The organism is Paraburkholderia jirisanensis, assembly GCF_054782355.1.
The window spans coordinates 57,073-172,415 of the sequence record NZ_BAAGSQ010000002.1 but is presented as its reverse complement, the minus strand read 5'-3'; the positions used below and the strand labels follow the sequence as shown (position 1 = coordinate 172,415).

The 115,343-nt window shown below is 63.2% G+C and carries 101 protein-coding genes, 1 tRNA gene, 1 pseudogene and 2 riboswitches (2 of these 105 only partly in view); of the genes and pseudogenes, 26 read left to right on the top strand and 77 right to left on the bottom strand.

The window, feature by feature from the left end:
* The 8 genes from ACYVNQ_RS01190 to flgB all read right to left on the bottom strand — a co-directional run.
* Positions 1-251 carry the 5' portion of a flagellar basal body P-ring protein FlgI gene (locus tag ACYVNQ_RS01190; RefSeq protein WP_460900305.1) on the bottom strand. 985 nt of this gene lie to the left of the window's left edge, so 251 of the gene's 1,236 nt are visible here — the first part of the coding sequence; the start codon lies at positions 249-251; the stop codon falls past the left edge of the window.
* Positions 245-922 (bottom strand): flagellar basal body L-ring protein FlgH, encoded by a 678-nt coding sequence (flgH, locus tag ACYVNQ_RS01185; protein WP_460900488.1) that lies wholly within the window; start codon positions 920-922, stop codon positions 245-247. Before flgH ends, ACYVNQ_RS01190 begins: the two co-directional genes overlap by 7 nt.
* Positions 923-978: 56 nt before the next feature.
* Positions 979-1,767, bottom strand: a complete 789-nt coding sequence (gene flgG / locus ACYVNQ_RS01180) for a flagellar basal-body rod protein FlgG (RefSeq protein ID WP_460900304.1) — start codon at positions 1,765-1,767, stop codon at positions 979-981.
* A 54-nt stretch (positions 1,768-1,821) separates the two neighbouring features.
* A complete protein-coding gene (flgF, locus tag ACYVNQ_RS01175; RefSeq protein WP_460900303.1) occupies positions 1,822-2,580 on the bottom strand; it encodes a flagellar basal-body rod protein FlgF in 759 nt (252 codons plus the stop codon).
* A 50-nt stretch (positions 2,581-2,630) separates the two neighbouring features.
* Positions 2,631-3,866: a flagellar hook protein FlgE gene (gene flgE, locus ACYVNQ_RS01170; RefSeq protein WP_460900302.1), complete on the bottom strand. Its 1,236-nt coding sequence runs from the start codon at positions 3,864-3,866 to the stop codon at positions 2,631-2,633.
* Positions 3,867-3,890: 24 nt separating this feature from the next.
* On the bottom strand, positions 3,891-4,622 hold the full coding sequence (locus ACYVNQ_RS01165; protein WP_460900301.1) for a flagellar hook assembly protein FlgD: 732 nt from the start codon (positions 4,620-4,622) through the stop codon (positions 3,891-3,893).
* Positions 4,623-4,632: 10 nt separating this feature from the next.
* Complete coding sequence (flgC, locus tag ACYVNQ_RS01160; RefSeq protein ID WP_460900300.1) at positions 4,633-5,055, bottom strand: flagellar basal body rod protein FlgC; 423 nt, start codon at positions 5,053-5,055, stop codon at positions 4,633-4,635.
* An 84-nt stretch (positions 5,056-5,139) separates the two neighbouring features.
* Positions 5,140-5,625, bottom strand: coding sequence for a flagellar basal body rod protein FlgB (flgB, locus tag ACYVNQ_RS01155; protein ID WP_460900299.1), 486 nt, complete (start codon positions 5,623-5,625; stop codon positions 5,140-5,142).
* Between the two features lie 240 nt (positions 5,626-5,865).
* Here flgB and flgA point away from each other — a divergent pair, with 240 nt between their 5' ends.
* The 3 genes from flgA (at position 5,866) to ACYVNQ_RS01140 (ending at position 8,751) form a co-directional block, all read left to right on the top strand.
* The gene (gene flgA / locus ACYVNQ_RS01150) at positions 5,866-7,644 is read left to right on the top strand and encodes a flagellar basal body P-ring formation chaperone FlgA (RefSeq protein WP_460900298.1); all 1,779 of its coding nucleotides are present in this window, start codon (positions 5,866-5,868) and stop codon (positions 7,642-7,644) included.
* 223 nt (positions 7,645-7,867) lie between these two features.
* Positions 7,868-8,203 (top strand): flagellar biosynthesis anti-sigma factor FlgM, encoded by a 336-nt coding sequence (gene flgM / locus ACYVNQ_RS01145; protein WP_460900297.1) that lies wholly within the window; start codon positions 7,868-7,870, stop codon positions 8,201-8,203.
* Between the two features lie 101 nt (positions 8,204-8,304).
* Positions 8,305-8,751 (top strand): flagella synthesis protein FlgN, encoded by a 447-nt coding sequence (locus tag ACYVNQ_RS01140; RefSeq protein WP_460900296.1) that lies wholly within the window; start codon positions 8,305-8,307, stop codon positions 8,749-8,751.
* Between the two features lie 25 nt (positions 8,752-8,776).
* On the opposite strand, the gene ACYVNQ_RS01135 is transcribed toward ACYVNQ_RS01140, so the two are convergent.
* From ACYVNQ_RS01135 to flhD, 21 genes are all read right to left on the bottom strand, one after another.
* Positions 8,777-9,814, bottom strand: a complete 1,038-nt coding sequence (locus ACYVNQ_RS01135) for a GSU2403 family nucleotidyltransferase fold protein (protein WP_460900295.1) — start codon at positions 9,812-9,814, stop codon at positions 8,777-8,779.
* A gap of 113 nt (positions 9,815-9,927) precedes the next feature.
* Positions 9,928-10,659: an RNA polymerase sigma factor FliA gene (locus tag ACYVNQ_RS01130; protein ID WP_460900294.1), complete on the bottom strand. Its 732-nt coding sequence runs from the start codon at positions 10,657-10,659 to the stop codon at positions 9,928-9,930.
* A 24-nt stretch (positions 10,660-10,683) separates the two neighbouring features.
* Positions 10,684-11,553 carry a MinD/ParA family ATP-binding protein gene (locus tag ACYVNQ_RS01125; RefSeq protein ID WP_460900293.1) on the bottom strand — a complete coding sequence of 290 codons (870 nt, stop codon included), beginning with the start codon at positions 11,551-11,553 and terminating at the stop codon, positions 10,684-10,686.
* Positions 11,546-13,378, bottom strand: coding sequence for a flagellar biosynthesis protein FlhF (gene flhF, locus ACYVNQ_RS01120; protein ID WP_460900292.1), 1,833 nt, complete (start codon positions 13,376-13,378; stop codon positions 11,546-11,548). The genes ACYVNQ_RS01125 and flhF overlap by 8 nt, the downstream gene beginning before the upstream one ends.
* Positions 13,375-15,474: a flagellar biosynthesis protein FlhA gene (gene flhA / locus ACYVNQ_RS01115; protein ID WP_460900291.1), complete on the bottom strand. Its 2,100-nt coding sequence runs from the start codon at positions 15,472-15,474 to the stop codon at positions 13,375-13,377. Before flhA ends, flhF begins: the two co-directional genes overlap by 4 nt.
* Positions 15,471-16,700 carry a flagellar biosynthesis protein FlhB gene (gene flhB, locus ACYVNQ_RS01110; RefSeq protein WP_460900290.1) on the bottom strand — a complete coding sequence of 410 codons (1,230 nt, stop codon included), beginning with the start codon at positions 16,698-16,700 and terminating at the stop codon, positions 15,471-15,473. Before flhB ends, flhA begins: the two co-directional genes overlap by 4 nt.
* 247 nt (positions 16,701-16,947) lie before the next feature.
* Positions 16,948-18,207, bottom strand: coding sequence for a DUF3443 domain-containing protein (locus tag ACYVNQ_RS01105; RefSeq protein WP_460900289.1), 1,260 nt, complete (start codon positions 18,205-18,207; stop codon positions 16,948-16,950).
* Positions 18,208-18,229: 22 nt separating this feature from the next.
* Entirely contained in the window at positions 18,230-18,829 is a 600-nt protein-coding gene (locus ACYVNQ_RS01100) for a DUF2844 domain-containing protein (protein WP_460900288.1), read from the bottom strand.
* A 351-nt stretch (positions 18,830-19,180) separates the two neighbouring features.
* Complete coding sequence (cheZ, locus tag ACYVNQ_RS01095; protein ID WP_460900487.1) at positions 19,181-19,867, bottom strand: protein phosphatase CheZ; 687 nt, start codon at positions 19,865-19,867, stop codon at positions 19,181-19,183.
* Positions 19,868-19,895: 28 nt separating this feature from the next.
* On the bottom strand, positions 19,896-20,291 hold the full coding sequence (cheY, locus tag ACYVNQ_RS01090; protein WP_460900286.1) for a chemotaxis response regulator CheY: 396 nt from the start codon (positions 20,289-20,291) through the stop codon (positions 19,896-19,898).
* Positions 20,292-20,506: 215 nt separating this feature from the next.
* Positions 20,507-21,607 (bottom strand): protein-glutamate methylesterase/protein-glutamine glutaminase, encoded by a 1,101-nt coding sequence (locus ACYVNQ_RS01085; RefSeq protein WP_460900486.1) that lies wholly within the window; start codon positions 21,605-21,607, stop codon positions 20,507-20,509.
* A gap of 2 nt (positions 21,608-21,609) precedes the next feature.
* On the bottom strand, positions 21,610-22,434 hold the full coding sequence (gene cheD, locus ACYVNQ_RS01080) for a chemoreceptor glutamine deamidase CheD (RefSeq protein ID WP_460900285.1): 825 nt from the start codon (positions 22,432-22,434) through the stop codon (positions 21,610-21,612).
* Positions 22,431-23,375: a CheR family methyltransferase gene (locus tag ACYVNQ_RS01075; RefSeq protein ID WP_460900284.1), complete on the bottom strand. Its 945-nt coding sequence runs from the start codon at positions 23,373-23,375 to the stop codon at positions 22,431-22,433. Before ACYVNQ_RS01075 ends, cheD begins: the two co-directional genes overlap by 4 nt.
* Positions 23,376-23,526: 151 nt before the next feature.
* Entirely contained in the window at positions 23,527-25,467 is a 1,941-nt protein-coding gene (locus tag ACYVNQ_RS01070) for a methyl-accepting chemotaxis protein (protein ID WP_460900283.1), read from the bottom strand.
* 25 nt (positions 25,468-25,492) lie between these two features.
* Entirely contained in the window at positions 25,493-26,020 is a 528-nt protein-coding gene (cheW, locus tag ACYVNQ_RS01065) for a chemotaxis protein CheW (protein WP_460900282.1), read from the bottom strand.
* Positions 26,021-26,078: 58 nt separating this feature from the next.
* The gene (cheA, locus tag ACYVNQ_RS01060) at positions 26,079-28,343 is read right to left on the bottom strand and encodes a chemotaxis protein CheA (protein ID WP_460900281.1); all 2,265 of its coding nucleotides are present in this window, start codon (positions 28,341-28,343) and stop codon (positions 26,079-26,081) included.
* 69 nt (positions 28,344-28,412) lie between these two features.
* Complete coding sequence (locus ACYVNQ_RS01055; protein WP_460900280.1) at positions 28,413-28,781, bottom strand: response regulator; 369 nt, start codon at positions 28,779-28,781, stop codon at positions 28,413-28,415.
* 29 nt (positions 28,782-28,810) lie between these two features.
* Entirely contained in the window at positions 28,811-29,878 is a 1,068-nt protein-coding gene (gene motB, locus ACYVNQ_RS01050) for a flagellar motor protein MotB (RefSeq protein ID WP_460900279.1), read from the bottom strand.
* Between the two features lie 95 nt (positions 29,879-29,973).
* Positions 29,974-30,834: a flagellar motor stator protein MotA gene (gene motA / locus ACYVNQ_RS01045; protein ID WP_460900278.1), complete on the bottom strand. Its 861-nt coding sequence runs from the start codon at positions 30,832-30,834 to the stop codon at positions 29,974-29,976.
* A gap of 256 nt (positions 30,835-31,090) precedes the next feature.
* Positions 31,091-31,636 (bottom strand): flagellar transcriptional regulator FlhC, encoded by a 546-nt coding sequence (gene flhC / locus ACYVNQ_RS01040; protein ID WP_460900277.1) that lies wholly within the window; start codon positions 31,634-31,636, stop codon positions 31,091-31,093.
* A gap of 137 nt (positions 31,637-31,773) precedes the next feature.
* Positions 31,774-32,106 (bottom strand): flagellar transcriptional regulator FlhD, encoded by a 333-nt coding sequence (gene flhD / locus ACYVNQ_RS01035; RefSeq protein WP_460900276.1) that lies wholly within the window; start codon positions 32,104-32,106, stop codon positions 31,774-31,776.
* A gap of 666 nt (positions 32,107-32,772) precedes the next feature.
* Here flhD and ACYVNQ_RS01030 point away from each other — a divergent pair.
* On the top strand, positions 32,773-33,837 hold the full coding sequence (locus ACYVNQ_RS01030) for a glycosyltransferase family 4 protein (RefSeq protein ID WP_460900275.1): 1,065 nt from the start codon (positions 32,773-32,775) through the stop codon (positions 33,835-33,837).
* Positions 33,838-34,127: 290 nt separating this feature from the next.
* Here the strand turns inward: ACYVNQ_RS01030 and ACYVNQ_RS01025 are convergent, their stop codons facing one another.
* Positions 34,128-34,430 carry an H-NS histone family protein gene (locus ACYVNQ_RS01025; RefSeq protein WP_460900274.1) on the bottom strand — a complete coding sequence of 101 codons (303 nt, stop codon included), beginning with the start codon at positions 34,428-34,430 and terminating at the stop codon, positions 34,128-34,130.
* A gap of 616 nt (positions 34,431-35,046) precedes the next feature.
* Between ACYVNQ_RS01025 and ACYVNQ_RS01020 the strand changes: the two genes are divergently transcribed.
* Positions 35,047-35,325 (top strand): hypothetical protein, encoded by a 279-nt coding sequence (locus ACYVNQ_RS01020; RefSeq protein ID WP_460900272.1) that lies wholly within the window; start codon positions 35,047-35,049, stop codon positions 35,323-35,325.
* A 109-nt stretch (positions 35,326-35,434) separates the two neighbouring features.
* Here the strand turns inward: ACYVNQ_RS01020 and ACYVNQ_RS01015 are convergent, their stop codons facing one another.
* The gene (locus ACYVNQ_RS01015) at positions 35,435-36,256 is read right to left on the bottom strand and encodes a Cof-type HAD-IIB family hydrolase (protein ID WP_460900271.1); all 822 of its coding nucleotides are present in this window, start codon (positions 36,254-36,256) and stop codon (positions 35,435-35,437) included.
* Between the two features lie 45 nt (positions 36,257-36,301).
* On the bottom strand, positions 36,302-37,189 hold the full coding sequence (locus ACYVNQ_RS01010; protein ID WP_460900270.1) for a glucosamine kinase nucleotide-binding domain-containing protein: 888 nt from the start codon (positions 37,187-37,189) through the stop codon (positions 36,302-36,304).
* Positions 37,190-37,289: 100 nt separating this feature from the next.
* Here ACYVNQ_RS01010 and ACYVNQ_RS01005 point away from each other — a divergent pair, with 100 nt between their 5' ends.
* Complete coding sequence (locus ACYVNQ_RS01005; RefSeq protein ID WP_460900269.1) at positions 37,290-37,934, top strand: DNA-3-methyladenine glycosylase I; 645 nt, start codon at positions 37,290-37,292, stop codon at positions 37,932-37,934.
* 314 nt (positions 37,935-38,248) lie between these two features.
* On the opposite strand, the gene rpsU is transcribed toward ACYVNQ_RS01005, so the two are convergent.
* From rpsU to ACYVNQ_RS00990, 3 genes and pseudogenes are all read right to left on the bottom strand, one after another.
* Positions 38,249-38,461 (bottom strand): 30S ribosomal protein S21, encoded by a 213-nt coding sequence (gene rpsU / locus ACYVNQ_RS01000; RefSeq protein WP_075155305.1) that lies wholly within the window; start codon positions 38,459-38,461, stop codon positions 38,249-38,251.
* A gap of 470 nt (positions 38,462-38,931) precedes the next feature.
* A pseudogene (gene cysC / locus ACYVNQ_RS00995) lies at positions 38,932-39,597 on the bottom strand (adenylyl-sulfate kinase); the annotation flags it as partial.
* A gap of 292 nt (positions 39,598-39,889) precedes the next feature.
* Complete coding sequence (locus tag ACYVNQ_RS00990) at positions 39,890-40,675, bottom strand: alpha/beta hydrolase family protein (RefSeq protein ID WP_460900268.1); 786 nt, start codon at positions 40,673-40,675, stop codon at positions 39,890-39,892.
* Between the two features lie 277 nt (positions 40,676-40,952).
* Here ACYVNQ_RS00990 and ACYVNQ_RS00985 point away from each other — a divergent pair, with 277 nt between their 5' ends.
* Complete coding sequence (locus tag ACYVNQ_RS00985) at positions 40,953-41,294, top strand: H-NS family nucleoid-associated regulatory protein (protein WP_460900267.1); 342 nt, start codon at positions 40,953-40,955, stop codon at positions 41,292-41,294.
* 146 nt (positions 41,295-41,440) lie between these two features.
* Here ACYVNQ_RS00985 and fliT read toward each other — a convergent pair whose 3' ends face one another.
* The 4 genes from fliT to ACYVNQ_RS00965 all read right to left on the bottom strand — a co-directional run bounded on the left by fliT (position 41,441) and on the right by ACYVNQ_RS00965 (position 45,588).
* On the bottom strand, positions 41,441-41,746 hold the full coding sequence (gene fliT, locus ACYVNQ_RS00980) for a flagellar protein FliT (RefSeq protein ID WP_460900266.1): 306 nt from the start codon (positions 41,744-41,746) through the stop codon (positions 41,441-41,443).
* Positions 41,747-41,767: 21 nt separating this feature from the next.
* The gene (gene fliD, locus ACYVNQ_RS00975) at positions 41,768-43,342 is read right to left on the bottom strand and encodes a flagellar filament capping protein FliD (RefSeq protein ID WP_460900264.1); all 1,575 of its coding nucleotides are present in this window, start codon (positions 43,340-43,342) and stop codon (positions 41,768-41,770) included.
* A gap of 168 nt (positions 43,343-43,510) precedes the next feature.
* Positions 43,511-44,941, bottom strand: coding sequence for a flagellin (locus tag ACYVNQ_RS00970; protein WP_460900263.1), 1,431 nt, complete (start codon positions 44,939-44,941; stop codon positions 43,511-43,513).
* 571 nt (positions 44,942-45,512) lie between these two features.
* Positions 45,513-45,588 (bottom strand) — tRNA-Arg (locus ACYVNQ_RS00965).
* 343 nt (positions 45,589-45,931) lie between these two features.
* On the opposite strand from ACYVNQ_RS00965, the gene ACYVNQ_RS00960 reads away from it, so the two are divergent.
* Complete coding sequence (locus ACYVNQ_RS00960) at positions 45,932-46,885, top strand: c-type cytochrome (RefSeq protein ID WP_460900262.1); 954 nt, start codon at positions 45,932-45,934, stop codon at positions 46,883-46,885.
* Positions 46,886-47,095: 210 nt separating this feature from the next.
* Here the strand turns inward: ACYVNQ_RS00960 and ACYVNQ_RS00955 are convergent, their stop codons facing one another.
* The gene (locus ACYVNQ_RS00955) at positions 47,096-49,189 is read right to left on the bottom strand and encodes a UvrD-helicase domain-containing protein (protein WP_460900261.1); all 2,094 of its coding nucleotides are present in this window, start codon (positions 49,187-49,189) and stop codon (positions 47,096-47,098) included.
* A gap of 301 nt (positions 49,190-49,490) precedes the next feature.
* Here ACYVNQ_RS00955 and ACYVNQ_RS00950 point away from each other — a divergent pair, with 301 nt between their 5' ends.
* From ACYVNQ_RS00950 to ACYVNQ_RS00915, 8 genes are all read left to right on the top strand, one after another.
* Positions 49,491-50,552: an oxidoreductase gene (locus ACYVNQ_RS00950; RefSeq protein WP_460900260.1), complete on the top strand. Its 1,062-nt coding sequence runs from the start codon at positions 49,491-49,493 to the stop codon at positions 50,550-50,552.
* 187 nt (positions 50,553-50,739) lie between these two features.
* The gene (locus ACYVNQ_RS00945; RefSeq protein ID WP_460900259.1) at positions 50,740-51,090 is read left to right on the top strand and encodes a hypothetical protein; all 351 of its coding nucleotides are present in this window, start codon (positions 50,740-50,742) and stop codon (positions 51,088-51,090) included.
* Positions 51,091-51,248: 158 nt separating this feature from the next.
* Positions 51,249-51,350: riboswitch (glycine riboswitch) on the top strand.
* Positions 51,351-51,384: 34 nt separating this feature from the next.
* A riboswitch (glycine riboswitch) is annotated at positions 51,385-51,517 on the top strand.
* An 83-nt stretch (positions 51,518-51,600) separates the two neighbouring features.
* Positions 51,601-52,719: a glycine cleavage system aminomethyltransferase GcvT gene (gcvT, locus tag ACYVNQ_RS00940; protein ID WP_460900258.1), complete on the top strand. Its 1,119-nt coding sequence runs from the start codon at positions 51,601-51,603 to the stop codon at positions 52,717-52,719.
* Positions 52,720-52,820: 101 nt separating this feature from the next.
* Entirely contained in the window at positions 52,821-53,204 is a 384-nt protein-coding gene (gcvH, locus tag ACYVNQ_RS00935) for a glycine cleavage system protein GcvH (RefSeq protein WP_460900257.1), read from the top strand.
* Between the two features lie 67 nt (positions 53,205-53,271).
* A complete protein-coding gene (gcvP, locus tag ACYVNQ_RS00930; protein WP_460900256.1) occupies positions 53,272-56,202 on the top strand; it encodes an aminomethyl-transferring glycine dehydrogenase in 2,931 nt (976 codons plus the stop codon).
* A gap of 276 nt (positions 56,203-56,478) precedes the next feature.
* Positions 56,479-57,573, top strand: a complete 1,095-nt coding sequence (locus ACYVNQ_RS00925; protein WP_460900485.1) for an alginate lyase family protein — start codon at positions 56,479-56,481, stop codon at positions 57,571-57,573.
* Positions 57,574-57,604: 31 nt separating this feature from the next.
* Entirely contained in the window at positions 57,605-58,993 is a 1,389-nt protein-coding gene (locus tag ACYVNQ_RS00920) for an L-serine ammonia-lyase (protein ID WP_460900255.1), read from the top strand.
* A gap of 216 nt (positions 58,994-59,209) precedes the next feature.
* Positions 59,210-60,919, top strand: a complete 1,710-nt coding sequence (locus tag ACYVNQ_RS00915) for a thiamine pyrophosphate-binding protein (RefSeq protein ID WP_460900254.1) — start codon at positions 59,210-59,212, stop codon at positions 60,917-60,919.
* A gap of 193 nt (positions 60,920-61,112) precedes the next feature.
* On the opposite strand, the gene ACYVNQ_RS00910 is transcribed toward ACYVNQ_RS00915, so the two are convergent.
* A complete protein-coding gene (locus ACYVNQ_RS00910; protein ID WP_460900253.1) occupies positions 61,113-62,102 on the bottom strand; it encodes a hypothetical protein in 990 nt (329 codons plus the stop codon).
* 170 nt (positions 62,103-62,272) lie between these two features.
* Here ACYVNQ_RS00910 and ACYVNQ_RS00905 point away from each other — a divergent pair, with 170 nt between their 5' ends.
* Entirely contained in the window at positions 62,273-62,920 is a 648-nt protein-coding gene (locus ACYVNQ_RS00905) for a hypothetical protein (RefSeq protein WP_460900252.1), read from the top strand.
* 158 nt (positions 62,921-63,078) lie between these two features.
* Here the strand turns inward: ACYVNQ_RS00905 and ACYVNQ_RS00900 are convergent, their stop codons facing one another.
* Positions 63,079-63,513: a hypothetical protein gene (locus tag ACYVNQ_RS00900; protein WP_460900251.1), complete on the bottom strand. Its 435-nt coding sequence runs from the start codon at positions 63,511-63,513 to the stop codon at positions 63,079-63,081.
* 130 nt (positions 63,514-63,643) lie between these two features.
* Positions 63,644-64,012, bottom strand: a complete 369-nt coding sequence (locus tag ACYVNQ_RS00895; protein WP_460900250.1) for a hypothetical protein — start codon at positions 64,010-64,012, stop codon at positions 63,644-63,646.
* A gap of 685 nt (positions 64,013-64,697) precedes the next feature.
* Here ACYVNQ_RS00895 and ACYVNQ_RS00890 point away from each other — a divergent pair.
* The 3 genes from ACYVNQ_RS00890 to ACYVNQ_RS00880 all read left to right on the top strand — a co-directional run bounded on the left by ACYVNQ_RS00890 (position 64,698) and on the right by ACYVNQ_RS00880 (position 66,277).
* Positions 64,698-65,009 (top strand): hypothetical protein, encoded by a 312-nt coding sequence (locus tag ACYVNQ_RS00890; protein ID WP_460900249.1) that lies wholly within the window; start codon positions 64,698-64,700, stop codon positions 65,007-65,009.
* Positions 65,010-65,241: 232 nt separating this feature from the next.
* Positions 65,242-65,745 carry a hypothetical protein gene (locus ACYVNQ_RS00885; protein WP_460900248.1) on the top strand — a complete coding sequence of 168 codons (504 nt, stop codon included), beginning with the start codon at positions 65,242-65,244 and terminating at the stop codon, positions 65,743-65,745.
* A 118-nt stretch (positions 65,746-65,863) separates the two neighbouring features.
* The gene (locus ACYVNQ_RS00880) at positions 65,864-66,277 is read left to right on the top strand and encodes an S-adenosylhomocysteine hydrolase (RefSeq protein WP_460900247.1); all 414 of its coding nucleotides are present in this window, start codon (positions 65,864-65,866) and stop codon (positions 66,275-66,277) included.
* A gap of 217 nt (positions 66,278-66,494) precedes the next feature.
* On the opposite strand, the gene ACYVNQ_RS00875 is transcribed toward ACYVNQ_RS00880, so the two are convergent.
* The 4 genes from ACYVNQ_RS00875 to hemE form a co-directional block, all read right to left on the bottom strand.
* Complete coding sequence (locus ACYVNQ_RS00875) at positions 66,495-67,643, bottom strand: branched-chain amino acid ABC transporter substrate-binding protein (RefSeq protein WP_460900246.1); 1,149 nt, start codon at positions 67,641-67,643, stop codon at positions 66,495-66,497.
* A gap of 89 nt (positions 67,644-67,732) precedes the next feature.
* Complete coding sequence (putA, locus tag ACYVNQ_RS00870; RefSeq protein WP_460900245.1) at positions 67,733-71,674, bottom strand: trifunctional transcriptional regulator/proline dehydrogenase/L-glutamate gamma-semialdehyde dehydrogenase; 3,942 nt, start codon at positions 71,672-71,674, stop codon at positions 67,733-67,735.
* A 787-nt stretch (positions 71,675-72,461) separates the two neighbouring features.
* Positions 72,462-74,852: a primosomal protein N' gene (locus tag ACYVNQ_RS00865; protein ID WP_460900244.1), complete on the bottom strand. Its 2,391-nt coding sequence runs from the start codon at positions 74,850-74,852 to the stop codon at positions 72,462-72,464.
* 447 nt (positions 74,853-75,299) lie between these two features.
* Positions 75,300-76,394 (bottom strand): uroporphyrinogen decarboxylase, encoded by a 1,095-nt coding sequence (gene hemE, locus ACYVNQ_RS00860; protein ID WP_460900243.1) that lies wholly within the window; start codon positions 76,392-76,394, stop codon positions 75,300-75,302.
* Positions 76,395-76,663: 269 nt separating this feature from the next.
* Here hemE and ACYVNQ_RS00855 point away from each other — a divergent pair, with 269 nt between their 5' ends.
* Positions 76,664-77,500 (top strand): transporter substrate-binding domain-containing protein, encoded by an 837-nt coding sequence (locus ACYVNQ_RS00855; RefSeq protein WP_460900242.1) that lies wholly within the window; start codon positions 76,664-76,666, stop codon positions 77,498-77,500.
* Positions 77,488-77,751, top strand: a complete 264-nt coding sequence (locus ACYVNQ_RS00850; protein WP_460900241.1) for a hypothetical protein — start codon at positions 77,488-77,490, stop codon at positions 77,749-77,751. The genes ACYVNQ_RS00855 and ACYVNQ_RS00850 overlap by 13 nt, the downstream gene beginning before the upstream one ends.
* A gap of 575 nt (positions 77,752-78,326) precedes the next feature.
* Here the strand turns inward: ACYVNQ_RS00850 and ACYVNQ_RS00845 are convergent.
* From ACYVNQ_RS00845 to ACYVNQ_RS00720, 26 genes are all read right to left on the bottom strand, one after another.
* Positions 78,327-80,057, bottom strand: coding sequence for an AMP-binding protein (locus ACYVNQ_RS00845; protein WP_460900240.1), 1,731 nt, complete (start codon positions 80,055-80,057; stop codon positions 78,327-78,329).
* A gap of 324 nt (positions 80,058-80,381) precedes the next feature.
* A complete protein-coding gene (locus ACYVNQ_RS00840) occupies positions 80,382-80,807 on the bottom strand; it encodes a F0F1 ATP synthase subunit epsilon (RefSeq protein WP_087738538.1) in 426 nt (141 codons plus the stop codon).
* Between the two features lie 169 nt (positions 80,808-80,976).
* Positions 80,977-82,371 carry a F0F1 ATP synthase subunit beta gene (gene atpD, locus ACYVNQ_RS00835; RefSeq protein ID WP_460900239.1) on the bottom strand — a complete coding sequence of 465 codons (1,395 nt, stop codon included), beginning with the start codon at positions 82,369-82,371 and terminating at the stop codon, positions 80,977-80,979.
* Positions 82,372-82,487: 116 nt separating this feature from the next.
* On the bottom strand, positions 82,488-83,375 hold the full coding sequence (gene atpG / locus ACYVNQ_RS00830; RefSeq protein WP_460900238.1) for a F0F1 ATP synthase subunit gamma: 888 nt from the start codon (positions 83,373-83,375) through the stop codon (positions 82,488-82,490).
* A gap of 97 nt (positions 83,376-83,472) precedes the next feature.
* Entirely contained in the window at positions 83,473-85,014 is a 1,542-nt protein-coding gene (gene atpA, locus ACYVNQ_RS00825) for a F0F1 ATP synthase subunit alpha (RefSeq protein WP_460900237.1), read from the bottom strand.
* A 69-nt stretch (positions 85,015-85,083) separates the two neighbouring features.
* Positions 85,084-85,623 carry a F0F1 ATP synthase subunit delta gene (locus ACYVNQ_RS00820; protein WP_460900236.1) on the bottom strand — a complete coding sequence of 180 codons (540 nt, stop codon included), beginning with the start codon at positions 85,621-85,623 and terminating at the stop codon, positions 85,084-85,086.
* Positions 85,624-85,625: 2 nt separating this feature from the next.
* Positions 85,626-86,096, bottom strand: a complete 471-nt coding sequence (locus tag ACYVNQ_RS00815; protein ID WP_460900235.1) for a F0F1 ATP synthase subunit B — start codon at positions 86,094-86,096, stop codon at positions 85,626-85,628.
* Positions 86,097-86,239: 143 nt separating this feature from the next.
* The gene (gene atpE / locus ACYVNQ_RS00810) at positions 86,240-86,509 is read right to left on the bottom strand and encodes a F0F1 ATP synthase subunit C (protein WP_007180033.1); all 270 of its coding nucleotides are present in this window, start codon (positions 86,507-86,509) and stop codon (positions 86,240-86,242) included.
* 79 nt (positions 86,510-86,588) lie between these two features.
* Positions 86,589-87,440 carry a F0F1 ATP synthase subunit A gene (gene atpB / locus ACYVNQ_RS00805; protein WP_460900234.1) on the bottom strand — a complete coding sequence of 284 codons (852 nt, stop codon included), beginning with the start codon at positions 87,438-87,440 and terminating at the stop codon, positions 86,589-86,591.
* Positions 87,441-87,600: 160 nt separating this feature from the next.
* Positions 87,601-88,173 carry an ATP synthase subunit I gene (locus ACYVNQ_RS00800; protein WP_460900233.1) on the bottom strand — a complete coding sequence of 191 codons (573 nt, stop codon included), beginning with the start codon at positions 88,171-88,173 and terminating at the stop codon, positions 87,601-87,603.
* Positions 88,174-88,498: 325 nt separating this feature from the next.
* Entirely contained in the window at positions 88,499-89,647 is a 1,149-nt protein-coding gene (locus ACYVNQ_RS00795; RefSeq protein ID WP_460900232.1) for an SLC13 family permease, read from the bottom strand.
* 20 nt (positions 89,648-89,667) lie between these two features.
* Positions 89,668-90,555 carry a ParB/RepB/Spo0J family partition protein gene (locus ACYVNQ_RS00790; protein ID WP_460900231.1) on the bottom strand — a complete coding sequence of 296 codons (888 nt, stop codon included), beginning with the start codon at positions 90,553-90,555 and terminating at the stop codon, positions 89,668-89,670.
* Between the two features lie 38 nt (positions 90,556-90,593).
* Positions 90,594-91,364, bottom strand: coding sequence for a ParA family protein (locus ACYVNQ_RS00785; RefSeq protein ID WP_460900230.1), 771 nt, complete (start codon positions 91,362-91,364; stop codon positions 90,594-90,596).
* Between the two features lie 78 nt (positions 91,365-91,442).
* Positions 91,443-92,147, bottom strand: a complete 705-nt coding sequence (gene rsmG / locus ACYVNQ_RS00780) for a 16S rRNA (guanine(527)-N(7))-methyltransferase RsmG (protein ID WP_460900229.1) — start codon at positions 92,145-92,147, stop codon at positions 91,443-91,445.
* Positions 92,144-94,108 carry a tRNA uridine-5-carboxymethylaminomethyl(34) synthesis enzyme MnmG gene (gene mnmG, locus ACYVNQ_RS00775; protein ID WP_460900228.1) on the bottom strand — a complete coding sequence of 655 codons (1,965 nt, stop codon included), beginning with the start codon at positions 94,106-94,108 and terminating at the stop codon, positions 92,144-92,146. The genes rsmG and mnmG overlap by 4 nt, the downstream gene beginning before the upstream one ends.
* 215 nt (positions 94,109-94,323) lie before the next feature.
* Positions 94,324-95,100: an ABC transporter ATP-binding protein gene (locus ACYVNQ_RS00770; RefSeq protein WP_460900227.1), complete on the bottom strand. Its 777-nt coding sequence runs from the start codon at positions 95,098-95,100 to the stop codon at positions 94,324-94,326.
* 11 nt (positions 95,101-95,111) lie between these two features.
* Positions 95,112-96,896, bottom strand: coding sequence for a branched-chain amino acid ABC transporter ATP-binding protein/permease (locus ACYVNQ_RS00765; RefSeq protein WP_460900226.1), 1,785 nt, complete (start codon positions 96,894-96,896; stop codon positions 95,112-95,114).
* Positions 96,897-96,900: 4 nt separating this feature from the next.
* Entirely contained in the window at positions 96,901-97,956 is a 1,056-nt protein-coding gene (locus ACYVNQ_RS00760) for a branched-chain amino acid ABC transporter permease (RefSeq protein ID WP_460900225.1), read from the bottom strand.
* A gap of 194 nt (positions 97,957-98,150) precedes the next feature.
* Positions 98,151-99,323 (bottom strand): ABC transporter substrate-binding protein, encoded by a 1,173-nt coding sequence (locus tag ACYVNQ_RS00755; protein WP_460900224.1) that lies wholly within the window; start codon positions 99,321-99,323, stop codon positions 98,151-98,153.
* Positions 99,324-99,523: 200 nt separating this feature from the next.
* The gene (locus tag ACYVNQ_RS00750) at positions 99,524-100,690 is read right to left on the bottom strand and encodes an ABC transporter substrate-binding protein (protein WP_460900223.1); all 1,167 of its coding nucleotides are present in this window, start codon (positions 100,688-100,690) and stop codon (positions 99,524-99,526) included.
* 587 nt (positions 100,691-101,277) lie between these two features.
* Positions 101,278-102,249, bottom strand: a complete 972-nt coding sequence (locus tag ACYVNQ_RS00745) for a branched-chain amino acid ABC transporter permease (RefSeq protein WP_460900222.1) — start codon at positions 102,247-102,249, stop codon at positions 101,278-101,280.
* Positions 102,249-103,133: a branched-chain amino acid ABC transporter permease gene (locus ACYVNQ_RS00740; RefSeq protein ID WP_460900221.1), complete on the bottom strand. Its 885-nt coding sequence runs from the start codon at positions 103,131-103,133 to the stop codon at positions 102,249-102,251. Before ACYVNQ_RS00740 ends, ACYVNQ_RS00745 begins: the two co-directional genes overlap by 1 nt.
* A 138-nt stretch (positions 103,134-103,271) precedes the next feature.
* Positions 103,272-104,486 (bottom strand): ABC transporter substrate-binding protein, encoded by a 1,215-nt coding sequence (locus ACYVNQ_RS00735; RefSeq protein ID WP_460900220.1) that lies wholly within the window; start codon positions 104,484-104,486, stop codon positions 103,272-103,274.
* Positions 104,487-104,587: 101 nt separating this feature from the next.
* Entirely contained in the window at positions 104,588-105,346 is a 759-nt protein-coding gene (locus ACYVNQ_RS00730; RefSeq protein ID WP_460900219.1) for an ABC transporter ATP-binding protein, read from the bottom strand.
* A complete protein-coding gene (locus ACYVNQ_RS00725; protein WP_460900218.1) occupies positions 105,343-106,122 on the bottom strand; it encodes an ABC transporter ATP-binding protein in 780 nt (259 codons plus the stop codon). The genes ACYVNQ_RS00730 and ACYVNQ_RS00725 overlap by 4 nt, the downstream gene beginning before the upstream one ends.
* Before the next feature lie 308 nt (positions 106,123-106,430).
* The gene (locus ACYVNQ_RS00720; RefSeq protein WP_460900217.1) at positions 106,431-108,170 is read right to left on the bottom strand and encodes a GMC family oxidoreductase; all 1,740 of its coding nucleotides are present in this window, start codon (positions 108,168-108,170) and stop codon (positions 106,431-106,433) included.
* Between the two features lie 197 nt (positions 108,171-108,367).
* Between ACYVNQ_RS00720 and ACYVNQ_RS00715 the strand changes: the two genes are divergently transcribed.
* Both ACYVNQ_RS00715 and ACYVNQ_RS00710 read left to right on the top strand, forming a co-directional pair.
* A complete protein-coding gene (locus tag ACYVNQ_RS00715; RefSeq protein WP_460900216.1) occupies positions 108,368-109,267 on the top strand; it encodes a LysR family transcriptional regulator in 900 nt (299 codons plus the stop codon).
* A gap of 186 nt (positions 109,268-109,453) precedes the next feature.
* Complete coding sequence (locus ACYVNQ_RS00710; protein ID WP_460900215.1) at positions 109,454-109,990, top strand: class IV adenylate cyclase; 537 nt, start codon at positions 109,454-109,456, stop codon at positions 109,988-109,990.
* Between the two features lie 52 nt (positions 109,991-110,042).
* On the opposite strand, the gene ACYVNQ_RS00705 is transcribed toward ACYVNQ_RS00710, so the two are convergent.
* The gene (locus ACYVNQ_RS00705; protein ID WP_460900214.1) at positions 110,043-110,534 is read right to left on the bottom strand and encodes an Lrp/AsnC family transcriptional regulator; all 492 of its coding nucleotides are present in this window, start codon (positions 110,532-110,534) and stop codon (positions 110,043-110,045) included.
* A 333-nt stretch (positions 110,535-110,867) separates the two neighbouring features.
* Positions 110,868-111,092, bottom strand: coding sequence for a DUF3717 domain-containing protein (locus ACYVNQ_RS00700; RefSeq protein WP_460900213.1), 225 nt, complete (start codon positions 111,090-111,092; stop codon positions 110,868-110,870).
* 108 nt (positions 111,093-111,200) lie between these two features.
* Here ACYVNQ_RS00700 and ACYVNQ_RS00695 point away from each other — a divergent pair, with 108 nt between their 5' ends.
* Both ACYVNQ_RS00695 and ACYVNQ_RS00690 read left to right on the top strand, forming a co-directional pair.
* Entirely contained in the window at positions 111,201-111,887 is a 687-nt protein-coding gene (locus ACYVNQ_RS00695) for a response regulator transcription factor (RefSeq protein WP_007581727.1), read from the top strand.
* 194 nt (positions 111,888-112,081) lie between these two features.
* On the top strand, positions 112,082-113,635 hold the full coding sequence (locus tag ACYVNQ_RS00690; RefSeq protein WP_460900212.1) for a sensor histidine kinase: 1,554 nt from the start codon (positions 112,082-112,084) through the stop codon (positions 113,633-113,635).
* A gap of 138 nt (positions 113,636-113,773) precedes the next feature.
* Here the strand turns inward: ACYVNQ_RS00690 and ACYVNQ_RS00685 are convergent, their stop codons facing one another.
* Positions 113,774-114,256, bottom strand: coding sequence for an SET domain-containing protein (locus ACYVNQ_RS00685; protein ID WP_460900211.1), 483 nt, complete (start codon positions 114,254-114,256; stop codon positions 113,774-113,776).
* A 296-nt stretch (positions 114,257-114,552) separates the two neighbouring features.
* On the bottom strand, positions 114,553-115,343 hold the 3' portion of the coding sequence (locus ACYVNQ_RS00680) for an NADH:flavin oxidoreductase/NADH oxidase (RefSeq protein WP_460900210.1). It continues 322 nt past the right edge of the window; the window shows 791 of its 1,113 coding nt (coding positions 323-1,113); its start codon lies beyond the right edge, outside the window — the gene reads right to left on this strand; the stop codon is at positions 114,553-114,555.

Sequence of the window (115,343 nt, the reverse complement as noted above, 5' to 3'; positions counted from 1 at the left end):
TCGCCGGTGCCGTCGAGGCCGACCACGAGACCGTAGCCGATCAGCGGGTTGTCGCGCACGCCGAGAATCGACACCATGTCCTTCAGGCGTTCCGCATGCGCAGCGGGCGCCGTGGCGACGAACAGTGCCGCGACGGAGACTGCAAACAGCGCTGCGTTCAGCATCGCGCCGGCGACGCGTACCGTGCGGCCCGCGGCAAACCGCGCGAGCGCACGGCGAAGAGTGGGAGTTGCGTTCATCTTCATCACCATGGCGCTACATTCAGGAAGAAGCGCTGTAGCCAGCCCATCTGCTCGCTTTCGTCGATGTAGCCCTTCGCCGAGTATTCGATTTTCGCGTCGGCCACTTCGGTCGAGAACACCGAGTTGTCGCCGGCCACGTTGTTCGGGTTCACGACGCCGGAGAAGCGCACGAACTCGTTACCTTGATTGATCAGCATCTGCTTCTCGCCGCTCACGACCAGGTTGCCGTTGGGCAGCACGTTGGTCACGGTCACGGTGAGCACACCGTTGAAGGTATTGGACGCGTTCGCGCCGCCGGTTGCCTGGAACTGGTTCTGGCCGTTTGCGGCCAGGTTGGCCTTGTTGAACAGGCCATGCAGGAAGTTCGCCTGCGTCACCGCGAAATTGGTACTGCCGTTGCGGTTGGCCGCTGCGCCCGACTGCTTGGTCGCATTGACGTTTTCCGCAATCACGATCGTCAGGATGTCGCCGATGTTGCGCGGCCGCTGGTCTTCGAACAGCGGGTGCCCGGCGTAACCCGCGTTATAGATCGAACCGGGTGTCTGCAACTGCGGAGGAACAGGGGCCACCGCACTCATCGGCTGTTGCACGATTGGCTGTTTCGGGACGAGCGCGCAGCCGGCCAGCGCGCTCGCGAGTGCGAGCGGCAGCGCCGCGCGCGCGGCGCCGGTACGAACCATGAGAGTAGTGAGCTGTGACATCTTGGTAACCGCCTGTTCCATGCGACAACGAAAGATCAAACCTGCATCTGGCTGAGCGTCTGCAGCATCTGGTCCGACGTGGTCACGGCCTTGCTGTTGATTTCATACGCGCGCTGGGTCTGGATCATGTTCACCAGTTCCTGCACGACATTCACGTTCGAGGTTTCGACAAAGCCCTGATTCAGCGTGCCGGTACCGTTCAAGCCCGGCTGCGCGACGTTCGGCGCACCCGACGACTGGGTTTCCTGAAACAGGTTCTGGCCGCGCGCATCGAGACCGACCGGGTTGATGAACGTGGCGATCTGCAGCGCGCCGATGTTCGTCGAATTGGACGAGTTGCCCTGCGTGATCGACACCGTGCCGTCCTGGCCGATGGTCAGCGAGGTCGCGGTTTGCGGGATCGTGATCGCCGGCACCACCGGGAAGCCGCTCGACGTGACGAGGCGGCCGGTCTGGTCGGTCTGGAACGAGCCGTCGCGCGTGTAGGCGATCGTGCCGTCCGGCATCTGCACCTGGAAGAAGCCGTTGCCGTTGATCGCGACGTCCTTCGAGTTGCCGGTCTGCTGCAGATTGCCTTCCGTGTACAGACGCTCGGTGGCGACCTGCTGCACGCCGGTGCCGACCTGGCTGCCCGACGGAATTTCGGTTTGCTGCGTCGAGTTCGCACCCGGCTGGCGCAGCGTCTGGTACATCAGGTCTTCGAACACCGCGCGCGAGCCCTTGAAACCATTGGTGCTGACGTTGGCGAGGTTGTTCGAAATCACGTCCATCTGCGCCTGCTGCGCATTCATGCCGGTAGCGGCAATGTAGAGGGAACGGTTCACGGTTGTTTTTCTCCTGGTGTTACACCATGCGATTCAGGAAGGCGGCGCGCCGCATCAGCTGAAATTGAGCAACTGGTTGGCCGACTGTTCGTTCTGGTCGGCGGTTTGCAGCATCTTGGTCTGCAGCTGGAACTGGCGCGCGTTGGTGATCATCGAGACCATTGCCGCCACCGGATTCACGTTGCTGCCTTCCAGCGAAGCCGGCGCGAGCGCCACATTCGGATCGGCGTCTGCCGGGTTACCGTCGGCCGTACGGAACAGGCCGTCGTCGCCACGCGTGAGCGTGTTCGGATCCGGATTCACGAGCTTCAGCTGGTCGACCAGCGCAATCGCGTTGGGCGGATCTCCCGGTGCGAGCACCGAGATGCTGCCGTCCTTGCCGATCGTCACTTCCGATTGCGGCGGCACTGCGATCGGGCCGCCGTTGCCGATCACCGGCAAGTTGTTGGCGGTGACCAGCTGGCCGTTCTCGTCGACGTGCAGATTGCCGCCGCGCGTGTAGGCCTCGTTGCCGTCCTGGGTCTGCACCGCCAGCCAGCCGTCGCCCTGGATCGCGACGTCGAGCGGATTGCCGGTCTGCTGGATCGGGCCCGGCGTGTAGTCCGCGCCCGGCGTCGACGACATCACGTAGGTACGCGTCGTCTGGTCGTTGACCGACGAGCCATCGCCGAAGCTCATCGGCACCGAGCGGAAATTCGCCAGCTGCGCGCGAAAACCGGTGGTAGACGTGTTGGCGAGGTTGTTCGCAACGACGGCCTGCTGGTCGAGCGCCTGAGTGGCGCCGGTCATCGCGGTATAGATCAGTCGGTCCATGACTAGCTCGTGTCCGTTTCAGGAATCGCGTGGTGGAGTAGAGCGGCGCTTTACAGGTTGATCAGCGTCTGGTCGATCGTCTGCTGCGTCTTGATCGTCTGCGCATTCGCCTGGTAGTTGCGCTGCGCGGTGATCAGATCGACCAGCGAGCCGGTCAGGTCGACGTTCGACGATTCGGTTGCGCTGCCCTGCACCGAACCGTGGTTGGTCGAACCCGGCGTCGACACTTGCGGCACGCCCGATGCAGCAGTCGCGGCGAACTGGTTGTTGCCCAGGTTGTCGAGGCCGTTCGGGTCGTTGAAGGTCGCGAGCAGCACCTGGCCCAACGTCGCGGTGCGGCCGTCGGTGTAGGTGCCGGTGATCGTGCCGTCGTTGCCGATCGAGTAGTTCGCCAGCGTCGACGAGCCGAAGCCGTCCGCGGTCAGGTTGTTGATGCCGTTGGGGCTACCGAACTGCGTGGTGCTCGACACGTCGATGGCGATCGTCTGGGGCGCCGAGCCGTCCGTGTTGGTCACGTCCAGCGAGAACTGGCCGCTGATCGCAGTCGGTGCGCCGCCTGAGGTCGTCGAGGTCAGGTTGCCCGACGAGTCGAAGCTCATCTGGCCGAGATCTTTCGGCGTCGTGCCGCTCGGGCCGCCAAATACCTCGAACTGGCCGGTAGCGGTCTTCACAAAGTACAGATCGACAGTCGACTGTCCGCCGAGCGAATCGAACGACGGCACAGCAGTGTGATAGCTGAAGCTGTTCTGATCGCCCGCGTTGAACGGCGTAACTGTCGGCAGCGCCATCTGCGCATTCAGGTTCACCCCAGCCGTGATGGTGGTGGTGGCGACCGGCGGCAGATTGATGTTCGGAATCTGGATCGGCACGACGTTGGTGGTCTGCAGCACGCCTTGCGCGTTGGCCGAATAGCCCATCAGCTTGTCGCCTTCGGCGTCGGTGATGAAGCCGTTCTTGTCCGGCACCATCTGGCCGTTACGCGAATACGTGATCGCGCCGCTCGGGTTCTGCATCACGAAGAAGCCGTTGCCGTTGATCGCGATGTTGGTCGCCACGGCGGTGGTCGTCACCTGGCCTTGCGAGAAATCCTGCTGCACACCGGCGAGCCGCGTACCGATACCGATCTGGTTGTTGACCGCAGTCGCGACCGAGTTCGCGTACATGTCCGCGAACACTGCCGTGCTTTGTTTGAAACCCACCGTCTGCGCGTTGGCAATGTTGTTGCCGATCACGTCGAGATCGTTGGTCGCGGCCGCCAGACCGCTCAAGCCCTGTTGATAACTCATGTTGCGCTCCGTATCTGTTGCGGATTAGAGAAGGGCCGCGAAGCCGCCATTCAAAGGAACCGTGGTGCCGTTGCCCAGCAGCAGCCCGGCCGTGCCGTCCGCCTGCTGGACCACGCTGTTCACCGTCAGGCCAGTCAGTGCGACCGGTGCGGTAGCCGAAGGATCGGCGCCCTTGTCGACCACGGTGAACGTGTAATTGCCGGTCGGCAGCGCCGTACCCGCGTCGTTGACCGGGCTCCAGGCCGTGATCGGCACCACGCCCGCCGGTGCCTTGCCGATGTCGAGCGTCTTCACCACCACACCGGTCGAGTCCTTGACCTGAACCTGCAGATCGGTCGCATCGACGGCGAGCTTGACGCCGAACGGCGAGGTGCCCTCCTTGTCGCTCGCCGTGCCGTCGGAGTTGGTCAGCGTGCCGACCGTGAAGGTGTTGCCCGGCGTCAGCACGGTGCGGCCGATCAGCCCCGATGCCTGGCCGGTCGCGCTTGCATTCAGTTGCGACGACAGCGACTGCAGCGTCGTGTTCAGCTGCGCGATGCCGCTCACCGTGTTGATCTGCGCAAGCTGCGAGGTCATCTGCGAGCTGTCCATCGGCGAAGTCGGATCCTGGTTCTGCAGCTGCGTGACGAGCAGTGTCAGAAAGGTCTGCTGCAGACTCGCCGCCGACGTGGCCGAGCTGTTCGGGCCCATCGTGTCGGTCGGAGTCGGCGACGTGTTGGTGCCGTTGCTGCCAATAGTGGTGTTCGAAGAACTCAAGTCGATCTCCTCAGGTGCCGATCGTCAGCGTTTTCAGCATCAGGTTCTTGGCGGTATTCAGCGTTTCGATGTTGGCCTGATACGAACGCGACGCCGAAATCATGTTGACCATTTCCTGCACCGGGTCGACGTTCGGCTGCTGCACATAGCCATCGGCGTTGGCCGCCGGATTGCCCGGGTCATAGGTGGTTTTCATCGGCGTCGGATCGTCGATCACGCCGGTCACCTGCACGCCGCCGACCTGCTGGCCCGACGCCGAACGCGCGCCGCCCAGCGGGTCGACCCCGAACACCACCTGCTTGGCGCGGTACGGCTTGCCGTCCGGGCCGGTGGTGCTGTCCGCGTTCGCCAGATTCGACGCCGTGACGTTCAGGCGCTGCGACTCCGCGGTCAACGCGGAACCGGCCACCTTGAAGATGTTCATCAATGACATGGCTTGCAAAGCCTCCTTCGTAGAACCAGCCCGTAGCGATTAATTTCTTGCGTTTATTGTCTGCGCCGCCTGCGCGGCGCGCTGCTAGCTGCCCGACGTGATGGCGGACAGCATCGACTTGATCTGCGCCGTCGCGGTCGTCATCCCGGCTTCGAGATGCAGCGTGTTGTCGGCGAAATGCACGCGCTCCGAGTCGAGGTCGACCGTGTTGCCGTCGAGCGCCGGCTGCACCGGAATGCGGTACTTCAACTGGCCGTAGTCCTCCGGCGAGCCGCCGGTGGGGATCAAGGTCGCCTTCCCGGACATATGGCCGCGCTCGGTGGTCGCGAGCGTCATGCCGCTGGTCACGCCGGCCGGCTGCGTCATCGCGAGCGGCGCCGTGCCTGAGCCGGGTGCGCCGCCAGCTTTGTGCAGCGCGCCGGCCAGCGACGATGCGAAGTCGATGTCGCGCGCCTTGTAGTTCGGCGTGTCGGCGTTAGCAATGTTCGACGACAGCAGTTCCTGCCGGTAAGCGCGCACGTTGAGCGCTTCCTTGGTGAACGCAAAGTCCTGATCGAGCTTGTCAAGCATGGGACGTTTCTCCGTCTGAACGGTCCGCGGTCGGTTTCAGCTGAGGCCTTTCGCACAGGTACCGCGGCGCAGTACGAACGCCGTGCGGAGGCTTTTTCGCATGGAGTGCATCTTATGGGCGCAGTGCAAGCGCCAATTGGACGAATAGCTGGGGAAGCCACCCTCTATTCGACGCTTGCGCGTGGGGGCCGCTCTCTAGAATGCGTCTCGTACCTTCGTATTCGCTCCTGGAGAATCGCCATGGCCCTGCCCGCTTTTGCTGCCCTGTCCGGCGTCGCGCACGCCGCGCGGCCGCGTGGCATGGCGCGCCGCGCGCTGGCTGCGGCGCTGGCGTTGTATGGCGCGTTGCCGGGACTCGCGTTGTATGGCGCGTTGCCTGTTGCCGCTTATGCGCAACAGGAGACCGGCGGTCCGATCGTGATTCCGGGGAATGGAGAAAAGAATCCCGCCGATGCGCAAGCGCTTGCTGCGCGCATCGAGATGACAGCGCCGCGCAGTGCTGGGCCGGCGGGCGCGACGCTGGCTTCGCTGCGGCCGACGCCGGCAGCGCAGCGCGCGGCGAATGTTGCCGAAGGTCAGATTGTGATTGCGGGGAATGGGGAAGAGGCGGGGCAGCCTGCTGCGGTGACGTATGCGACGAGTGGCGTGCAAGCTGCACCGGGCGCACGGCCTGCGGCGGTGTATGGCGCCGTTGGGGGCGCCGCGGGCAGCACGATGAACGGCAACGTGGGCGGCATCGTAAACAGCACGGCCGGCAGCATACCGATCGGCCGCGCGGCGGCTGTAGGCATCCCCATGGGCATGCAACGCGTGAATCTGCCGATCGGCACACGCCCGGTGACGCCGATAGCGCCGACGGCGGCGGCGGCGCCAGTCGCGGTCGGCAGCGCGCCGGTGCGCTATACGACGCCGGCCACGCAGAATCAACCGGTTGCATCGACGGCGTACGCGTCGGCGGCAGCCGCACCGGCTGCGGATGCATCCGCGCCGATCGAGATCGAGCCGCTCGCTGCACGCGGCGAGCCGCCGCAGCTGACCGGCGCGGGCGGCAGCACGGCAGCAGTGAAGACGCCTGCGGCTGTCGCACGACCTGCGCAGCCGATATCCGCGCAGGCGGTTCAGGCGGCTCAGACGCGAGCCCTGCAGGTCGCGCAGATCGCACAGGCCATGCAGCAGCCGACGCAAGGCGCGCAAGCTGCGCAGGCCGTCAATCAGAATCCCCAACAGCTGGCTGCCGCGCAGCAGTTCGCGCAAGCACAAGCGATGCGCACCAATCAGCGCGTCGTCGCGGTGAATGCGGTGAATACGGGAAACCCAGCGGCAAACCCAGCGGTGACCGCAGCGTCGGCCGCGGCCAGCCCGGCGGCGCTCGCAGCCAGCGGCGCGAGTCCCACCGGCCAGCAGGACGCCGACGCGATCCACGCTACCGCCTTCGCGTTCCTGCAACAGCAGACGGCCGGCCTGCCCGGCAAGATCACGATTACCGTCGCACCGGCGTTCCCGCGCGGCCTCGCCGCCTGCACGACGCTCGAGCCGTTCATGCCAGTCGGCGCACGGCTGTGGGGCCGCACTTCCGTCGGCGTGCGCTGTGCGGGCGCCCGCCCCTGGACCATCTACCTGCGCGCCAGCATCACGCTGATGGCCACCTACTACAGCTCCGCACGCCAGATCACGCCGGGCGAAATGCTGACGGCCGCCGATCTCGTCGCGCACGAAGGCGACCTCGCATTACTGCCGCAAGCGGTCATCACCGATCCGGCGCAGGCGGTCGGCGCGATCGCACTGGCGCGTATCGGCGCGGGCCTGCCGCTGCGGCAGGATCTGTTGAAGAGCGCGATGTCGGTGACGGTCGGACAGACGGTCAAGGTGGTCGCGGCAGGCGAAGGTTTCTCGATTTCGGCGGAAGGCAGTGTGATGAACAACGCAGGTCCCGGCCAGCAAGTGCGGGTAAAGACCTCCACCGGCCAGATCGTCACCGGCATCGTGAAGGACGGCTCGACCGTCGAGATCCAGCTGTAACGGCAGTTATGCAGTAACGCGCGCGCATTGCATCGACTGGCCGGCCGGCAGGCTGGAACAGCCGGGCGTGGCGCGGCGTGGGGGCAGACAGAAGCAGGCGGTAAAAGTGACGTAAATAGCGTCAGAAAGCTCGGCTGGAAGCGGGAAAACGCATATTCCGATTGCGCTAAAGTTTCTGTTCGTGATTGCCGATATCAAGGTCAAATCGTTCAGGAAGCCAATCGTGAAAGTCGATTCCAGCACCAACCCGAGTTTGACGCCTGCCAACGGCGGCGTTCAGCGCGGCCAGCAAGGCGCGTCCGCCCCTGCGGACAACGCCGCTGCCGCGAGCCGTACGCCTGCGCCGAGTGGCGATGCAGACGTGAACCTGTCGTCGCTGTCGAGCAATTTGCGGGGCCTCGCGGCATCGGGCTCAGGCGATATCGACGTCGCGCACGTCGAGTCGATCAAGGCTGCGATCCGTGACGGGTCGCTCGCGATCGACACCGGCAAGATCGCCGATGGCGTGCTGCAGACCGCACGCGAGCTGTTGCAACGCAATCCGTCGACTGGCGGCTGAGCGTCAACCGTTTTTTCGGGGACGCTCACTGCCGGCCGGCATGTGAAACCGCGTCCCTCCGTGTGCCCAGGCATGCGGAAGGAAAAACGTGTGAGTGACGAATGAAAGACGCCCTGCTTGACACCATCCTCGACGAATACGCAACCGTCGAAGCCTTTGCGTCGCTGCTCGCATTCGAGCAAAAGGCGCTGACCGCCGTATCCCCACTCGAAACCCTGCCGCCGATCGTCGAACAGAAGGCCGCGATGGCCGAGAAGCTCGCGATGCTCGAGCGCACGCGCGAGGCGCAATTGCAGGCACGCGGCCTGCCGGGCGGCACGCGCGGCATGGCGCTGGCGGTGGCCCGCGATGGCCGGCTGAACGAACACTGGGGCGCGCTGCAGAAATCGGCCGACCGCGCGCGCCGGCTCAATGCGGACAACGGCCTGATGATCCGCACCCGGATGGAATACAACCGCCGCATTCTCACGGTGCTGCGCGGCACGCCGGAAAAGGCCAGTTCGTTCTACGGCCCGGACGGCCGGATTCCGGCATTCTCGGGGCTGTAGCAAGCCCGTTTCCTGCACGGAGCGATTACGCGTCGCCGGCCAGCCCGGCGAGAAAGTCTTGCGCGCGCTCCGACAGATCGACTTCGAAATTCAATGCCTGCGCTGCGGCCCTGGCGACGCGCGCGCGGGCTTTGGTCTCGATATGCGCGGCCGCGACTTCCAGTGCGTCGGGGAATTTCTCCATCAAGGCATCGATCAGCACCGCGGCCTGACGGCGGTCCTTGTCGGCCTTCGCGGCCAACACCGGCGTGCGCAGCGTACTGACGATCAGCTTGTGCAACGCGAAGCGAGCTGGGTCGGGCAGCGTGACCGGCACCGCGTGTTCCTTGCCGAGCACGAAGCCCCGCACAGGATCCACCAGCAGATATTTGAAGTACGGCAAGCCGGTCGCATGCGCGCGCAGGTGCGGCAACGCCTTGCTCTCGTAGGCTTCGGTGCCGGGCACAAGCAGATCCACTTTGAGCGGCTGGCCGCGCGCCTTGAATGACGTCGCGGGCTTGCGCGAGTCGAGTTCCGGCACTTCGAGAAAAGGCAGACTGCTATCGCGCAGGATGTCGAGAAAACTACGGTCTTCCGGGATGGCTAGCGAGATCGAGCCAGTCGTGCCGATATCGATGTCTTCGGTCCGGTAGTTCGCCGGTTGGCGTACGCCAAGGCTATTCAGAAGCGCGCCGAATGCGTGCGAACCGACCAGCACTCCGCCGTGGCTGAAGATGCCCACGTTGTACAGCGTGGCGATGGTCAATGCAGACGAATTGTCCGCAGCGGAAAAGCCGGCTTTGCGCAACGTCTGGACGTCGGCGCCGAGTGCGCGCATTTCTGCGCTTTCCTGCATTTTTGCTTCGAGCGCTGCTTCGGTATCCGGCTCGCCGGTGCGGCCTAGTGAAATCTCGACGCGCTTTCCGGACGCGGGGTACACGCGCCAGTACGTGTAACTTTTTCCGTCGACGGTTTTTTGGGCTGCCGAGCCCGGCGAATGCAACGGGATTTGCCCCTGCGTCGCGGCGCGTTCAGCGACAGAGGCGTACAGCGTTTGCAGCGCGTCGTTGTGGAAGGTCGTCATGGCATCAATTTATACCCTACGATGCGATTCCAGGGTATAAATTCTGCCGCATTCAATTTATACCCCAACATCCGATGCCAGGGTATAAATTCCCGCCAAACCCTTGCCGGAGCTTAATGCTCCTCCGCCGCCCAGGCCATTTCCCGCAGCCGTGCGCGCAGCCGCGCCACCGCCTGGCTATGCAGCTGGCACACCCGCGACTCGCTCACCTCGATCACCGCGCCGATTTCGCGCAGGTTCATGCCGCGCTCGTAGTACAGCGACATCAGCAGCTTCTCGCGTTCCGGCAGGCGGTCGATCGCCTCGATCAGCGCGCCGCGCAGGCTGTCGTCGAGCAGCGCCGACAGCGGGTCCGAATGGTCGACGCAATAGCGGTCGAGGAACGGTTCATCGTCGGCCGAGCGGTCGAAGTCTTCGTAGTAGATCAGCTGGCTGCCATGCAGATCCTGCAGCATCGACTGATACTCTTCGAGCGGCAAATCCAGATGCTTGGCAATCTCCGCTTCGCTCGCCGCGCGGCCCAGCCGCTGCTCGACCTGATGCACCGCCATCTCCAGCTCGCGCGACGTGCGCCGCACGCTGCGCGGCAGCCAGTCGTTGCTGCGCAGCTCGTCGAGCATCGCACCGCGAATCCGCTGGCTCGCGTACGTCTCGAACTGCGCGCCCTGGTCTTCCTTGTAACGGCTCGCCGCATCCAGCAAACCGATCATGCCGGCCTGGATCAGGTCGTCGAGGTCCACGCTCGCGGGCATCTTCGCGACCAGCTGCAGGCCTAGCCGCCGCACCAGCGGCGTGTATTTGGTCAAGACCTCAGCCTGTGAAATCTTTCCTTGAGCGTTGTACATCGAGCTCCCCTTGTCCGCTGCCGGTCAGGCGTGGTGTGCGGATGGTTGTTCGGCAAGTGACGCCGTCGTAACAGCCGCGCCCGCCGCCCAGGGCGTGCGCGAACTCATTGCTGGCCGCATCGGCCAGTCCTGCAGGTCTGCTGCGAGTTGCCGGAAATCGCGCGCGGCCGGCGCCGAAGGCCACGCCTCGACGATGCAGCGCGACAGTTCCCGCGAACGCGCCATCAGCGGATCCTCGGCGATGCAGCCGGCGCCTTCCAGCGACACGCGCAGGTAGCGGCTCGATACATCGGCGAGGTTTTCCAGCGCGGTGCGCGCGTCCGCTTCGCTTTGCACGTGATTCACCAGCACGCGAAACTGCGCGATCGCGTACGCGTAATGCAGCCGCTTCAGGCACGCATACGTATCGGTGATCGCCTGCGCGGCGACGCGCGTGACGATCAACAGGTCGTGCGCCTGCAGCGCGAGGTCGGACAGCATGCCGTCGCGCTCGAGTTGCACGTCGATCAGCACGACGTCGGCCGGTCCGTCGAATACCGCGGCAAGCTGCGACGGCTTGCAGGCCGCGCGCGCGCCATGCGGCACGCCGAGCACCGCGAAGCCCGCCGCATGACGCGCGACGGCCGCTTCCAGCGCAACCTCGCCGCGCGAGAACGCCGCAAAGCGCTCCGGCGACGCACCGCCCGTCAGCGCCGCGATCGAGCGCGGGTCGCCCGCGTGTTCGTCGACCACCAGCACATCCTTGCCCTGTGCTGCCAGCGCCGCCGCGAGATTGACCACCGCGGTCGAGCCGCCCACGCCCGCCGATCCGCCCGTGACGGCGATCGCGCGGGAACCGTGGCGGGCCAGCAGCCGCCTCAGTCCCTCGGCCTGGTCGGACACGAACTTAGCCAAACCGGACCTCGTGCTGCTCGGCAGTCGAACGTGCCGACAGGGCAGACAGCAAGCCCGGAACATCGTCGTCTTGCGGCACGAACGGTGAGTGATCGCGCGGAATGCAGAACGCGCTGCGGATCAGGAATTTGCGGGTCGCGACGTACAGGTTCTCCGGCACTTTCTGGCCGGTCGATACGTAGTGCACCGGCAGGCGGTAGCGCAGCACCGTGTCGAGCGTGCCGCCGAGATTGGTGGCTTCGTCGAGCTTGGTCAGGATGCAGCCGGCCAGCGGCTGCTTGTCCGGCGCGCCCTGGTAGGCCTGCACCACTTCGTTCAGCGTGTCGCCGTGGCTGGTCGCGTTGAGCAGCAGCAGGCGCTGCACCGGCTGGCCGGCACGGCACAGCATCGCGATCTGGTCGGACACCAGGCGGTCGCGCTGGCTCATGCCGATCGTGTCGATCAGCACGATGTGCTTGTTGCGCAGTTCCGAAAGCGCGAGTTGCAGGTCGGCGCCGTCTTTCACTGCGTGCACCGATACACCCAGAATCTTGCCGAAGATGCGCAGTTGCTCGTGGCCGCCGATCCGGTAGCTGTCGGTGGTCAGCAGTGCCACCTTGCTGGCGCCGAAGCGCATCACGCAGCGTGCCGCGAGCTTGGCCGTGGTGGTCGTCTTGCCGACGCCGGTCGGGCCCATCAGGGCGAACACGCCGCCGCGCTCCATCAGCGCGTCTTCGTTTTCCATCACCGGCAGGTTCGATTCGAGCACCGACTTGACCCACTCCATGCCGGCTTCGAAGTTTTCGACGGCCGGCAGGTTGTCGACGATCATCCGCACCAGTTGCGCGGAGAAACCTGCCGCGAACAGATGGCGCGTCAGCTGCGACTGCAGCGGCGAACGGCGCTGGCCGTCGGCCCACAACAGGCCGGCGAAGTGCTCTTCCATCATGCCGCGCATCGACGCGAGCTCGTTCATCACCGTTTCGTTGACGATGTGCGCCATCCGCGCATTGATCGCATCGGTGACCGCCGCCGTGACCTGCTCGGGCAGACCGCTCGACGCCGGGCGCTGGGTCGCGCGACGCGCCGCCAGTTGCGCGGCTTCGCGAGCCCAATCGGGGGTTTCGACCGAGATCGGCGCTGCGTGAGCGGCGGCATGCGCCGCTTGCTGGCGCGCTGCGGCTGCCGGTGCTTCGGCGGCTACGCCGAGACCCTTGGCCTTCGCGGTAGTCGGCGTCAGCATCGGCTTCGCGCTGTGCGCGACGGCCTGCTGCTTGCCGGCGATCTCGCGGGCATGATCGATCAGCCACGGGTTCGACTCGACCAGTGTGCGCGGCGCGGCCGGTGCGCTCGCGGGCCGCGCTGCAGCGGGCGCAGCCAGCGGCTTTTCAGTCGGCTTTTCTGATCGCGTCGCAGCGGCAGCGGCCGGTGCAGCCTGCGTCGGCCTGGCGGCGCCAAACGCCGCTTCGTTCTTCTCGGCAACACGCGATTCCTCGGCGGCCAGTGCGGCGGGCGCCGGCAGGGCCGATACCGCAGGCTCGTCGTCCGCGCCTGCTTCCGGGCTTGCGCCGAACACCGACGAGAACACGTCGGGCAGGCCATTCGCATACGGATTGGCAAAGCCGGCAGCCGGCGTGTTGCGCGGGGCGGCCTCGCCTGCAGCGTTCTGCTGCGCAGCCGGCGCCGGGGTGATCGACGCGAAATCGCTGTCGGCGAGCGCGACGATTTCGACGGTGCCGTCAGGCAGCGAGCGGTTCGACAGCACCACGGCGTCGGCACCAAGGGCTTCGCGAACGAGGCGCAGCGCGTCCCGGCTGGTCGCGCCGGTGAATTTACGGATGTTCAAGCTTGGCCCCCGATGAGGTTAACCACTTTGATGTTTCGTGTGTCCGGCACTTCCGCGTACGAAAGCACCTTCAGTTGAGGCAGGCTGCGGCGCAGGAAGCGCGCGAGCATCGCGCGCAGTGCGTGCTGCACCAGCAGCACCGGCGCGAGGCCGAGAATCTGTTGGCGATTCATCGCCCGTTGTGTTTCGGTCAGCAGGGTTTGCGCGAGACCGGGTTCGAGGCCCGGGTTCGGGCCGGTGGTCAGCGCCTGCGCGAGCACCCGTTCGAGATTCGAGTCGAGGCCCATCACCTGCATGTCGTTGCTGCCCGGGAACCACTGCTGCGTGATCGCGCGGCCGAGTGCGAGACGCACGATCGCGGTGAGATCGTGTGCGTCGGTGACCTTCGGCGTGTGTTCGGCGAGTGCTTCGAGGATCGTGCGCATGTCGCGGATCGGCACGCCTTCCTCGAGCAGGTTTTGCAGCGTCTTTTGTAGCGTGGTGACCGACACCTGTTTGGGCACCAGCTCTTCGACCAGCGAAGGCGTGTTCTTGCCGGTGCGCTCGAGCAGCGCCTGCACTTCCTGGCGGCCGAGCAGTTCGGACGCGTGCGTGACGACCAGATGGTTCAGGTGAGTCGCGACCACCGTGCTCGAATCGACCACCGTGTAGCCGTACACCTGAGCCTGTTCGCGCAGATTCGTGTCGATCCAGATCGCCGGCAGGCCGAACGCCGGATCGGTGGTCGGCGAGCCCGGCAGCGCCGCGCTCACCTGGCCCGGGTTGATCGCCAGCCATTGGCCCGGATACGCTTCGCCGACACCGATTTCGACGCCCTTCAGCGTGATCCGGTAGCCGTTCGGGCGCAGCTCCAGGTTGTCGCGAATATGGATGACCGGCGGCAAGAAGCCGATTTCCTGCGCGAACTTCTTGCGGATGCTCTTGATGCGCTTCAGCAGTTCGCCGTCCGAGTTGCGGTCGACCAGCGGGATCAACCGGTAGCCGACTTCGAGGCCGAGCGTGTCGATCATCGTCACGTCGTCCCAGCTGGCTTCGGCGTTCTCCGGTGCAACCAGCGCGGCCGGTGCGGTTTCGACCAGCGCGGCGGTCTTGCGCTCCGCAGCGCGCTTCTTCAGCGTGCGGCCCAGCTGGATGGCGCCGCCGCCCAGGATCAGGAACGCGAAGTGCGGCATGTCCGGAATCAGACCCATCAGCACGAGGATCGAGCCGGTGATCATCAGCACGCGCGGGTTCGAGAACAACTGCGTGGTGAGCTGCGTGCCGATGTCTTCGTTGGTCGCGACGCGCGACACGATCACACCGGCCGCGGTCGAGATCACCAGCGACGGGATCTGCGCGACGAGGCCGTCACCGATGGTCAGCAGCGTGTAGTTCTTGCCCGCCGCCGCGAAGCTCATGTCGTGCTGCGCCACCCCGACGATCAGCCCGCCGATGATGTTGATCACCATGATCAGCAGACCGGCGATCGCGTCGCCGCGCACGAACTTGCTGGCGCCGTCCATCGAGCCGTAGAACTCGGCTTCCTGCGAGACTTCCTGGCGGCGCTTGCGGGCCTGCTCTTCGTTGATGTTGCCGGCGTTGAGGTCGGCGTCGATCGCCATCTGCTTGCCGGGCATCGCATCGAGCGTGAAGCGCGCGGACACTTCGGCGATCCGGCCCGCACCCTTGGTGATCACCATGAAGTTGATCACCATCAGGATGATGAACACCACGATGCCGACCGCGAAGTTGCCGCCCACGAGGAAGTGGCCGAACGCCTCGATCACCTTGCCGGCCGCGTCCGGGCCGGTATGGCCTTCGAGCAGCACGATCCGGGTCGACGCGACGTTCAGCGACAGGCGCAGCAGCGTCGAGAACAGCAGCACGCTCGGGAACGCGGCGAAGTCGAGCGGCTTCATCGTGTACATGCTGACCAGCAGCACCATCACGGAAAGCGCGATGTTGAAGGTGAACAGCAGATCCAGCAGGAACGGCGGCAACGGCAGGATCATCATGCCGAGGATCATGCAGATCAGAATCGGGCCCGCGAGGGCGCGCAGATTGTGACCTTGCAATGCTTCCGGACGACGCGACAGGAAACCGGCGCGGGCGTTCATGCGCGGCCTCCATCGTTATTGCTGTTGTTGCTGGCTTGCGGTTCGGTAGCTTGCACGTCTTCGATGTCGTCTTCGAGGTCTTCGTCGCCGAGCGGGCGGTGCTTGTCCAGTTCGGCGGGCACCTCCAGATCGGCCGGCTTGGTCGGCGCGGCGCCGCCGTGGGTCGTGAAGCGGCGCAGCTGATACACCCACGCCAGCACTTCGGCCACCGCGCCGTACAGCACGCCCGGCACTTCCGCATCGAGGCGCACGTTGTAATAGAGCGCCCGCGCGAGCGGCGGCGCTTCGAGCAGCGGCACGTTGTTTTCGGCGCCGAGTTCGCGGATCCGCGCGGCCACCAGGTTCATGCCCTTGGCGACCACCTTCGGCGCGCGCATCTGGCCGTCGGTGTACTTCAGCGCGACCGCGAAGTGCGTCGGGTTGGTCACGATCACGTCGGCGCTCGGTACCGCCTGCATCATCCGGCGGCGCGCCATCGCACGTTGCTGCGCGCGGATGCGGCCCTTCACGTGCGGGTCGCCTTCGTTCTCGCGGTGCTCGCGCTTGACCTCTTCCTTGGTCATGCGCAGCTTCTTTTCGTATTGCCAGATCTGGTACGGCACATCGAGCGCGGCGATCAGGAACATGCCGGCCACGGTGGTCGCGCAGCACACGGCGATCAGATGGCCGCTGCTGGCCAGCGCGACGTCGAGCGGCTGCGTGACCAGCGCGAGGATTTCGTCCTTGTGATTCCACACCGCCAGCGAGCCGATTCCGCCGACCACCAGCGTCTTGACGATCGCCATGCCGAGCTGGATCAGGCCGTTCATCGAGAAGATGCGGCCGAGGCCGGTAATCGGGTTCAGCTTGCTGAATTTCGGTTCGAGCGATTTGCTCGAGATCAACCAGCCGCCCAGCGCGATCGGCGCGAGCAGCGCGGCGAGGCCGGTCAGCAGCAGCACCGGCGCGAGCGCCTGCAGGCCTTCGGCACCGATCGAACCGGCGCCGATCAGCATGCGGTTGGTATCGAACACGGCGGCGCGGTCGAACGTGAACGCCGAATGCAGCATCGATTGCAGATGCATGCCGATTGGATGCGACAGCCCCCACACGCCGAAAAAGCCTGCCGACAGCAGCGCGAAAGACGCGAGCTCGCGCGAACGCGCGACCTGCCCTTCCTCGCGCGCCTTTTCACGGCGCCGGGGAGTGGCTGATTCGGTCTTTTCGAGGTCGCTTTCCTCTGCCACGGGGCTCTCTCCAAACGGTCACGGCACAATGCCGGTATTCCGGGTGAGAGCGATTATTCCTGCAGATGTAAAGGGATGATCGGCGGATAAAGGGCGTGAAACCGGGGTATTTCGCCGGATCGAATCGGGAGGACGGCAGCGCGCGTGCCAGCTGACGCGTGGGAGGGTGTCGCGATGGGGGTGAGCGGCGCGGTAACAGCGCCGGCCCGAGGCGCGGTAACGCCGCCCGGGCCCGGCGCCGACGCCTCTAGAACGCGAGGAAAGCCGACTGGCCGCCGGACGCGGTCTGGTCGAGGCCGTGGTACACGGTGCGGCCGAAGTAGAACGGCAGTCCGAGGTCCAGACTGAGCGGGCTGCCGTTTTCGCCGGCGAGGTTGTTGAACGCGAAGTTGCCGCTGTTGAACAGCGTAATGGCATTGCTCGCGTTGAAGCTGACCGGCGCCTGGGTCGAATCGCTGCCCTGCAGCGTCGCGCTGAACGCTTGCTGGCTGGTCGGGCAGTAGAACTTCGGCGCCTGCGTGCCGCACGCCGCTACCGATGCCGTAAAGAACAGGCCGTTCGAACCGGTATCGAGGAACGCATCGACGCTGCTCACGCCGTTGAAGGTGCTCTTGACCAGGTCGCCGAAGCCGGTGCTGCCGAGCTTCGTCACGGTGGTGGGCATCGCATTGTTCGTCTGCGTATTGATGCCGAAGGTCATCGTGCCGGTGACCGATTTCACGCCGCTGTCCGCGATCGCGGGAAACTGCACCACGAGGCCGTTGTTGTCGGATGCGAAACGCGCCACCGGGTTAGCCGACTGCTGCGCAACCGGTACCGACGTGCGCGTGCAGTTGTTCGTGGTGGTGCCCGGCGGGCACGAGAAGTACGTGCTCGGGTTGTTGTTGCCGATCGGCGCCGCGCAGGCCGCGCCGCAGTCGACCGGTGCCACGCCGATACCGAGGATCCCGTTGGCGCCGAGCTCCGCGGCGGTGTTTTCCGCGCTGGTGCCGCGGTCCGAGCAGTTGGTCACCGGGGTCGAGCCAGCCGGCAGATCGCCGATCACCTGAATCGGGATGTTCGATGCCGTCTCGCCGGCAATGCGCACGTCCGCGCCGCGGATCGTCCCCCACGTAAAGCCGTCGGCGAACAGCGTGCATTGCGCCAGCTGGCCGCTGCCCGACGGCAGCGGCGTCAGGCCCGAGGCCAGCGCGCCGAGCGAGGTATTCACGAGGCGCAGGCCGAACGACTTGGTATCGAGCAGCACGTGGTCGATGGTCTGGCAATTCGACGTGCCCGGCGCACAGACCGTCACGGTCACCACCGGAATGTTGGCAAAGCGCTCCAGCCCGGAATCGACGGTCACCGCTACCGCGTTCGCCGCCAGCGGCTGCGACGGGCCCGCCGCCGAGCTCGAACTACCGCTGTCGCTACTGCCGCCACCGCCGCCGCAGGCGGCGATCAGCGCAATGGCCAGCAGCGCGCCGGCCCATTTGATCCAGTCCGTCATTTTGTTCGGGAATCGCACGTTGGTTCTCCGCTAGTCGCCGTTATCGGATGTCTACGCCGGTGACACCGGCGGGCAGCAGCGACGGTATCCAGGCGCTGCCGGCAAAGCCGCCCGGATGGCCGCCCGAATGAACCACGAGACCGCTCTGATCGACCAGCATCGGCCCACGCGCGATGCCGCCACGCGCCGCGCGTACCGCCTGCGCGCCGGCCACGTACTGCTGGTAGTAGGTATCGCCGAAGATGTCGGCAAGCGGCGGCAGGAACTTCCCCTGCCATGCGACGCCGAACACCACGCCGCCCTGTGTCAGATACTCGTGGATCACCGTGCCGGTGCCGAGCCTGGTCTCGCGCACCGTGTACGGCAACGCCGCGGCAGGCGTGCTGGCGCCCGATGCAGTGGACATATCCGTGGTGAGCGCATTGCGCATCGTCGCGGAAGTGGACGTAGCGGCGGACGTCGCCGCCGTTGCCGGAGCGGACGACAGCGTCGCACCTTCCGGCGTCGCCATCGCGCCACCGCCGAGTGCCGCGTGCGCGGCAGGCGCGGCGGCCAGCAGGCCGGCTGCGCACAGGGCCACGGCCGCGGCGGCGAAGCCGCGCGCGCGCGCCGGACCAACCGGCTGACTCGAATTCAACATCAGGACTCTCCCCGTTTGAAGACCGCCGCGACGCACCGCGCCGGCCCGAATCTGGATTGCATGGCTGTCATCGCACAGCGAACCGGCACGCCGTCGATAAACGGACGGCTCGCGGAGCGGCGACCACTACCATACGAAAAGCATAAAACCGGCATCCGCTGCTGCTGATGGAAAGCCGTTAGGAAACCTGCGTCAGCACTTCGCAAACGTTATGCACGCTGATGCTCAACACTCGATTATGCATAGCGTTGTGTGACAGCTAGTATGCCTGTTGCCCTACTGGAACGTACAGATTCCGCGGTCGTGCGAACGACCGCGATCCGATGTTTTGCAGTGAGGAGAGTTGTTCGCCTAGAAGCCGAGGCTGGCCAGCAGATCGTCGACCTGCGACTGGTCCTGCACCACGTCGGCCTTGCCTTCGGGGTTGATCTGCGGGCCGTTCAACAGACCCTCCGGGCTCCCGGTCGGCGAGGTTTCGGCGGCGAGCGCGGCGGCGGTTGCCGCGAACTGCTCGCGCCGTTCAGGCGCAATGTTCTCGACCAGCACGCCGAGCAGTTGCTGCTCGATCAGGTAAACGATTTCGGTGATCTTCTTGATCACCTGGCCGGTCAGATCCTGAAAGTCCTGCGCGAGCATGATTTCGAGCAGCTGCTGGTTGGTTGCCGACGTCGCGTCGGGCAGCCGGCCGAGGAAGCCGTGCGTGTCCTTCATCAGCGTGCGCACTTCGTCGCGCTCGAGCGGCGCCTCATACCATTCTTTCCAGCGCGCATCGAGCTCCCCCGCTTCCTGCTGCAGCCGCTCCTGGATCGGCTTGGCCACTTCGATCGCGGTCAGCACCTTCTCGGCGGCCTGCTCGGTCATCGCCGCGACGTAGCGCAGGCGGTCGCGCGCGTCCGGCACGGCTTCGGCCGCGCGTTCGACGTGCTTGTCGATGCCGAGCTCGCGCATCGAGTCGCGCAGCGTGCGCGTCAGCTGGCCGATCCGCGCGAGAATCCGGTCGGTCGTGAGGTCGCTGTCGTCGTCGTGCGCATCGTGCATGTCCTGCGCGTTTGTCGGCTGGTCCACATCAGCTCCCGGTTTTGCTCATCTTCTCGAGAATCTTGTTGAGCTTCTCGTCGAGTGTCGCTGCAGTGAACGGCTTCACCACGTAGCCGCTCGCACCCGCCTGGGCGGCCGCGATGATGTTTTCCTTCTTCGATTCGGCGGTCACCATCAGCACCGGCAGGTGCGTCAGGTTCGCGTCCGCGCGGATTTCCTTCAGCATCGCGAGACCGTCGAGATTCGGCATGTTCCAGTCCGAAATCACGAACTCGTACGCGCCGCTGCGCAGCCGCGCGAGGCCGGCCGCGCCGTCTTCGGCTTCGTCGACGTTCGAGTAGCCGAGCTCCTTCAGCAGGTTGCGGACAATCCGGCGCATCGTCGGAAAGTCGTCCACCACCAGGATTTTCATTCCCTTATCCATCACACATTCCCCTGTTACCTTGATCCAGACGGGCGGCGCGCCGCCGCCCGTGCGTCATTCAGTTTCCGTCGCCGCGGACCCGGGCGCCGGCCTTGCCGTCACCCTGGTTCGGCCTTTCAGCCTTTCAACCGTTCAGCCGCCGCAATACGTGTAACACGCCGCAAATACGTCGCCACGGCCGCGCGCATTCGCAAGCGCCGCCGCGACCGGCATCATTACACACGCTGCACCCGTTCGCCCATCGAAGCGAGCCGCGCCATTACACGGCGGCTCATGTCGGATAGCGGCGAAATGTCGTCGGCCGCACCCAGCGCGATCGCCTCGCGCGGCATGCCGAACACGATGCAGCTCGCTTCATCCTGCGCCAGCGTGTAGGCGCCCGCCTGGCGCATGTCGAGCAGACCGGCGGCGCCGTCACGGCCCATGCCGGTCAGGATCACGCCCACCGCGTTCTTGCCCGCATGCTGCGCCGCCGAACGAAACAGCACGTCGACCGACGGCCGGTGACGGTTCACCGGCGGCTCGTCCGACAGATGCGCAATATAGTTCGCGCCGCTGCGCGCCAGCAAAAGGTGTGCGTGGCCCGGCGCGATGTACGCATGACCCGGCAGCACGCGCTCGCCATGCTCGGCTTCCTTCACGGTGATCCGGCACAGACCGTTCAGGCGCTGCGCGAACGACTTCGTGAAGCCCGGCGGCATATGCTGCGCGATCAGCACCGCCGGCGCATCGGGCGGCAGCGGCACCAGCACTTCGCGAATCGCCTCGGTGCCGCCCGTCGATGCGCCGACGATGATCAGCTTCTCGGTACTGACGAGCGGATTGTTGAACAGCGGCGCGGGCGTCGCCGCCGGTGCCGCAGCATGTGCGGCGCTGCCCGCCGGATGCGCAACCGGCGCTGCCTGGCGCACCCGCGCGCGGGCCGCGGCGCGCACCTTGTCGGCGAGCTTTTCCGCGTAGTCGAGCATGCCGTCGCGAATCCCGACGCGCGGCTTCGTGACGAAATCGACCGCACCGAGTTCGAGCGCGCGCAGCGTGATTTCCGAGCCGCGCTCGGTCAGCGACGACACCATCACCACCGGCATCGGCCGCAGACGCATCAGCTTCTCGAGGAAATCGAGGCCGTCCATGCGCGGCATTTCGACGTCGAGTGTCAGCACGTCCGGGTTGTGCTGCTTGATGAGCTCGCGCGCCACCAGCGGGTCAGGCGCGGTGGCGACCACCGTCATGTCCGGCTGGCTGTTGATGATCTCGGTCATCAGGCTGCGAATCAGCGCCGAATCGTCGACACACAACACCTTGATCTTTTGCACAATAATCACGCCTCCTCTGCGGTCCGCGCATTTTTGGAATCGTTCTCGCGGCCGCCCGCGCCGAACAGCTCGATACGCGGCCGTGCCGGAGCGACGCCTGCCGCCCCTGCTGCTGCCGCGCCGGCCGGCAGCGCCGGGCGTAAGCCCACACTACCAGTCACACTTCCGGCCGCACCCAGCGCGCCGCCCGCACCGGGCGCACCGCGCCCGCCGCTGAACAGCTCGACGCGCGCACGCGCTTTCGCGAGCCGCTCGGCACGTGCCTCGGCGGTCTGCCGGGCCAACACGCGCTCGCGCTCCGCCACTTCCGGGTCTTGCTGCAACCCGAGCTTTTTCACCATCACCTGGCCGGTACGCGGCAGGAACGCAACCTTGCGCGGATGCGCGCCCTGCAGATCTTCGGCGACGATGCGGATTTTCTCCAGCGCCAGATAGCGGCGCACGAATTCCGAATTGCGATCGCCGATGTTGATCGTCGTCATGCCGGCCAATACCGCCGCGCCGCCGAACACTTTCGCCTCGAGGCGCTCGCGCCGGCCGCCGGCCTTGATCAGTTCATTGATCAGCACTTCCATCGCGTACGCGCCGTAGCGCATCGCGTCGGAGGCCGCCTGCACGACTTCGGCACCGTCGTCCGGCAGCATGAAGTGGTTCATGCCGCCGATCCCGGCGGTACGGTCCTGGATGCACGCGGCCACACACGAACCGAGTACGGTGACCAGCACCATGTCTTCGTTGGTCGTGTAGAACTCGTTGGGCAACAACTTCACGCCGGGGCGCTTGAAGTGGTTGTCGTAATACAGGTTGTTGGCGATCGGCAGTCCGCTCATGCGCTCACCTCATTGAGCGTGCCGCGCGGCCGCGTACCATGCGGCGCCCGTGCGGGTGCGGCGTCGTCGCGCGTCAGTTCGTAGACGGTCTGGCCACGCAGCCGGAACGCCTGGGTCACGTACGTGAAGTTCTCCGAATGCCCGGCGAACAGCAAGCCGCGCGGCTTGACCAGCGGTTCGAAGCGCGCGAGCACCTGCGACTGGGTCGGCTTGTCGAAGTAGATCATCACGTTGCGGCAGAAGATCGCGTCGAACTGGCTGCGCAAACCGTAGTCGCGGTCGGTCAGGTTCAGTTGCTCGAAGCGGATCATCGCGCGCAATTCGGGGCGCACTTTCACGAGCCCGGCATGGCCGCCGGTGCCGCGCAGGAAGAAACGCTTCAGACGCTCTGCCGATAGATGCCGCACCTGCTCGTACTGATAGACGCCCGCGTCGCATTTGGCGAGCACCTGCGTGTCGATGTCGGTGGCGAGCACGGTGGCCTGGCGCGCGGCGCTGTCGCCGAGCGCTTCGACCAGCGTCATTGCGATCGAATACGGTTCTTCGCCGGTCGAAGCCGCCGAGCACCACACCGACACCGGCTGCGGCCGCTTCGCGACAAACTCCGCAAGAATCGGAAAGTGATGCGCTTCGCGGAAAAACGCGGTCAGGTTGGTTGTCAGCGAATTGGTGAAAGCTTCCCACTCGGCCGGATCGTCGTCGGCTTCGAGCTGGTCGAGGTAAACGCGAAAACTGTCGAGGCCGAGCGCGCGCAGGCGGCGCGCCAGCCGGCTGTACGCCATGTCGCGTTTGTGGTCGGACAGCGAAATACCGGCGCGGCGATAGATCAGCTCACGGATCCGGTTGAAGTCCGCCGACGTGAACTCGAAGTCGCGGCCGGGCTCGCCGGCACGCGGCGTATCGGTACGGCCGGTTTTCTGCGGTGCGCGCAAATCGCTCATAGATTCCCCTGACGCGGCACAAGCCTGCTCGCCGCCATCGCGCTCACTCGCGACGCACGGCCTTGCACCCGCGCGCCGCTGCGGCGCGCTGTGCAATGTCGCCCGTCAACGGGCGCGATACCGTGCATCTGCATGTTCTGCCTCGATCCTTCTAGAACGTTTCCCAATCCGCGTCCGCACTGGCTGCGGTGGCGGCCGGCGCCGCGCCGCGCGACAGCACCGGGCGCTTCAGCACCGGTTCGGTACGGCCGCCCGGCGCGTCGTGCCTCGGTTGCGTGGGTTCGGCGTGGGTGGTGCTGGGTGCGCTGCCGGGTGTGTTGCTGGCCGTCGCGCGCTGTGCTGCGCTGGGGGCTGCGCCATGCGTCGCGCCATGTCCCGAGCCCGCTGCAGGTCGCGCCGCTTTGCCGGCCGGCGCAACCGTTGCCGCCTTGGCAGCCGGCGCGCGCTGCGACGTCGCGCTGTGTGCGGCCGCTTGCGGGCGCATTGCGCCGCTGCGCGCAGGCGTCTGAACCGCCGCCGCAAAGCCGGCGTGGTTCGCACCGGCCACACGCCACGTCCCCACCACACCACGCAATTGCCGCGTCTGCTCTTCCAGCGATGCCGCCGCAGCGGCAGCCTGTTCGACCAGCGCCGCATTCTGCTGCGTGACGTCGTCCATCTGGCTGACCGCGCGATTCACCTGCTCGATGCCGCCCGACTGCTCTTCCGATGCCGAGCTGATCTCGCCCATGATGTCGGTCACGCGGCGCACCGCCTGCAGGATCTCTTCCATCGTCGTGCCGGCCCGGCCGACCAGTTCCGAGCCGTTCTGCACGCGGGTGACCGAGTCGCCGATCAGTTCCTTGATCTCCTTCGCGGCGCTCGCGCTGCGCTGCGCGAGGCTGCGCACTTCGCCCGCCACCACCGCGAAGCCGCGGCCCTGTTCGCCGGCGCGCGCCGCCTCGACCGCCGCATTCAGCGCGAGGATGTTGGTCTGGAACGCGATGCCTTCGATCACGCCGATGATGTCGACCACCTTGTTCGAACTTGCCGTGATATCGCGCATCGTCACCACGACTTCGCTGACCACCTCGCCGCCACGCGTCGCGATATCGGACGCGTTGACCGCCAGCTGGCTCGCCTGCCGCGCGTTTTCCGCGTTCTGGCGCACCGTGCCGGTCAGCTGGTCCATGCTCGAGGCGGTCTCCTGCAGCGAAGCCGCCTGCTGCTCGGTACGCTGCGACAGGTCGGTGTTGCCCATCGCGATTTCGCGCGCGCCGGTGTCGATCGATTCGGTGCTGCCGTGCACCGCCTTCACCAGCGCGGATACGCCGTCCTGCATCTTGCGGATCGCCGCGAACAGGCGGCCCATTTCATTGCGGCTTTGCGTGTCGATGCTTTGCGTCAGATCGCCGGTGGCAATCCGCTCGAAGCAGGCAATCGCATCGTTGAGCGGCTGCACGATCATGCCGCGCAGCGCGATGCGCACCGCGACCATCATCAGCACTGCGATCGCGATGCCGCCGATGATCAGCACGCGCATCGTTTCCATGTGCGCGATCGCGTGGTCGCGATGCTGGTTCGCGCGGTCCTGCAACGCCTTGACGAGCGGCGTCGTGGCGTTGTCGAACGCGACGAACAGCGGGCTGATCTGCGTGTTCGCGATCTTCCGGTAAGTGGTCAGGTCGACATCGCGCAGCGCGGTGAGTTCGGCCTGCACGCCGTCATGAACCAGCGTGGCGCGGCGGGCGGCCGCATCGTCGACCAACTGCTGGTCGACGCCGGTCTTCGGCAGCGCCGAGAAGGTCTGCCATGCGTCGTTCGAGTGATTGAACAGATCCTGCGCGCGATCGAGCGCCTGCTTCGCCTGATCCAGTTCGCCATCGCTCAACAGGCCGCTCGCGCGATCGAGCGACACGCGCCCGCGCAACAGATACGACGAGGTATCGTTGAGCGCGCGCGTCGCCGCGAGGTCGCCGCCCGCGATCTCGCCGAGCCCGTTGCTCGCGCGTGCCAGCGCGTACAGGCCCAAGCCGCCGACCGCCACGGTCAGCAGTACCATCACCGCGCCGATTGCAGTCAGCGTCGCGCGGATCGACCACCGGTTGAACATGTCTCTCTCCCGACTCGCCGGTTGGTCAGACGCTGAGCGCCTCGATCAACGCCATTTCGCGGCTGGTCATCAGCTTTTCGATGTCCATCAGGATCAGCATGCGGCCGTCGACCGTGCCGAGGCCGGTCAGGTATTCGGTGGTCAGCGTCGCGCCGAACTCCGGTGCCGGCATGATCTGGTCGGCGGTCAGCGTCAGCACGTCGGACACCCCGTCCACCACCATGCCCACCACGCGATGCGCGACGTTCAGGATGATCACGACCGTCTGATGGTCGTACTCGACGCGCCCGAGATGAAACTTGATGCGCATGTCGACGATCGGCACGATGATGCCGCGCAGGTTGATCACGCCCTTGATGAATTCAGGCGCGTTCGCAATCCGCGTGACGCTGTCGTAGCCGCGGATTTCCTGCACCTTCAGGATGTCGATGCCGTACTCTTCGGCGCCGAGCGTGAAGACCAGAAACTCCTGGCCGCCAGCGTCGTTCTGCGCTGCGTCGCGACGGCTGACCGCGCCGCTCATGGCCGGGTTGATCGATTGAATATCTGCCACGTTAGCCCCCAGAAATGGGTATGAATTGATCTATCTGTCGTTGAGCGGTGCCGGGCTTTCAGGCCAGCGCCAGCGCGCCGTGTGCGCTGCGCGATTCGCGGTTCAGCGCCGCCACGTCGACGATCAGCGCGACGCTGCCGTCGCCGAGAATGGTCGCCGCGGAAATGCCGTGCACCTTGCGGTAATTCGTTTCGAGGTTCTTCACGACCACCTGCTGCTGGCCCACCAGTTCGTCGATCAGCATCGCGAAACGGCGGCCCTCGGTTTCCATGATCGTGACGATGCCCTGGGTCGGGTCGGTGCGCGCACCTTCGACGGTGAACACTTCGTGCAGCGCGACCAGCGGCAGGTATTCGCCGCGCACGCGCACCACACGTTCGCCGTTGGCGACCGTGTAGATGTCTTCGGCGCGCGGCTGCAGCGACTCCATCACGAAGTTCAGCGGCAGGATGAAAATCTCGTTGCCGACCTTCACCGACATGCCGTCGAGAATCGCCAGCGTCAGCGGCAGCACGATGCGCGTGGTAGTGCCCTTGCCCGCGTGCGACGTGATTTCTACGTGGCCGCCCATCGACTGGATGTTGCGCTTTACGACGTCCATGCCGACGCCGCGGCCCGACACGTCGGTGACCTGCTCGGCGGTCGAGAAGCCCGGCATGAAGATCAGGTTCCAGACTTCTTCGTCGGAGATCGTGTCGCTGACGGAAAGGCCCTGTTTCATCGCCTTTGCGAGAATCTTGTCGCGGCGCAGGCCGGCGCCGTCGTCGCTCACTTCGATCACGATGTTGCCGCCGTGATGCGCGGCCGACAGCACCAGCTGGCCGGTGCCGTCCTTGCCCACCGCGCGGCGTGCTTCAACCGTTTCGATACCGTGATCGAGACTGTTGCGCACGAGGTGCGTGAGCGGATCGATGATCCGTTCGATCAGGCTCTTGTCGAGTTCGGTCGCCTGACCGAAGGTGACCAGTTCCACTTCCTTGCCGAGCTTCGCCGCGAGATCGCGCACGAGGCGCGGGAAGCGGCTGAACACGTAGTCCATCGGCATCATGCGGATCGACATCACCGCTTCCTGCAGGTCGCGCGCGTTGCGCTCGAGCTGCGCCATGCCGTTGAACAGGCGGTCGTGCAAGGCCGGATCGAAGGTGCTGGTGGTTTCCGCGAGCATCGCCTGCGTGATCACCAGTTCGCCGACCAGGTTGATCAGCTGGTCGACTTTTTCCACGCCGACGCGGATCGAACTGCCTTCCGCGCTGGCTGCGGCGGCGGCCGGGCGCGCCTTGCGCTCCTGGTCGGTTGCTGCTGCGGTGGCGGGTGCGGCTGCCGGTGCCGGTACGGCCGCAGGCGCCGGCGTGCTGGCGGCGCTCGGTGCGCTCGCCGCACTTGCTGGTGCCACCGCTGCGGTGACTGCCGGCGCCGTGACCGGCGCAGCCGCCTGTACAGCCGGTGCCGGCGCGGGCGTCGGTGCTGCCACCGCCACACGCGCCGGTTCCACAGCCGCTTCTGTGTCAGCCTGCTCGCCCTCTCCCGCAGGCGCCACACCGCGGCCGATCGAGATCTGGCTCTCGTCGATCACGAAGCAGCACACGGCGACGATATCGTCGGCCGACACTTCGGTTTCCAGCCACAACGTCAGGTCGCTGCCGGCCTTGATCTGGCCGACGACCTGTCCGAGGTTGCCCAGTTCTTCTGCGAGCAGAGCCTCGTCCTTCTCCCCAACGCCCCGTAGCGTAATTTTCAGATGGGGACCTGCGGCGGCGTCTGTTGCGCCGCTTGGTGCCGGCGATGCTGCATGGCCGGCGGGTGCTGCATTACCTGTGTGTACCGCTTCGACTGCCTGGTCGACCACGTGCTCGGGCGGTGTGCCCGGCGGCAGGGGTGCGGGTGCTGCAGTTGCTGCTGTTGCTGCCGCAGCCGGCGCCTCGGCGCCGAAGCGATTCTCCGCATTCAGCCGCTCGAGCTTCGCGCAGATCGCCGCGGCCACCGCCGTATCCGGCTCCTGGCTCGCGCGATAGTCGGCCAGCTGACCCGACAACACGTCCTTCGTCTCGAGGAACGTGTCGATCATGTCCTTGCGCAGCACCAGCTCGTTGTTGCGCGCGCGGTCGAGCAGCGACTCGAGAATGTGCGTGGTCTCGGTCAGCGCGGTAAAGCCGAACGTCGCGGCGCCACCCTTGATCGAGTGCGCAGCGCGGAAAATCGCGGCGAGGTCCTCCGGATCCGGATGACCGACGTCGAGATTGAGCAGCAACTGCTCCATCTGCGCGAGCAGTTCGTCCGCTTCGTCAAAGAACGTCTGGTAGAACTGTGTGATATCGAGTGTCATGCCTGTTTCACCGCGAATGATTCTGTCTGCTGGTCTCTTCGTGCTTTGTACTGTTACTGCGTGCTGCGATCAGTGCTCGCCCAGCGTCGCGACCAGTTCGGTCAGCAAATCCGGGTCGAGTGGCTTCTCGATCCAGCCGGTGGCGCCCGCCGCGCGCGCCGCCGCCTTGAAGGGTTCGCCGGATTCGGTCGTCAGCAACAGGATCGGCGTCGCTTCGTAGGCCGGGTTGGCCCGCAACTCGACGATCAGATCGACGCCCGTCTTGCCCGGCATGTGCTGATCGGTCAGCACGAGGTCGAACGCCATCGCCAGCGCGTGCTCGAGCCCTTCGTTACCGTCCGCCGCGACCGTCACTTCGTAACCCGCTGACGTCAGCGTCGCCGAGAGAATCTCCCGCATCGCTGCCGAATCGTCGATCGCAAGAATCTGCCTGATCATGAATGCCTCGCTCCGTCCCCTGTGCTGGTTTATTTGGCCGGTACTGCCACCGGCGCTGGCGCCAGGTTCGGTGCTACCGGCGTCGGTGCGGCCGGCGTCGGTGCGGCCGGCATCACCGGCGCCGGTTGCGCGGGAAGTGCCTGCAGCAGCGGCGCCGCGTCGGCGGCCGAACCGTTCGCGTCGTTCGACAGCGTCGTGGTGGTCGTATCGTCCTGCATCATCTGCTCCTCCGACTTCTTGTTGAGCACGATGATGCTGATGCGCCGGTTTTCCGGGTCGAGCGGGTCGGCCTTGTTCAGGTTCTGCGTCGACGCCAGGCCAATCACGCGCAGCACCTTCGCTTCGTCCATTCCGCCTGCCACCAGCTCGCGCCGCGACGCGCTCGCGCGATCCGCCGACAGCTCCCAGTTGCTATAGCCCTTCTCGCCGCCCGCGTACGGCACCGCGTCGGTGTGCCCCTGCACGACGATGCGGTTCGGTACGTCGTTCAGCGTCTTGCCGATCTCGCGCAGGATGTCGCGCATATACGGCTCGACCTCATCCTTCGCGGTGGCGAACATCGGCCGCTTTTGTGTATCGACGATTTCGATGCGCAAGCCCTGCAGCGTCGAATCGATGCGAATCTGTTGCTTGAACTGGCGCAGCACCGGGTTCGCCTGGATCGCTGCCATCAGCTTCACCTGCAGGTCGTGCAGGCGCGCCTGTTCGCGCCGCTCCAGCTGGCCCTGCGTCTGCGCGCTCGCCTGGTCGTCGTTGTGCGCGATGGTGCGCGTATCGTTGCGCGACGTGCCGTCGGACCGGTGCGTCACGCCTTCCCGGTCTGTCGAGATGTCGCGGCCGCCGCCGTGCACGATGCTCGCATCGGTCGAGCTGCGGTCGCCGCCCCACAACGTGACTTTCAACGGCTCGTTGAAGTAATCGGCGATGCCCTTCAGCTGCACCGAGCTCGCCGAGCTCAGCAGCCACATCAACAGGAAGAACGCCATCATCGCGGTCATGAAGTCCGCGTACGCGAGTTTCCATGCGCCGCCGTGGTGGGCCTTTCCTTTCGGCGCCGAACGTTTCACGACGATCGCGCGATCTTTTTCCTTGCTCATCGGCTGCTCCGCCTTCGTCCTGATCCGTCCAGTTAGCCCTTACTTCGCTGTTCTTTGCTGCCGGTGTTGCGTGGTCTGTGTTGCTTATGTCGCGCTTACTTGGCCTTCACGCGGCGTACGTGCTCTTCGAGTTCCGAGAACGACGGGCGCTCGGTCGAGAACAGCACCTTGCGGCCGAACTCGACCGCAATCGCCGGCGCATAGCCGTTCAGGCTCGCGAGGATCGTCACCTTGATGCACTGGAACATCTTGGTCGACTCGGTCACGCGCTGCTCCGCGACGCTCGCAAGCGGCCCGATCAGCCCGTACGAAAGCAGAATGCCGAGGAAGGTACCGACCAGCGCCTGCGCAATCATTTCGCCGAGCACGGCCGGCGGCTTGTCCGCGGACGCCATCGTGTGCACCACGCCCATCACCGCCGCGACGATCCCGAACGCCGGCATCGCGTCGCCGATCTTCTGCAGCGCGTGGCTCGGCGCTTCGCCTTCCGCGTGGTGCGTTTCGATCTCTTCGTCCATCAGGCTTTCGATCTCGAACGCATTCATGTTGCCGCCCACCATCAGGCGCAGGTAGTCGGTCAGGAATTCGACGATGTGGTGGTCCGCGAGGATCTTCGGGTACTGCGTGAAGATCGGGCTCTTTTCCGGATCGTCGATGTCGGCCTCGAGCGTCAGCGTGCCTTCCTTGCGTGCCTTCGCGAGCAGCACATACAGGAGGCCCATCAGCTCCATATAGACGTCCTTGTTGTACTTCGAGCCCTTGAACAGCGTCGGAATCACTTTCACGGTCGCCTTGATCGTCTTCATCCCGTTGCCAAGGATGAAGGCGCCCACGCCCGCTCCGACGATCATCAGCACTTCGACCGGCTGCAGAAGTGCCCCCAGGTGCCCGCCTTCCAGCGCGTAGCCGCCGAAGACGGACAGCAACGTCACGAGTGTTCCCAAGAAAATCAGCACTGCCGGGCCCCTTAGAAGTAAGGCGACGGAGATCGTCGATGATTGCGTTTACGGCAGGGCAACGGAAAACCTTTGCGGGAAACGGCGAGGCGCCGCCCCCGTGTAAACCTCGGGGCGGTAGGGGCCGCGCACCGAAACGGTGCGGGTGGTGGACGGTTCGCTGCGCGACGGGCTTGTGCCGCGTTGCGCGGTTTGCTTCTCGGCAGGCTTGCGCGCGTCGCGTGGCTTGTGTTGTTCGCCTGCTCGCGCGGCTGCGTCAGGCTGCGGCGCGGGCGCGCTCGTCGGCAGCCTTGCGCGTCTTGCCGGCACGCGACGGCGGCTGACACAATCCGCAGACGAAACCGGCCCGCGGGTCGTGCGCATGGGCGACGAAATGCCCGCCGCAACGCGTGCACGGCGTCAGCTGCAGCATGCCGGAGTCGAAAAAGCGCACCAGCGTCCATGCGCGCGTCAGGCTCAGTACCGGTTCGTCGCCATGCATCTGCATGTGCTCGAGATAGAGCCGGTAACCCTTGACGATCGACTGGATCGTGCCGCAGCCGCCGCTGTCGGCCATGAAACGGTAAATGTTGTAGAACAGCGACGAATGGATGTTCGGCTGCCACGTCATGAACCAGTCGGTCGAGAACGGCAGCATGCCTTTCGGCGGCGATTCGCTCTTCAGCTCCTTGTAGAGCTTGATCAGGCGGTCGCGCGACAGGCTGGTTTCCGCCTCGAGCAACTGCAGGCGCGCGCCCAGTTCGATCAGTTCGATCGCGAGTGTGATCTCGCGGACTTCAGACACGACGCTCCGGGTAGCCATGCGTCATGCATTCCTTGCCGTTGCCGGCGCTGGGTTGGCGACGGAAATGTCGTCGGGCGGTGGTCCGCTGGGCGGCATTCCGCTGGGCGGCATTCCGCTGGGCAGTACTCCGCGCTTCGACTGGCCGCCGGTTGCGGTCATCGTCCTAGTTGCTCGATCGGCTGGCTTGCCATCAGGATCGCGGAGTGCGCCTGACTGACCGCGGTCGGCTTGCCCTTGTCGGCAAGCGACGAAAGAATCGCGTGGTCGTCGAAGCGGAAGCGGCACAGCAGCTGGTTCGACACCGACAGCTTTACCGTTTGCGCGAGCGACAGATTCACGAGCACATCTGCGAGTTGCTCCGAGATTCCCATACGGAACATGCCCATCGCCTTGTCTTCGCGCAGCAGCCGCTGGGCGAGGAGCAGGTACGACAGATTCACTTCCTTGATCTCATTGAGCATGTCACTACTGACGACGGTAGCGCCCATGATTTTCCCCGAATTTTTTGAAGCTTTGGCCTTGATGCTTGATTTGGTCTGGTCTTGTACTGGCCGGCACGAAATCGTTTGCTCTTCTGTGTCTGTGCGGTCCGACACATTCGGCTTCGCTTTACGGCCCTCACGCATTGTGTCCGTAGCCATTACGCACGGAAAGCGGACATAAGCCTGGTCGGCGCGCCGGAAAAATCCATTAATGCTGTAGGAATTTTTCCTACAAAAGGCAGCGGAGCGGGGAGAACGACGAGGAAACGGGGACAAGCCGAACGGCTTACCTGAGCGGGCGAATTATAGGATTTTTTCATCGTTCCGCAACAATCGACGTGTAACGGCCAAACCTTGCGCTTGCACTACGAGCGCGCCTCCGGGATCATGTCCGTCGCCCGCAAACGCTTGCTGGGCAAGGATTTTTCGCCTTACGAAGCAATTGCAACAGCGGGTGTTTCCCGCTGTAACAACATTAAGTGTTTGAAAAATAGGTCGAATTGTCGGGCTGGATATCGATAATGAGCCTTAAGGGATAACCCGATTCGGCTTTAGGGCCGCCATCGGGCGAGTGCCAGACCGTGCACCGCCCGTCGTCCGACCGGCAGTTTCGCTTTCCGCCGCGCCTAACGCGCCGCCGTGCGAAATGGCCCTCTGAACAGGAGTCAACCAATGCGAATCGCACAAATCGCGCCGCTTTACGAAGCTGTTCCTCCCAAGCTCTACGGCGGTACCGAGCGGGTCGTGTCCTATCTGACCGAGGCGCTGGTCGACCTCGGCCACGACGTCACGCTATTCGCGAGCGGCGATTCGGTTACGTCTGCCAAGCTCGAGGCCGCCTGGCCGCGCGCGTTGCGCCTCGACCCGACGGTGCGCGACGCGATGGCGCCGCACGTGCTGCTGATGGAACGGGTGCGCAGCATTGCGCACGAGTTCGACGTGCTGCACTTTCACCTCGATTACCTGCCGTTCCCCCTTTTCTCGCAGATGGATACGCCGTTTGTCACGACGCTGCACGGCCGGCTCGACCTACCCGAACTGCAACCGATCTTCGACACGTTCTCCGATGCGCCGGTGATTTCGATCTCCGATTCGCAGCGCCAGCCGCTGCCGCAGGCGAACTGGCTGAACACGATCTATCACGGCCTGCCGGAAAACCTGCTGACGCCGCAACCGCATCGCAAGCCCGAGTACCTCGCGTTCCTCGGCCGTATCTGTCCGGAAAAGCGCGTCGACACGGCGATCCGCATCGCTGCGCAAAGCGGCCTGCCGCTGAAGATCGCGGCGAAGGTCGACAAGGTCGACATGGACTATTTCAAGACGGAGATCGAACCGCTGCTGTCGGAGGCACACGTCGAGTTCGTCGGCGAGATCAACGAGGCGCAGAAGCCGGAGTTCCTGTCGGGCGCGAAGGCGCTACTGTTCCCGATCGACTGGAGCGAGCCGTTCGGCCTCGTGATGATTGAATCGATGGCCTGCGGTACGCCAGTGATCGCCTTCAACCGCGGCTCGGTGCCGGAAGTGATCGACCATGGTGTGACCGGCTTCATCACCGAAGATTTGCAGGGCGCGGTGGCGGCGGTGCAGCGTATCGATGAACTGTCGCGCACTCGCATTCGCGAGCAATTCGAGCGTCGCTTCGGCGCGAAAACGATGGCGCAGAATTATGTCGATGGCTATACGACGTTGATCGAAGCCGCACAACGGCCGATTCTGCGGCGCGTGGCAGCCGGCTAAAGCCACGGGTTAATTGCGCAAACTGTTCGCATATCCTGCGCATACCCGCCGGCTTAAACGGCAATGTAAAACGTTTGCGCGAACTGAAAACAACCGGTATCAACTGGCGATTCACGAAAAAGCCGTCCTCAAGGGGCGGCTTTTTTATTGCGGACAGCAACGGCTATCAGCATGCCCGAGCGGTTACCGGACCATCGGCTTTAGCTGCCGTTCACGGTATTTGCCAATTGATGGCCAAGTCGCAGCCCGGCACCCGTTCACCGACGGTTACGCAATACCCAACAGGGCGATTACGACTGGCCAATCAGAAAACGCTCGCGGCTCTTGCCCGAAATCCACTTTGGCGGCTTGCCGCGGCCGCTCCACGTGCTACCGGTTTTCGGGTCGCGATACTTCGGCGGCAGCGGCGCCTTCTTCGGCGGACGCCCGCGCCGTGCGGCAGCGGCGAAGCCAAGGTCTTGCGGCGTCAAACCGTACTCGGCAATCTGCCGTTGAATTTCCGCGATCACATTGCCCACTTCGACGCGGCGCGCTTCTTCTGCTTGAGCCTGCAGCTTGGCGATCTGAGTCCTCAGATCTGCATATTGAGACATTTCGGCCTCCCTTTTTGTCAAACCCCGTTGGTTCGGAGATTAGCGTTGTTTAATAAAATCCGCAACATACGGAAAACCATTTTACGCGAAATCGTCTGATAATTTTTACGAAAGAACCGGTTAAATGCCCAGCAAATTTTACGAAGAATAAGTGGGATCGCACGTCACGAATTAACCAAATTTGACACCAGCATTGAGAAAACCTCTGTTCGAATGCGCTCCAATCTGGTTAATCAGTTGGCTTCGACTGAACCAGTGCCGTGCATGCGACGGTTTGCGTGCGTGTCCGCGGTCAGTGCATTGCATTGGAAAAGCGCGGTGCAAAAGGCGTGTGGCGTTGAAACGTATTAAACGAATCGCACAGATGTAAGGTCCGTTTACGGTTTACGTAATGCCGGCGTCGTGGAGTGAACGCGCAAGCAGCGGCGCGTTTGGCCGCCAACCGCCCGTGCAGCGTGCGTGGCGGGCTTTCGAGCAGCGGAGAAGCCCACGTGCTAACGGGGCTCGTGGCGCGCGACGCGGCCTTGCACTCCGTAACAACTGCTCGCAGCGTGCAATGTCCGCCGTGCGTAGATTGGTTCTTGTGCGACACGACGTCGCGTCAAAGGAGAATCAGATGAAACGCATCGTCACTCATCTGCTGGTCGCAACGGGTCTGGCCGCGGGCGCATGCGGGGTTGCGCAGGCCCATACCGATTTCAACATCGGTCTGTCGCTGGGCGCACCGGTACGCACGTATGCACCCGCGCCGGTTTATGCAGCACCGCGGCCCGCCTACTATCCGCGCTGGGAGCATCGCGACTACCGCCAGCGCAACTGGGATCGCGGCGATCGCCGCTGGGGTAATCAGGACCATCGCGGATGGGATCGTCGCGGCAATGGCTGGCGTGATTGATCGAGGCGGATCGTGCGGCCATTGCCGTTGCCAATGGCGGCTGCTCACTGCCCACGCCACTGCGCCTGCGGCCCGGTGGCGGCCCTTGAACCACGGATAACAACGGCGCTCAGGGCAAGATTTCATCCGGCAGGAGGAACAGCTTGCGCAGGTGATGCGCGACGCCCGCTTCGAAATTGTTGCCGATGCGTGGCACTGCGGGCAGGCGGGCGATCAGATCCGGGTTTGCGTTGTTCATCATGAACGGGTGGCCCGCCGTTTCGAGCAGATCGATGTCGTTCATGTTGTCGCCAAACGCGACGCAGCGCGCGGCATCGACACCCAGCCGGTCCAGCACGATTTGCAGCGCGCGGCCCTTTGAAACGTTCGCCGCCATTACCTCGAGGCAATCGGGCAGCGAATACGTGACGTAAAGCGACGCGCCGAATTCGCGCTCGAGATTCGCGCTGACCAGCGCGAGATCTGCGGGCTCGCCGATGTAGAGCACTTTCGCGATATCGCGCCCGGTGTGAGCGAGAAGATCGACGACGTTGTAGATGAACCCCGAATCCCGATGGTAGCGCAGCAGTTCGGGCGCATCGCGATCGATAAACCAGCTGCGCTCGCCAAACAGATTGACGATGACGCGCCCGTGCGTACCGGTGATCTCCGGTTGCACGAGACGCTGTACCGCCTCCGGGTGAACATCCTGCGTGTGCAGCAGTGTGTCGTCCGGAGTATGGATACGCGCACCGTTCGAAGTAACGAGGTACGGACGAATCCCCAGCACGTCGCGGATTCCCGCGACATCGCAGTAATGGCGTCCGGTCGCGATAACGAATTGCAGACCTTGCGCTTCGAGCTTGCGCACCGTTGCGACGGTGAACGGATCGACCTGGTGATCGGCATTGAGCAAGGTGCCGTCGAGATCGGTGGCGATGACTTTGTACATGGGCAGCAAACAGGCAGCAATCAGACGTCGGATTCTAGCGTTGCATCAGGCGGGCTTTGCATGGCGCGCAGCCTCGCGTTGTGCGAGCTGTAGCGCGCCGTGCGCCGAATCGGCAAGCGGCGCGCGCAGGCGCGCTTGCAGATGCGCCGGCACGAACTCGCGAATCGGCTTTGACAGGCCGCCGCACAACGCAATGGGCAAGGTGCCTGCGGAGTCGAGCGCGGTGACCATCAGTTCGATCTGCCGCCCCGCCTCCACCAGCAAGGCCGCCGCGACCGGATGCGAGCGATGCTCGAAAACCAGCGGCGCGAGACTCGCATACGCAGTTTGATTGGCGTTGCACAGCCAGACGATCAGGCTGTCGCGGTCATGCGCGCCGACCCGTTCGAGCAGCGCACGCGCCAGATCGTCGAATGGCGCGCGACCATCCAGTGCTCGTTGCGCATGGCCGATGATGCGCAGCCCGAACCACACGCCACCGGCTTCATCCGCGGTCGGATAGCCATAGCCGCCTGCGATCCGGCATGCGCCGGCGGCATCCAGCGCGGCCGCGATGCTGCCGGTGCCCAGCGCGACGATCACGCCCGGCGCACCGCCGTGAGCACCCAGCAGCGTGGTGTACGCGTCGCTCTCGACAGCCAGCGCGGCCGCACCCGGCGAACGCGCGCGGAACGCCGCGAGCCAGTCGCGATTGTTGACGCCGGCGAGCCCGCAGCCCAGCACGCAACGCGACCAGTCGAGCGCGACGCCGGCCTGCGCAAAGGCCTCGGTGCAGGCCGCTTCGATCGACTGCCACGCGCGCTCGACGCCAAGCGCGAGGCCGGATGGCCCGCTCGCCGCGGTGGCCAGTTCATGGCCTTGCGCGTCGCCGAGTACGACACGAGTGCCGGTGCCTCCGCCATCGACGCCGACCAGATAGTGGTGCGTATGCATTGTCCGAATTGAGGTGTATTGATGACGCGTTAGCGTGACAGGTCTCGTGCAGCGAAGCAATCTGCCGGATGGCCGACTTGCGCGGCTCTGTCGATCCGTTATGCTTGCGAAGCCTTTGTCCAACACAACGCAGGAGCAGCACGTGACGCAGCGATGCAACTGGGCCGCAAGCGAGGCACTCGCGCACTATCACGACAGCGAATGGGGCGTGCCGTCCCGTAACGACCGCCATCTGTTCGAAATGCTGGTGCTCGAGGGCGCGCAAGCCGGCCTGTCATGGTCGACGATTCTGAATAAACGTGAAGGCTACCGCCGCGCCTTTGCGAATTTCGACGTCGATGCCGTGGCACGCTTCACGCCGAAGCAGCTCGATGCATTGGTGCTCGACGCGTCCATCGTGCGCCACCGCGGCAAGATCGAATCGGTGGTCACGAACGCACAGGCAGTACAGCACATCCGCGAAGAACATGGATCGCTCGCCAACTTCGTCTGGTCGTTCGTCGACCAGACGCCGATCCAGAACAGCTGGGGGTCCTACACGCACGCGCCCGCGTCGACCGAGGTGTCTGACGCGCTCAGCAAGGCGCTCAAGAAGTACGGTTGCAAGTTTGTCGGCACGACGATCTGCTACTCGTTCATGCAGGCCATCGGCATGGTCAACGATCACGAGACGACCTGCTTCTGTCACGCGCGCTGCGCGGCGCTGGGCAAGAAAGGCCGTAACCGCAAGGCAACCGCCGCGTGAGCCGCTGGGCTGTTGCGAACCACCGGGTCAGTGAGCGGGTAATCCAGTGAGCGATCTGAACAGTTGAGCCGTTGAACCGTTGAGCCGCTAGGCCTCGCACAAGCTGCACGCGTCGCGCCCGCCGGCTGCCGGCATGCTGCGCAGCGCCGAAAACCAAAACACAAAACAACAGCGGGGTGAACCCATAAGGTTCACCCCGCTGCCACACCAACAGTCGAGCCCGACACGACACATTTGCCGCCCGAACCCTATGACATCGCGGTGCGCCGGCTTTTGCCGCGCACCGCGAGTGCCTTTCCGTTTAGTGCAATCGCTTAGTGCAGCTTCTTCGGCAGCATCTGGCTACGCAGACGCTTGTGCAGACGCTTCACTGCAGCAGCCTTCTTGCGCTTGCGCACAGCAGTCGGCTTTTCGTACGACTGGCGCTCGCGCAGTTCAGCGATCAGGCCGTTCTTTTCGATAGCGCGGCGGAAGCGGCGGATCGCCACTTCAAACGGCTCGTTTTCCTTCAAAAAAATCGTCGTCATGTAATTCCTAACTCAATCGTTGGTACGGTTTCAACTGCGTGACGGACATTGAAGACTGTCCAGCACCGCCGCGGAATACCGCAAGCTTGCGCGAGGGACGCCTGTAAGCCGTGACGCGCCGGCGCTCCGGTCATTTCCCGCCCGGCCGAAGTAGCGGACAAACGGGAAACAGCTTGCGAAGCGGCCCGGAGGCCGGAAAAGAGAGGTGGAAAGCTCACCGCAGACGCTGGCACACGCTAGACACAACCGCTTGCCGCGCCGCGCTTGACTGCCGCCTGAGCACTGGAACGAGGGCCGGACAACCGTTGTGGAACCGTAACGGCGTGGCGCTCAACCCAGAGGCGATCTCAATTCGATCCGCGATGATATCAGGAATATACGGCGCAGGCTACCAATTTGGCCATTCAGTCAAGCACTTGCGAAAGCGAAATCCGCCCCTGAAGAACGCATCACTCCAATGGCAGGCAGCGCTACCTTGCAGCCCGCACAGCCTCTGGCGGCGGATCCAGCCGGCCGGAACCGGCTTGCCAGGTCTGTTGAAGAAAATTCAGCACTTGCCGCGCCGCCGTGTCCGGATCGCAGCGCGTCGTCTCGATGCGGATTTCCGCCTGTTCGGGCGATTCGTAAGGTGAATCGATCGCCGTGAAATTCTTGAGTTCGCCGCGCCGCGCCTTCTGGTACAGCCCCTTCGGATCGCGTGCCTCGGCCACTTCCAGCGGCGTATCCACGAAAATCTCGATGAACTCGCCCGGCTTCATCAACGCACGCGCCGTTCGCCGTTCCGCGCGAAACGGCGAGATCAGCGATACCAGCACGATCAGGCCGGCGTCGGTCATCAGCTTGGCCACCTCGGCTACTCGCCGGACGTTTTCCGACCGGTCTGCATCGGTAAAGCCGAGATCCCGGTTCAGCCCGTGCCGGACGTTGTCGCCGTCGAGCACATAGGTCGGGCGGCCGAGCGCATGGAGCTGCTGTTCGACCCGATTCGCGATGGTCGTCTTGCCGGCGCCCGACAAACCCGTGAACCACAGCACGCACGGCCGGTTGCCGAGCAGTTCGGCACGCGCGCGCGCCGTCACTTCCAGCGCTTGCCAGTGAACGTCGCACGGCTTCAGCGGCGCCGCCTGCAGCGCACCGATGTGCGGGATATCGTCGTCCGACCCGTGAACCATCAAAACCACCTCCGTTCTCTTTCGGCCGGCTAACACCAGGCTGCTGGCGTTTAGCGTAGCCGCCCGTCAAATCGCGCGCAGCGCGGACGCCCGCCGCGGCAGCAGGCGCATGGTCAAGGACCATTCGCGCCCGTTGCGTCACCGAGCCGTGCAATCAATGCCTTGCCGCTTAGCGCTCGAATGACCATTCTGCACGCCACCGCTTGCTCGCTCCAGTAGTGTCGCGGGTTTCCGTGACAGAGCGGGAACCACCGCATCACGAAGCGGCCCCCTCTGCATCCGGCAGCAGATAGCGCGCCGCCCACGCCGCGATCATCGTCGCCGCGTAGTCGGCATCGGCGCGGCGCGTCAGCAGATGGTCCGCGTCGTCGAGCGAAATAAAGCTTTTCGGGTGCTTCGCCGCAGCGAATATGCCCGCCGCATTGTCGATTCCGACTGTCGCGTCGCGCGGCGAATGCATCACGAGCAACGGTCTGCGTAAATCCGCGATGCGCGCCTTCAGATCGTGCTGACGGGCGTCGTCGATAAACGTCTTGCGCACGATGAACGGCCGGCCGGCGAGTTGCACTTCGGCTTCGCCGTGCGACTCGATGGTGGCGAGGCTGGCCGGGTCGAATTGATGCAGCACGTGCGTGACGTCAGCCGGCGCGCCGATCGTGACGACCGCGCGCACCTCGGGCATCGCGCCAGCCGCCGCCAGCACGGCCGCCCCGCCGAGACTGTGGCCGATCAGCAGCGTTGGTGTCTTGCCCGCCGCGGCGAGCGCGCCGCCGGCCGCGACGAGATCGGTCACGTCCGCGGCGAACGTGGCGTCCGCGAACGAGCCGCCGCTCGTGCCTAAACCCGCGAAGTCGAAGCGCAGCACACCCACGCCATTCGACGCCAGCGCCCGCGCGATACGCGACGCAGCGAGCACGTCCTTGCCGCAGGTGAAGCAGTGCGCGAGGATCGCCCAGCCGCGCGGCGCGCCGTCCGGAAGCTCCAGCTTGCCGGATAGGTGATAGCCGTGTGGGCTGTCGAAATTGAACGCCTGTGCTGCCATTTTTACCTCCGTCGGAATTCGATTACGGATATCAATCACCGGTCCGCGATGCAACTCTTCGCACCCGGCCTTCAGCCATCACAGCGGCCTGCAAACGGAGGCGTAGTCTCTCCCGGCGTTACTGGCGTAGCAACAATGTTTTCAGGAATGCTGCCTCGACGCGCAACTTGCGGATAGCGATACTTCCCCCATCGCAAAACGCGTCGCCGAAAAGCTGCACAGCACGACGCGCCAACTTTTACCTGCATCAGCAAAATGCCCTCGAAGGGGAACGCAAATGGATGAGCGGAAACGAGACAGCATGATTGCCTATCTGCGCCGTCGCATGTCGCAAGTCGGCATCAAAGTGGGCGATCTTGCGGCGGCACTGTCGGAAGAGCGCAAGCGCCAGAAAGCAGCACGCTACAGCAACGCGGTCGGCGATACGTGGGACGGTCAAGGCGAAATGCCGCAATGGCTGAAGCAGGCGACGAGCGCGGGTCAATCACTCGAACACTTCGCAGCAAAAAAGAGCAAGCCGGTGGCAAGCAGCAAGCGTCCCGCCGTGGACTGGAGCCACGATCCGTTTGCCGGCACGCGGCTCGCGACGGTTCATCAAACGTTGAGCGCATCGCGTTGAAACACAGAGAACACAAAAGCCGCCCTGCTTTTTATGGCCTGGGCGGCTTTTGAGTAATAGCCTCGCGGTTCGAATCAGCTTCAATCCTTCGATCAGCACGCAAATCACGCCGAAACCGACGGCGGCGGCTGCGTAGCGATACAGCCCTAGCGACGCATACGCGCGACTGCCTGATACTGGCTCGCGCCGCGCACCGAGTTCATCGCGCTCGCGTACTCGCTGCCCATATCCTGCTGCGCACTTTTTGCCTGCTGCATCACCGCGCGGTCGATCGTCTGGATGGCACGGATCATTTCGAGCGCCGCAGCCGGCTGGCTAGCCGACAACTGATGAATCAACGGCGTGCGCTCGAGGGCAAGGCTTGCCGTGCGCTCCCACTCGCCGACGGCCGCCGCCTGCTCGATATCCTTCGTGAGACGCCAGATTTCGTTGAGTACGGTATTCGCTTCCATGGCTGCCGGCTCCTTCAAAAATTACTTGTTGGCGGACAACGCGCCCTGACTGTTCTGACCGCCGAACAGCGCCGTCAGATATTGAGCGTTGTTGTTCATCTCCGCCATCAGGTTGTTCAGCGCGGTGAACTGCGCGGTGTACATGGTGGTCAGCTGCGCCTTGTAGGCGGTCAACGCGGTCTGCTCGGTCGGCACGCTGTTCGGGCCGCTGCCGGTCAGGTCGTCCTTCAGCGCATTGACGCGCGTCGTGACCGCGCCGTTGTCCCCCAGCTGGGCGGTGATCACATTGTTCAACTGCGCACCGATGCCATTGGTCGAGTTGAACACCTGCTCGACGCCGGCCTGATTGCTTTGCAACGCGGTAGTGAGCGCGTTGTTGTCCACCGTCAGCGTGCCGTCAGCGTTCAGCGAGATGCCGAGTGCGGCGAGGCCCGTCGCACTCGAGCCCGTGCCGACCGAGCTGGCAATGATCGACGACAGGCTGTTGTTCAACTGGTTGACCGTCGGGTCGCCCAGCAACGCACCGGTGGTGGCGCCCGTGCTGTCGAACGCCGTAGCCGTGCCGAGCGCCTGAACGTACGTGTTGTACGCGTTCACAAACGCAGTGATGTTCGTGTTCTGGGTAGTCGTATCCGGCGCAATCGTCAGCGTCTGCGGCGTATCGCTGATGGCCGCCGCCGTCAGATTCAGCGTAACCCCCGTCAGGGCCGTCGAATCCGAGTTGGTCGGGCTGGTTACCGGCGTGCCGTCAATCGTCAGGTAGGCATCCTGCCCCGCGGTGGACTGCGTCCAGCTGCTGCCGGCAGCGAGCGTCGAGCCGTTGCTGTTGAGCGTGCTCGTGCCGTCGCCATTGTCAGTAACCGTGGGGGGAACCCCCGCCGCCGTCGACACCGCCAGCGTGGACAGCGTCGAGCCGCCGTCGGTCTCGTTGACGGCCACGCTGATCGCATTGGCGGCGCCGCCGTTCGTCGAGTGCAGCACGAGGTGGGCGCCGTCGGCGCCGTTCACGACGGTCGCGGTAACGCCCGGGTTGTTGCTTGCCGAATTGATCGCCGCGGCAATGCCGGCAACCGTGCCTTGCGAGCTGCTGATGCCCACTTGCATCGACTTGCCGCCCACCGAGATCGTCAGCGTGCCGGTGCCGAGCGACGCGGTCGTGCCATAGGCCTTTGACGTGAGCACCTGGGCGGCCGCAATCTGCCTCACGCCGATCTGATATGAGCCTGCGGTCGCGCCCGGGGTGGTCGCCGAGCCCGCGGTCGGCGTCGCGGTAAGGCCGTCGCCACTTGCGGTCGCCGTGAAGGCATTCAGCGTGGAGCCGTTCGACAGCGTGGTAAGTGCAGCCTGCAGCGCGGAAAGCGCGCCTTGCAGCGTGCCCCAGGTGGTGATCTGGGTGGTATCGATACCGGTCTGCTTGGCAATGGAGTCGACCTGTCCAGCGACCTTCGCATTGACGAGCGCAGTGACGAGCGAGCTTGTGTCGAGCGTCGTGTTGCCAGTCGAACCGGCGATGATCGACTGTGCAGCCGCCTGCAGCAACGATTGGGCGTCTGCGGCGGCGGAGCTGCCGGGTAAACTGGAAGATACGGTGGACATGGATTGACTCCGTGCGTCGTTTATTCGGGGTGTAGCTGATCGAGACTAAACGGCAAAAAGGAAGGCAAGCCTTCCGTGAAATCCGCCTCGCGCGCCGGGTACGGTCAAGTGCGGCGCGCGAGCGGTTACTGCGTCAAAACAGCCTCACGGCTGCGAAGCGTCCGAATCTTACTGGAGGAGCTTCAGAACTTGCTGCGGCAGCGAGTTTGCTTGAGCCAGCACCGAAATACCAGCTTGTTGCAGCACTTGAGCCTTCGACAGGTTAGCCGTTTCTTGCGCGAAGTCGGCGTCCTGGATTTGCGATTGCGCTTGCGCCAGGTCGGTCGACTGAGCTTGCTGCGTCGTCGAGATTGCGGTGAAACGGTTTTGTGCGGCACCCAGGCTTGCCTGGATGTTGTTCACCAGCGACAGTGCGTTGTCGATCGATTCGATTGCCGAGTTAGCGCCGTCAGCCGAGCTGATGTCGATGTTCGACACGGTTTCGGTCTGGCCCGAAGCGTTCGCGTCGATGAACTGGCCCGGAGCCGTGCCCGCTACCGTCAGCGTCGACTTCGGCGGCGTGCCCGTCGGGGCGCCCACGGTACCGATCGCGGCGATCTGGTTCGTGGTCAGCGCGGTGCCGTTCTGGTCGAAGAACTGGAAGCCGCCGCTGCCGTCGGACTTGACCGTCACCGACGTGATGTTGCCCGACGGAACCGGGAACGTTGCGGTAGCCGATGCGTCGGTCACGGCGCCGGTCGCGCTGGTGGCCAGATCGAGACCGCTAATCGTGCCGAGCACGTCGCCCGCTGCGTTGGTGCCCGTGTTGTTGGCGTTGATCGCCGTGATCGATGCCGCGACGCCCAGCTTCGTGCCAGCCGTGATCTTGCCGGCGGTCGACACGTTCAGCACGTTAGCCGCGCCTTCGACCACGCTGTTGGCGACTTGCTGGTTGTCCTGGTCGGTGTAGGTATAGCCGCCCTTGCCGTCCGCGAGGACGTTGATCTGCGTGATTTCCTTGCCCGTGCTGGTCGACGAGAACTGAGCGCCGGTCGAATCGAGCGACACCGAGATCGAGCCGAGCACTGCGCCCGCTTGCACGCTACCGCCGCCAACCGAAGCAGCCGACAGGTTTTGCGACAGGTTCACGCTGACGTTCTGACCGACGTTCGCGCCGACCTGGAACGAAACCAGACCAGCCGAGCCGTCCAGAATGTTCTTGCCGTTGTACTGCGTTTGCGAAGCGATACGGTTCACTTCCTGGATCTGCTGCGACACTTCTTGTTGCAGTGCTGCACGGTTGTCGTCCGTCAGGCCGCCGCTCGAAGCTTGCACAGCCAGCGTACGGATACGCTGCAGGCTCGACGTGATCTGTGCCAGCGCGCTGTTGGCGGTCTGGATCATCGACACGCCGTCGTTCGCATTCGACACGCCCTGGTTCAGGCCGTTGATCTGCGTTTGCATGCCGGTCGCGATCGCGAGGCCAGCAGCATCGTCAGCCGCGCTGTTGATGCGCTTGCCCGACGACAGACGCGTAATGGCTTGCGAAAGAGCGTCTTGCGAGCCGTTCAGGTTTTGCTGTGCTACCAGCGAGTTGATGTTGCTGTTAATTCCCAACATGGAAATTTCTCCTAAATGGGCCGAAGACCCCAATACATGTCCGTTTTGACGATGGATCCGGCGAACCACATACCGTTTGTGTCTCGCCTTGCTAGGGGTAACGGCCACCTCGGAGGAAACTTTAAGGGGCAAGTTGCACGAAAACGAAGATTCTGCGCATCGACTGGCCGTTGGCTTACACAGCGTCAGATCGAATCGCGATAATTGCCTGCGAATTGAGCAGAACCCTAAAGTTTCCGATTTTTTATTCGATAACCCGTAATCGGGCTGCCGCCGGGAGGGCTTCCAGACGGCCTTTGCGGGCGATCGCGTGCGTGGTCACTGCGTAACGGGTGAATGGCGGATGCTTGTGGTTAATGGGCAACCGGCCGGGCAATCAGCGGAATTTGTGAAAAATAGTGCGTCGGCGGATACGCGCGAGCGTCGAACACATCGGCGATCCGACGGCTGCGGATTACCATATGTTTCGCGTGTGGAATTCTGGATGGATTAACGCGCCGCGGGCACGCAATACATAGATAACAGTGCATGCACCCGGATGCCGATGCTGCCTGTTGTGATTTGTGATGTTTGGTGCGCCCGGCTGGGATCGAACCAGCAACCCCTGCCTTCGGAGGGCAGTACTCTATCCATTGAGCTACGGGCGCATATCTACTGAAACCCGGCTGAAACACCTCGCGGTGTCAGCACAAACGCGCCGCCGCCAGCAGAAAAACTAGCATGGAGCAGCGCCGGGCAAGTTCGAGAGAATACCCGGTTTCGCCCCACCCGTCCACCGCACGGGCTTCGCGCCGCGATCCGGCACGCATCGGCAAGGTTTTCAGGTGCTGCATCGGTGCGGTGAGGGTGCGGGTAAACGCCTGCTGAACAGCCCCCGCCCCCGCTCGCCCGCGCCGAAACGTTACGTCTATAATCGTCCGTGGCCGAATAAACAACAACGCCGTTGCCGTCACGCTGTACCGCTCACAATACCAGGGAGACGAGACAAGCATGAGCGAAGCACCACACGGAGCCCCCATCAAGACGCCCGGGCAGCTAATCGCCGTCATCATCGCGTCTTTTGCAATCCCCATCATCATCATCGTTCTGCTTGCTCACTACGTCGACAGTTCGACCCGTACCGGAGCCGGCACTGACAGCCTGTCCGACGCGGAAGTGGCAAAACGCATCACACCGCTCGCCCAGGTCGACATCCGCGACGCCAATGCGCCACGCACTTATAAGACCGGCGAGGAAGTCTACAAGGCGGTGTGCTCGGCGTGTCACGCGTCCGGTGCAGCCGGGGCGCCGAAATTCACCAATACCGCCGACTGGGCGCCGCGCATCGCGCAAGGCTACGACACGCTGTGGCACACCGCGCTGACCGGCAAGGGTGCGATGCCCGCGCGCGGCGGCACCAGCCCCGACGACTATAGCGACTACGAAATCGGCCTTGCTGTCGCCTATATGGCGAACAATTCGGGCGGCCATTTCGAGGATCCGCCGAAACCGGCGCCAGGTGCGCCGGCAACGGCTGCGGCGGCAGGCGCTTCCGGTGCGCCGGCAACGGCGGCAGCGGGTGCTTCCGACGCCGGCGCGACTCAGGCCGCGGCAGCAGGTGCTTCGGACGCCGGCGCGGCTCAGGCCGCTGCCGCAGTGGCCGCGCTCGCCAGCGTGCCGCAAGGCGCCGCCCCGGCGGCTGGCGGCGCGCAGACCGCGGATGCTTCGCAAGCGGGCAAGGCGTTGTATCAATCGGTCTGCCAGGCGTGCCACGCCAGCGGCGTGCTGAACGCGCCAAAATTCGGCGACAAGGAAGCCTGGGCGGCGCGCCTGAAGGATCCGATCGACACCGTGTATAACTACGCGCTGCACGGCAAGGGCGCGATGCCGCCCAAGGGCGGTTCGAACGCGTCTGACGCGGACGTCAAGGCTGCGGTCGACTATATGCTGGCCGCGGTCAAGTAACGGGCGGTCAAACCCCTGCACCGCACCCCGGGCGCTCGCAACAAGCCGCATCTACGCGCGGCGCGGCCGCAAATCTGAAACGAAAAATCCCTGCGTACGCATCGTCGATGCCCGCAGGGATTTTTGTTTTGCATGGACAAAAGGCCCATGGCGCGCAGCGGCGAATCGGCGCGGCAATTCAGCGCACCCGATGCCGCCACACCTCGAGCATCACCCCTTCTGCAACAGCGCCTTCAAACTCGCCAACCGGTCCTTCGGCGTCATCGGCGCCTCTTCCGCCGTCGGCGGCGGCGCGTCGTCGAGTTCCATCTCGTTGATAAAGCGCGACGGCTCGCACACCACCGTCTCCCGCGCGCGCTTGCGCTTCTTGCACCAGTTCAGATGCAGGCTGCGCTGCGCGCGCGTGATCGCGACGTACATCAGCCGGCGCTCTTCCTCGATGCGCGCGTCGTCGACCGGCGTGTCGTCGTCGGCGTTGCCTCGGTGCGGCATGATGCCTTCTTCGACGCCGACCAGAAACACATGCGGATACTCGAGCCCCTTCGACGCATGCACGGTCGACAACCGCACCGCATCCGGGTCTTCGTCCTTGCCTTCGAGCATCGACATCAGCGCGACAGTCTGGATCAACCCGAGCAGGTTCTTGCCCGTGTCGGCGAGTCCATCCGCGTTGTCGAAGCCGGTTGCTTCGCCTTCGTCGGATATCTCGGGTTCAGGCTTCGTGCCTTTGCGCTTTAGCCACTCGATAAATTCCAGCACGTTCTGCCATTTCGACTGCGCCTGGCGCTCGTCGAACGCGTCGTACAGGTAAGCCTCGTAATGGATCGCCTCCATCATGTCGTCGAGCACGACCGTCGCCGGATCCTTGTCGGCCCGCTCCGTCAAACGCTGGATGAAGTCGCAGAACGCGCGCATCGGCTCGATCTGCCGCGCGGATAGTCGCGCCTCGATGCCGCCCATGTACACCGCCTCGAACAGCGACACCTTCGCCTGCCCCGCGAACGAGCCGAGCGCCTCCAGCGTCGTGTTTCCGATGCCGCGGCGCGGCGTGGTGATCGCGCGGATGAAGGCGGGATCGTCGTCGGCATTGGCGATCAAGCGCAGGTAAGCGCACAGGTCCTTGATCTCGGCCTTGTCGAAGAACGACTGCCCGCCGGACAGCACATACGGAATCCGTTCGCGTCGCAGCACCTGTTCGAAGATGCGCGCCTGAAAGTTGCCGCGATACAGAATCGCGTAATCGCGAAACTGCGCGCGCCGCTCGAACTTGTGCGCCGACAACCGGAACACCACCGATTCGGCCTCGTGTTCCTCGTCGTTGCAACCGGTAACGGTAATCGAATCGCCCATCCCGTGTTCGGACCACAGCTTCTTCTCGAACAGCTTCGGGTTGTTGCCGATCACATTGTTCGCGGCGGTCAGGATCCGCACCGTCGAGCGATAGTTCTGCTCGAGCTTGACCACATGCAGCTTCTGGAAGTCCTTGCCGAGCTGCGCGAGATTTTCGAGCGTCGCGCCGCGCCAGCCATAAATTGCCTGATCGTCGTCGCCGACCGCGGTGAATGCAGCACGCTTGCCGGCCAGTTGCTTCAGCAGTTCGTACTGGCACGCGTTGGTGTCCTGGTACTCGTCGATCAGCAGATAGCGCAGCTTGTTTTGCCAGCGGTCGCGCACCGTTTCGTTCTGCGCGAACAGTTCGGCCGGCAGCCGGATCAGATCGTCGAAATCGACCGCCTGGTACGCGTGCAAGGTCGCCACATAGTTGCGGTAAACAATCGCCGCCTGATGCTCGTCCTCGTTCGCCGCGATCGCCATCGCTTCGTCGGGCATCACGAGCCCGTTCTTCCATAGCGAGATGATCGTCTGCATCTTGCGGATGAAGCCCTTGTCGGTCGAACCGACCTGCTCCTGGATCATGCCGAAACAGTCGTCGGAATCCATGATCGAGAACTGCGGCTTCAAGCCGACGTGCTCCGCTTCCTGACGCAGGATCTGCACGCCGAGCGAGTGAAACGTACACACCGTCAGCTGGTTGGTCGGCACCTTGCGGCCTTCCTTGCCCGGCGTGGTGAGCGTCTTGCCCTCGAGCAGCTTGCCGACGCGTTCGCGCATTTCGGCGGCCGCCTTGTTGGTAAACGTGACGGCGGCGATATGGCGTGGCTCGAAGCCCTTCGCTTCGATCAGATGCGCGATTTTCTGCGTGATCACGCGCGTCTTGCCGCTACCCGCGCCGGCGAGCACGAGACAGGGACCGTCGAGATAGCGCACCGCTTCGTTTTGCGCGGAGTTAAGGCCTGCGGACATCGTCAGTGGGTGGGTGAAATCGATTGAGGGCGTGGCGGGCGGCAACATGGCCCGCAGAACACGCTGCGCGGCGGCGGTCGAACTGAGGCAGGTGGCGAAGGCGTATGCGTGCGGCTTGCCGCCTGCCTGAATCCAGCGCTGCGCCGCGCGGATGGCATGAGACCCGCGATGTTAACACGGATAGCTGCAGCGACACGGCGTGTGACCCGCGGCAAGCGTGACAAAAGCATGACGCCGCGCATGCCAGAATAACGAGGTTGCGCGCCGCCCCCGCCGCGCGCCGTTTTGCAGGAAAACTCCGATGCGCGCACCGCTGAAAACAGGATTGATGGGCTACGGTTTTGCCGGCGCGACCTTTCACGCGCCGGTGATCGAGCATTGCGGCCGGGCCAGCGTCGCCGCGATTGCGACCGGCCAGCCGGACAAGGCGCGCGCCGATTACCCGCAGGCCGCGATCGTGCCGGATCTCGACGCGCTGCTCGCGAACGCAGACCTCGAATGCATCGTGATTGCCACGCCGAACGACACGCACTTCGACCTCGCGAGGCGCACGCTCGAAGCCGGCAAGCATGTGGTGGTGGACAAACCGGTCACGCTGAGCGCCGCCGACGCACGCACGCTGGCCGATCTCGCGCGCACCCGCGGCTTGCTGTTTGCGCCGTTTCACAACCGTCGCTGGGACGGCGATTTCCTCACCGTGCGCGACCTTCTCGCCAGCGGCGAACTCGGCCGCATCACGCATTTCGAGTCGCACTTCGACCGTTTTCGCCCGGGGATCCGTCAGCGCTGGCGCGAAGACGCTACGCGTGGCGGCGGTCTGCTGTTCGATCTCGGGCCGCATCTGATCGACCAGGCACTCGCGCTGTTCGGTGCACCGCAGACTGTCTACGCGACAGTGAAAGCGCATCGCGATCACGCCAGCGCGCCGGATTACGTGCATCTTCAGCTGGGCTACGCCGCACACGAAGTCGTGCTGCACGCGAGCGCGCTAACCGCGCTCACCGCCCCGCGCTTCACGATTCACGGCACGCGCGGCAGCTATGTGAAAGAAGGCCTCGACACCCAGGAAGACCAGTTGAAAACCGGCCTGCGCCCAGGCGACGCGGGCTTCGGCAGCGGCAACGCCGCGGGCACGCTGCGCGTGCTCGAAGGCGCACAGGAAGCCGAACGCGAAGTCGAGCGCAAGCTGCCGACGCGCGATGGCGCATACGCGGACTTTTACCGCGCGCTGGCCGCCGCGATCCACGAAGGCGTGCCGTTCCCGGTCAGCGCGCAGGACGCCATCGACGTGATGACGATCATCGAACTCGCCGCCCGCAGCGATCAGGAGGGACGGCGCCTGGCATTCACGCGCGGCGCCTGACGATCAGGTTTCAGATTCCGCGGCCGGGTCCGCCTGGCAAATGCCGCGTGAGCACGCGTCGCGCCCCGCCCAGCGCGGCTGCAACCAACAGTTACAAAACCGCGGCGGCGCTGCGTCATCGCGCGCCGCCGATCGACCGTTGCTTAACCCCATATCGAAAACCGGACCCCACTAAGGAGAGAATTACATGCAACGCATCGTTCGCGCACTCGGTTGTGGTGCGCTGGTCTCGTCGCTGGCGGCCTGTGTCGTCCCGCAGCAGCAAGCCGCAGCGCCCCGCCTCAATCCGCACGAAATGGCGGTGCAACGGCTCGAGCAGGTCGATGGCCGCGTCAATGCGATGAACCGGCGCGTCGATACGCGCGTGAACCAGGGCTACTATCCGCCGCCCGCCGGCGCCGAACTGCATCACCGGCTCGATACGGTCCGCCACGAGGCGCACGATATGGCGGCGCAGCATGGCGGCGGCCTGTCCGGCGACGAGCAGCGCGTGCTGAACCAGGAGCTCGATGCAGCCTCCGCAGCGGTCAATCGCTGATTCCGCGCTGGTTCCGTTAAGCGCGGCCTGCGCGACGCGCTTCGCGTATAGCGCCTTCCTTGCGAGGCCGCGCAATTGTTGATGCCGGCCTCGCCACGCCCATCCCGCAACGCGCCAAATCGGCCATTTGACAAGCCTCAGACCCTCGCGTACATTCGCCGCACGCGTCGGGAGAGCGTGCTGTCTGCTGCAGTCTTGCAGCCAGCGCCGCCGAAGGGGCACACCCGCAAACTCTCAGGCAAAAGGACCGACCGCGTCGAGAAACCGCTCGTCATCTGTTGAATCGACACCGGTTTTTCGCACTCTGGAGAGCGGCAGTAGCGCATCGCATGCGCAGGCTGCCCACCGAAGGGGCGCGCGTTACGCCAGGCGGCAACATCGCCAACGGCGGCGCAATCTCTCAGGTATCGAGGACAGAGGGGGCATGCAGTAATCGTTCGCCGGCTGATCGCATCGCCGCGAGCGGTTCTTCCGCATGGCCTTTCCTGTTTAGCGATGCCCGAGGCCCCGATGACCGAACTCAAACACACCCCGCTCCACGCCACGCACCGCGCGCTGAAGGCCCGCATGGTCGATTTCGGCGGCTGGGACATGCCCGTCAACTACGGCTCGCAAATCGACGAGCACCGCGCGGTACGCACCGATGCCGGCATGTTCGACGTGTCGCATATGTGCGTGGTCGATTTCACCGGCGCGCGGGTGCGCGCATTCTTCGAGCGTGCGCTGGCAAACAACGTCGGCAAGCTGAAAACGCCCGGCAAGGCGCTTTACTCCTGTCTGCTGAACCCGCAAGGCGGCGTGATCGACGATCTGATCGTCTACTACTTCGCCGAGGATCATTTCCGCGTGGTCGTGAACGCCAGCACCGCCGACAAAGACATCGCATGGTTCAAGCAACTCAATACTGAAGAAGGCTTCGGCCTGACCATCACGCCGCGCCGCGACCTCGGCATCGTTGCCGTGCAAGGCCCGCAGGCGCGCGAAAAAGTATGGGCCGCGGCGCCCGCCGCGCGCGCCGCCAGCGAAGCGCTAAAACCGTTCAACGCAGCAACCATCGCCGGCACGCCATTCGGCGAACTGACCGTCGCCCGCACTGGCTACACCGGCGAAGACGGCTTCGAAATCATCGTACCGGCCGCTCACATCGAAGCATTGTGGAACGCATTGCAGGCGCAAGGCGTGCGCCCGGCAGGCCTCGGCGCGCGCGACACGCTGCGCCTCGAAGCCGGCATGAACCTGTACGGCCAGGACATGGACGACACCATCTCGCCGCTCGACGCCGGCCTCGCGTGGACCGTCGACCTCGCCACCCCGCGCGACTTCATCGGCCGCGCCGCGCTCGAAGCGCACGGCATGCAACACGGCTTCGTCGGTTTGCTGCTGCACAAGGAAAACGGCAAGGCCGCCGGCGTGCTGCGCGCGCACCAGAAAGTAGCCACGCCGCATGGCGACGGCGAAATCACCAGCGGCACTTTCTCACCGACCATGCAGGAATCGATCGCCTTCGCGCGGGTGCCGCAAGCCGTCCAGACCGGCGACACCGTGCATGTACACATGCGTGACAGAGCGTTTCCCGCAAGCGTGGTAAAACTGCCGTTCGTGCGCAACGGCAAAGTGCTTGTCGGTTGAGCAGGTCCGGTCATCGAGCAGTCATGGAACCGTCGCGTGCGTCACGTCACTCTCTATCCATCAAGTTGCAACTTGAGCACACAACCGCATAGGAGCATCCGATGAGCACCCTCCCGGCCGACCTGAAATACACCGAATCGCACGAATGGGTCCGCACCGAAGCCGACGGCACGCTGACGGTGGGCATCACCGATCACGCGCAGGAAGCGCTCGGCGACATCGTCTTTTTCGAAGTGCAGCAACTGGGCAAAACGGTCGCGGCGGGCGACGCGGTCGCCGTCATCGAATCGGTGAAAGCCGCTTCCGATATTTTCGCACCGGTTGCCGGCGAAATCATCGAACAGAATCAGGACGTGATCGATGAGCCGGACTCGGTGAACACCGCACCGTATGAAAACTGGCTGTTCAAGGTCAAACCGACGGCCGGCGCCGCGCAAGACCGGCTGATGAGTGCCGACGCTTACGCGAAGTCGATCGGCGAATAATTTTCAATCACAGGCGCGGCGCTTCGCGAGCGAATCGACGAAGCGGCCGCGCCGGCAGGAATTTTCAATGAAGCACGAACACCCGGACCGTCTGATGAACCGCACCCCTCTCTCGCTCGCCGCGCTCGAAGTGCACGATGCCTTCGCCGAGCGGCATATCGGCCCCGATACGGCCGACCAGCAGGCGATGCTCGATGCGCTCGGCTTCGCGTCGCGCGCCGCGCTGATCGATGCGGTGATTCCGAAGACGATCCGGCGCGCCGACGAACTGCCGCTCGGGCCGTTTGCGCAGCCGAAAAGCGAAGCCGAAGCGCTCGCCGCACTGCGCGAGCTGGCCGACAAGAATCAGGTATTCCGCACGTATATCGGGCAGGGGTACTACAACGCGCATACGCCGGCGGTGATCCTGCGCAACGTGCTGGAAAATCCGGCGTGGTACACCGCGTACACGCCGTATCAGCCGGAAATTTCGCAAGGGCGTCTGGAAGCGCTGCTGAACTATCAGCAGATGATCGTCGACCTGACCGGTCTGGCGATGTCGAATGCATCGCTGCTCGATGAAGCCACCGCGGCCGCCGAAGCGATGACGCTGCTGCAACGGGTCGGCAAGTCGAAGTCGAACGTGTTTTATGTGGCCGACGACGTGCTGCCGCAAACCATTGAAGTGGTGAAGACGCGCGCGTTGCCGGTGGGTATCGAAGTGAAGGTCGGGCCCGCTGCGCAGGCCGCCAGCGCGAACGCATTCGGCGTGCTGCTGCAATATCCGGGCGTGAACGGCGACGTGCGCGACTACCGCGCGCTGGCCGATGCGGTGCACGCCGCCGGCGGCCACGTGATCGCCGCCGCCGACCTGCTCGCGCTGACGGTGCTAACGCCGCCCGCCGAATGGGGCGCGGACGTCGCGGTCGGCAACTCGCAGCGCTTCGGCGTGCCGGTCGGCTTCGGCGGCCCGCATGCCGCGTACCTGGCGGTGCGCGACGAATTCAAGCGGCAGATGCCGGGGCGGCTCGTCGGCGTGACCGTCGATGCGCAGGGCAACCCGGCGCTGCGTCTCGCGCTGCAAACCCGCGAACAGCACATCCGCCGCGAAAAGGCGACGTCGAATGTGTGCACCGCGCAGGCACTGCTCGCGATCATGGCCAGCATGTACGCGGTCTACCACGGCCCGCGCGGCCTGAAGACGATCGCGCAACGCGTGAACCGCATCGCCGCGCTGCTGGCAGCGGGCGCGAAACAGCTCGGCTATACGCTCGTCAACGAAAGCTTCTTCGATACGCTGACGTTCGAAACCGGTGCGCGCACCCAGGCGCTGCACGATGCGGCAACGGCCAAGCGCATCAACCTGCGGCGTGTCAGCGACACGCGCGTCGGCGTATCGCTCGACGAAACCACCACGCGCGCCGATCTCGCCGACCTGCTCGCCGCCTTCGCGCAAGCCGCTTTCGCGAGCAACGTGCCGTCGATCGACGAACTCGATGCGCAGCTCGGCATCGCCAACACCTTCCCGGCCGCGCTGGAACGCACCAGCGCGTATCTGACGCACCACGTCTTCAACCGTCACCATTCGGAAACGGAAATGCTGCGCTACCTGCGCAGTCTTTCCGACAAAGACCTGGCGCTCGACCGCTCGATGATCCCGCTCGGCTCGTGCACGATGAAGCTGAATGCAACGTCGGAGATGCTGCCGGTCACGTGGCCCGAGTTCGGCCAGATTCACCCGTTCGCACCGGCTGAGCAGACCGTCGGTTATCGCGAGATGATCGATCAGCTCGAGCAGATGCTGGTGGCCGCGACCGGTTATGCCGCCGTATCGCTGCAGCCCAATGCCGGCTCGCAAGGCGAATACGCGGGCCTGTTGATCATCCACGCGTATCACGCGTCGCGCGGCGAAGGCCACCGCGACGTGTGCCTGATTCCCGCTTCCGCGCACGGCACCAACCCGGCTTCGGCGCAGATGGCCGGCATGCAGGTGGTGGTGGTCGCGTGCGACGCGCAAGGCAACGTCGACGTCGAAGACCTGAAGAAGAAAGCCGCGCAGCACGCCGACAAACTCGCGGCGATCATGATCACGTATCCGTCCACGCACGGCGTGTTCGAACAGAACGTCCGCGAAATCTGCGAGATCGTGCATGCGCACGGCGGCCAGGTATATGTCGACGGCGCGAACATGAACGCAATGGTCGGTCTGTCGGCGCCGGGTCAGTTCGGCGGCGACGTGTCGCACCTGAATTTGCACAAGACGTTCTGCATCCCGCACGGCGGCGGTGGACCGGGCGTCGGTCCGGTGGCCGTCGGCGCGCACCTCGCGCAGTTCCTGCCGAACCAGCAATCGACCGGCTACGAACGCGCGGCACAAGGCATCGGCGCGGTGTCCGCAGCGCCGTACGGCTCGGCATCGATCCTGCCGATCTCATGGATGTACATCGCAATGATGGGCGCGAAGAATCTGACCGCGGCCAGCGAAACCGCGATCCTCAACGCGAACTACGTTGCTAACCAGCTGGCGTCGCATTACCCGGTGCTGTACGCGGGTCCTGGCGGGCTGGTCGCGCACGAATGCATTCTCGATCTGCGCCCGCTGAAGGATGCAAGCGGCATCAGCGTCGACGACGTCGCGAAACGCCTGATGGACTATGGCTTCCACGCGCCGACGATGAGCTTCCCGGTGCCGGGCACGCTGATGGTCGAACCGACCGAATCGGAATCGAAAGACGAGCTCGATCGCTTTATCGAAGCGATGATCGCGATCCGCAACGAAATCCGCGCCGTCGAGGAAGGCCGCGCCGACCGCGAAGACAATCCGCTGAAACACGCGCCGCACACGGCCAAGGCGGTTGTCGCGGACGGCTGGAACCACGCCTATTCGCGCGAAACGGCCGCGTATCCGCTGGCATCGCTGGTTGCGAACAAGTACTGGCCGCCGGTCGGCCGTGCCGACAACGCGTATGGCGACCGCAATCTGTTCTGCTCGTGCGTTCCGATGGCGGATTACGAGTAAGCGCAGCCAGTAAGCAAACGGGAAAGCCTGGCAGAGCATGGATGGTCGCCAGGCTTTTTTATTGCACGAACGCAAGCTTGGGCTTCGATGCGTGACGTGGATTGAGGTGGCTGCGCGGCGCCTTGTCCAGTGGCCGTCCTGCGTTGCGCCGCGGGCGGGATCACGGAAGATGGCTGTCTGCCGGGTGTGAGTCAGGCTACCATCTCACCTTGATCGAACCACAGGGAGCTTTGCATGATGCGAAAGGGGCAGGCGCCGCAGCGCCAGACTGCGCCAATGCGCTCGACGTTGCCGTTTCGTATGCCGGCTGCCGGCCTGCTGCTCGCGCTCGGAGGGCTCGCGCTGACGCCGCTTTCGGCGCGCGCCGCGATGAACCTGTGCGCCGCCCCCGCGCTGCAAACCAGCGAGCGCACCAATTCCGATCCGGGCGTCAAGGCACTGATGAGCAACGTTCAGGCGCACCTGAACGACCCATCGCATGCGCTACCAAAGCTGCACACCGAAGGCACCCTGCCGCACGAAGGCATCTACGACCAGAGCAAGGAAGCCGAACAGGACCTCGACCTGCTGCGCGACGCGGCGCTCGCGTGGCGCGCCACCAGCGACGACCGGTATCTGAAGTTCGTCGATCGCGTGCTGTACGCGTGGGTCACGACCTACCAGCCGTCGTTCAACCCGATCGACGAAACGCCGCTCGAAGGGCTGATCCTCGCTTACGACATGACCGCAAGCGCGCTGCCGGTGAAAACGCGCAATGCCGCGATGGCGTTTCTGACGAAGCTCGGCAACGGCTACATCGCGCAAATCGACGAACAGCCGCGCCCGCTCACCGGCAATTTTCGCAACAACTGGCAAAGCCACCGGATCAAGCTGATCGCGATGGCCGCGTTCACGCTCGACAACCGCAAGATGATCGATGCCGCGCAGCGTCTGTTCGTCGAACATATCGACGACAACATTGCGCCGGACGGCTCGACGATCGATTTCAAGGAACGCGACGCGCTGCACTACGTTACCTACGATCTGCAGCCGCTCGTCACGGCTGCGCTGGCGGCGCGCCGCCACAACCGCAACTGGCTGACGCAGCGCGCGCCGAACGGGGCGACGCTCGCCGCCGCACTCGGCTGGCTCACACCCTATGCGACCGGCGCGAAAACGCACGACGAATTCGTGCATTCGAGCGTACCGTTCGATGTGAAACGCCGCGAAGCCGGCTTGCCCGGTTTCACCGGCCAATGGGACCCAAAAAACGCGGCGGAACTGTTCCACCTCGCCGCACGGCTCGACGGTCGTTACACGCCGATCGCGCTGAAACTCGCGCCCTCGCCGCCCGCATGGCTAGCGGTGTGTCTACCGCTACCGGCGCGCTAATTTCGAATCTAGCGTTTTAGCAGGAGCCGTCATGGCCGTCAGCGTATTCGACCTCTTCAAGATCGGCATCGGTCCGTCCAGTTCACACACCGTCGGTCCGATGCGCGCCGCGCTGATGTTTGCGCAGGGGCTCGAGCGCGACGGCCTGCTCGCGCAAACTACCGGGCTCAAAGTCGATTTATACGGCTCACTCGGCGCCACCGGCAAAGGCCACGGCACCGACCGCGGCGTGATGCTCGGCCTGCTCGGCGACGCGCCGGACACCGTCGATCCGCAAACCATCGGCGCGCGCCTCGAAGCGATTCGCACGGCGCGCAAACTCGCGCTGCTCGGCAAGCATGAAGTGCCGTTCGTGCCGAAAGATCACATCTCGTTCTATCGCCAGGCGCTCCCTGAACATCCGAATGGCCTGAAGCTGCGTGCGTTCGATGCGCAAGGCGAGACGCTGCGCGAAGCGACTTATCTGTCGGTCGGCGGCGGTTTCGTCGTGACGGCGGGTGCGCCGAATACCAAAGTGCTTGCGTCGGTCGATGAGCGTACGCATCCGTTTTGCACGGGCAACGAATTGCTCGCGATGTGCGCATCGAGCGGCAAGTCGATTGCGCAGCTGATGTGGGAAAACGAACGCGCGTGGCACAGCGACGAAGAAACGCGCGCCGGCCTGCTGAAGATCTGGGACGTGATGCAATCGTGCGTGACGCGCGGCTGCGGCATCGGCAACCCGGACGCGGATGGCACGCTGCCGGGACCGTTTCAGGTGAAGCGGCGCGCGCCGCAGCTATATCGCGCGCTGACCGGCAGCCCGGAGCGCGCGCTGCAGGATCCGCTGTCGATGATCGACTGGATCAACCTGTATGCGATCGCAGTGAACGAAGAGAACGCGGCTGGCGGCCGTGTCGTCACCGCGCCGACCAACGGTGCGGCGGGCATCATTCCCGCCGTGCTGCATTACTACACGCGCTTCATGCCCGCGGCGAACGAGCAAGGCGTGATCGATTTTCTGATGACCGCTGCGGCGATCGGCATCCTGTACAAGTTGAATGCGTCGATTTCCGGTGCCGAAGTGGGCTGTCAGGGCGAAGTGGGCGTGGCGTGCTCGATGGCGGCAGGCGCTCTCGCCGCGGTAATGGGGGGCACGCCGCTGCAAGTCGAAAATGCCGCTGAAATCGGCATGGAACATAACCTCGGGCTGACCTGCGATCCGGTCGGCGGCATGGTGCAGATCCCGTGTATCGAGCGTAATGCGATGGCATCGGTGAAGGCCGTCAACGCGGCGCGCATGGCGCTGCGCGGCGATGGCAGTCACTACGTGTCGCTTGATTCGGTGATCAAGACGATGCGCGAAACCGGCGCGGATATGAAGACCAAATACAAGGAAACGTCGCGCGGCGGGTTGGCGGTGAATATCATCGAATGCTGATGCGGGGCCGCGGGTAGCGCAGTGCTGCGACGCGTTGCAAGTTCGTGACAGCGGGCACGCGGGCGGCGTAAGCTTGTGGGCGTTTTGCGCGGATCGCATCGCTGCGGTTAACGCGATTGCTGCAGTTGCTGCTGTTGCGGATTTCATCCGGCGCTTGCGCTCTTCATTTGCGGCTTGTTCGTTCAGCCCGACCACAACATTCGAGGTGTCTTCGCAATGTCTCAGTCGAATTCTTCTGCAGCATCCACTTCCACTACCACCGGCGCGCGGCTGATTGTCGATGCATTGCTGACGCATGGCGTCGAGCGCGTATTTTGCGTGCCGGGCGAAAGTTTTCTTGCGGTGCTCGATTCACTGCATGACGAAACCGAACGCATCCAGACGATCGTTTGTCGCCACGAAGCCGCCGCCGCGAACATGGCCGAAGCGGTCGGCAAACTGACCGGCCGCCCGGGCGTTGCGATCGTCACGCGCGGCCCCGGCGCAACGCACGCATCGATTGGCGTGCACACCGCGTTTCAGGATTCGACGCCGATGATTCTGCTGATCGGCCAATGCGCACGCGAGCATATGGACCGCGAGGCTTTCCAGGAAATCGACTACCGCAGGATGTTCGGCCAGATGGCCAAATGGGTCGCGCAAATCGATGACGCGCGGCGCATTCCGGAGTACCTGAGCCACGCGTTTCACGCCGCGACATCGGGACGGCCCGGCCCGGTGGTGCTGGCGTTGCCCGAAGACATGTTGAGCGAAGCGTGTGCGGCCGTGCCTGGCGCGCCGGCTTATCAACGGGTGGCAGCGGCACCGGCGCCGGCGCAGATCGAGCGATTCCATCAGTTACTCCAAAGCGCGCAACGGCCGATGGTGATCGCCGGCGGCAGCGGCTGGACGCCGCAAGCGTGCGCGGACCTGCGCAGCTTCGTCGAGAACTGGCAATTGCCGATCGGCCTCGCGTTCCGTTTTCAGGACACGCTCGACAACGAGCATCCGAACTACGCGGGCGATGTGGGGCTTGGCATCAACCCGGCGCTCGCGCAGCGCATTCGCGACGCGGACCGGTTGATCGTGCTCGGCCCACGGCTGGGCGAATCGACGACGGGCGGCTACACGCTACTGGATATTCCGAAGACCACGCAGACGCTGGTGCACGTGCATCAGGGCGCGGACGAGTTAGGGCGCGTGTATGCGGCCGACCTGCCGATTGTGTCGGGGATGCCGGAGATTGCGGCGGCGCTGGCTGCGCTCAAACCTTCTGCGGCACTGGCGTGGCAAGGGGCGGCGGCGGACGCGCATGGTTCGTGGCTCGAATGGCGCAAGCCGCGTGCGATTCCAGGCGATGTTCAACTGGGCGAGATCGTTCAGCAGTTACGCGAACGGCTGCCTGCTGATGCGATCGTGACGAACGGTGCTGGAAATTACGCGACGTGGGTGCACCGCCATTTTGCTTATCGGCATTTCCGCTCGCAACTGGCGCCGACCAGTGGCGCGATGGGTTATGGCGTGCCCGCGGCGATTGCGGCGAAGTCGTTGTATCCGCAACGGACAGTGGTGGCATTCGCCGGCGACGGCTGCTTCATGATGTCGAGCCATGAACTGGCGACGGCGATGCAATATGGGCTGGCTGTCGTGTTTATCGTCGTGAACAACAGCCACTACGGGACGATACGGATGCATCAGGAGCGGCATTATCCGGGGCGCGTGCATGGCACGGGGCTGACGAATCCGGATTTTGCGGCGTTTGCGCGGTCGTTTGGCGCGCATGGTGAGACGGTTGAACGGACTGCGGATTTTATGCCGGCGTTTGAGCGGGCGGTGGAGTCGCAGCGGCCGGCGTTGATTGAGATCAGGTTGCCGCAGGAGGCGAGTACGCCGGGGGCGACGTTGGAGCAGATTCGGGAACAGGGGAAGAGGATGCGGGGGGCGTGAGGTCTTCGGCTGCGTGATCCATTGCAAGGAAACGCAATTCGTGAGACTGCGCCCGGTTCAAGATCAACGACTCGACCAGCATTTCGTCGCCACGGTCAAAGCCTACGCGAAGGAAATTGCGAGAATCGCTGGATACGAATCGCGAATTCGTGGGATCGAATACTTATTCAAGCTACGAGGGTCCGGTGAACGCCTATTCGAACGGCGGTTCGTCGTCGTCACCCTTGGGCAGGGCGCCAGCCGGAAGTGGAAGATTACTGACGACGTATAGGTTCAAAATGTCGTCGCGGTCCATGAACATCACTTGACTCCGTTTCGTTGCATCGAGCTTATTGCCAAGCCAATTTCTCGCTGCCTTTGTGATCTCTCCGCCAGCGACTATGAACGCATGGTCAACGAGCACGCGCTTGCCGATCTCGGGATCGAAGATCTCATGCCCGAGCATCATCGATACCTGGTTGTGAATCTCCGCGACATTAGCGTTCTCGCCTTTGCTCATGCCGGATGCGTCGAGCTTACCCTTCTTCGCCTGAATGCCGAAGTAAAGTACGTGTTGCGTGGGTAGCACGAATTTCATCCAAACATCTTTGCCGTATTCGAGGGCCTTGTCCTTGTGGCCGGCCGCAGTAATCCGATGGAAACCCAGTTGTCGATATAGAGGTAACAGGACTTCCTCGATCAGCTCGTCCTCCGAAGCCCTATCGAGATATGCGATCAATTGCTCTCGGCGCTTCAGTTCCGCAGCTGAAAACGGACGGTGGGGGTTGGCTGGCGCAGCCACGATCGTATTGGTGGCTAGATGGCGCAGATAGCATTTCTTGTCTTGCGCATAGAAAGGCTCAAAGCCTTCCCTTGCCAGCGCTGTTGCTAGCATCCCTAACGCGCCCGGCCTGTCTTGCCCTTCGTTTTGGGCATCCGCTTGATCCATCAGCGTCGCGATCACCCGGGCGAAAGTCTCTGGGGGTGTATTCGGGCCGGGTTGAGGCTCGGCGAGGATGGCGCGCAACGTCTCCGCGACCCAGCAATTGCGGGTTGATCCGTCATGCGCATAGTCAGTGTCGCAATCATAAAAGAATTCCGTCAGGCGACTGCTGCTGCGATAGATGAATGAGCTAGTCTCCGTTGGGAAGTTGCCGCAAATCATATCGGCGATCTGCATGAGAGTGCGCTGTTTAAACTGCATCTTGTCGTCCTTGTCTCGCTGATCAAGCAGCTCGTTTCTATTCCTCAGGGTAGCTGTGATTATTACAGCATCAGGCAAGAGTAGAAAAAAGCGACTATCGTGTCGCGCTCGACGGTCAAACAGCTGAGCTTGATACCATTGCGCGCAGATCAAAAATTGGGGAGTGGCGCATGAGTTGGCATCACGGGGATTGGTTGTCTTTGGCTCAAGCCGCAGCGGGTACTTTAGCTGTGATAGCCGCGTTATCGGTCGTTTTTATCCAGGATCGTATCGCTAGACGCAATGCTGCGGAGGAAGCGTGGAGGAAGGCTCGTATTTTGGCGACGATGATCGATGCTCAAACGTTGGGGCCAACGATTGACCTTTCCACGCTGGTTCACACGCTCGACGAATTCCAGCGGATTGATCCAAATCCAAGGAAGTTCAGGCAGGTGGTCGAAGATCTCAAACAATTTGGTTACCGGGTAAGTGCCGACCAGCTTGTCATGCTTTTACCTCTCCCGAACGATTGCTCTGGCATGCTCGCAGGATGTTTCGGCAGGATGGACGCAGCGATCGATTACACCCGCTTCATCTCCGAGTCGGCCTATGAGGACGGAGGCCATGCCGAACGAAAGAGGGCTGCACAACGCATGCATGTACTTGTAGCGGATGCGCATGCACTGCTCTATGGTGCCCGCACGACTTTGAGGGCGTATCGGCTTATCGACGATGACCAAATGAGCACCGTACGCGCTCTGGCCTTTCCGCCGATGCAGGCGGAAAGCGGCGCGCCGCTGAGCCCGACGCAGCCTACCAAGCAGGCAAAGATGAGCTAGGACTTTCTCTGCCATACCTCGCGCTCGCCGCCCATCATTCTGCTTCGCGATCCCGGCAGTCCCAACATTTCCGTCGTTCCAGCATCACGAATTCAGTTTACCTACACTTTCTGCCAACCCCGGGGACCGCAATTTTGCGGCCCTACGCGCGCGCTGGGCTAAGTCGGCTTCCCGTCTTCGCTTGATATCCGGAACGACGACTTATTTTCGTCCGTGAATTCGATGAATTCGTCATGCACGGTTATTTTCGCGATTGGATCAATATGCCAGTATTGCCATACTAACTCTCCATTCTCGGCAATCAGTATCAATATATTCTCATCGACTGCGAGTGCTGCCCCTGCGATATCTACTAAATCGGATATCTTATACACAGCGCTGTAGGCTCGTTCGGCCAAGCCGTCGTGTACGCGTAAAATCTCATGTCCGTCCGAAACAAAGAGAATGCCATTTTTGCCACAGAGCAACCGAACTTCGTTGTGCAGCGTAATTTTTTTCTCCACACCACCTCGGCAGACGAGAAAATCAACCATCTCACCATTTTCCGCAAAGCTAATTTTGATTTTCGAGCTGACATCAAATATAAGTTTCATGCGCCATTTTTCGATAGTTATCAAGTATTCGCCAGCGTCCTCAAACAAATCGAAACTGGCGGTGAATGATGCAACTGACTGAATATCGCTCGAAAACGGTCCAATACGACATCCGCCTGCTCGAGCGTGGTTATCTTGGATTAACCCTTTCCTCGCATATCCAAACCCAATTTTCGTGGTGAAAATAAAACGCAAGTTTTTTGTCTTGACATATCAAAAGACTATCGTCGGAAATCTTGCCCAAATCGATTGGATCCATTAATCGAGAACTATTAAAATAATCGATGTATATACCTCGATGTATCTTTCTCTCGGCAAGAATTTTGGCCGCAGTGCTGAAAGCATTGCTCTCAACCAAAGTACATTGCTCATTCAAGCTGCGCTCTAGATCACCTAACTTCTCGGCCAGTTGCTCCCATTTTCCGCCTGCAAAGCCACGCCACCGATTCTGACGCTCCCTTTTTACAAATTTATCGATGAAATATATAAATTCATTCATATCATATCGTTGACGGAAAAGCATAATGGTATTCGCAAGCACCCGCGCTTTCTGCTCTCATAAAAGTTCGATTCGCGGTGAGTGGATTAAGATGAGATTTGTGCCAGCATAATTTCGTCGACTCTCTGTAACTTTTCCTCGTAATGTCCATCGTTAGTAGGTTTCATCGCCTGCAGCGCTTACGCCGGTGCAGATGCACCCGAGAGCAACGGATTGCGAAGTTCCGCGAAGAGACATCGCTTGCCTACGACGAACGTAGTAATCAGATGACAGGCTATTCGGTCCGTATGTCGCACACGCTCTGTGATTGCGTAGTCGCATTCCCCTTCTCCAGTTTATTTTTTGGATTTCTAATTTCAATCAGATATTTCTCATCTCCTGATAATCTACCTAAGAAAATTCAGGATATAAATAGGATAAATCTTGGATTAACTTTCGGTTTGTCGATTGGGTATATTTTACTCAATCGAACAGTTGTATTTTTAGCCTGCGCGAGTGTAACATCGCGACGTTCTGAGGCATATACTTTCACCACTGTCGAAAACGGTGGAGGATCCAGCTCAAGGATAATGCTGCAGCGATTAATCTTGGCGGCAGTATGTCCGCATTTTCAATCCGATCATCTTCGTAGGCATATCTCGTATTTTTATTAACCTTTAAATTGGATTAAATTTAAGGAAACACTATGAGCAAGAACGTTCAACAGCCGATTCCTTCGAAGAAACATAAAAGGCGTTACGATCACTTGGAGCGCTTCAGTTTGGCCGCTGTCAGCAACGCCGCTCGCGCCAGCGAACAGTTGGACCACATTCGCGCAATGCTCGACATGATCGCCCGCGATGAACAAACTGCTGGCGATCACCGTTCGTTGCTCCAAGGGCTTGCGGAGCTCACGCACAACTATGCAGCTGAAGCGCGCATGGACATGGAGCACCTGTCGATTGCTCAGATGCGGCATACACCTCGCTGGAAGGAATTTAAGAAGAGCGCGCGATAGCCCGGCACAGACGTGCCGATCCCGGCCAGCCGACGTCGACACTATGTGGATCTAACCAGTTCTCATGGTGTCGATGTCTCTGCCGCGTCGCGACTGGCAAGTAACGCGCATCACCGGCCGCCTATTGCAAGAGTTCGCCAGCAAGTTACCAAGCTCACGTCAGTTTCCGTGAGGAAGCGAGAAATTTGACTGCCACTGTTACGTCGGCGGCAGAGGACTTGAAGATCAAAAAATGAAACGCATCACTATTTTTAGTTTGGCACTGCCTTTAATTTCGAGCGTCGTGCATGCCGGTCCGCTAACCCCGGCAGCAGTGTCGCTAGATATCGATACATACGGAGCAAAGTCGACCGTCGCAAACTTGGATCGTACCGGACGTTTTGGAAGAATCCTCGATCGCATTGCGGCGGGGCAGAGCGAGTGGATTCAGCTAGCACCGCGGCTCGCGAAAGGCACAGACGCGGGCAATTCTGCAGAATTGACGATCGCCCTTGCACAAGCGTTGCCAAAAAATCCAGATGCTGTGCTTACTGTGCTCGATGGCACCCCCATCACTAACTTCGACGCGGTCTGTGGTGTGCCCTTTATCGAGCCCTCGCCAGACGACGTATTAACGTATCTAGGCAGCACAATCGCCGCGGTAAAGAGCGCGCAGAAGTCGGTGCATACCAATTCAAAAGCTGCCTGCCTCGTTGCTCTTGAGCGAGCAAAAGCCGATTCACAAACGTTGCGATAACAGACACATACCTCGCGAAGCGAACTTCATCGGAAGGTGCACGGAGCGCAACTGCGTCAGTGTCGCCGTATTGTCATCAATTAAGCTCTCTGTTCAAAAGACAGAGAGGAGTTGACTCATGAAGCTCGACGACCGCATCCGGCGCTCAATATCTCAGGCGCGGTCGTCTTGCGCCGAGAGTTTGCGTGGATGGGAAGCTCTTCGCACATTGGGCGGGTTACTGGCTCATCTCGTCGAGGACGGCGCGCTTGTCGGGATCAGCAAGGGCGCATTCGCTAGAACGCCCATTAACAAGTTCGCCGGCCGGCAAATGGCAGCTGGATCCTTGGAAAGTATCGCGGCAGAGCTGTTTAACAAGCTTGGAATCGAGGTCACTTCAAGCCGGTTCGTACAGGAATACAACAGCGGGAAGCGCACCCAAGTTCCGAATACCGCAATAGCCAATACCGGACGCCACCGCATCACCCGGAAAGTGACGATGGGAAACCGCACGCTAGTCTATGAAAAGCGTTACCGACGAAGTCGAGTCTGATTTCGAAGATTGCCGCAACGTCAGGAATGCCAAAAGGCTTGGTCCTGTGGTTGCCCCAAAAGACGTCCCTATCACCAACGTATTCTGAGCTTTCCCAGACTCACCTTTCGCACATCTCGCACCGGACAAACCGAAGGCGATCCGCAAAGCGCCAACAAAAAAGCCCCGTGAGTCACAACCTCACAGGGCCCCGCTCGTCACACGCAGCGCAGTCGGCTTACTTCCCACCCACGCTTTGCAGCGTCGTCCACTTGCCGTCGACCACCTTGTACAGCGTGATGCCACCGTTCTTCAGGTCGCCCTTGCTGTCATACGCAAGGTCCTTGGCCGTCACCGCCGCCATGTTGGTCTTCGCCAGTACCGGCAGATACTTCGCCGGGTCGGTCGAGTTCGCCTTCTTCATCGCGTCGAACATCGCCATCGCGCCGTCGTACGCATACGGCGAGTACGTCTGCACGTCTTCGTTGAAGCGCTTCTTGTACTTGTCGGTGTAGTCCTTGCCGCCCGGCATTTCTTCCAGCGGCAGGCCGGCCAGCGAAGCCACCGTGCCGTTCGCCGAGTCACCCGCGATCTGCAGGAAGGTCGGCGTACGCACCATTTCGCCGCCCATCAGCGGCGCCTTCACGCCCAGCGTCTTCATCTGCTTGACCATCGGGCCCGCCTGCGAATCGGCGCCGCCGTAGTAGATCAGGTCCGGGTTCTTCGACTTCAGCTTGGTCAGGATTGCCTTGAAGTCGACCGCCTTGTCGTTGGTGAACTCGCGGTCGACGATCGTGCCGCCCGACGCCTTCACCGCCTTCTCGAACTGGTCAGCCAGACCCTGGCCGTACGCGGTGCGGTCGTCGACAATCGCGATCTTCTTCATGCCGAGGTTCTTCACCGCAAACGTGCCGGCCACCGAACCTTGCTGCGTGTCGGACGTCATCATCCGGAAGGTCGTCTTGAAGCCTTGTTGCGTGTACTCAGGCGCCGTCGCCATCGAGATCTGCGGAATGCCCGCGTTCGCGTAGATGCGCGAGGCCGGAATCGTCGTGCCCGAGTTGAAGTGGCCGAGCATGCCCTTGATGCCGTCGTCCACCAGCTTCTGCGCGACCGTCGTGCCGGTGCGCGGATCCGCCTGGTCGTCCGCCACGTCCAGCACGAAGCGCACCGGCTTGCCGCCGATCACCGGCTTGGTCGCGTTCATGTCTTCCACAGCCAACGTGATGCCGTTCTGGAAATCCTTGCCGTAGTGGGCCTGCGCACCCGTCATCGGACCGGCGAAGCCGATCTTCACGTCTTCAGCCTGCTGTGCCTGCGCTACCCCCGCGAGCGACATGACCGCAACCAGCGTTGCGCCTGCCAGCTTTTTCATCGTGTGTTGCATATCATCTCCTTGGTACCTGGTGTGGATGGAGCAGCCTTCGGGGTCGCCGTGCCGCTACCGTTTTATTGAGTCGGTCGGGAAAGGTTCGCTCAGCCGATCGTCATCAAATTTGCATTGCCGCCTGCCGCCGCCGTGTTCACGCTTACCGAGCGTTCCGTCAGCAGACGCTCGAGCGCGTAGTCTTCGTCACCGTCTTCCAGTGCTCGGGCCGCCACGCCTTGCACCGATACGATCGGGCCCGGCCGCTTCGCGATGTCCTTCACCAGCGTCAGCAGTTCGTCGCTGTCGCCTTCGAACAGCACCGCGTCGTAGGTGGCATCGGCGCTGTTCTGTACGCTCGCGTGGCGCTTGAGCGAGGCCGGCAGCGCGCTGGCCAACTGTTCGCCTGCCGCGCCGGAGAACAACGCGTGGTTGCCGGTCGCCAACGCCGCCGCCAGTTGCACTCGCGCACCACCCGGCGTCGACGCGACGCACAGCACCGTGCCGCGGGGCCCAAGCGTGTATGTGTTGCGCTCGCCGGTCGGGCCGGACAGCACCGCAGTCGCGCCGGCCGGTACGTGCGACAGGTAACCGTCGCAACGCGCCGCCAGCACCGGCTCACGCTCCGCAATCAGCCAGTCGCGCAACGCGATCAGCGCGCCGGCCGGATGGTCGGCTGCCGCGCCGTCGCCATTTTGCGCGGGCGGCCGCGTGTCGGCCACCAGGGTCTGTGCGAGCGACTTCGGCAAGCCTGCCGGACGCCGCGTCAGCAGCCGCTGCAGATACAGCGCGCCGCCCGCCTTCGGCCCCGTGCCCGACAGCCCTTCGCCGCCAAACGGCTGTACGCCGACGACCGCGCCGATCACGTTGCGGTTCACGTAGATGTTGCCCACGTGCGCCGCGCCGATCACGTGCGCAATCGTCTCGTCGATACGCGTGTGAATGCCGAGCGTCAGGCCATAGCCGGTCGCGCGGATCTGCTCGAGCAGCTTGTCGAGCGCGCTGCGGCGGTAACGCACCACATGCAGCACCGGGCCGAACACCTCGCGCTTCAATTCGTCGATGCTGTCGAGTTCGATCAGCGTCGGCGGTACGAAGGTGCCGGATGCGCAGCCTTCCGGCATTGGCAGTTGCTCGACCGTGCGGCCTTTCTCGCGCATCGCCGCGACGTGCGCGTCGATGCCGCGCTTGGCCTGCGCGTCGATCACCGGGCCGACGTCCACCGACAGACGGTCCGGATTGCCTACCGCGAGCTCTTTCATCGCGCCTTTCAGCATTTCCAGCGTGCGCTCCGCAACGTCTTCCTGCAGACAAAGAACGCGCAACGCCGAACAGCGTTGACCAGCCGAATCGAAAGACGACTGCAGTACGTCCGCCACCACCTGCTCCGCGAGTGCCGACGAGTCGACGATCATCGCGTTCTGGCCGCCGGTTTCGGCGATCAGCGGAATCGGCTTGCCGTCGGCGTCGAGGCGGCCGGACAACGTGCGGTTGATCAGCCGCGCGACTTCGGTCGAACCGGTGAACATCACGCCGCAGGTACGCGCGTCGGCCACCAGCGCTGCGCCTACGGTTTCGCCGTCGCCGGGCAGCAGTTGTACTGCGCCTGCGGGTACGCCTGCTTCGCGCAGGATACGCACCGCTTGCGCGGCGATCAGCGGGGTTTGTTCGGCGGGCTTGGCGAGCACCGTGTTGCCTGCCGCCAGCGCCGCGGCCACCTGACCCATGAAGATTGCCAGCGGAAAATTCCACGGGCTGATGCACACCACGGGGCCAAGCGGCCGGTGCGTGTCGTTCGAGAACTCGCCGCGGATCTGGGTGGAGTAGTAGCGCAGGAAATCGATCGCCTCGCGGATTTCCGATACCGCGTTGGCCAGCGACTTGCCCGCCTCGCGCACGACCAGGCCCATCAACGTGTGCATCTGCGCTTCAAGCAGGTCGGCCGCGCGCGCGAGGCAATCGGCGCGGGCTTCGACCGGTGTGGCCTGCCAGATCGGCGCGGCGGCTACGGCGTGTGCCAGCGCGGCGCTGACCTGTTCCGGCGTCGCGTCGGCGACCGTACCGACCAGGTCGCGCTGATCGGCCGGATTGCGCACGTCGCGCGCCGGGCCGACGGGGATGTCGTCGTCGGCCAGCATCGGCGCGGCACGCCACGGGTGATGCGCGCTCGCCAGCAGCGCCGACGACAGCGACGCGAGCCGATGCTCGTTGGACAGATCGAGGCCCATCGAATTGAGGCGCTCCGCGCCATACAGATTGCGCGGCAACGGAATTTTCGCGTGCGGCGCGCCGAGCGGCACGATCTTCGATGCCTCGTCGACCGGATCGGCGACCAGCTCCTTGACCGGCACGCTTTCGTCGGCGATACGGTTCACGAACGACGTATTCGCGCCGTTTTCCAGCAGACGCCGCACGAGGTACGCAAGCAGCGTTTCATGCGTGCCGACCGGTGCGTACACGCGGCACGGCCGGTTCATCTTGTCGCGACCGGTGACTTCCTCGTACAGCGGCTCGCCCATGCCGTGCAGGCACTGAAACTCGTATTGGCCGGGATAGTAGTTCTGCCCGGCGAGGTGATAGATCGCCGCCAGCGTATGCGCATTGTGCGTGGCGAACTGCGGATATACCGCATCGGGTGCCCCGAGCAGTTTCTTCGCGCAGGCGACATACGACACGTCCGTGTAGATCTTGCGCGTGTACACCGGATAGCCTTCGAGACCGTCCACCTGCGCGCGCTTGATTTCGCTATCCCAGTACGCGCCCTTCACCAGCCGCACCATGATGCGGTGCCGGCTGCGCCGCGCCAGATCGATCACGTAGTCGATCACGAATGGGCAGCGCTTCTGGTAAGCCTGCACCACGAAACCGATACCATTCCAGCCCGCCAGCTCCGGATCGAAGCACAGCGCCTCCAGCAGATCCAGCGACAGTTCGAGGCGGTCTGCTTCTTCCGCGTCGATGTTCAGGCCGATGTCGTAACGGCGCGCGAGTACCGCGAGCGCCCGCACACGCGGCAGCAGCTCGCTCATCGTGCGTTCCTGCTGCGCGCGCGAATAGCGCGGATGCAGCGCGGACAGCTTGATCGAAATGCCCGGGCCTTCGTAGATGCCGCGGCCGCCGGCCGCCTTGCCGATCGCGTGGATCGCCTGTTCGTACGACGCGTAGTAGCGCTGCGCGTCTGCCTCGGTAGTGGCCGCTTCGCCGAGCATGTCGTACGAGTAGCGAAAGCCGCGCGCTTCGTACTTGCGGCTGTTGGCGAGCGCTTCCGAAATGTTCTCGCCGGTGACGAACTGCTCGCCCATCAGGCGCATCGCCATGTCGACGCCCTTGCGGATCAGCGGCTCGCCGCCCTTGCCGATCAGCCGCGTCAGCGCCGACGACAGCCCCGCTTCGCTATTGGTCGTGACCAGCTTGCCGGTGATCATCAGCCCCCAGGTCGCCGCGTTGACGAACATCGACGGCGCGTGGCCGACGTGCGACTTCCAGTCGCCCTTGCTGATCTTGTCGCGGATCAGTGCGTCGCGCGTGGCGCGATCGGGAATGCGCAGCAGCGCTTCGGCGAGGCACATCAGCGCGACGCCTTCCTGGCTCGACAGCGAAAACTCGTGAATCAGCCCTTCGACGCCGCCGCCCGAACGCTTGCTGCGCAGCGTTTCAACCAGCTTCGCCGCCAGCGCCTGCACGTCGTTCGCGAGGTTTGCGGGCAGGCGCGCCTGGCCTAGCAGGAACGGCACGCACTCCGGTTCTGGACGCCGGTACGCCGCCGTGATTGCCGCGCGCAGTACCGATTGCGGCTGCACGCTTTGTGCGAATTCGAGAAACGGGTGAGATGCTCCTTCTTCGTCGGTAACCGCTGCGCCTTCCGACAGATCGGTGGTGCCGTGCGTGCCGGACAACTCGGGAGGCAGCTGGCCGTGCTCAATCTTTTCGAGATACGCGAAGATCGCCTGCTTGATCAGCCAGTGCGGAGTGCGTTCCAGACGGGCGGCGGCGTCTTTCAGCCGGGCGCGCAGCAAATCGTCGACTTTGACGCCAAGGGTCGTGCTAGCCATGTTTCCTTCTTGATTCGCCAGCGCGTGGAGGCCGGCCAGAGACTGAAAAGTTGGCGAATCGTAACTCTCCCAATAAAAAGGTGCAACCAGTTTGCGAGAATGGTTGCACCCCGTTGAAACGCTTTATGGACAAGGAGTTACGGCGGTTACACCGGTCCCGCCGGAGGCCTGATCGGCTTGGTACTTTCCCTGGCAAATCTTTTTGCGTTGCACCCTACGGCAACCCCGGCCCAGGCCGATAACCAGGTAAGCAATACGCGAAGTCGCGTCAAGCAAGTAAAAACGACCGGCAATCAGGGTGGGTGAAATGGAAAAGCTTTTGGTTGTCGCTGGAATCTGGACGATGTGCGCGGCGTGCGCAGTGATCTTCATCCGCGGTGCGACGCGCACGGTTGCGCGCCCGGTCATGCAGCGCGAGGCGGAAAACCTCGGCCGCGCTCCGGCAGGCAGTGAACACGCAGGCTAACGCCGCGTGAGCAACGCGTACGCGAGGGCGTTACGGTTGGAATGAATAAGATGGCGGGTGTCGGCCGCGCGATCGGTGCCCGCGCTGGAGCCAGCGAGGTCCGGAATGCTTTGTTCGATCGAATGCAGTTTGTCGGCGCGGTATCAACAGCCGGCGCAACCCAACCGCCGTAAGCCTGCCGTCGCGGGCCGCGGCCTCTGGAACGCGGGAATGGCGGCGCCAGCTGCCGTCCGGTACGCGAATAAGGCGCGCCTGCGCGCTCGCGCGGCGCGTGACCGGTTGCGGTATTGAGTGTGTCGCGCGGGAAGCCTGCCGCGCGCGTCAGATATCGAGCGGGTCCACCTCGATGCTCCAGCGCAGTACGCCCTTCAGCGGGCGCAACAGCGGCTGCCACGCGCGTAAGGTGGCCTGCAGCGCGGCGCGTGAAGCGCTTTCCACCAGCAGCTGCGCGCGATGCACATGCATCACCTTGACGATCGTCAGCGGCACCGCATCGTACGCGGTCACGCGTTCTGCAGCCGGGATCTCCGACAGCAAGGCGGCCGCCTGTTGCAGGAAGGCCAGCGCGGCTTCCAGCGTGCGACCCTCGGCGCGCAACATCGCCTGATAGACGAACGGCGGCAAATGCGCGTCGCGGCGCTCGGTGAGCGTGGCGCCCGCAAAGCCGACGTAATCGTGACGTCCCAGCGCGTGATATAGCGCATGACGCGGGTAACGCGTCTGCACCAACACTTCGCCCGGCAAACCGGCGCGGCCGGCGCGGCCACTGACCTGCATCAGCTGCGCAAATAGCCGCTCGCTCGCGCGGAAGTCGTGCGAGAACAGCGCGGTGTCCGTGTTCAGCACGCCGACCAGCGATACGCGCCGGAAATCATGTCCCTTCGCAATCATCTGCGTGCCGACCAGGATATCGACCTCGCCCGCGTGCACGTCGGAAAAAAGCGCCTGCGCGCTGCCCTTGCGGCGCGTGCTGTCGGCATCGATGCGCAGCACGCGGGCAGTTGGCAGCACCTTCGCGAGCGTTTCTTCGATGCGTTGCGTGCCGCGGCCCAGCGGTGCGAGATCGACGTTGCCGCACTCCGGGCACGAGCGCGGGATGCGCGCTTCCCAGCCGCAGTGGTGGCAGCGCAACGTGCGCTCGGGTTTGTGCAGCACCACATACGCGCTGCATCGGGGACAGCCGGCCACCCAGCCGCATGCATCGCATGCGAGCTGCGGCGCGTAGCCGCGGCGGTTCAGGAACACGAGGCTTTGTTCGCCGCGCTCGAGGCGCGCTTTCAGTGCCGCGAGTAGCGGGCCGGATAAACCTTCGACCGAAGCGCGTCCGCGTCGCCGTTCTTCTTCCAGATCGATCAGCTTGACCGTCGGCAGCGTGGCGTCGGCCACTGCGCGGCGCGATAGCGTCAGCCGACGGTAGCGGCCCTGATCCGCCTGCCACCAGCTTTCCAGCGATGGCGTCGCCGAGCCCAGCACGACCGGCACGCCCAATTGTTTGGCGCGCCAGATCGCCAGATCGCGCGCCGAATAGCGCAGGCCTTCCTGCTGCTTGTAGGCGGGGTCGTGCTCTTCGTCGACCACTACGATTGCCAGTTGCGGTAGTGATGCGAGCACCGCGAGGCGCGTGCCGAGTACGATGCGCGCCCGCCCGGTGTGCGCGGCAAACCAGTTGCGCGCGCGTTCGCCTTCGGCGAGACCGCTGTGGAGCGTGACGATTGCGCCGGCGTCGAGCGCGGCGAAGCGCGCACGGAAGGCGGCTTCGAATTGCGGCGTCAGGTTGATTTCCGGGACCAGCACCAGGCCTTGCGCGTGCGGGCGGGCAGCGAGTAGTGCGGCGAGCGCCCGCAGATACACCTCGGTCTTGCCGCTGCCCGTCACGCCATGCAACAGGAATGGCGCAAAGCCTTCGGCTGCGGCGATTGCATCGACGGCGGCGGCTTGCTCGTCGGTTAGTTGCGGTAGTCCGGTGAGATCGGGAGAAGCGGTGGTTGCGACGGCGACCACCGCGGCGGTCTCGGTCTCGGTCGTGGCGGTGATCCCAGTCGTGGCGGTGGTCCCAGTCGCGGCGGCTGTCCCACTAGCGGTCTCGGCAGCGGTCTCGGCGGCGATCGCGGTCGCGACATGCGGCGCGACGGCGGCTGCCTCGGTCACTTCCAGCGCGACCCAGCCTTTGTCACACCATGCGTCGAGAGTGGCGATCGCTTTCGGATGCAAGGCGCGCGCATCGCCGGACGACAGCGTGGCGGCCGCGATCAGCTCGTCAGCCAACCGGCGCAGCGCGGTGGCGCGCGGTGGCACCGCATCGGGCAGCGCGTCGCGGCCGGCGGGCAACAGCCGGTAGCGCTGCTCAGGCGCGAGCAGCCGCGTCCAGCGTTGCGCGTCGCGCAGCGCCTGTGGCAACGCCGGCAACGCGACTTCGCCAAGGCCGCGCTGATAATAGTCCGCGGCAAAGGCGGTCAACTCGAGCCACTGCTTCGACAGCGCGGGGCATGCAGTGCACACGCTTTCGACGTCGCGCAGACGCTCGTCCGGCACCTCGCTGTGAGCGGTCACTTCCCATACCAGCCCCACCACCGACCGCTTGCCGAACGGCACACTGACGAGCAGCCCCGGCTGCGGCGCGTGGCGCGGATCGCAGCGGTAGTCGAATAGAACAGCCAGCGGATGGTCCAGCGCGACCCGAACGAACACGCGGTTCACCGGTTCAGTCGACATAGGTGAGCAGGCCAGAAGCCGCCGACAGCGAACAAAGGGCTAGCCAGCCGAAGTTAAAGTGAAACATTACAATCGGCGCTAAGTTTAGGATTCGGCTGAACAATTGTGCGCTTCGACGCCCTGTGGATAACTTTGTTGAGAAGTCGGCGGCGGCAGGCCGGAAAGCGCTTCGCACCGGCCTCCGTGCGGTTTACCGCACGCTCGTTCGCGCCCCCGCCAAACCCTTATGCACCAAGGCACTGACTAAAAATTGCCGGGTTTGGCAAGAACAATATGACGACTGAAGGTTCTACCGCGGCGCAGCGTGATGAATGTGTATAAGTCAAGTCTTGACATCTGCCGGAACGCCATTCGACGGCCTGTGGAATGCAATTTTCCCCTTAGGGCGAGAGCCCACTTCATTGCATTGCAACAATACCGACACATTTGTCGTGTTATGCGGGATGCCTAAACGTGTCCCGCAGCACGCACCGCACGACTATGCCGGTGCACCTCGTCGACCAGCTCGGCAACGTGCTCCGGCGGCGTGAACTGCGAGATGCCATGGCCCAGATTGAACACGTGCCCCGGGTGATTTCCATAGCTGTCGAGCACCGCGCGTGCTTCGCTGCGAATCGTCGCCGGCGGGGCAAACAGCACCGATGGATCGATGTTGCCCTGGAGCGCGACCTTTCCCGCGACGCGCTCGCGCGCGCGATCCAGATTCACCGTCCAGTCGAGTCCGACCGCGTCGACGCCACTTGATGCGATCTCTTCGAGCCAGTGGCCGCCGCCCTTCGTGAACGTGATGACGGGCACGCGGTTGCCTTCGTGTTCGCGCTTCAGGCCACTCACTACCTGCTCGATGTAATGCAGTGAGAAGCGCTGATAGATGCCGTCCGCCAGCGCGCCACCCCATGTGTCGAAAATCATCACGGCCTGAGCGCCGGCTTCGATCTGCGCGTTCAGGTACGCGGTAACCGAGCGTGCGTTGATCTCGAGAATGCGCTGCATCAGGTCCGGGCGGCTGTACAGCATCGACTTCACCGTGCGGAAATCGTCGGAGCCGCCGCCTTCCACCATGTAGCACGCAAGCGTCCACGGGCTGCCGGAAAAGCCGATCAGCGGCACCCGCTGGCGGCCTTGCGCATCGGTCAGTGCACGGCGGATCTGGCTGACCGCAGCGGTCACGTAGCCTAGCGTGGCCTCGATGTCCGGCACGGCGAGACGCGCGACATCCGCTTCGCTGCGCACCGGGTAGGCGAACTTCGGGCCCTCGCCCGCTGCGAAGTCGAGGCCGAGCCCCATCGCGTCAGGAATCGTCAGGATGTCCGAGAACAGGATCGCAGCGTCCAGCGGATAACGCTCGAGCGGCTGCAAGGTTACTTCGGTCGCGTAGTCGGGGTTTTTCGCGAGGCCGAGGAAGCTGCCGGCCCGGCTGCGCGTTGCGTTGTATTCGGGCAGGTAACGGCCCGCCTGGCGCATCAGCCAGATCGGCGTGTAGTCCGTCGGCTGGCGCAGCAGCGCGCGCAGAAAAGTGTCGTTCAGAAGTTGATGAGCCACGGTGCGGGCGCGCGAAGGCAAAAAGACAAAGGAGCATTTTAGCGGACGCGGCGGATGCGGTGTCCGGATGTGACACCGACACACAGGCGGCGCAGCGCGAAGGGCGCAACCTTGCGGGCGAAAATCGCGAACCTCACGAATGGACGGCGCGTGATGCTCGGGGTATGGTGCATCGCCGCCGGCAGTCTTTAGTGCCCTTTTGCGCCCTTCAGCGCGCTTCGACGCCGGCTGACTTCTGGCATGCAGGCGATCGGACCACGGGGAGCTCCATGAAGAAAACCACGGTGATGTTGTTGAGCGTTTTAACCGGCGCGCTGGCTGGCGTGCTGTTCAACGCGATTGCGGCGCACGCGCAGAGCAGCGCGGCGCCAGGCACCACGGCGGTGGCAGGCGCCGCGGCCGCGCCATCGCGGCTCGACGAAATCATCGCTCGCGGCACGCTGCGCGCCTGCACCACGGGCGACTACAAGCCGTACTCGTACTATCGGGCCGACGGCCAGTTCGAGGGCATCGACATCGACATGACCGAATCGCTCGCGAAGTCGCTCGGCGTGAAAACGCAGTTCATCAAGACGACGTGGCCGAACCTGCTGAACGACTTCGTCGCGAAATGCGACGTCGCGGTGGGCGGCGTATCGACTACGCTCGAACGGCAGAAGCGCGCGTTTTTCACGTCTGCCTATCAGGTGGACGGCAAGACGCCGATCGTTCGTTGCGACGATGTGAACAAGTATCAAACGGTCGAGCAGATCGACCAGCCCGACACGCGGGTGATCTTCAACCCGGGCGGCACTAACGAGCGCTTCGCGCGGCAGGCGTTCCCGCACGCCAGGCTCACCGTCTATCCGGATAACGTGACGGTCTTCAAGCAGATCCTCGCCGGCAAGGCGGACGTGATGGTGACCGACGCATCAGAAACGTTGCTGCAGCAGAAGCTGAATCCCGGCTTGTGCTCAGTGCATCCCGATAAACCCTTTCAGTACGGCGAAAAAGCGTGGATGGTGCCCCGCGGAGATACCACGTTCCAGCAATATGTCGACCAATGGCTGCATCTTGCGCGAGAAAGCGGCGAGTACCAGGGAATTTCCGACAAGTGGCTGAAATGAGTCAGGGCTGCGCCGACAGCGGCCGCCCGCATTGGGGAATCAGACGACGTGATCCTGTAACCGGCGGCGGCGCGCTTAAACGCGCGCTGATTAAGCCCACGCTGCAATCCGTCGCGCATCGTCTGGCGCTGGAAGCGCTTCCTGCACCGCATCATTTTTCGCTTACGCAGGGGTTTTCTCGGTTGCAAAAAAATCGCGAGCGACTACGCTTCTTTCAACTCACTTCTAGCCAGATCCCGTCGCCTCGGTAACAATTTCCGTAAGCCCTCGCCAAGATGCAGCGCAATATCCAGCGCAAATAGAAGCGGTAAATAGAAATTTAATGGCTTTTTCAGGCCCGGTAAAAAGGTTGTTTTCAGCGGTACAAAACGGCAAAAAATCCCGGAGAGCCTTATCTGGCGGGCGTTACAACCTGAAACACTTTGTTACCGTGTTCCCGGTTTAATTCGCCCACAATGCCTCTCACGGGTTCAACACGGATGTGGCTTGGTGTGTGGTGTGAGCGGATACCTTCGCTAAGCCGGTCGGCAGATTGCCGGGTCCCTGAAAAGGGGCATCCCTGTTGGAGTCGTGTTGGCGGCGAATGCGTCGCTCAGTCGATTCCTCCTTTGGTCTCCTCGCGCTAACCCCGTAGCGTGTGGTTTTTAGCGGGCTCCAGGCCCGCTTTTTTTTTGCCTCGCCAAACGTTTGCGCAATGCAGCGTCGGGCGGTTTTTGTGCAGTGCGTGCGGCCGCGGCAACGCCCGGCTCGAGTATGCGCTGCGCGTTGCGGTACGTACCGATGCGGCCGCCGCATCGGGCAGTCGCGGTGTTTTGGTCAAGCTTGGTCAAGCGGTCTTGCCCGCGCTCAGCTGCAGCTCCTCAATCATCCGCTCCCGCATGACGAACTTCTGGACCTTGCCGGTCACCGTCATCGGCAATTCGTCGACGAAGCGGATGTACTTCGGCACCTTGTAGTGCGCAATCTGGCCGCGGCAGAACGCCTGGATTTCTTCCGTCTCCGCATGCTCGCCGGCGCGCAACACAATCCACGCACAGACTTCTTCGCCATATTTCGCATCCGGCACGCCGAACACCTGCACGCTCTGGATCTTCGGGTGGCGAAACAGGAATTCCTCGATTTCGCGCGGGTAGACGTTCTCGCCGCCGCGGATCAGCATGTCTTTCAGGCGGCCGACGATATTGCAGTAGCCGTCGGCATCGAGCGTGGCGAGGTCGCCGGTGTGCATCCAGCCGTCGACGATGCTCTCGCGACTCTTCGCTTCGTCGTTCCAGTAGCCCTGCATCACCGAATAGCCCTTCGTGCACAGTTCGCCCGTCGTGCCGACCGGTACGATGTCGCCGGCCGCGTCGATTACCTTCACTTCCAGGTGCGGCTGGATCCGGCCCACCGTGGTCGTGCGCTTGTCCAGCGGGTCGGTGGTAGCGCTTTGGAATGACACCGGGCTCGTTTCAGTCATGCCATAGGCGATCGTGATCTCGTTCAGGTGCATTTTCGAGACAACCGTCTTCATGGTTTCGATCGGGCACGGCGAGCCGGCCATGATGCCGGTGCGCAGGCGCGACAGATCAAAGCGCGCAAAGTCCGGATGATCGAGCTCGGCGATAAACATCGTCGGTACGCCGTGCAGCGCGGTGCAGTGTTCCTCGGAGACTGCGGCGAGCGTTGCGCCGGGATCGAAGGCCTCGCCCGGAAACACCATGTTCGCGCCCACCGATACGCAGGCCAGCACCGCCAGCACCATGCCGAAGCAGTGATACAGCGGCACCGGAATGCACAGCGAATCCTGTTCGGTCAGGCGCATCGCCATCGCGATGTAGCGCGCATTGTTGATCACGTTGCTGTGCGTGAGCGTGGCGCCTTTGGGGTTACCGGTCGTGCCGCTGGTGAACTGGATGTTGATCGGATCGTGCGGCGACAACGTGGCGCCGATCGCGTCGAGGGCGGTGCGATCGAGTGAGACGCGGCCCTGCTCGATCACCTCGGAAAAGCACAGCATGCCCGGGGTATCGGTGTCGCACATGCGGATCACGATGCGCAAGTCGGGCAGACGGGCGGCATGTAGATCGGCCGGTGCGTGCGTCGCGAGCTCGGGCGCCAACTCTTGCAGCATCTGCAGGTACATCGACGTTTTGAAGCGCTCTGCCGCGACGATTGCCTTGCAGCCGACCTTGTTCAGCGCGTATTCGAGCTCGGCGAGCCGATAGGCGGGATTGATGTTGACGAGAATCGCGCCGAGCCGCGCCGTCGCGAACTGCGTCAAAAGCCATTCGATCCGATTAGGCGACCAGATGCCGACCCGGTCGCCCTTCACGATGCCGAGCGCGGCAAATCCGGCTGCCAGGATGTCGACTTCGTCGGCGAATTCCTGCCAGGTCCAGCGAATCCCCTGCTCGCGAAATACCACTGCCGGCCGGTCTGGAAAGCGACGCGCGGTGTCGTGCAGGAAGTGCCCCAGCGTCGCTTCGCTCAACGGGATGTCAGTCGAGCCGCGCACGTATGAGCGCCCGTCTTTCGGTACGATGAGCGCAGCGGCGCCGGCAATCTGAGTCGCCATGGTGCTTGTCTCCTGATGATTGCGGTTCCCGCTTGTGGAAATCGGTGCCGCACCGATTGTGCATCGACGCGCGGGCGAGTGGCATCAAGGCTTACCCGCAGCTTTCATGGGTGATTATTGGCTGGGGCGTGATGCCGAGGGATGGCTAAATCTTGCGAGCTTTCCGCTGGTGGCGAGAGCGGCGAGTGGCGGGCGATGGATGGCGAGCGGTGAGCGACGGCAGGCTGCAGGTTGCGAGCGACGGGCCACGGGGCAGCAGGCGAAAAAAAAGCAGCCACGAGGGCTGCTTTCAGCTTCAGTACTTCCTGTGGTTCTTCTTAATGCTTAATGCTGTCCGCGCAGCTTGCGCAACCGTTGGATCGCGGCGAGTTGCGCCGTTGCGTACGCGAGTTCCGCTTGCGCGGTTGCGTATTCAAGATTCGAGCCGGTGTTCTGCAGCGCCTCTTCTGCGCGCTTGCGAGCCTGCTCGGCCTTCGCCTCGTCGAGATCCTTGCCGCGGATCGCGGTATCGGCCAGAACCGTCACCGCGCCGGGTTGCACCTCGAGAATGCCGCCGGCGACGAACACGAATTCCTCTTCGCCGTTCTCAGCCTCGATGCGCACCGCACCCGGACGAATCCGCGTGATCAGCGGCGTGTGGCCCGGCAGAATGCCGAGCTCGCCCGCTTCGCCCGGCAGCGCAACGAACTTCGCCTGGCCCGAGAAGATCTGCTCTTCCGCGCTGACGACGTCTACCTTGATAGTTGCCATAAAGTATCGACTCCTGTCGAGAGTGGGGCCTTGGCGCCGACTCCCGTTCGGGTTGAGCGTGATGCGTGTGGCGCAGGACTCGCAGCGAACGCGTGATTACCGACTACCGAGTACCGGTACAACCCGCCCGCCGCTGCAAACCCGCGCCTTCCTGCCGACGCGCCAACCGTTACTGGATCTTCTTGGCCTTTTCGAAGGCTTCGTCGATCGTGCCGACCATGTAAAACGCCTGCTCCGGCAGATGATCGCATTCGCCTGCGACGATCATCTTGAAGCCGCGGATGGTTTCCTTCAGCGGCACGTACTTGCCCGGCGAGCCCGTGAACACTTCCGCGACGTGGAACGGCTGCGACAGGAAACGCTGGATCCGCCGCGCGCGCGCGACCGACAGCTTGTCTTCCGGCGACAGTTCGTCCATGCCCAGAATCGCGATAATGTCGCGCAATTCCTTGTAGCGCTGCAGCGTCTGCTGCACGGCGCGCGTGATCGTGTAGTGCTCTTCGCCGATCACGTGCGGGTCGATCTGACGCGACGTCGAATCGAGCGGATCGACCGCCGGGTAGATACCCAGCGAAGCGATGTCACGCGACAGCACCACCGTTGCGTCAAGGTGGCCGAAGGTCGTAGCCGGCGACGGGTCGGTCAAGTCATCCGCAGGGACGTACACGGCCTGCACCGACGTGATCGAGCCAGTCTTGGTCGACGTAATACGCTCTTGCAGCTTGCCCATTTCTTCAGCCAGCGTCGGCTGATAACCCACTGCCGACGGCATCCGGCCCAGCAGTGCCGACACTTCAGTACCGGCCAGCGTGAAACGGTAGATGTTGTCGACGAAGAACAGCACGTCGAGGCCTTCGTCACGGAAGTGCTCGGCCATCGTCAGGCCGGTCAGCGCCACGCGCAGACGGTTGCCCGGCGGCTCGTTCATCTGGCCGTACACCAGCGCGACCTTGTCGAGAACGTTCGAGTCTTTCATTTCGTGGTAGAAGTCGTTCCCTTCACGGGTCCGCTCGCCCACGCCCGCGAACACGGAGTAACCGCCGTGTTCCTTCGCGATGTTGTTGATCAGTTCCATCATGTTGACGGTCTTGCCCACGCCTGCACCGCCGAACAGACCCACCTTGCCGCCCTTTGCGAACGGGCAGATCAGGTCGATAACCTTGATACCCGTTTCGAGCAGTTCGGTCGACGGCGACAGTTCGTCGAACGCCGGCGCCTTCTGGTGGATCGAACGCAGCGTGTCGCTGGCGATCGGACCGGCTTCGTCGATCGGACGGCCAAGCACGTCCATGATGCGGCCGAGAGTCGGCTTGCCGACCGGCACGCTGATCGGCTTCGCGGTGTTCTTCACCACGACGCCGCGGCGCAGACCGTCGGACGAACCCAGACAGATGGTACGGACGATGCCGTCGCCCAGCTGCTGCTGGACTTCGAGCGTCAGTTCCGAACCTTCGAGAATGAGCGCGTCATACACCTTCGGCATGTGTTCGCGCGGGAATTCCACGTCGATCACCGCGCCGATGCACTGTACGATCTTGCCTTCTACCAAAGCAGTTGTACTCATCGCTTTTCCTTTAGATACTCAATTCTTCACTCGCGCTACGGCACGGTGGGTTGCCCGCAGCTATGTTCGTTCGTATGCGTGATCGCGAACAACTCGCTAGACGCGGGTCGCTACACTCAAACCGCGGCGGCGCCGCCGACGATTTCCGACAATTCCTTCGTGATCGCGGCTTGCCGGCTCTTGTTGTACACGAGCTGCAATTCGCTGATGACCGTCTTCGCGTTGTCCGAAGCGGCCTTCATCGCGACCATCCGTGCCGACTGCTCCGAAGCCATGTTCTCGGCGACGGCCTGATAGACCAGCGCTTCGACATAACGCACCAGCAGTTCGTCGACCACCGTCTGCGCGTCCGGCTCGTAGATGTAATCCCACGAAGTGCTCGGCGTCGTCTTGTCGCCTTCCGCGTTCGCCTCGAACTTGTCGGCCGTCAGCGGCAGCAACTGTTCGATCACGGCTTCCTGCTTCATCGTGTTGACGAAGCGCGTGTACGCCAGGTACACCGCCGAGATCTTGCCTTCCGAGTACATGTCGAGCTGCACCTTGACGGCGCCGATCAGCTTCTCGAGATGCGGCGTGTCGCCCAGCTGCACGACGTTCGATGCGACCTTCGCGCGCAGGCGGTTCAGAAAACCGAGACCCTTGCCGCCGATCGCCGTTGCTTCGACCGTCGTACCCAGACCTTCCAGTTCCTTGAACTTCTGCAGCGACGCGCGCAGCACGTTGGTGTTCATACCGCCGCACAGACCTTTGTCAGTCGTGACGAGGATGAAACCTGCGGTCTTCACGCCATCGTTCGCCACCATGAACGGGTGACGGTACTCCGGGTTCGCACGGCTCATGTGCGCAGCGATGTCACGGACCTTGTCGGCGTACGGACGGGCAGCGCGCATGCGTTCCTGGGCGCGGCGCATCTTCGATGCGGCCACCATCTCCATCGCCTTGGTGATCTTGCGCGTGTTTTGCACGCTCTTGATCTTGCCGCGAATTTCCTTCATTCCAGCCATTGCTTGCTCCTTGATCGAAACCGCGCGGGGCTTGCTACCTGCCTGTTACGGCTGGCCCGCGCTGTTTCGAGGTCCGGTTATGTCTCGCGGACGCGGATCAGTAAGCGCCGGACTTCTTGAAGTCCTTGAGGGCGTTGTGCAGCGCGCCTTCGTCGTCCTTCGACAAGTCCTTGTTATCTTCGATGCGCTTGATCAGATCGGCGTGGCTCGTCTTCAGGAATTCGCGCAGGCCCTTTTCGAACGGCAGCACGTCTTTCACTTCCAGATCGTCGAGGTAGCCGTTGTTCGCTGCGAACAGCGCGACCGACAGTTCCCACACCTGCAGCGGCTGATACTGCGGCTGCTTCAGCAGTTCCGTCACGCGGCGGCCGCGCTCGAGCTGCTTGCGGGTCGCTTCGTCGAGGTCCGACGCGAACTGCGCGAATGCGGCCAGCTCACGATACTGCGCGAGGTCGGTACGGATACCGCCCGACAGCTTCTTCACGACCTTGGTCTGCGCAGCGCCACCGACTCGCGACACCGACACGCCGGCGTTAATTGCCGGGCGGATACCTGCGTTGAACAGGTCGGTTTCCAGGAAGATCTGGCCGTCGGTAATCGAAATCACGTTGGTCGGCACGAACGCGGTCACGTCGCCCGCTTGCGTTTCGATCACGGGCAGCGCGGTCAGCGAACCGCTCTTGCCCTTCACTTCGCCGTTGGTGAACTTCTCGACATACTCTTCCGACACGCGGGCTGCACGCTCGAGCAGACGCGAGTGCAGGTAGAACACGTCGCCCGGGTACGCTTCGCGGCCCGGCGGGCGGCGCAGCAGCAGCGAGATCTGACGGTATGCCCACGCTTGCTTGGTCAAGTCGTCATAAATGATCAGCGCGTCTTGACCGCGGTCGCGGAAGTATTCGCCCATCGTGCAGCCGGCGTACGGTGCGAGGTACTGCATCGCAGCCGATTCCGAAGCCGAAGCCGCCACGACGATGGTGTAAGCCATCGCGCCGGTTTCTTCGAGCTTGCGCACCACGTTGACGATCGACGAAGCCTTCTGGCCGATCGCAACGTAAATACAGATCAGGTCCTTGCCCTTCTGGTTGATGATCGTGTCGACGGCCACCGCGGTCTTGCCGGTCTGACGGTCGCCGATGATCAGCTCGCGCTGGCCACGGCCGATCGGCACCATCGCGTCGATCGACTTCAGACCGGTTTGCACCGGCTGCGACACCGACTTACGCCAGATCACGCCCGGCGCGATCTTTTCGATAGCGTCGGTCATCTTTGCGTTGACCGGGCCCTTGCCGTCGATCGGAACACCAAGTGCATCGACCACGCGGCCGATCAGTTCCGGACCCACCGGCACTTCGAGAATGCGGCCCGTCGTCTTGACGATGTCGCCTTCGGAAATGCTTTCGTATTCGCCCAGAATAACCGCGCCGACCGAGTCACGCTCGAGGTTCAGCGCGAGGCCGTACACGTTGCCCGGGAACTCGAGCATTTCGCCTTGCATCACTTCCGACAGGCCGTGAATACGCACGATACCGTCGGTCACGGAGATCACGGTGCCTTGGTTGCGAACGTCTGCGCTCGCTTCAAGGCCCTGGATCCGGCTCTTGATCAGCTCGCTGATCTCAGAGGGATTGAGTTGCATTATTCGCTCCTGATAGTCAATTCTGTTGCGTGCCAGCCGCTCGGCGCATTGAACGCCAGATACGCAAAATCAAGCGGTAAGCGCCGTCTGCATGCCGGCAAGCCGCGCGCGGACCGAGGTATCGAGCACTTCGTCACCGACCGTCACGCGCACGCCGCCAATCAGCGACGCATCGACTTCAACGGAGGGCTTCAGCTTGCGTTTGAACTTGCGCTCGAGCGCGCCGACGAGTTCATCGAGCTGCGCGCCCTCAAGCGGGAATGCGCTGACGATCTGCGCATCGGCCGCGCCTTCGCGGGCGTTCTTCAGCGTTTCGAACTGTGTGGCGATTTCCGGCAGCAGCGCGAGACGGTGGTTGTCCACCAGCATCTGCACGAAATTCTTCGCTTGCGCGTCGTCCTTCAACGGCGACTTCACCGCGGACAGCAGCAAGTCGGCGACCTGCGCACGGCTCACCTTCGGGCTCGACGCAATCGACGCGACTTCCGGCAGACGCGCAACCTGTGCCGATTCCTGCACGAACGTGGACCAGCCGGCGACGTCACCGCTTGCGGCAACGGCAAACAGCGCTTCAGCGTACGGACGGGCGATGGTTGCAAGTTCGGCCATGATCAGAGCTCGGCTTTGAGTTGATTCAGCAGATCGGCATGAACCGACTGGTTCACTTCGCGCTTCAGGATCTGTTCGGCGCCCTTCACAGCCAGCGCGGCCACTTCGCCACGCAGCGTTTCGCGTGCCTTGACGACTTGCTGTTCGGCATCGGCCTTCGCTTGAGCGATGATGCGGGCAGCTTCGGCATGCGCCTGTGCCTTGATTTCATCGGCGACCGACACGGCGCGCTTTTCGGCATCGGCGATACGCTGCTGGCCGTCGTTACGCGCCTGCGCAAGCTCCTCTCCGACGCGCTTGTGCGCGGCATCGAGTTCCGCCTTGCCTTTTTCGGCGGCCGACAGGCCATCAGCGATCTTTTTTGCGCGCTCGTCGAGTGCGTTGACCAACGGCGGCCACACGAACTTCATCGTGAACCACGCGAGGATCAGGAACACGACCATTTGCGCAAACAGAGTTGCGTTGAGATTCACGGTGTTTCCTTAAATGTTGCTTGTCGGAGGGGGAGACGGGAAGCGGCAAGGCGCTCATCGACTCAGCGTTCGATCAGCGCCCGGTGCCCGTTCCGCTTTGCGCCTTCACCTGTTATAGATCAGGCGCGCACTTCCGAGGAACCTTAGCCTGCCAGCTTCGACAGCAGCGGGTTCGCGAACGCAAACAGCATGGCCACACCAACGCCGATCAGGAACGCCGCATCGATCAGACCTGCGAGCAGGAACATCTTCGTTTGCAGCGGGTTCATCAGTTCCGGCTGGCGAGCGCACGCTTCGATGTACTTGCCGCCCATCAGGCCGATACCGATACAGGCGCCGATTGCACCCAGGCCGATGATGATGCCGATACCGATGGCGGTCAGACCCTGGATGTTGGCGATGAAAGCTTGCATGATCACTCCTTTGTGAAAAGTCTTTTTGGAACTGGGATTTAGAAAATTTGAAGCAATTCTTTTAACGACAGGACCGGGGTTAGTGGCTGTCGTGTGCCTGGCCGATATACACCAGCGTCAGCATCATGAAAATGAACGCCTGCAGCAAAACGATCAGGATGTGGAAGATTGCCCACACGCTGCCGGCGATCACGTGGCCGATGAAGCCAAGCACCGTCGTGTCCGCACCGAAATTCCAGATGCTGCCCAGAAGAGCAATCAGCAGGAACAGCAGTTCGCCCGCGTACATGTTGCCGAACAGCCGCATGCCGAGCGAGACCGTCTTGGCGACGAACTCGATGATGTTCAGTGCAAGGTTCGGGATCCACAGCAGCGGATGCGCGCCGAACGGGGCCGACAGCAGTTCGTGCACGAAGCCGCCTACGCCCTTGATCTTGAAGTTGTAATAGATCATCAGCACGAACACGCCGAGCGCGATGCCGAGCGTGCCGTTCAGGTCGGCCGTCGGCACGATGCGATGATGCGGAATGACTTCGGACAGGCCCAGCCAGCCGATCACGTGGCTAGGCAGGTCGACCGGGATGAAGTCGAGTGCGTTCATCAGCGCGACCCATACGAACACCGTCAGCGCGAGCGGCGCGATGAACGTGCGGTTGCCGTGGATCATCGACTTCGATTGGTCTTCGACCAGTTCGACCAGCATTTCGATGGCGCACTGGAAGCGGCCTGGGACGCCTGGCGTGGCTTTGCGCGCAGCGAGACGCAGAATGAAAATGGTGACGAGGCCGCAAACGATCGACCAGAAGAGCGTGTCCAGATTCCAGACATGAATGTCGAAAATCGACGTCTGATGCTCGGTGGAGAAGTTCTGCAAGTGGTGCGCAATGTACTCGGACGGATCCAGAGCGCGCGTTCCTTCGCTAGCTGCCATATCGTTAATGCACCCAAATTGTCGAAAATCGTTGTGGGCCGCCTGTCGCCGTTCGCGTTGCAGGCCAACCCCGCGCGCGAACTGTCTCGGCCCGCGCGCCGCCCGGCGACGCGTTGCCGCGTCAGCCCATATCTACTGAAACCTTGTTACCGAATACCGGTTACCGCCAGGCCAATGCGACCCAATATGTCTTCAGCGCGATCAGGTAGGTGACGAGCAGCGGCACCCACAGCACATCGTGATACCCGAACGCGATGGCTACGAACATCGCGATCGTCGCGCCCATCTTGAGCGCTTCGCCGACCATCCAGCTCATTACCGTCGCGCCGCCGCTGAGCTTCTTCAGCCGCGCCGCGAACAGCGCGCTCGGCACCCAGCAGATCGCTCCTCCCAGAAAGGCGGACAGCGCAGCAGCGCCCGGCGGCTTGTAGAACAGCCACCACAGCAGCGTCGCACCCAGGGACAAAACCATTTGCGCAATCACCACCCTGTAGGGCGTAACGCGCGATGGACGACTCACGTTCGGGCCAAACAGCGTTTCGGCCTCTGCCCGCGTGAGCGGAACGATATTGTTATCTAGCTCGGCATCCCACGCATCCTGACTGGCCGCATGCGGAACTTCAGTTTGAGACGGACTTGCGACCGACTCGGAAACGACGCGCTCAGTACCGTGCCCGTCGTCCCTTTGTTTCGGCGTACGACTCGACGCCGGGTCCGACTTTTGTACTGCCATCGCAGCGTTCCGCAAAGTTCCGCACAGTTCCACTCAACCCGCGAGCTTACTCGCCGCTTACGGGGGTGCCTAGCAAATAAATCCGGGCGATTGTAAGCGATAGTTGCAGGCAATTCAAGACTTTAGGCGTCTCAATAAGTGGCCCGACCAATGGGCTTACGGCAGCGAAAGGCTTTCGCTTTTCGAGGAAAACGGCGGCATCTGTAAGGCGCGCACTGTCATTGCCGGTGTGGCCGGCTATTCAGATTTTTTTAGATGCGAGGTGCTCTTATTTGGGCTCTTACATGCGCGGTGGACAGTCCACCGACGCGGGCTCGGGCGAGCATCAGAAATGCAACAGAACCCATCCGCCGAGCGCACCGCCGATCAGCCAGAACGGCACTGAAAAGACGTGAAACGGCAGCCACATGCCGCGTTCGTCGGAAAGACGCACGGCGATCAGGTTGGCGAGCGAGCCGATTGCGAGGCCAAAGCCCCCTACGCTCACGCCGAATGCGAGCGCGCGCCAGTCGTGTGTGAATTCAGCCAGCATGATGGCAGCCGGCACGTTGCTGATGCCCTGCGACAAAATAGCGCCTGCGGCATACGCGCGCAGCGGCGAGCCGAGCTGCAGCCCGCTGACTGCGTGTTGCACGGCAGGCAGCGCGGCGACGCTGCGCAGCACGATGAACATCAGCACGAAAATCAGCAGCAGCAGCCAGTCGATTTTCAGCACGACCTTCGGGCGCCACAGTAGAAACCCCGCGGCGACGCCCGCGAGGCCGACGCCCGGATGGTGTGCATCCGCCAGCAGCACGAACGCGACAAACAGCAGCGCAGCGACGCCGACCAGCCGCTGATCGACCGGATGCGGCTCGACGTCTTTCGACAGATCCAGCGACGCGCCACGGAAGCTGACGGCGGCAAGCACAAACAGCATCACCATCAGCACCGCGCACAAAGGCGCAAGCGCCCAGACAAACGCACCGAACGAAACGCCGCTGGTTTGCCACAGAAACAGATTCTGAGGATTGCCTAGCGGCGTCAGAATCGACCCTGCATTGACTGCTAGCGCGATGAAAATCACCAGCCGTTTCAGCGGCAGCGGTGCGAGTTTGTGCAGCGACAAGGTCAGTGGTACGACAACGAAAAGCGCGACGTCATTGGTCAATATCGTCGATAAAGCCGCGGCGAGACCGATCAACAGACACGCGAGCGCACGCTCCGAATGAATATGGTGTACGACGCGATGCGCGGCCCACATCAGGAATCCTGATGATTCGACGGCCTTGGTCAGAATCAGCAACCCGGTCAGCGTGAGCACCGTCTGCCAGTCGACCAGCGACGGCAGTGACGCCAACGGACGAGGATGAAAAGCCTCCAGCAGGATCAGCGCGACAACCAGCACGACCAATACCGGTTCGCTCGCAGCAAAGTGCCAGATTTTCTTCAGCAGGCTGCGCGGGGGATTGAGCGCGTGTTCCGCGGGCGGCACAGTCGGATTTTTGATGGGATTCAGGCCGCGGTACCGCCACGCAGCTTCGCGAGGATGCCTTCGAGCGCGTCCAGGTTGCCGAAATCGACCGTCACCTGGCCGCGACCGCGCTTGCCCAGTTTGATTTTCACGGTGGCGGCCAGCAGGTCCGACAACTCGTCCTCGAGCCTGCGCGTGTCACGGCCGCCGTCATGGTCGACACGCGGCTTCGGCGCCGGCGACACCTTGTTGGTCGCGGTGACGAGCTTCTCCGTCTCCCGTACCGACATGCCCTTGTTGACCACCTGATTGGCCAGCGTGATCTGCGTGGCCGCATCGACGGCCAACAGCGCGCGCGCGTGGCCCATATCGAGGTCGCCGGCGAGCAGCATGGTCTGCACCGGCGCGGCGAGGTTCAGCAAACGCAACAGGTTGGACACCGCACTACGCGAGCGCCCGACCGACTCAGCCGCCTGTTCATGCGTGAAATGGAATTCGTCGAGCAGGCGCTGGATGCCTTGCGCCTCTTCCAGCGGATTCAGATCCTCGCGCTGGATGTTCTCGATCAGCGCCATCGCCGCGGCAGCCTGATCGGGCACGTCGCGCACCAGCACCGGCACTTCCTCGAGACCCGCAAGACGCGCCGCGCGGAAGCGCCGCTCGCCGGCGATGATCTCGAATTTATCGTCCGAAATCGGCCGCACCAGAATCGGCTGCATCAAACCTTGCGCTCGGATGCTTGCCGCCAGCTCCTGCAACGCGCCCTCGTCCATCCGCGTGCGCGGCTGGTACTTGCCGGCCTGCATCTTCGACAGCGGCAGCGTATGCGTCGCGCTGTCGATCTTGACCGGGTCCGCGATCTCCGCGCTGCCACCGAGCAAAGCCTCGAGTCCCCTGCCCAGCCCTTTCTTTCTCGCCACTGCATTCATCGTGTTTCCTCGATCCGCTTTGGATGTTTGCCGTTGCGTCATAGCGCGCGCACCCGTTCGATCATTTCGGCGCCGAACTGCACGTAAGCCTGTGCGCCACGCGACGCCCGGTCGAACACCACGCCCGGCAATCCATAGCTCGGCGCCTCGGCGAGGCGCACGTTGCGCGGGATCACGGCGTCGAACACCTTGTCGCCGAAGTGTTCTTTCAGCTGGTCGGAGACCTGCTGCTGCAGCGTGATGCGCGGATCGAACATCACGCGCAGCAAGCCGATGATTTTCAGTTCGCGGTTCAGGTTCGCATGCACCTGCTTGATCGTGTTGACCAGATCCGACAGGCCTTCGAGCGCGAAATACTCGCATTGCATCGGGATCACGACGCCGTGCGCGGCGCACAGGCCGTTCAGCGTCAGCAGCGACAGTGCCGGCGGGCAATCGATCAGAACGAAGTCGTAGTCGTGTGCAACGTGCGACAGCGCTTCCTTCAGTTGCTTCTCGCGGTTCGTCACGCTGACCAGTTCGATCTCGGCACCCGCCAGCTCGCGGTTGGCCGGCACCACATCGTAGGACACCGCCTCCGGTTTGACGCGCGCGTCGGCCACCGATACGCCGTCCACCAGCACCTCATACACCGTGTTGACGCAGGCCGCCTTGTCGATGCCGCTGCCCATCGTCGCGTTGCCCTGCGGATCGAGGTCGATAAGCAACACACGTTGTCCCTGCGATGCGAGGCTCGCGGCGAGATTGACAGCTGTCGTCGTTTTGCCGACTCCTCCCTTCTGGTTCGCAACGCAGAAGATTTTTGCCATCTTGGATGTGTCCCTTTCCCTTTTGCAGCTTGAATGATTGTGTGTGTATCGCCGTTGCGTGCATGCCGCCGCGCCCGGTCAGAGCGAAGCGGCCGGCAGCGGATCGACGTCGACCTCGACCAGATGCCGTTCGGCGTCCAGCGCAGGCACGTTCAGCCGGATGATCTGCTTCGCGTGGGCGCCGGCTGGCAAGCGTCCGATTTCAGCTTCGGGGCGCACGCCCTTCATCGCCCAGATCGCACCGCCGTCGGCAACCAGATGACGGGCCAGTGTAACGAAATCCGCGAGCTCTGCGAACGCACGCGACACGATCACATCGAATTTTTCGGCTACTTCGACGCCGGGACGCAGCGTTTCGACGCGACCGGTTACCACAGACAAATTGCCCAAGCCGAGTTGAGCCTTCGCCTGCGCCTGGAATGCGGTTTTCTTCTGAACGATGTCGTTCAGCGTGACCTGCCAGTCCGGCAGCGCGATCGCGAGCACGATGCCGGGCAAGCCGCCGCCCGAGCCTACGTCGAGCACCGACGATGGCCCTCGCCCCGCCAGATGCGGAACGATCGATAGCGAGTCGAGGATGTGCTGGATCAGCATCTGCCGCGGGTCGCGGATCGCGGTCAGGTTGTAGACCGCGTTCCATTTGGCGAGCAAGGCGACGTAGTCGAGCAACTTCGCGGATTGCGCTTCGCTCAGATCGACCTGCAACGCGCGTGCGCCGTCCGCCAGCAGCGCGGCCTGCTCTGCGCGGCTGGCGTCTGCTGAACTGCCGTGCCGTGCCGTCATTGAATCACCGGTGCGGTATCGGCGGCGGCTTCGCCGGCTGCGGGTTTTGCACCACGCCGACCCAGGCCGCGCTTCAGATGCACCATCAGCAGCGAGATCGCAGCCGGCGTAATACCGGAGATCCGCGACGCCTGCCCGATCGTTTCCGGCCGATGCTGCGTTAGCTTCTGACGCGCTTCGAATGAAAGTCCGCGCACTTCCGCGTAGTCCAGCGCTTCCGGCAAGCGCGTGTTTTCATGCGCTTCATTGCGCTCGATCTCACCCGCCTGACGCTCGATATAGCCCTGATACTTGATGCCGATCTCGATCTGTTCCTTGATCTGATCCAACAGAACCGGGTCGTCCGCGAGTGCTTCGGTCGGTGCGCAAGCGCCGTCTCGCAGCGCACACACGCCGTCGTAGGTCACGCCTGGACGGCGTAGCAACTCGGCGAGGCTGTATTCATGGTCGATCGACTTGCCGAGCAAAGCGGTAGCTTCGTCGGACGATAGCGTCTTCGGCGTCACCCATGTCGTGCGCAGGCGCTCTGTTTCACGTGAAACAGCGTCGCGCTTGCGGCTGAAGGCTTCCCAACGCTCATCGTCGACCACGCCAAGCTCGCGCCCAACCTCGGTCAGACGCATATCTGCGTTGTCTTCGCGCAAGCTCAGACGGTACTCCGCACGACTTGTGAACATTCGGTACGGTTCGGAGACACCACGTGTTACCAGGTCGTCAACCAGCACGCCGAGGTACGCCTGATCGCGGCGCGGGCACCACGCATCCCTGCCCTGCACCTGCAAACCCGCATTGATGCCCGCGAGCAAACCTTGCGCAGCGGCTTCTTCATAACCGGTCGTACCGTTGATCTGGCCGGCGAAGAACAGCCCTTGAATCGCCTTGGTCTCCAGCGAAGCCTTCAACGCACGCGGATCGAAATAGTCGTATTCGATCGCATAGCCGGGCCGCAGAATGTGCGCGTGCTCCAGCCCGCGCATCGAGCGGACCAGTTCGAGCTGCACATCGAACGGCAGGCTCGTCGAGATCCCATTCGGATAGAACTCGTTGGTCGTCAGCCCTTCCGGTTCGAGGAAGATCTGATGCGACTCTTTCGATGCAAAGCGGTGAATCTTGTCTTCGATCGACGGGCAGTAGCGCGGCCCCACCCCTTCGATCACGCCGGTGTACATCGGCGAACGATCCAGACCACCGCGGATGATGTCGTGAGTCTGCGCATTGGTATGCGTGACCCAGCACGGCACCTGACGCGGATGTTGCTCGACGCGGCCCATAAACGAGAACACCGGGACCGGATCGAGATCGCCAGGTTGCTCTTCGAGCTTCGAAAAATCGATAGTGCGGCCGTCGATACGCGGCGGCGTGCCTGTCTTCAGGCGCCCTTGCGGCAGCTTCAGCTCTTTCAGACGTGCGGATAGCGAGACCGCAGCCGGATCGCCCGCGCGGCCACCGGTGTAGTTGTTCAGGCCCACATGAATCTTGCCGTCGAGGAAAGTCCCTGCGGTCAGCACGACCGCGCGCGCACGGAACCGCACGCCTACCTGCGTCACCGCACCGACCACACGATCGCCTTCCACCATCAGATCGTCGACCGATTGCTGGAACAGCCAAAGATTCGGCTGATTCTCGAGCCGCCGGCGAATCGCCTGCTTGTACAGCAGACGGTCAGCCTGGGCGCGCGTCGCACGCACCGCCGGCCCTTTCGACGAATTCAGGATACGGAACTGGATACCCCCCTCGTCCGTCGCTGCCGCCATCGCACCGCCGAGCGCGTCCACCTCTTTCACGAGATGGCCCTTGCCGATACCGCCGATCGACGGATTGCAGCTCATCTGGCCAAGGGTTTCGATGTTGTGCGTCAGCAGCAACGTCTTGTTGCCCATGCGTGCGGCAGCCAGCGCGGCTTCGGTACCAGCGTGCCCGCCGCCGACGACGATCACGTCAAATTCTGTGGGATAAAGCATTTGGGAGACCTTCACGCAGGAGATTGCGTGAGCCTTTCGAAAAAAGTATGGGCGAATTATAGCGGGTTCGCTTTTGGCCCGATTTACGCGGCCTTGAATAGCCGATAAAAAAGCGGCGTGTTTCACGTGAAACACGCCGCTTCGATCTTCCGCCAACTCGTGAAACAACCCTGAACAAACAAGCGTGGCACCGCTACCGCAATGAACCTCGCTCCCTAAGCCGTTTTCTTTGCCAGCCCTAGATACGTTTCAATCACTCGTGGGTTTTGCGCGAGCTCGCCAGCCGCGCCTTCCAGCGCCAGCTCACCTGTCTCAAGCACATAGCCATAATCGGAGATCTGCAGCGCAGCCCGTGCGTTCTGCTCAATCAGCAGCGTCGCGACGCCCGTGGATCGCAGCGCACTAATGATCCGGAAAATCTCCTTCACGATCAGCGGCGCAAGCCCGAGGCTAGGCTCATCGAGCATCAGCAGATCGGGCTTCCCCATTAACGCACGACCGACCGCCAGCATCTGGCGCTCGCCACCGGACAACGTGCCAGCAGCCTGCTTACGTCGCTCTTTCAAACGCGGAAACAACTGGAACACCGGCTCGAGTTGATCCAGATACGCCCGCTCGCCCGCCTTCTTCCGCCGATACGCACCGAGCACGAGATTGTCTTCGACCGACATCGTCGCAAACAACTCGCGCTTTTCCGGCACCAGACACATACCCTGCGCGACCCGACGCTCAACCGGCAGCGCGCTGATATCTTCGCCGCGATAAAAAACCGCGCCCTTCGCAGACCCGCTGACCGGCAACGAGCCCATGATCGCGTTCAACAGCGTCGACTTCCCCGCCCCGTTCGGTCCGATCACCGAAACGATCTGCCCCGGGCGCACCTCGATTGCCGCACCGTGCAACGCCTCGACCTTGCCGTAGCGAACCGACAAGCCGTTCACCTGCAAAATCGGTGCAACCGCGCCGGCAGCGGCGGTGAAACCTGTAGTCACGTCGCTCTGCGTCATTCCACTCCCCCGAGATACGCCTCGAGCACGGCTGGGTCTTTCTGCACCTCTTCCGGCAGCCCTTCCGCGATACGCGTGCCGAACTCCATCACCACCAGGCGATCTGTCAGATTCATCACGAAGTCCATATCGTGTTCGACCAGCAGCACGCTCATGCCCTCCTCACGCAGCCGGCGAAGCAGGGCTGTCAGTTGTTGTTTCTCCTGATAGCGCAGACCGGCTGCCGGCTCGTCCAGCAGCAGCAAGGTCGGGTCGCAGCACAGCGCCCGAGCAATCTCCAGAATCCGCTGCTGGCCGAGTGCCAGGCTACCCGCCTCGTCATACATATGCGCCTCCAGCCCAACGCGCCGGATCTGCCGCGCAGCCTCGGCCATTAAACGCGCCTCTTCCGACTTGTTCAGCTTCACGATGCTGCGCCATACGCCGGTTCGCCCGCGCAGGTGCGCGCCGATCGCAACGTTCTCCAGCACGCTCATGCCTGGCAAAAGCTTCACGTGCTGAAACGTGCGTCCGATGCCGCGCCTGACGATTTCACGTGAATTCAGCGTATCGATCCGCTCGCCGAGGAAACGGATCACGCCGCTGGTCGGCTGCAGCGCGCCGGATACCAGATTGAAGGTAGTGGACTTGCCGGCACCGTTCGGCCCGATCAGCCCGATGATCTGGCCAGACTTCACCTCGAAGCTGACGTCGTTCACCGCGACGAGTCCGCCGAATTCCTTGCGCGCCTTGTCGACCGTCAGCAGCACCTGGCCGATCGCCGGCTTGCTGCGCATCGGCAATGGATTCGTATCGGTCGGCGCCTTAACCAGCGGCTCGCTGGGGAATAGCCGCGCGAGGTATGGCCACACACCGCGCCGTGCATATTGCAGCAGCAGCACCATCAGAATGCCGAACACGATGATCTCGAAATTGCCGTTCTCGCCAAGCAGCTTTGGCAACAGCGTCTGCAGGTAATCCTGCAGCACCGTCAGGATGGCCGCGCCGAGCACCGCGCCCCACACATGCGCGACGCCGCCGACCACCGCCATAAACAGAAACTCGATGCCGTGATTCAATCCGAACGGCGTCGGGTTCACCGAGCGCTGCAGATGCGCGTAGAGGAAACCGGAGATCGCCGCCAGCACCGCGGCATAGACAAAGATCACGACGCGCATCCACGCCGTGTTGACGCCCATCGCTTCCGCCATCGATCCGCCGCCGCGCAGCGCACGGATCGCGCGGCCCGGCCGACTATTAAGCAGATTTTGAACAGACACCACGGCGAGCAGCACGACCACCCAGATCAGGAAATAAATATGTCGCCCCGACTCCAGTTCGATGCCGAGCACATCGAGCACCGGGATGCCGTTGATGCCGTCGTACTTGCCGAGAATATCGAGATTGCCGAACAGGAAGAACAGCGCAAGCCCCCACGCAATCGTGCCGAGCGGCAGAAAGTGGCCGGACAGCCGCATCGTCACGGCGCCGAGCAGCAGCGCGATCAACGCGGTGAGCACCACGCCGGCGATCAGTGCGAGCCACGGCGACACGCCGAATTGCGTCGTCAGATACGCGGTGGTGTACGCGCCGATGCCGACGAACGCAGCCTGCCCAAAGCTCGTCATGCCGCCGATGCCCGTGAGCAGCACGAGCCCGATCGCGACGATCGAATAGAGGCCGATGTAGTTGAGCAACGTGATCCAGTACTCCGGCACCTGAAGCGGCTGCGGCAGCACCGGAAGCGCGAACATCACGACGAGAAACAACCAGAACAGCTTGTGCTTGACGATATGCTTCATCGCGTCACTCCTCCGCCTCTTCTGCATGCGGCGTCGCGAGACTGCGCCACAACAGCACCGGGATGATCAACGTGAAGACGATCACTTCCTTATAGGCGCTCGCCCAGAACGACGAATACGATTCGAGCAGGCCGACCAGCACGGAGCCGGCAGCCGCGAGCGGATAGCTGACGAGCCCGCCGATGATCGCGCCGACGAAGCCTTTCAGGCCGATCAGAAAACCGGAGTCGTAGTAGATGGTGGTCAGCGGTGCGACGAGGATCCCGCACAGCGCGCCGAGCCCGGCCGCCAGCGTGAACGCGAGGCTCCCCGCCTGCGTGGTACCGATGCCAACCAGCTGCGCGCCGACACGGTTCACCGAGGTTGCGCGCAGCGCCTTGCCGGACAGCGAGCGGTCGAAGTACAGGTACAGCGCCGCGATCAGTACGATCGCGGTGCCGATCACCCAAATGCTTTGCCCGGAGATCGCCAGACTGCCAACGTTGAAGGTTGCGTCGGAAAACGCGTTGGTGCGCGAGCCTTCGGCGCCGAACATCACGAGCCCGAGGCCGACCATCGCGAAGTGCACCGCTACCGATACGATCAGCAGCAACAGCGTGGTCGTTTCAGCGATCGGCTGATACGCGAGCCGATACACGAACGGCCCCATCGGCACGACGATCAACAGCGTAACGGCGATCTGCACGATCATCGGCAGCGTGTGCATGAATGCGCCGCGCGTGAGCGCATAGACGACAAGCGGGAACACGAGATACTGGCCCGCTAGCGTGAGCAAGGTGCGCACCGCGTGCCGGCGCCGCTCCGGATGCCGCACGAGCCCGGCAGTCTCTGCGAAGAAACATGCAACGCCCAACGCCACCAGCAGCCAGCAGGTCGCCGGAAACTTCTGCGACTGCAGCGCGGCAAGCGTCAATGCGCCGTAGGTGACGAACTCCCCTTGCGGGATAAAGATCGCGCGCGTGACTGAAAACACCAGCACCAGCGCGAGTGCGAGCAATGCGTAGATCGCGCCGGTCGTGATGCCGTCCTGCGCGAGGATTGCCGCGATTGATAGATCCATACTGACCCGTCCTGGAACGTCGAAAATGGCGGAAAAGCGAACTGGGGATTGCGCGGGCAAGCGGGCGAACAAGCAGGCGCGCGCCGCCGCCGCACCGCGAGCAACCCTGCCCGCCCGGCGGCGCTTGCCATTGTGATCGATACGAAGCGCACACGTGACAGCAGCCGTGCGTCACACGGCCGCTATATGCACCTTTAGTCGTTCTGCAGCTTCCACTTGCCGTCGACGATCTGCACGATCACCACTGCGCGCTTGTCGAGGCCGTTGTGATCGGTGGCACTCATGCTGATGATGCCGTGCGACACCGCCAGATCTTTAGTGCTTTCCAGCGCGTCACGCAGCGCGCTACGGAACGCTTCGGTGCCCGGCTGCCCTTTCTTCAGTGCTTCGGGGATTGCATGCTGCAGCAGCTGGCCGGCGTCCCATGCATGTCCGCCGAAGGTCGACACCGACCCCGCGCCATAGGCCTTCTCATACGCGTTCTTGTACGCCTCGGAAGACTTCTTCACCGGGTTCGATTCAGGCAGCTGCCCGGTGACGAGAATCGGTCCAGCTGGCAGCCATTCGCCGTCGCAATCCTTGCCGCACACACGCAGGAAGTCGTTGTTCGCTACACCATGCGTCTGATAGACCTTGCCCTTGTAGCCGCGCTCTTTCAGCGTCTTCGCGGGCAACGCGGCGGGCGTGCCCGAACCGGCGATCAGCACCGCGTCCGCATTTGCGCTGACCATCTTCAACACCTGCCCCGTCACCGACGCATCGTTGCGCGCATAGCGTTCGTTCGCGACCACCTTCAGATGATGCGCACTGGCCGCCGCGTTGAACACCGTGTACCAGTTCTCGCCGTATGCATCCGCGAAGCCGATGAAGGCCACCGTCTTCACGCCGTGCTTCTCCATATGCGCGGCGATTGCATCGGCCATCAGCGCGTCGTTCTGCGGGGTCTTGAAGACCCATGCACGCTTCGCGTCCATCGGCGCAATGATCGCCGCCGATGCCGCGAGAGAAATCATCGGTGTCTTGTTTTCGGCGGCGGGATCGATCATCGCCAGCGAATTAGGCGTGACTGTCGAGCCGATAATCGCATCGACGTGCTCTTCGTCGATCAGCTTGCGGGTGTTCTGCACCGCCTTGCTGGTATCGCTCGCGTCGTCGAGCACGATGTACTGCACGCTCTTGCCACCGATCTCTTTAGGCAGCAGCGCAATCGTGTTCTTCTCAGGAATCCCGAGCGAAGCGGCCGGCCCGGTCGCCGACAACGTCACGCCGATCTTCACCTGCGCGAACGCGGTACTTGCGCCGCATAGAAGCGCCGCTGCGATCCCCGCGCGCATCCAGTGTTTCGCTTTTGTTTTCGTCTTTAGCATCGAGCCTCTCCAAACGCGTGATTGGTTTTTCTGTCACCGCGGTTGCCTGCGGGTAACTGAATCTAGTGACCGCGTATCGGCGTGCCAAGCATGGTTTTCCCTGTTAGCCAGCAGTAAACCTGCAAATCGGGCAGGCAGCAAAAAGGCGCGTCAACTTGCACGCGCCCTTTTCTCCCTGCGGAACTGCCAGCTGGCCGCTGCTAGTCGCCAGCGAGTTTCCACTTGCCGTCGACGATCTGCACCATCACTCGCGCCCGCTGGTCGAGCCCTGCGTGATCGTTGACGCTCATGTTGAAGATGCCGTGCGACCCGGGCAAGTCTTTGGTGCTCTCGAGCGCCGCGCGCAGCGCTTCGCGGAACGCCGGCGTACCCGGCTGGCCCTTCTTCAACGCGATCGGAATCGCCCGTTGCAGCAGCAGATCAGCGTCCCACATATGGCCGCCGAAGGTCGACACCGAACCCGCGCCGAACGCGGCTTCGTACGCATGCTTGTACGTCAGTGCGGCTTTCTTCGACGGGTTGCTGTCCGGCAGCTGATCGGCCACCAGCAGCGGCCCCGCCGGCAGATACGTACCGTCGCAATCCTTGCCGCACACGCGCAGGAAGTCGTTGTTCGCTACGCCGTGCGTCTGGTAGTACTTGCCCTTGTAGCCGCGCTCTTTCAGCGTCTTTTGCGGCAGCGCGGCCGGCGTGCCGGCGCCGGCGATCAGCACCGCATCCGGATTCTGCGACATCAGCTTCAGCACCTGGCCGGTCACCGACGCGTCGTTGCGCGCAAAGCGCTCGTTCGCCACGACCTTGATCTTCGCGAGTTCGGCGGCCTTGCCGAATTCCTTGAACCAGCTTTCGCCGTACGCATCGGCAAAGCCGATAAACGCGACCGTCTTCACGCCATGATTGGCCATGTGCTGCGCGATCGCGGTGGCCATCAGGATGTCGTTTTGCGGCGTCTTGAACACCCACGCGCGCTTCGCATCCATCGGTTCGACAATCGACGCGGCCGCCGCAAGCGAAATCATCGGCGTCTGCGTTTCGCTTGCGACGTCGATCATTGCGAGCGAGTTCGGCACCACGGTCGAGCCGATCAACGCGTCGACGTGATCTTCACTGGTGAGCTCGCGTGCGTTCTTGACGGCCTGGGTCGAATCCGTCGCGTCATCTAGCACGATGTAGTCGACTTTCTGGCCCGCTATTTCTTTGGGCAACAGCGTCGTTGTGTTCTTCTCGGGGATGCCCAGCGAAGCTGCCGGGCCAGTTGCCGATACTGTGATGCCGATTTTCACATCGGCGAACGCGGCGCCGCTCCATGCTGCACACACGCCTGCCGCGGCGAGCGCCGCGCTGATCCACCGCAATGCCGACTTCATTCCATTCCTTTTTGTGCCCCGCCGCTACGGATCGAGCCGGACAGCGGCCGGTTAAAATGCCGACCAAGCGGTCGGCCAATAGCGAGGAATGGCGAGTGTAGCGGACGCCCGACACACGCGGCAAGCGCTTTGCGGCGAAGGGTCAACGAGGAAAACGACGTGTGCCGTGGAACAGGTCGCACGATCGATACGGCAATGCGCAAGGTCAGGCGCTTGCCAGGTCAGAGGTCAGGCAGATCGGTAGGCACAAATAAAAAGCGCTGTTGGATCCTATCCAACAGCGCTTTCGTGTGGGCACTTAGTGCCTCATGTCTCCTCGTTCTCCACCTGCAAAATTCGGGTGCTGCAGAACTGTGTGAAGATTAACGGGGTCCCGCTTAGTGAGCAACTAGCATTTACCCTAGTGGTGCAGTCTCGCACTGAAATGGGGCGTCTTTGCGAGCACTTAGGCGCGCGTTGCACGTCGATGCACGGCACGCGCTTTAGATCGGATGCCGAAGCAAACCGGCCTTTGCTTGCAGCCGGTCATGTCCGCCTAAGCCAAACGTCAAGCACGCAAGCCACGCGCGCTGCAAAGCCCTGCCGCATCAAGCGCGCAGTGGCCTGACCCGCGCGACGATTTCCCCAACGATGCCGCGCCTGAAGGCCAGCACGCACGCAATAAAGATCAGCCCGGTGACGATGGTCGTCGATTCGCCGAGCGAGCGAAACCATTCGACCCCCGTCGTCGACGCCAGCGCGGTGCCGATATCGCCGAGCCGGTCTTCCAGCGCGACAATCAGGGCCGCACCCAGCAGCGGGCCGAACAGCGTGCCCATGCCGCCGACCAGCGTCATCAGGATCACGAGGCCGGACATCGTCCAGTACGCGTCGCTGAGCGTCTCGAAGCCGAGCACCAGCACCTTCAGCGAGCCGGCGAGCCCCGCAAGCCCGGCCGACAGCGTGAACGCGAGCAGCTTGAAGCGGCTCGTATCGTAGCCGAGCGAAATCGCGCGCGGCTCGTTTTCCTTGATCGCGATCAGCACCTGTCCAAACGGCGAATGCACGATCCGCACGATCAGCAGGAATGCGAGCACCATCACCACCAGCACGACGAAATACAGCGTCAGGTCCGGGCTCAGGTTCAGCACGCCAAACAGCCGGCCGCGCGGCACGCCTTGCATGCCGTCTTCGCCATGCGTGAACGGCGCCTGCAGAAACACGAAGTACACCATCTGCGCGAGCGCGAGCGTGATCATCGCGAAGTAGATGCCTTGGCGCCGGATCGCGAACAGGCCAACGATCAGACCCAGCAGCGTCGCCGCCGCGGTGCCGGCCACCACGCCCACTTCGGGTGTCACACCAACCGTCTGGATCATGTAACCCGCCATGTAACCCGCGGTCGACAGAAACATCGCGTGCCCGAACGACAGCAAACCCGTATAGCCGATCAACAGATTGAAGGCCGCCGCAAACAGCGCGAAGCACAGCACCTTCATCATGAACACCGGATAGACGCCGGCGAACGGCGCGACGATCAGGCCGATCAGCAGCAACACGTAAAGCGCTTTTCTCTGCATCATTTTTCCTTGCCGAACAGACCCGCGGGGCGCACCAGCAATACCAGCGCCATGATCACGAAGACCACGGTGGCGGAAGCCTCCGGATAGAACACGCGCGTCAAGCCTTCGACTACACCGAGCAGCAGGCCGGTCAGGATCGAGCCCATGATCGACCCCATGCCGCCGATCACGACTACCGCGAACACGGTGACGATCAACGGTTGACCCATCAGCGGCGATACCTGAATTACCGGCGCGGCGAGCACGCCGGCGAACGCGGCAAGCGCGACGCCGAAGCCGTAAGTCAGCGTGACCATCATCGGCACGTTCACGCCGAACGCTTCGACCAGTTTCGGGTTTTCGGTGCCGGCGCGCAGGTACGCGCCAAGGCGCGTCTTCTCGATCACGAACCACGTCGCGAAGCACACCGCCAGCGACGCGACCACCACCCATGCGCGATAGTTCGGCAGGAACATAAAGCCGAGATTGGTTGCGCCGGACAGCGCGGAAGGCACGTCGTACGACTGGCCGGATGCGCCGTAGATCGAGCGGAACACGCCCTCCACTACCAGCGTGAGGCCGAACGTCAGCAGCAGCCCGTAAAGATGGTCGAGCTTGTACAGCCAGCGCAGCATCGACCGTTCGATCAGCATGCCGAACAGACCGACGATCAGCGGGGCGAGCACCAGCATCGCCCAGTACGGCAAGCCGAAATAATTGAGGCCCATCCAGGCGAGCATGGCGCCCAGCATGAACAGTGCGCCATGCGCAAAGTTGATCACATTGAGCAGGCCAAAAATCACCGCGAGGCCGAGGCTCAGGATCGCGTAAAACGAGCCGTTCACGAGACCCAGCAGCAACTGGCTCAACATGGCCGGCAGCGGGATGCCAAAGATATCCATTGAACGCGTCGTCAAAGTGAAAGCGCGCTGCGCGCATCGAGCCACCTTCACCGGCCCCATGCGCGCAGCACGTACAACGTTCGCGCCTGCCTGCGTCCCGAAAACTTCACGCGTGCGACAGACGTACCTCGCCAGCGCCTATTTCCAGAGCGCGCAGCGCGATTCCTGCTTCGTCGTAAATGCCTGTTCGCCCGGAATCGTCGCGGTGATCTTGTAGTAATCCCACGGTTCTTTCGATTCGGCCGGCGTCTTCACCTGCATCAGGTACATGTCGTGGATGAAGCTGCCGTCCTGGCGGATGTAGCCTTTGGCGAAGAAGTCGTCGATCTTCGTCTTGCGCAGCTGCGCCATCACCTTGTCGGGATCCGTCGAACCGACCGCCTGCACCGCCTTCAGATAGTTCGTGGTGGCCGAGTAGTCGCCGGCCTGCAGGCTCGACGGCATCTTCTTCGTCTTGGCGAAGTAGCGCTGCGCCCACTTGCGCGTGTCCGCGTCCTTGTTCCAGTACCAGCTGTCGGTCAGCACGAGGCCCTGGGTGGTTTCGAGGCCGAGGCTATGAATATCGTCGATGAAGATCAGCAACGCGGCGAGCTTCATCGTCTTGTTGATGCCGAACTCTTTGGCGGCCTTGATCGAGTTGACCGTGTCGCCACCCGCGTTCGCCAGGCCGAGAATCTGTGCCTTCGACGATTGCGCCTGCAGCAGGAACGAAGAGAAGTCCGAGGCCGACAACGGATGGCGCACCTCGCCGAGCACCTGGCCGCCATTCGCCTTCACGACGTCGGCGGTAGCTTTCTCCAGCGCCTTGCCGAACGCATAATCGGCCGTCAGGAAGTACCACGTCTTGCCGCCCTGCTTGGTGATCGCCGAACCCGTGCCCTTGGCCTGCGCGGTCGTGTCGTACGCATAGTGGATCGTGTACGGCGTGCACTGCTCGTTGGTCATCGTATCCGCGCCGGCGCCGACGTTGATGTAGACCTTGTGCTTCTCGCCTGCCACCTGGTTCATCGACAGGCCGGTCGCCGAGTTGGTGCCGCCGATCAGCATCTGCACGCCGTCGCGGTCGAACCATTCGCGCGCGCGCGATGCGGCGATATCCGCCTTGTTCTGGTGGTCCGCATAGACCAGCTCGATCGGCTTGCCGTTCACCTTGCCGCCGAAGTCTGCAATTGCCATGCGGATCGCTTCGAGGCCGCCCGGGCCGTCGATGTCCGCATAAAGGCCCGACATGTCGGTGATGAAGCCGATCTTCACCGTGTCGTCGGCTGCCCGCGCGCCGCCTGTGGTCAGCGCGATACCGGCCGCCGCCGCGAAACAGAGTGACGTGAGTCGCGCGAGAGTGTTCCTTTTCATTCCTGTCTCCTTCGTTCTGCGTTGTGGTTATCAGAGGCAATCAGCGTGACGGCGCGGGCACGGCGACGCACCCCCGGGTGCATCGCAGCAGGCTGCGCCGCTCACACCCCGAGCAAATCGTGCAGTACCGGCATCTTGCTTTCGAGTTCGCGCGCACCGAAGTGCTCGACGATGCGGCCGTGCTCCATCACATAGAAGCGATCCGCGAGCGGCGCGGCGAAGCGGAAATTCTGTTCGACCATCACGATCGTGTAGCCGCGCGCTTTCAGCGTGACGATCATCCTCGCGAGCACCTGCACGATGACCGGCGCGAGACCTTCGGAGATCTCGTCGAGCAGCAGCAGGCTCGCCCCCGTACGGAGGATGCGTGCAACCGCCAGCATCTGCTGTTCGCCGCCGGATAGCCGCGTGCCCTGGCTCATGCGCCGCTCGTACAGATTCGGGAACATCTCGTAGATTTCTTCGAGCGACATCACGTGCTCGGCGTCACCCACCAGCGGCGGCAACAGCAGGTTTTCCTCGCACGACAGGCTCGAGAAAATGCCGCGCTCTTCCGGGCAGTAACCAATGCCGCAATGCGCGACGCGATGCGTGGCCAGATTGATGGTTTCGCGGCCGCCGACGCGGATCGAACCCGTGCGTCGCCCCGTAAGCCCCATGATCGCGCGCAGCGTGGTGGTGCGGCCCGCACCGTTGCGGCCGAGCAGCGTGACCACTTCACCGCGCGCCACGCTCAGATCGACGCCGTGCAGAATGTGGGACTCGCCATACCACGCCTGCAGGCCGGCTATTTCGAGCGCCGGCTCCGCGTTCACTGCCCCGTTGGTCTCGATGTTTTCGTTTTCCGTCACCGTGCTCATGCATGGGCTCCGGCGAGTGCGGCATCGGCACTGCCCATGTAGGCCTGCGTCACGAGCGGGTTCTTCGATACTTCGGCGTAGCTGCCTTCGGCCAGCACTTCGCCGCGTTGCAGAACCGTGATCGTGTCCGAGATGCCGGCAATCACATTCATGTTGTGTTCGACCATCAGGATCGTGCGCCCTGCCGAGACTTTTTTGATCAGCGCAGTCACGCGGTCGACGTCTTCGTGACCCATGCCCTGGGTCGGCTCGTCGAGCAGCATCAGTTCGGGTTCCATCGCCAGCGTGGTCGCGATTTCGAGCGCGCGCTTGCGGCCGTACGACAGCTCGACGGTCGGTACCTCGGCGAAATCGGCAAGGCCGACTTGCGTGAGCAGATCGAGTGCGCGGTCGTTCAGCTGATGCAACGTGCGTTCGCTTTTCCAGAAATGGAACGCGGTGCCGAGCGTGCGCTGCAAACCGATGCGCACGTTTTGCAACGCAGTCAGATGCGGAAATACCGCGGAAATCTGGAACGAACGGATCACGCCGCGCCGCGCAATCTGCGCCGGGCGCTCACGCGTGATATCGACACCATTGAAAACGATCTGCCCCGCCGTCGGCACCAGAAATTTGGTGAGCAGATTGAAGCAGGTGGTCTTGCCTGCGCCGTTCGGACCGATCAATGCATGGATCGAGCCGCGTCGCACCCGCAGGTTGACGCCGTTGACTGCCGTGAAGCCTTTGAACTCTCTGGTGAGCCCGCGCGTCTCGAGTATCGTATCGCCGAGAATCATGTTCCCTTCCATGCGAAGTAAGGCGAAGCACTACGGTAGTACGCGCAATGTGCGCAATGTCGGATGGCGGTCAAACCCCCGTGGCCGCTGCTTGGCGTGGTGCACCAATACAAGCGGCAAGCCATGCCGCAACACGCAGCATGGCGCCATTGTCGCCCCAATGATGCAGCGCAATCATTGGGATTTGCACTTAGTATGCGAAGCGCATTTGGCGCGGCTTTCGTGCAGCTTCTATCCCGCATCGGTGTTGCTTTTGCACGGTTTTTGTTCTGTTTTTGTGCGTTGCATGGCCGCGTGCGGCGCCTCTGTCACGTGACGGACACGGATGCCGCAGCAGACGTCGCAGTGGATATTTCAACCGTCGGGCTGTCGCGCCGTGCCCGACGGTCTTCGCGGATCATTTCACTCGCGCGTTCGGCGATCATCAGGGTCGGCGAGTTTGTATTGCCCGACGTGATCATCGGCATCACTGAAGCATCGACCACCCGCAGGCCTTCGACGCCGATCACGCGCAGCCGCGTATCGACCACCGCCGCCGGATCGTCGGCTGTACCCATCCGGCACGTGCCGACCGGATGGAAAATCGTCGTGCCGACCTGGCCGGCGGCGCGCTGCAGTTCTTCCTCGGTCTGGAACTGCAAGCCCGGCAAAATCTCCTGCGGCGCGTAGCGCGCGAGCGCCGGTGCGGCGGCAATGCGACGCGTGAGACGCAGCGCGTTCACCGCAACGTGGCGGTCGTAATCAGTGGACAGATAGTTCGGCGCGATCAGCGGCGCCGCATGCGGGTCCGGCGACTTGATGTGAATGCTGCCGCGCGAAGTCGGCCGCAGCTGACACACCGATGCGGTGAACGCATTGAAGCGATGCAGCGGTTCGCCGAAGCGGTCGAGCGACAACGGCTGCACGTGATACTCGAGATCGGGACGCGTCAACGACCGGTCGTCCGGATCCGACTTGGCGAACGCACCCAGTTGCGACGGCGACATCGACATCGGTCCACTCTGCGTCAGCAGATACTGCAAACCGATCATCGCCTTGCCCCACCAATGCGCGGACGCGGTGTTCAGCGTGCGTACGCCATTCACCTTGAACGCCATGCGCAATTGCAGATGATCCTGCAGGTTCTCGCCGACGCCGCGAAGGTCCTGCACGACATCGATACCGAGGTTCTGCAGACGCGCGCCGTTACCGATACCAGACAACTCGAGCAATTGCGGCGAATTCACCGCGCCGGCGGCGACGATCACTTCGCGACGCGCCTTCGCCAGATAGTCGACTTCATTGCCGCGATACTCGACACCTACACAGCGCTTGCCTTCGAACACAAGGCGTTGAGTCAATGCGCCGGTGATGGTGGTCAGATTCGGTCGGCCGAACGCGGGCCGCAAGAATGCCTTCGATGCGTTCCAGCGAATGCCGCGCTTCTGGTTCACATCGAAGTAGCCGACGCCGCTGTTGTCGCCGCGATTGAAGTCGTCAGTGGCGGGAATGCCGTTTTCCTGTGCGGCTTGCGCGAAGGTCTCGAGAATCTTCCACTTCAGACGCTGCTTCTCGACGCGCCATGCACCGCCCGCGCCGTGCCACTGGTTCGCGCCGCCGTGATGATCTTCGCTGCGCTTGAACACAGGCAGCACCGCATCCCACGACCACGAAGGATCGTTCGTCACGCGTGCCCACTCGTCGTAGTCTTCGCGCTGTCCGCGCATGTAGATCATGCCGTTGATCGACGAGCTGCCGCCCAGCACGCGGCCACGCGGATACGACAGCGCGCGGCCGTTGAGGCCCGGCTCCTGTTCCGTCTTATAGAGCCAGTCGGTACGCGGATTGCCGATGCAGTACAGATAGCCAACCGGCACGTGAATCCAGTGATAGTCGTCCTTGCCGCCCGCTTCGAGCAGCAGCACCGACACGTCGCGGTCCTGGCTCAGACGATTGGCCAGCACGCAGCCTGCGGTGCCGGCGCCGATGATGATGTAGTCGAACTCGCCTTCGAGGGTTCGTTCACGCGGCGCGCCTGCTGCGGCCGCAGATGATTTAACCGTGCTCACCGGTTGTCTCCTTTGGAATGCTTGCGATTGCGCAGCGCAATGTGTCGGCGCAACCGACATCGATCTGCTCGTCGCTGTGTTTGGCGAACCTCGCGAACGCCCACCGCTGTGCGATGAACCGAAGCGTAATCGCTGTCGCACGCGCAACGCCAATGATTAATGCTCAACTGCGATATAAGACACGTTAATATCAGTGCATGGATCTGACGCTGCTAAGAGCATTCACCACCGTCGCACGCGAAGGCAATCTGACGCGCGCCGCCGCCCAGCTGCATCTGACGCAACCCGCGGTAAGCCTGCAGATCAAGCATCTGCAGGAAGCGCTCGGCGTGACGCTCTTCACCCGCGTGTCGCACGGCCTGACGCTGACGCGCGACGGCCAGGCGCTGCTGCCGCACGCCGAACGCGCGCTGGCTGCGGCCGGCGAGGTCGAGCGCGCCGCCGCGACGCTGCGTCACGAAGTGCGCGGCCGGCTGCGCATCGGCACGATCCTCGACCCTGAATTTCTACGCCTTGGCGGCTTTCTGCGCCAGTTGGTGGAAACGTGGCCGCACATCGAAACCGCGTTGCGGCACGGCATGTCTGGCTGGGTGCTCGAGCAGATCCGCGCCGGCGACCTGGACGTCGGCTACTACATCGGCCGCCCCGCCGAAGACGACACCCGCGACGGCGCCGCCTTCCATACGATTACATTGACCGGCTTCCAGTACCGCGTGCTCGCGCCAGCCGGCTGGAAAGACCGCGTCAAAAACGCACACGACTGGCGCGCGCTGGCCGCGCTGCCGTGGATCTGGACGCCGCCTGCGTCGGCGCATAACCGGTTGCTGTCACGGCGCTTCGCCGAGGCCGGGGTCAAACCAGTGAAAGTGGCCGAAGTAGACCAGGAGCCGTCGATGCTGGATCTGGTCAAATCCGGCGTAGGTCTGACGCTGGCGCGCGATGCGATTGCGCTCGCGCAGGCGCACGCACATGCGTTGACGATCGTCGAAGGCGTGACGGTACCGACTGAACTGAGCTTCGTCACACTCGCCGCACACAAGGACGAACCGGCGATCGCCGCCGCGCTGAAGCTGATCGAACAGCAGTGGGCGTTATGAGCCGCGCTCATGTCAGCGCGGCGCGCCACCGTACCGACGCGTTGTCACGCGCTTTTTGCTAGATTGACGGTTTGCCGTCTCTTGCTGCTCTCCCCCTTGGTATTTTCGACCGGCATTCGCCGTCTACCCGCGACGAACTGCCCGCAAAAACCGTTAATCGCCGCATCTGTCGACAGGAGCTTTTACATGGCACGCAACATCGAAATCAAAGCCCGCGCCCCGCAGTTCGATCTGCTCCGGGAACGCGCCGCCGCCCTCGCGCCGGATGCTCCGTTGATTTTTCGTCAGCAGGACTTTTTCTACGACGTGCCGCGCGGACGCCTGAAGCTGCGTCAGTTCGAAGATGGCACGCCGGCCGAGCTGATCTTCTATCAGCGCGACGACCGCGACGGCCCGAAAGTGTCGTACTACACGCGCAGCCCGGTGACGAATCCGGAAGCGATGCACTCGCTGCTCGCAACCGCGCTGACGACGCGTTGCATCGTGACGAAGGAACGGCACGTGTTTCTGGTGGGACGTACGCGGATTCATCTGGATCGCGTCGACGGCCTCGGCGATTTCATCGAGCTCGAAGTGGTGCTCGGACAGGACGACGATGAGGATGGCGGCGAGGCAGAAGCGCACGCGATGTTCAGGCAGCTTGGCGTGCCTGAGTCAGATCTGGTGGCAGTGGCGTATGTCGATCTGCTGAGTTCGGCGCAGGAGCCGTTGAAGGTCGCTTGATACGGGTTGTTGTTGCAGCGGCTGTTTGCGTCAAATGCAGCCGCGACCCTGTTTAATCGGCGCCGCTGCCCGGCGCCAGATGCCCCAGCGGTAACGGCCCATTGCGCTTGAACGTGGTCAACACGATGTTCGAGCGGATGCTATCCACGCCGGGCACGCGCATCAGTTTCTTCATCACGAATGAAGAAAGCGTGGTCAGGTCCGGCGCGACGATGCGCAGCAAATAGTCCGCGTCGCCGACCACTGCATGGCATTCCAGCACTTCGGGCAGCACGTCGATCTGCTGCTGGAACTGCTCGATGATGGAATCGCCGTGATGCTTGAGCTTCAGGCTCGTGAACGCCGTCACGCCGAGCCCGAGTTTTTCGGGCCGCAGCACCACGCGGTAGCCATCCACCACGCCGATCGACTCGAGCCGCTGCAGGCGCCGCCCGATCTGCGAAGGCGACAGCGGCACCTCTTCGCCGAGTTGCTGATGCGTGGCGCGTCCGAAGCGTTGTAGCACGTCCAGAAGCGCGAGATCGAAGTGATCCAGCTCCACCATGAAATTTCCCCGCACAATTTGGCGATTTGGTGCGGGATTATCGCATGTTGTCCGCTTACACGCGGAATGCCTTGAAAACGCTTCCAATGCAGATACTGCGAACGCTCACAGCGCCGTCCCACAGTGCATTCGCCGAACTCGCTGCAGCGCAATTTCATCCGTGAAAAAATACGCCGGCCGTTGCATGAAGTGTCGCGTCAGTCGCTGCGCTTCAACCGAGGCAACGACGCGCATATCAGGTTGCCCGCGAACGAACCCCACACGATCGAAGGCAACCCAAATGCGCTTGCGTGAAAGGCTTTTGGAGGTATTCAGGCCACCAAACCTTCACTTCTAAAGGCCATCTTTAAGGCGAACGTAAGAATTCCAGGCATCACGTGCTAACTCGTCCAAAGCTTCCTGCGGTACGCATTGGTGACGCTGTACAATCATCAATGCATACGGCTTGGACAGCGCGCTTGCCTCCTTGCACAGCACGAGTTCGTCACCTTCTGAAGGTGAACGGACCCGCCAGAAGTTGATCGCGGCTTCGAGTTCGTTGATCGTGATTTCGGACATGACTTTCGTGATCATCCCCGCCGCATCGCGCGACGGTTTACTGTGCTGCAGGCGCCACGGCGAACCGCGTGCCTGACATGCCTAACCCATTGTACTTGAGTGAACTCCATGCGACTCCTTCTGATCGAAGATGACCGCCCGATCGCACGCGGCATCCAAAGCAGCCTCGAACAAGCCGGCTTCACAGTCGACATGGTCCACGACGGCATCTTCGCCGAACAGGCTCTCACGCAAAACCGCCATGAACTCGTGATCCTCGATCTGGGCTTGCCCGGTATCGATGGCATGACGTTGCTGTCGCGTTTTCGTCAGAGCAACCGGCATACGCCGGTTATCGTGCTGACCGCCCGTGACGAACTGAACGACCGTGTCCAGGGCCTGAACTCCGGCGCCGACGACTACATGCTCAAGCCGTTCGAACCCGCCGAGCTCGAGGCGCGCATCCGCGCCGTGATGCGCCGTAGCGGTCCGCATGGCGACATGCCGCGTCCGGAAGTTTCGCTGGGCGGTGTGCGTCTGTCGGGCGTCGATCGCCGCATCTTCAACGACGACAAGCCGCTCGAACTGTCGCCGCGTGAATTCGCGGTGCTCGAAATGCTGCTGCTGCGTCATGGCCGCGTGGTCAGCAAGGCGCAACTGCAGGACCACCTGACGCATTTCGGCGGCGATCTCGGCGACACCGCGATCGAAGTGTATGTGCACCGGGTGCGTAAAAAGCTCGAAAACTGCCGCGTTGAAATTGTTACGGTGCGTGGCTTCGGATATCTGCTGCAAGAGATCCGTCAGGCGTCATAATGCCGCTAAGACCGTAGTCGGCTGACGAGACGGGTTGGCGCCGGGTTTGATCTACCGCGCAATCCTGTCACGTCAGACGCAGCGCCGCGGTTCTCCTTGCATGTTCATGTGCGGGAGGAAACGCGGCGCTTCGCCGTTTCCAGAAGACTCGCGGTCGAGGCTGGTAGTCAACTCACTTTTTCGCGCGTTCGACCATGCCCTATCCGGCCGCGAACAGTCTGCGCCGCTCACTGCTGCGCCGCCTCGCCGCTCCTTTATCGCTGCTCGCGCTGATGAGCGGCCTGATCGCGTACTGGCTCGCGTGGCAATACACGCAGCACGTCGTCGATCGCTCGCTGGCCGATCTCGCCACCGCTATCTCGAAGCAGATCCAGATTGCCGGGCCGAATGCCCGCATCGCCGTGCCGCCGCTCGCGCAGGCGATGTTCTCGGATCCGGTCGAACATCTCGTCTATCGCATCAGCAACGGCGAAACCGAAATCGCCGGCGACCCAAGCCTGCCGCTGCAAGGCACCAGCGTGCGGCGGATGCACTTCGCATATGTATTCGAAACGCAGCATCAGGGCGTGACGGTGCGCGTCGCGCAAGTGCGCGTCGATCAATCGGCGGGCGACCCGATCGTGATCGAAGTCGGCCAGCCGGTGCGACACAGGTTCCGCATCGCCGCCGAGTTTCTGATCGCAATCATGATGCCGTTGCTGCTGCTACTGCTGGCCGGCTGGGTGATCGTCTGGCGCGTGGTGAACCAGCAGTTGAACCCGTTGACCGATCTGGCCGATTCGCTGAACCGGCAGACTCACACTTCGCTGGAGCCGGTCGATGAAACGCATGTACCGGTCGAAATCCGTCCACTGACTGGCGCGTTGAACGGCCTGCTCGACCGTTTGAAAACCGCGCTCGATGGACAACGCAAATTCATCGCCGATGCCGCGCATCAGTTGCGCACGCCGTTGACGGCGGTCAAGCTGCATGCGGAACAGGCCGTCACCGCACGCGACCCGCAGCAAACCCTGGTCGCCGTGCGCGAGTTGCGCGCAGCGGCCGATCGCGCGGTGCGTTTGTCGAACCAGTTATTGTCGCTGGCGCGCGCCGAACCAGGCGAACAGGCCGCACGCTTCGTGAATATCGACGTCGCCGCGCTCGCGTTCGACACCGGCGCCGAATGGGTACCGCGCGCGCTTGCCGTGCACGTCGACCTCGGCTTCCAGCGCCTCGACGATCCCGATGCGTCGAACGATCACCCGCTGATCGCACGCGGCAACCCGGTGCTGCTGCGCGAAGTGATCGCGAACCTGCTCGACAACGCGTTGAAGTACGTGCCGCTCACGCGCGTGCATGGCGGGCGCATCACGATGACGATCGAAGAAAAGCGCGTCGATGCAATCGCGATGGCGGAGCTGACCGTCGAAGACAACGGCCCCGGCGTGCCACTGACGCAGCAGCCGGACCTGTTCAAGCGTTTCTTCCGCGGCGACCGGCATAGCGAGAGTCTGAGCGGCGTCGATGGTGGCGCGGGCCTCGGTCTCGCGATCGTGCACGACATCATGTCGCTGCATCACGGCAGCGTGCATTACGAAGACGCGCCGGAAGGCGGCGCACGCTTTATCGTGCGCGTTCCAATCGTGGTCGGCACGACGCGGCGCGATTGGCGCGATGCAAAGGAACGCAGCGCCGCCCCCACTGTTGCTGCCGCTACCGATACGCAAGACGCAAAAAAATCGGCGCATAACGCGCCGATCGATCTGTAAGCTGCTTTTTGGTCTGCTTTTTGGTCTGCTTCCTGGTTGGCTTCATGAGCGCGGTACGTGGCTAGCCGCCGCTTCTTCACAAGCAAAGCACCAGGTCCGCGTGCGCCGTATGCATCGATAACGCATACGGCGCACGCGTCACTTCTTCTTCTTACCCTTCTTCTCTTTTTCCTTTTCCGGCGCCGCCAGCATCGTGCCGCGGCACTTGCGCGTGCCGCAGCGGCACTCGTACTCGCGCTTGAGCTTCTTGGTCTGGCGTGCGTCGATCACGAGACCGTAGTCATAGAACAGCTCTTCACCGGCTTCGATATCGCGCAGCGCACTGACGAACACACGCCCGTCGATCTCTTCGGCTTCGCAATTCGGCATGCATGAATGATTGATCCAGCGCGCGCTGTTGCCCGTCACCTTGCCGTCGATCACGCCGCCGTTGTCGAGCGCGAAATAGAACGTGTGATTCGGATCGTTGGGATCATGCGGGTGGCGTCGCAATGCCTCTTTCCACGAGATCCGCTCCCCCTTGTACTCGATCAGGCGTTCACCCGCGCCAATCGCGTCGAGGGCAAACACGCCTTTGCCATGGACGCCAGATTGGCGCACGGCGATCCTGCGTGAACTCATTGAATGAATCCTTGTGTAAAACTAAGGTGGACTGCCCGTCTGGGTCCGGCTATTGCCGCGTGCTCCCGGCTCTCATCTTGCGCCGCCGCTTGCGCGTCAGCCCCGCTCGGCAGCGCGCCATCCCGGCATGCGCCACCGGGTCGGACTGCGTTCCTGACGTGGATAGCAAACGCGGCGCTTTGGTAGCGCCGCGTTAGACATGGTGATGCACCGACGCATCACAACCGGCATCGTACACGGTCGATATGACTTCGTTCAACCCTCGTCATGGCGTCGTGCACGAATGGCCGCGAGGTTTAGCGCTGCCCGAACGAGATATCGCCGAACAACGCTTTCTGATCGCGCGGCTGCGAGCGCCAGTATTGTGGCGGCGCCTGAACCGTCGCGCCCAGCTGCGCGGCCGCATGCCATGGCCAGCGCGGGTCGTACAGCATCGCACGCGCCATCGCGACGAGATCGGCGTCGCCTTGTTCGATCAGCTGGTTCGCGTGTTCGGGATCGCTGATCAAACCGACTGCGATGGTCGGCAGCCCGGTCGCTTCCTTGATCGCGCGTGCGAACGGCACCTGATAGCCCGCCTCGAGCGGAATTTTCTGCAATGGCGATACGCCGCCGCTCGACGCATCGATCCAGTCGCAGCCGCGCTTTTTCAGTTCCTGTGCAAACGCGATCGTGTCTTCGATGGTCAGGCCGCCCTCCACCCAATCGACCGCCGAGACCCGCACGCCGACCGGCTTGTCGGCCGGAAACGCGGCACGCACGATGTCGAAGATCTCGAGCGGCAGACGCATCCGGTTCTCGCGCGAGCCGCCGTATTCGTCGCTGCGCTGATTGGCGATCGGCGACAAAAACTGGTGCAGCAGATAGCCGTGCGCGCAGTGGATCTCCAGCGCATCGAGACCGAGCCGCGCCGCCCGCCGCGCGGACGCGCCGAATGCTTCGCGAATCCGGTTCAGTCCGGGTATGTCAAGCGCGAGCGGCGGTTCTTCGCCGGCCTTATGCGGCAGAGCCGACGGCGCGTGCGGCAGCCAGCCGCCTTCGGAAACTGGAATCAGCTGCCCGCCGTCCCATGGAACATGGCTCGATG

Bases quoted from the DNA above. Each gene is read 5' to 3' on its own strand.
- ACYVNQ_RS00725 (WP_460900218.1), bottom strand. From the start codon at position 106,122: ATGATTCTCGGCGATACGATACTCGAGACGCGCGGGCTCACCAGAGAG.
- ACYVNQ_RS00790 (WP_460900231.1), bottom strand. From the start codon at position 90,555: ATGAATGCAGTGGCGAGAAAGAAAGGGCTGGGCAGGGGACTCGAGGCT.
- ACYVNQ_RS01070 (WP_460900283.1), bottom strand. From the start codon at position 25,467: ATGTTCAACCGGTGGTCGATCCGCGCGACGCTGACTGCAATCGGCGCG.
- flhD (WP_460900276.1), bottom strand. From the start codon at position 32,106: ATGGGCGCTACCGTCGTCAGTAGTGACATGCTCAATGAGATCAAGGAA.
- flgH (WP_460900488.1), bottom strand. From the start codon at position 922: ATGGTTCGTACCGGCGCCGCGCGCGCGGCGCTGCCGCTCGCACTCGCG.
- ACYVNQ_RS00765 (WP_460900226.1), bottom strand. From the start codon at position 96,896: ATGAAGCATATCGTCAAGCACAAGCTGTTCTGGTTGTTTCTCGTCGTG.
- ACYVNQ_RS00690 (WP_460900212.1), top strand. From the start codon at position 112,082: ATGCCCTATCCGGCCGCGAACAGTCTGCGCCGCTCACTGCTGCGCCGC.
- motB (WP_460900279.1), bottom strand. From the start codon at position 29,878: ATGAGCAAGGAAAAAGATCGCGCGATCGTCGTGAAACGTTCGGCGCCG.
- ACYVNQ_RS01130 (WP_460900294.1), bottom strand. From the start codon at position 10,659: ATGTACAACGCTCAAGGAAAGATTTCACAGGCTGAGGTCTTGACCAAA.
- flgA (WP_460900298.1), top strand. From the start codon at position 5,866: ATGGCCCTGCCCGCTTTTGCTGCCCTGTCCGGCGTCGCGCACGCCGCG.
- ACYVNQ_RS00695 (WP_007581727.1), top strand. From the start codon at position 111,201: ATGCGACTCCTTCTGATCGAAGATGACCGCCCGATCGCACGCGGCATC.
- ACYVNQ_RS00845 (WP_460900240.1), bottom strand. From the start codon at position 80,057: ATGGCGACTCAGATTGCCGGCGCCGCTGCGCTCATCGTACCGAAAGAC.
- ACYVNQ_RS00985 (WP_460900267.1), top strand. From the start codon at position 40,953: ATGGATGAGCGGAAACGAGACAGCATGATTGCCTATCTGCGCCGTCGC.
- gcvP (WP_460900256.1), top strand. From the start codon at position 53,272: ATGAAGCACGAACACCCGGACCGTCTGATGAACCGCACCCCTCTCTCG.
- ACYVNQ_RS00700 (WP_460900213.1), bottom strand. From the start codon at position 111,092: ATGTCCGAAATCACGATCAACGAACTCGAAGCCGCGATCAACTTCTGG.
- ACYVNQ_RS00880 (WP_460900247.1), top strand. From the start codon at position 65,864: ATGAAGCTCGACGACCGCATCCGGCGCTCAATATCTCAGGCGCGGTCG.
- flgB (WP_460900299.1), bottom strand. From the start codon at position 5,625: ATGCTTGACAAGCTCGATCAGGACTTTGCGTTCACCAAGGAAGCGCTC.
- flgC (WP_460900300.1), bottom strand. From the start codon at position 5,055: ATGTCATTGATGAACATCTTCAAGGTGGCCGGTTCCGCGTTGACCGCG.
- ACYVNQ_RS00885 (WP_460900248.1), top strand. From the start codon at position 65,242: ATGAAACGCATCACTATTTTTAGTTTGGCACTGCCTTTAATTTCGAGC.
- ACYVNQ_RS00735 (WP_460900220.1), bottom strand. From the start codon at position 104,486: ATGAAAAGGAACACTCTCGCGCGACTCACGTCACTCTGTTTCGCGGCG.
- ACYVNQ_RS01055 (WP_460900280.1), bottom strand. From the start codon at position 28,781: ATGATCAGGCAGATTCTTGCGATCGACGATTCGGCAGCGATGCGGGAG.
- ACYVNQ_RS00840 (WP_087738538.1), bottom strand. From the start codon at position 80,807: ATGGCAACTATCAAGGTAGACGTCGTCAGCGCGGAAGAGCAGATCTTC.
- ACYVNQ_RS01025 (WP_460900274.1), bottom strand. From the start codon at position 34,430: ATGTCTCAATATGCAGATCTGAGGACTCAGATCGCCAAGCTGCAGGCT.
- ACYVNQ_RS01100 (WP_460900288.1), bottom strand. From the start codon at position 18,829: ATGTTGAATTCGAGTCAGCCGGTTGGTCCGGCGCGCGCGCGCGGCTTC.
- ACYVNQ_RS00685 (WP_460900211.1), bottom strand. From the start codon at position 114,256: ATGAGTTCACGCAGGATCGCCGTGCGCCAATCTGGCGTCCATGGCAAA.
- ACYVNQ_RS01020 (WP_460900272.1), top strand. From the start codon at position 35,047: ATGAAACGCATCGTCACTCATCTGCTGGTCGCAACGGGTCTGGCCGCG.
- ACYVNQ_RS00760 (WP_460900225.1), bottom strand. From the start codon at position 97,956: ATGGATCTATCAATCGCGGCAATCCTCGCGCAGGACGGCATCACGACC.
- ACYVNQ_RS00755 (WP_460900224.1), bottom strand. From the start codon at position 99,323: ATGCTAAAGACGAAAACAAAAGCGAAACACTGGATGCGCGCGGGGATC.
- ACYVNQ_RS00955 (WP_460900261.1), bottom strand. From the start codon at position 49,189: ATGTCCGCAGGCCTTAACTCCGCGCAAAACGAAGCGGTGCGCTATCTC.
- atpB (WP_460900234.1), bottom strand. From the start codon at position 87,440: ATGGCAGCTAGCGAAGGAACGCGCGCTCTGGATCCGTCCGAGTACATT.
- atpA (WP_460900237.1), bottom strand. From the start codon at position 85,014: ATGCAACTCAATCCCTCTGAGATCAGCGAGCTGATCAAGAGCCGGATC.
- ACYVNQ_RS01075 (WP_460900284.1), bottom strand. From the start codon at position 23,375: ATGAGCGATTTGCGCGCACCGCAGAAAACCGGCCGTACCGATACGCCG.
- ACYVNQ_RS00875 (WP_460900246.1), bottom strand. From the start codon at position 67,643: ATGCAACACACGATGAAAAAGCTGGCAGGCGCAACGCTGGTTGCGGTC.
- ACYVNQ_RS00920 (WP_460900255.1), top strand. From the start codon at position 57,605: ATGGCCGTCAGCGTATTCGACCTCTTCAAGATCGGCATCGGTCCGTCC.
- gcvT (WP_460900258.1), top strand. From the start codon at position 51,601: ATGACCGAACTCAAACACACCCCGCTCCACGCCACGCACCGCGCGCTG.
- atpE (WP_007180033.1), bottom strand. From the start codon at position 86,509: ATGCAAGCTTTCATCGCCAACATCCAGGGTCTGACCGCCATCGGTATC.
- ACYVNQ_RS00990 (WP_460900268.1), bottom strand. From the start codon at position 40,675: ATGGCAGCACAGGCGTTCAATTTCGACAGCCCACACGGCTATCACCTA.
- ACYVNQ_RS01010 (WP_460900270.1), bottom strand. From the start codon at position 37,189: ATGCATACGCACCACTATCTGGTCGGCGTCGATGGCGGAGGCACCGGC.
- mnmG (WP_460900228.1), bottom strand. From the start codon at position 94,108: ATGCTTTATCCCACAGAATTTGACGTGATCGTCGTCGGCGGCGGGCAC.
- ACYVNQ_RS00890 (WP_460900249.1), top strand. From the start codon at position 64,698: ATGAGCAAGAACGTTCAACAGCCGATTCCTTCGAAGAAACATAAAAGG.
- cheY (WP_460900286.1), bottom strand. From the start codon at position 20,291: ATGGATAAGGGAATGAAAATCCTGGTGGTGGACGACTTTCCGACGATG.
- flhC (WP_460900277.1), bottom strand. From the start codon at position 31,636: ATGGCTACCCGGAGCGTCGTGTCTGAAGTCCGCGAGATCACACTCGCG.
- ACYVNQ_RS01140 (WP_460900296.1), top strand. From the start codon at position 8,305: ATGAAAGACGCCCTGCTTGACACCATCCTCGACGAATACGCAACCGTC.
- ACYVNQ_RS00970 (WP_460900263.1), bottom strand. From the start codon at position 44,941: ATGTTGGGAATTAACAGCAACATCAACTCGCTGGTAGCACAGCAAAAC.
- ACYVNQ_RS00865 (WP_460900244.1), bottom strand. From the start codon at position 74,852: ATGTCGACTGAACCGGTGAACCGCGTGTTCGTTCGGGTCGCGCTGGAC.
- ACYVNQ_RS01135 (WP_460900295.1), bottom strand. From the start codon at position 9,814: ATGACGACCTTCCACAACGACGCGCTGCAAACGCTGTACGCCTCTGTC.
- ACYVNQ_RS00745 (WP_460900222.1), bottom strand. From the start codon at position 102,249: ATGCAGAGAAAAGCGCTTTACGTGTTGCTGCTGATCGGCCTGATCGTC.
- ACYVNQ_RS00895 (WP_460900250.1), bottom strand. From the start codon at position 64,012: ATGAATGAATTTATATATTTCATCGATAAATTTGTAAAAAGGGAGCGT.
- fliT (WP_460900266.1), bottom strand. From the start codon at position 41,746: ATGGAAGCGAATACCGTACTCAACGAAATCTGGCGTCTCACGAAGGAT.
- gcvH (WP_460900257.1), top strand. From the start codon at position 52,821: ATGAGCACCCTCCCGGCCGACCTGAAATACACCGAATCGCACGAATGG.
- ACYVNQ_RS00800 (WP_460900233.1), bottom strand. From the start codon at position 88,173: ATGGCAGTACAAAAGTCGGACCCGGCGTCGAGTCGTACGCCGAAACAA.
- flhA (WP_460900291.1), bottom strand. From the start codon at position 15,474: ATGAACGCCCGCGCCGGTTTCCTGTCGCGTCGTCCGGAAGCATTGCAA.
- ACYVNQ_RS00915 (WP_460900254.1), top strand. From the start codon at position 59,210: ATGTCTCAGTCGAATTCTTCTGCAGCATCCACTTCCACTACCACCGGC.
- rsmG (WP_460900229.1), bottom strand. From the start codon at position 92,147: ATGACGGCACGGCACGGCAGTTCAGCAGACGCCAGCCGCGCAGAGCAG.
- ACYVNQ_RS00925 (WP_460900485.1), top strand. From the start codon at position 56,479: ATGCGCTCGACGTTGCCGTTTCGTATGCCGGCTGCCGGCCTGCTGCTC.
- ACYVNQ_RS00710 (WP_460900215.1), top strand. From the start codon at position 109,454: ATGGCACGCAACATCGAAATCAAAGCCCGCGCCCCGCAGTTCGATCTG.
- ACYVNQ_RS01030 (WP_460900275.1), top strand. From the start codon at position 32,773: ATGCGAATCGCACAAATCGCGCCGCTTTACGAAGCTGTTCCTCCCAAG.
- ACYVNQ_RS01005 (WP_460900269.1), top strand. From the start codon at position 37,290: ATGCTTGCGAAGCCTTTGTCCAACACAACGCAGGAGCAGCACGTGACG.
- ACYVNQ_RS00910 (WP_460900253.1), bottom strand. From the start codon at position 62,102: ATGCAGTTTAAACAGCGCACTCTCATGCAGATCGCCGATATGATTTGC.
- putA (WP_460900245.1), bottom strand. From the start codon at position 71,674: ATGGCTAGCACGACCCTTGGCGTCAAAGTCGACGATTTGCTGCGCGCC.
- atpG (WP_460900238.1), bottom strand. From the start codon at position 83,375: ATGGCTGGAATGAAGGAAATTCGCGGCAAGATCAAGAGCGTGCAAAAC.
- flgE (WP_460900302.1), bottom strand. From the start codon at position 3,866: ATGAGTTATCAACAGGGCTTGAGCGGTCTGGCGGCCGCGACCAACGAT.
- ACYVNQ_RS00705 (WP_460900214.1), bottom strand. From the start codon at position 110,534: ATGGTGGAGCTGGATCACTTCGATCTCGCGCTTCTGGACGTGCTACAA.
- ACYVNQ_RS00820 (WP_460900236.1), bottom strand. From the start codon at position 85,623: ATGGCCGAACTTGCAACCATCGCCCGTCCGTACGCTGAAGCGCTGTTT.
- ACYVNQ_RS00945 (WP_460900259.1), top strand. From the start codon at position 50,740: ATGCAACGCATCGTTCGCGCACTCGGTTGTGGTGCGCTGGTCTCGTCG.
- ACYVNQ_RS00785 (WP_460900230.1), bottom strand. From the start codon at position 91,364: ATGGCAAAAATCTTCTGCGTTGCGAACCAGAAGGGAGGAGTCGGCAAA.
- cheZ (WP_460900487.1), bottom strand. From the start codon at position 19,867: ATGCACGATGCGCACGACGACGACAGCGACCTCACGACCGACCGGATT.
- ACYVNQ_RS00740 (WP_460900221.1), bottom strand. From the start codon at position 103,133: ATGGATATCTTTGGCATCCCGCTGCCGGCCATGTTGAGCCAGTTGCTG.
- ACYVNQ_RS00715 (WP_460900216.1), top strand. From the start codon at position 108,368: ATGGATCTGACGCTGCTAAGAGCATTCACCACCGTCGCACGCGAAGGC.
- ACYVNQ_RS00900 (WP_460900251.1), bottom strand. From the start codon at position 63,513: ATGAAACTTATATTTGATGTCAGCTCGAAAATCAAAATTAGCTTTGCG.
- flgF (WP_460900303.1), bottom strand. From the start codon at position 2,580: ATGGACCGACTGATCTATACCGCGATGACCGGCGCCACTCAGGCGCTC.
- ACYVNQ_RS00960 (WP_460900262.1), top strand. From the start codon at position 45,932: ATGAGCGAAGCACCACACGGAGCCCCCATCAAGACGCCCGGGCAGCTA.
- ACYVNQ_RS00750 (WP_460900223.1), bottom strand. From the start codon at position 100,690: ATGAAGTCGGCATTGCGGTGGATCAGCGCGGCGCTCGCCGCGGCAGGC.
- ACYVNQ_RS00950 (WP_460900260.1), top strand. From the start codon at position 49,491: ATGCGCGCACCGCTGAAAACAGGATTGATGGGCTACGGTTTTGCCGGC.
- cheD (WP_460900285.1), bottom strand. From the start codon at position 22,434: ATGAGCGGACTGCCGATCGCCAACAACCTGTATTACGACAACCACTTC.
- atpD (WP_460900239.1), bottom strand. From the start codon at position 82,371: ATGAGTACAACTGCTTTGGTAGAAGGCAAGATCGTACAGTGCATCGGC.
- rpsU (WP_075155305.1), bottom strand. From the start codon at position 38,461: ATGACGACGATTTTTTTGAAGGAAAACGAGCCGTTTGAAGTGGCGATC.
- cheA (WP_460900281.1), bottom strand. From the start codon at position 28,343: ATGACACTCGATATCACACAGTTCTACCAGACGTTCTTTGACGAAGCG.
- ACYVNQ_RS00905 (WP_460900252.1), top strand. From the start codon at position 62,273: ATGAGTTGGCATCACGGGGATTGGTTGTCTTTGGCTCAAGCCGCAGCG.
- ACYVNQ_RS00730 (WP_460900219.1), bottom strand. From the start codon at position 105,346: ATGAGCACGGTGACGGAAAACGAAAACATCGAGACCAACGGGGCAGTG.
- ACYVNQ_RS00855 (WP_460900242.1), top strand. From the start codon at position 76,664: ATGAAGAAAACCACGGTGATGTTGTTGAGCGTTTTAACCGGCGCGCTG.
- fliD (WP_460900264.1), bottom strand. From the start codon at position 43,342: ATGTCCACCGTATCTTCCAGTTTACCCGGCAGCTCCGCCGCCGCAGAC.
- ACYVNQ_RS01015 (WP_460900271.1), bottom strand. From the start codon at position 36,256: ATGTACAAAGTCATCGCCACCGATCTCGACGGCACCTTGCTCAATGCC.